This is a genomic window from Chitinophaga sp. Ak27, assembly GCF_012726295.1.
Lineage (GTDB): Bacteria > Bacteroidota > Bacteroidia > Chitinophagales > Chitinophagaceae > Chitinophaga.
In genome coordinates this window covers 461,371-576,713 of sequence record NZ_JABAOB010000001.1, presented here as the reverse complement: position 1 = coordinate 576,713, position 115,343 = coordinate 461,371, and the positions used below count along the sequence as shown (strand labels likewise).

92 protein-coding genes and 1 tRNA gene (2 of these 93 only partly in view) are annotated in these 115,343 nt (G+C 46.6%); 49 read left to right on the top strand and 44 right to left on the bottom strand.

Annotated features, from left to right (window positions below):
- The 3 genes from HGH90_RS02320 to HGH90_RS31590 form a co-directional block, all read left to right on the top strand.
- Positions 1-316, top strand: the 3' end of a protein-coding gene (locus tag HGH90_RS02320; RefSeq protein WP_168763394.1) for a YceI family protein. 356 nt of this gene lie to the left of the window's left edge; 316 of the gene's 672 nt are visible here — the last part of the coding sequence; the start codon falls outside the window, past its left edge; the stop codon is at positions 314-316.
- A gap of 123 nt (positions 317-439) precedes the next feature.
- Positions 440-865 (top strand): RDD family protein, encoded by a 426-nt coding sequence (locus HGH90_RS02315; protein WP_169190296.1) that lies wholly within the window; start codon positions 440-442, stop codon positions 863-865.
- Between the two features lie 45 nt (positions 866-910).
- Positions 911-1,684 carry a hypothetical protein gene (locus HGH90_RS31590; RefSeq protein ID WP_211172572.1) on the top strand — a complete coding sequence of 258 codons (774 nt, stop codon included), beginning with the start codon at positions 911-913 and terminating at the stop codon, positions 1,682-1,684.
- Positions 1,685-1,738: 54 nt separating this feature from the next.
- On the opposite strand, the gene HGH90_RS02305 is transcribed toward HGH90_RS31590, so the two are convergent.
- The 6 genes from HGH90_RS02305 to HGH90_RS02280 form a co-directional block, all read right to left on the bottom strand.
- Entirely contained in the window at positions 1,739-3,202 is a 1,464-nt protein-coding gene (locus HGH90_RS02305; protein WP_169190295.1) for a RagB/SusD family nutrient uptake outer membrane protein, read from the bottom strand.
- Between the two features lie 33 nt (positions 3,203-3,235).
- Complete coding sequence (locus HGH90_RS02300; protein ID WP_211172571.1) at positions 3,236-6,649, bottom strand: TonB-dependent receptor; 3,414 nt, start codon at positions 6,647-6,649, stop codon at positions 3,236-3,238.
- Between the two features lie 181 nt (positions 6,650-6,830).
- The gene (locus HGH90_RS02295) at positions 6,831-7,922 is read right to left on the bottom strand and encodes a FecR family protein (RefSeq protein ID WP_169190293.1); all 1,092 of its coding nucleotides are present in this window, start codon (positions 7,920-7,922) and stop codon (positions 6,831-6,833) included.
- A gap of 60 nt (positions 7,923-7,982) precedes the next feature.
- Positions 7,983-8,579, bottom strand: coding sequence for an RNA polymerase sigma-70 factor (locus HGH90_RS02290; protein ID WP_168763390.1), 597 nt, complete (start codon positions 8,577-8,579; stop codon positions 7,983-7,985).
- Between the two features lie 183 nt (positions 8,580-8,762).
- Positions 8,763-9,284, bottom strand: a complete 522-nt coding sequence (locus HGH90_RS02285) for a hypothetical protein (protein WP_169190292.1) — start codon at positions 9,282-9,284, stop codon at positions 8,763-8,765.
- Positions 9,285-9,376: 92 nt separating this feature from the next.
- On the bottom strand, positions 9,377-11,695 hold the full coding sequence (locus tag HGH90_RS02280) for a GH92 family glycosyl hydrolase (protein WP_169190291.1): 2,319 nt from the start codon (positions 11,693-11,695) through the stop codon (positions 9,377-9,379).
- Between the two features lie 434 nt (positions 11,696-12,129).
- On the opposite strand from HGH90_RS02280, the gene HGH90_RS02275 reads away from it, so the two are divergent.
- The 8 genes from HGH90_RS02275 to HGH90_RS32065 all read left to right on the top strand — a co-directional run bounded on the left by HGH90_RS02275 (position 12,130) and on the right by HGH90_RS32065 (position 25,309).
- On the top strand, positions 12,130-12,735 hold the full coding sequence (locus HGH90_RS02275) for an RNA polymerase sigma factor (RefSeq protein ID WP_169190290.1): 606 nt from the start codon (positions 12,130-12,132) through the stop codon (positions 12,733-12,735).
- 78 nt (positions 12,736-12,813) lie between these two features.
- Positions 12,814-13,944 (top strand): FecR domain-containing protein, encoded by a 1,131-nt coding sequence (locus HGH90_RS02270; protein WP_169190289.1) that lies wholly within the window; start codon positions 12,814-12,816, stop codon positions 13,942-13,944.
- A 236-nt stretch (positions 13,945-14,180) separates the two neighbouring features.
- A complete protein-coding gene (locus HGH90_RS02265) occupies positions 14,181-17,567 on the top strand; it encodes a TonB-dependent receptor (protein ID WP_248276959.1) in 3,387 nt (1,128 codons plus the stop codon).
- Positions 17,568-17,592: 25 nt separating this feature from the next.
- Positions 17,593-19,485, top strand: a complete 1,893-nt coding sequence (locus HGH90_RS02260) for a RagB/SusD family nutrient uptake outer membrane protein (protein ID WP_169190288.1) — start codon at positions 17,593-17,595, stop codon at positions 19,483-19,485.
- Between the two features lie 29 nt (positions 19,486-19,514).
- Positions 19,515-20,723, top strand: a complete 1,209-nt coding sequence (locus HGH90_RS02255) for a DUF4959 domain-containing protein (RefSeq protein ID WP_169190287.1) — start codon at positions 19,515-19,517, stop codon at positions 20,721-20,723.
- 30 nt (positions 20,724-20,753) lie between these two features.
- Positions 20,754-21,827 carry a DUF4998 domain-containing protein gene (locus HGH90_RS02250; protein ID WP_169190286.1) on the top strand — a complete coding sequence of 358 codons (1,074 nt, stop codon included), beginning with the start codon at positions 20,754-20,756 and terminating at the stop codon, positions 21,825-21,827.
- 131 nt (positions 21,828-21,958) lie between these two features.
- Positions 21,959-24,232, top strand: a complete 2,274-nt coding sequence (locus HGH90_RS02245) for a hypothetical protein (RefSeq protein ID WP_211092928.1) — start codon at positions 21,959-21,961, stop codon at positions 24,230-24,232.
- A gap of 210 nt (positions 24,233-24,442) precedes the next feature.
- Positions 24,443-25,309, top strand: a complete 867-nt coding sequence (locus HGH90_RS32065) for a 2OG-Fe(II) oxygenase (RefSeq protein ID WP_246121153.1) — start codon at positions 24,443-24,445, stop codon at positions 25,307-25,309.
- A 74-nt stretch (positions 25,310-25,383) separates the two neighbouring features.
- On the opposite strand, the gene HGH90_RS02235 is transcribed toward HGH90_RS32065, so the two are convergent.
- From HGH90_RS02235 to HGH90_RS02220, 4 genes are all read right to left on the bottom strand, one after another.
- Positions 25,384-27,045: an ArnT family glycosyltransferase gene (locus HGH90_RS02235; protein ID WP_168763382.1), complete on the bottom strand. Its 1,662-nt coding sequence runs from the start codon at positions 27,043-27,045 to the stop codon at positions 25,384-25,386.
- A gap of 61 nt (positions 27,046-27,106) precedes the next feature.
- Positions 27,107-27,994 carry an NAD(P)-dependent oxidoreductase gene (locus HGH90_RS02230; protein ID WP_169190285.1) on the bottom strand — a complete coding sequence of 296 codons (888 nt, stop codon included), beginning with the start codon at positions 27,992-27,994 and terminating at the stop codon, positions 27,107-27,109.
- A gap of 87 nt (positions 27,995-28,081) precedes the next feature.
- Complete coding sequence (locus HGH90_RS02225; protein ID WP_169190284.1) at positions 28,082-28,279, bottom strand: hypothetical protein; 198 nt, start codon at positions 28,277-28,279, stop codon at positions 28,082-28,084.
- Positions 28,280-28,438: 159 nt separating this feature from the next.
- Entirely contained in the window at positions 28,439-28,993 is a 555-nt protein-coding gene (locus HGH90_RS02220) for an RNA polymerase sigma factor (RefSeq protein ID WP_168763379.1), read from the bottom strand.
- 183 nt (positions 28,994-29,176) lie between these two features.
- On the opposite strand from HGH90_RS02220, the gene HGH90_RS02215 reads away from it, so the two are divergent.
- From HGH90_RS02215 to HGH90_RS02200, 4 genes are all read left to right on the top strand, one after another.
- Entirely contained in the window at positions 29,177-29,980 is an 804-nt protein-coding gene (locus tag HGH90_RS02215) for an SDR family NAD(P)-dependent oxidoreductase (protein WP_168763378.1), read from the top strand.
- A 65-nt stretch (positions 29,981-30,045) separates the two neighbouring features.
- Positions 30,046-30,888: an RNA polymerase sigma factor gene (locus HGH90_RS02210; RefSeq protein WP_168763377.1), complete on the top strand. Its 843-nt coding sequence runs from the start codon at positions 30,046-30,048 to the stop codon at positions 30,886-30,888.
- Between the two features lie 102 nt (positions 30,889-30,990).
- Positions 30,991-31,209 (top strand): hypothetical protein, encoded by a 219-nt coding sequence (locus HGH90_RS02205; RefSeq protein WP_168763376.1) that lies wholly within the window; start codon positions 30,991-30,993, stop codon positions 31,207-31,209.
- A gap of 148 nt (positions 31,210-31,357) precedes the next feature.
- On the top strand, positions 31,358-31,846 hold the full coding sequence (locus tag HGH90_RS02200) for a low affinity iron permease family protein (protein ID WP_168763375.1): 489 nt from the start codon (positions 31,358-31,360) through the stop codon (positions 31,844-31,846).
- Positions 31,847-31,890: 44 nt separating this feature from the next.
- Here HGH90_RS02200 and HGH90_RS02195 read toward each other — a convergent pair whose 3' ends face one another.
- From HGH90_RS02195 to HGH90_RS02180, 4 genes are all read right to left on the bottom strand, one after another.
- A complete protein-coding gene (locus tag HGH90_RS02195; protein WP_168763374.1) occupies positions 31,891-32,772 on the bottom strand; it encodes a DMT family transporter in 882 nt (293 codons plus the stop codon).
- Positions 32,773-32,943: 171 nt separating this feature from the next.
- The gene (locus tag HGH90_RS02190; RefSeq protein WP_168763373.1) at positions 32,944-33,867 is read right to left on the bottom strand and encodes a GIY-YIG nuclease family protein; all 924 of its coding nucleotides are present in this window, start codon (positions 33,865-33,867) and stop codon (positions 32,944-32,946) included.
- Positions 33,868-34,066: 199 nt separating this feature from the next.
- The gene (locus tag HGH90_RS02185) at positions 34,067-36,664 is read right to left on the bottom strand and encodes a c-type cytochrome (RefSeq protein WP_168763372.1); all 2,598 of its coding nucleotides are present in this window, start codon (positions 36,662-36,664) and stop codon (positions 34,067-34,069) included.
- 146 nt (positions 36,665-36,810) lie between these two features.
- Positions 36,811-39,720 carry a triple tyrosine motif-containing protein gene (locus HGH90_RS02180; RefSeq protein WP_169190283.1) on the bottom strand — a complete coding sequence of 970 codons (2,910 nt, stop codon included), beginning with the start codon at positions 39,718-39,720 and terminating at the stop codon, positions 36,811-36,813.
- Between the two features lie 195 nt (positions 39,721-39,915).
- Between HGH90_RS02180 and HGH90_RS02175 the strand changes: the two genes are divergently transcribed.
- From HGH90_RS02175 to HGH90_RS02125, 12 genes are all read left to right on the top strand, one after another.
- On the top strand, positions 39,916-42,996 hold the full coding sequence (locus HGH90_RS02175) for a SusC/RagA family TonB-linked outer membrane protein (RefSeq protein ID WP_168763370.1): 3,081 nt from the start codon (positions 39,916-39,918) through the stop codon (positions 42,994-42,996).
- A 71-nt stretch (positions 42,997-43,067) separates the two neighbouring features.
- On the top strand, positions 43,068-44,603 hold the full coding sequence (locus HGH90_RS02170; RefSeq protein ID WP_168763369.1) for a RagB/SusD family nutrient uptake outer membrane protein: 1,536 nt from the start codon (positions 43,068-43,070) through the stop codon (positions 44,601-44,603).
- Between the two features lie 32 nt (positions 44,604-44,635).
- On the top strand, positions 44,636-45,448 hold the full coding sequence (locus HGH90_RS02165; protein WP_169190282.1) for a family 16 glycosylhydrolase: 813 nt from the start codon (positions 44,636-44,638) through the stop codon (positions 45,446-45,448).
- An 86-nt stretch (positions 45,449-45,534) separates the two neighbouring features.
- A complete protein-coding gene (locus HGH90_RS32215) occupies positions 45,535-45,639 on the top strand; it encodes a hypothetical protein (RefSeq protein ID WP_410493668.1) in 105 nt (34 codons plus the stop codon).
- Between the two features lie 158 nt (positions 45,640-45,797).
- Positions 45,798-46,895 carry a Gfo/Idh/MocA family protein gene (locus tag HGH90_RS02160; protein WP_169190281.1) on the top strand — a complete coding sequence of 366 codons (1,098 nt, stop codon included), beginning with the start codon at positions 45,798-45,800 and terminating at the stop codon, positions 46,893-46,895.
- Between the two features lie 8 nt (positions 46,896-46,903).
- On the top strand, positions 46,904-47,638 hold the full coding sequence (locus tag HGH90_RS02155) for a 6-phosphogluconolactonase (protein ID WP_169190280.1): 735 nt from the start codon (positions 46,904-46,906) through the stop codon (positions 47,636-47,638).
- Between the two features lies 1 nt (position 47,639).
- On the top strand, positions 47,640-48,518 hold the full coding sequence (locus HGH90_RS02150) for an ROK family protein (RefSeq protein ID WP_169190279.1): 879 nt from the start codon (positions 47,640-47,642) through the stop codon (positions 48,516-48,518).
- Positions 48,519-48,529: 11 nt separating this feature from the next.
- Positions 48,530-50,230: a GMC oxidoreductase gene (locus tag HGH90_RS02145; protein WP_169190278.1), complete on the top strand. Its 1,701-nt coding sequence runs from the start codon at positions 48,530-48,532 to the stop codon at positions 50,228-50,230.
- The gene (locus HGH90_RS02140; protein WP_169190277.1) at positions 50,231-50,773 is read left to right on the top strand and encodes a gluconate 2-dehydrogenase subunit 3 family protein; all 543 of its coding nucleotides are present in this window, start codon (positions 50,231-50,233) and stop codon (positions 50,771-50,773) included.
- 170 nt (positions 50,774-50,943) lie between these two features.
- The gene (locus HGH90_RS02135; protein WP_169190276.1) at positions 50,944-51,939 is read left to right on the top strand and encodes a terpene synthase family protein; all 996 of its coding nucleotides are present in this window, start codon (positions 50,944-50,946) and stop codon (positions 51,937-51,939) included.
- Positions 51,940-52,045: 106 nt separating this feature from the next.
- Positions 52,046-52,633 (top strand): Crp/Fnr family transcriptional regulator, encoded by a 588-nt coding sequence (locus tag HGH90_RS02130; protein WP_169190275.1) that lies wholly within the window; start codon positions 52,046-52,048, stop codon positions 52,631-52,633.
- A gap of 61 nt (positions 52,634-52,694) precedes the next feature.
- The gene (locus HGH90_RS02125) at positions 52,695-53,603 is read left to right on the top strand and encodes a haloalkane dehalogenase (protein ID WP_169190274.1); all 909 of its coding nucleotides are present in this window, start codon (positions 52,695-52,697) and stop codon (positions 53,601-53,603) included.
- Here the strand turns inward: HGH90_RS02125 and HGH90_RS02120 are convergent, their stop codons facing one another.
- Positions 53,604-55,184 (bottom strand): glycosyltransferase family 39 protein, encoded by a 1,581-nt coding sequence (locus tag HGH90_RS02120; protein WP_169190273.1) that lies wholly within the window; start codon positions 55,182-55,184, stop codon positions 53,604-53,606. It abuts the gene before it with no gap.
- A gap of 187 nt (positions 55,185-55,371) precedes the next feature.
- Here HGH90_RS02120 and HGH90_RS02115 point away from each other — a divergent pair, with 187 nt between their 5' ends.
- Positions 55,372-56,190, top strand: coding sequence for a 3',5'-cyclic-nucleotide phosphodiesterase (locus HGH90_RS02115; RefSeq protein WP_248276957.1), 819 nt, complete (start codon positions 55,372-55,374; stop codon positions 56,188-56,190).
- Positions 56,191-56,216: 26 nt separating this feature from the next.
- Here the strand turns inward: HGH90_RS02115 and HGH90_RS02110 are convergent, their stop codons facing one another.
- Both HGH90_RS02110 and HGH90_RS02105 read right to left on the bottom strand, forming a co-directional pair.
- Positions 56,217-56,420, bottom strand: coding sequence for a hypothetical protein (locus HGH90_RS02110; RefSeq protein ID WP_168763357.1), 204 nt, complete (start codon positions 56,418-56,420; stop codon positions 56,217-56,219).
- 7 nt (positions 56,421-56,427) lie between these two features.
- Positions 56,428-56,688, bottom strand: coding sequence for a hypothetical protein (locus HGH90_RS02105; protein ID WP_168763356.1), 261 nt, complete (start codon positions 56,686-56,688; stop codon positions 56,428-56,430).
- Between the two features lie 279 nt (positions 56,689-56,967).
- On the opposite strand from HGH90_RS02105, the gene HGH90_RS02100 reads away from it, so the two are divergent.
- Positions 56,968-60,159 carry a two-component regulator propeller domain-containing protein gene (locus HGH90_RS02100; protein ID WP_248276956.1) on the top strand — a complete coding sequence of 1,064 codons (3,192 nt, stop codon included), beginning with the start codon at positions 56,968-56,970 and terminating at the stop codon, positions 60,157-60,159.
- Position 60,160: 1 nt separating this feature from the next.
- Entirely contained in the window at positions 60,161-60,925 is a 765-nt protein-coding gene (locus HGH90_RS02095; RefSeq protein WP_168763355.1) for a response regulator, read from the top strand.
- Positions 60,926-60,979: 54 nt separating this feature from the next.
- Here HGH90_RS02095 and HGH90_RS02090 read toward each other — a convergent pair whose 3' ends face one another.
- The 3 genes from HGH90_RS02090 to HGH90_RS02080 all read right to left on the bottom strand — a co-directional run bounded on the left by HGH90_RS02090 (position 60,980) and on the right by HGH90_RS02080 (position 67,784).
- Positions 60,980-62,902: a RagB/SusD family nutrient uptake outer membrane protein gene (locus tag HGH90_RS02090; RefSeq protein WP_168763354.1), complete on the bottom strand. Its 1,923-nt coding sequence runs from the start codon at positions 62,900-62,902 to the stop codon at positions 60,980-60,982.
- Positions 62,903-62,977: 75 nt separating this feature from the next.
- Entirely contained in the window at positions 62,978-66,268 is a 3,291-nt protein-coding gene (locus HGH90_RS02085; RefSeq protein WP_169190271.1) for a SusC/RagA family TonB-linked outer membrane protein, read from the bottom strand.
- A 412-nt stretch (positions 66,269-66,680) separates the two neighbouring features.
- Positions 66,681-67,784: a glycoside hydrolase family 105 protein gene (locus HGH90_RS02080; protein WP_169190270.1), complete on the bottom strand. Its 1,104-nt coding sequence runs from the start codon at positions 67,782-67,784 to the stop codon at positions 66,681-66,683.
- Between the two features lie 340 nt (positions 67,785-68,124).
- Here HGH90_RS02080 and HGH90_RS02075 point away from each other — a divergent pair, with 340 nt between their 5' ends.
- Positions 68,125-68,910 carry a hypothetical protein gene (locus HGH90_RS02075; protein WP_169190269.1) on the top strand — a complete coding sequence of 262 codons (786 nt, stop codon included), beginning with the start codon at positions 68,125-68,127 and terminating at the stop codon, positions 68,908-68,910.
- Positions 68,911-69,055: 145 nt separating this feature from the next.
- On the opposite strand, the gene HGH90_RS02070 is transcribed toward HGH90_RS02075, so the two are convergent.
- Positions 69,056-69,346, bottom strand: a complete 291-nt coding sequence (locus tag HGH90_RS02070) for a DUF3892 domain-containing protein (protein WP_168763350.1) — start codon at positions 69,344-69,346, stop codon at positions 69,056-69,058.
- Between the two features lie 117 nt (positions 69,347-69,463).
- On the opposite strand from HGH90_RS02070, the gene HGH90_RS02065 reads away from it, so the two are divergent.
- Positions 69,464-70,162 (top strand): hypothetical protein, encoded by a 699-nt coding sequence (locus tag HGH90_RS02065; RefSeq protein ID WP_169190268.1) that lies wholly within the window; start codon positions 69,464-69,466, stop codon positions 70,160-70,162.
- A gap of 112 nt (positions 70,163-70,274) precedes the next feature.
- On the opposite strand, the gene HGH90_RS02060 is transcribed toward HGH90_RS02065, so the two are convergent.
- The 6 genes from HGH90_RS02060 to HGH90_RS02035 form a co-directional block, all read right to left on the bottom strand.
- Positions 70,275-70,460 carry a DUF2892 domain-containing protein gene (locus HGH90_RS02060; RefSeq protein ID WP_168763348.1) on the bottom strand — a complete coding sequence of 62 codons (186 nt, stop codon included), beginning with the start codon at positions 70,458-70,460 and terminating at the stop codon, positions 70,275-70,277.
- A gap of 17 nt (positions 70,461-70,477) precedes the next feature.
- Entirely contained in the window at positions 70,478-70,783 is a 306-nt protein-coding gene (locus tag HGH90_RS02055; protein WP_168763347.1) for a hypothetical protein, read from the bottom strand.
- On the bottom strand, positions 70,780-74,004 hold the full coding sequence (locus HGH90_RS02050; RefSeq protein WP_169190267.1) for an efflux RND transporter permease subunit: 3,225 nt from the start codon (positions 74,002-74,004) through the stop codon (positions 70,780-70,782). The genes HGH90_RS02055 and HGH90_RS02050 overlap by 4 nt, the downstream gene beginning before the upstream one ends.
- A gap of 46 nt (positions 74,005-74,050) precedes the next feature.
- Positions 74,051-75,160: an efflux RND transporter periplasmic adaptor subunit gene (locus HGH90_RS02045; protein WP_168763345.1), complete on the bottom strand. Its 1,110-nt coding sequence runs from the start codon at positions 75,158-75,160 to the stop codon at positions 74,051-74,053.
- An 8-nt stretch (positions 75,161-75,168) separates the two neighbouring features.
- Entirely contained in the window at positions 75,169-76,512 is a 1,344-nt protein-coding gene (locus HGH90_RS02040) for a TolC family protein (RefSeq protein ID WP_169190266.1), read from the bottom strand.
- Between the two features lie 178 nt (positions 76,513-76,690).
- Positions 76,691-77,956, bottom strand: a complete 1,266-nt coding sequence (locus HGH90_RS02035) for an NAD(P)/FAD-dependent oxidoreductase (RefSeq protein WP_169190265.1) — start codon at positions 77,954-77,956, stop codon at positions 76,691-76,693.
- A gap of 287 nt (positions 77,957-78,243) precedes the next feature.
- Here HGH90_RS02035 and HGH90_RS02030 point away from each other — a divergent pair, with 287 nt between their 5' ends.
- The 5 genes from HGH90_RS02030 to HGH90_RS02010 all read left to right on the top strand — a co-directional run bounded on the left by HGH90_RS02030 (position 78,244) and on the right by HGH90_RS02010 (position 83,346).
- Entirely contained in the window at positions 78,244-78,984 is a 741-nt protein-coding gene (locus HGH90_RS02030; RefSeq protein WP_169190264.1) for an outer membrane lipoprotein-sorting protein, read from the top strand.
- Position 78,985: 1 nt separating this feature from the next.
- Positions 78,986-80,203, top strand: a complete 1,218-nt coding sequence (locus HGH90_RS02025; protein ID WP_168763341.1) for an ABC transporter permease — start codon at positions 78,986-78,988, stop codon at positions 80,201-80,203.
- Between the two features lie 71 nt (positions 80,204-80,274).
- Positions 80,275-81,429, top strand: a complete 1,155-nt coding sequence (locus HGH90_RS02020) for an ABC transporter permease (protein WP_247679843.1) — start codon at positions 80,275-80,277, stop codon at positions 81,427-81,429.
- 42 nt (positions 81,430-81,471) lie between these two features.
- Positions 81,472-82,188, top strand: a complete 717-nt coding sequence (locus HGH90_RS02015) for an ABC transporter ATP-binding protein (RefSeq protein ID WP_168763339.1) — start codon at positions 81,472-81,474, stop codon at positions 82,186-82,188.
- Positions 82,189-82,191: 3 nt separating this feature from the next.
- Positions 82,192-83,346, top strand: a complete 1,155-nt coding sequence (locus tag HGH90_RS02010; RefSeq protein WP_168763338.1) for a hypothetical protein — start codon at positions 82,192-82,194, stop codon at positions 83,344-83,346.
- A 164-nt stretch (positions 83,347-83,510) separates the two neighbouring features.
- Here HGH90_RS02010 and HGH90_RS02005 read toward each other — a convergent pair.
- The 3 genes from HGH90_RS02005 to HGH90_RS01995 form a co-directional block, all read right to left on the bottom strand.
- Positions 83,511-83,584, bottom strand: a tRNA-Pro gene (locus tag HGH90_RS02005).
- Between the two features lie 32 nt (positions 83,585-83,616).
- Positions 83,617-84,147 carry a DinB family protein gene (locus HGH90_RS02000; RefSeq protein WP_169190263.1) on the bottom strand — a complete coding sequence of 177 codons (531 nt, stop codon included), beginning with the start codon at positions 84,145-84,147 and terminating at the stop codon, positions 83,617-83,619.
- Between the two features lie 3 nt (positions 84,148-84,150).
- Positions 84,151-84,573: a PaaI family thioesterase gene (locus HGH90_RS01995; RefSeq protein WP_168763321.1), complete on the bottom strand. Its 423-nt coding sequence runs from the start codon at positions 84,571-84,573 to the stop codon at positions 84,151-84,153.
- Between the two features lie 114 nt (positions 84,574-84,687).
- Between HGH90_RS01995 and HGH90_RS01990 the strand changes: the two genes are divergently transcribed.
- Positions 84,688-85,236 (top strand): CHRD domain-containing protein, encoded by a 549-nt coding sequence (locus tag HGH90_RS01990; RefSeq protein ID WP_168763320.1) that lies wholly within the window; start codon positions 84,688-84,690, stop codon positions 85,234-85,236.
- A gap of 46 nt (positions 85,237-85,282) precedes the next feature.
- On the opposite strand, the gene budA is transcribed toward HGH90_RS01990, so the two are convergent.
- Positions 85,283-86,071, bottom strand: a complete 789-nt coding sequence (gene budA / locus HGH90_RS01985; protein ID WP_168763319.1) for an acetolactate decarboxylase — start codon at positions 86,069-86,071, stop codon at positions 85,283-85,285.
- Positions 86,072-86,220: 149 nt separating this feature from the next.
- On the opposite strand from budA, the gene HGH90_RS01980 reads away from it, so the two are divergent.
- Entirely contained in the window at positions 86,221-86,907 is a 687-nt protein-coding gene (locus HGH90_RS01980; protein WP_168763318.1) for a hypothetical protein, read from the top strand.
- A 2-nt stretch (positions 86,908-86,909) separates the two neighbouring features.
- On the opposite strand, the gene HGH90_RS01975 is transcribed toward HGH90_RS01980, so the two are convergent.
- Positions 86,910-87,557, bottom strand: coding sequence for a GNAT family N-acetyltransferase (locus HGH90_RS01975; protein ID WP_168763317.1), 648 nt, complete (start codon positions 87,555-87,557; stop codon positions 86,910-86,912).
- 192 nt (positions 87,558-87,749) lie between these two features.
- Here HGH90_RS01975 and HGH90_RS01970 point away from each other — a divergent pair, with 192 nt between their 5' ends.
- Entirely contained in the window at positions 87,750-88,406 is a 657-nt protein-coding gene (locus HGH90_RS01970) for a GIY-YIG nuclease family protein (protein ID WP_168763316.1), read from the top strand.
- Positions 88,407-88,412: 6 nt separating this feature from the next.
- On the opposite strand, the gene HGH90_RS01965 is transcribed toward HGH90_RS01970, so the two are convergent.
- The 4 genes from HGH90_RS01965 to HGH90_RS01950 all read right to left on the bottom strand — a co-directional run bounded on the left by HGH90_RS01965 (position 88,413) and on the right by HGH90_RS01950 (position 96,914).
- Positions 88,413-91,595, bottom strand: a complete 3,183-nt coding sequence (locus HGH90_RS01965; RefSeq protein ID WP_169190262.1) for an error-prone DNA polymerase — start codon at positions 91,593-91,595, stop codon at positions 88,413-88,415.
- 18 nt (positions 91,596-91,613) lie between these two features.
- The gene (locus HGH90_RS01960) at positions 91,614-93,116 is read right to left on the bottom strand and encodes a Y-family DNA polymerase (protein ID WP_169190261.1); all 1,503 of its coding nucleotides are present in this window, start codon (positions 93,114-93,116) and stop codon (positions 91,614-91,616) included.
- A 1-nt stretch (position 93,117) separates the two neighbouring features.
- Complete coding sequence (locus HGH90_RS01955) at positions 93,118-93,852, bottom strand: ImuA family protein (protein ID WP_169190260.1); 735 nt, start codon at positions 93,850-93,852, stop codon at positions 93,118-93,120.
- A 191-nt stretch (positions 93,853-94,043) separates the two neighbouring features.
- Positions 94,044-96,914 (bottom strand): TonB-dependent receptor, encoded by a 2,871-nt coding sequence (locus HGH90_RS01950; protein WP_169190259.1) that lies wholly within the window; start codon positions 96,912-96,914, stop codon positions 94,044-94,046.
- A gap of 110 nt (positions 96,915-97,024) precedes the next feature.
- Between HGH90_RS01950 and HGH90_RS01945 the strand changes: the two genes are divergently transcribed.
- Positions 97,025-97,744, top strand: coding sequence for a DUF6882 domain-containing protein (locus HGH90_RS01945; RefSeq protein ID WP_168763311.1), 720 nt, complete (start codon positions 97,025-97,027; stop codon positions 97,742-97,744).
- A gap of 12 nt (positions 97,745-97,756) precedes the next feature.
- The gene (locus tag HGH90_RS01940; RefSeq protein ID WP_169190258.1) at positions 97,757-98,815 is read left to right on the top strand and encodes an ankyrin repeat domain-containing protein; all 1,059 of its coding nucleotides are present in this window, start codon (positions 97,757-97,759) and stop codon (positions 98,813-98,815) included.
- A 57-nt stretch (positions 98,816-98,872) separates the two neighbouring features.
- Here the strand turns inward: HGH90_RS01940 and HGH90_RS01935 are convergent, their stop codons facing one another.
- On the bottom strand, positions 98,873-100,525 hold the full coding sequence (locus tag HGH90_RS01935) for a DUF6138 family protein (RefSeq protein WP_169190257.1): 1,653 nt from the start codon (positions 100,523-100,525) through the stop codon (positions 98,873-98,875).
- A gap of 288 nt (positions 100,526-100,813) precedes the next feature.
- On the opposite strand from HGH90_RS01935, the gene HGH90_RS01930 reads away from it, so the two are divergent.
- The 4 genes from HGH90_RS01930 (at position 100,814) to HGH90_RS01915 (ending at position 105,895) form a co-directional block, all read left to right on the top strand.
- Positions 100,814-101,956 carry an FIST signal transduction protein gene (locus HGH90_RS01930; protein WP_169190256.1) on the top strand — a complete coding sequence of 381 codons (1,143 nt, stop codon included), beginning with the start codon at positions 100,814-100,816 and terminating at the stop codon, positions 101,954-101,956.
- The gene (locus HGH90_RS01925) at positions 101,943-104,594 is read left to right on the top strand and encodes a response regulator (RefSeq protein ID WP_169190255.1); all 2,652 of its coding nucleotides are present in this window, start codon (positions 101,943-101,945) and stop codon (positions 104,592-104,594) included. Before HGH90_RS01930 ends, HGH90_RS01925 begins: the two co-directional genes overlap by 14 nt.
- A gap of 61 nt (positions 104,595-104,655) precedes the next feature.
- Positions 104,656-105,465, top strand: a complete 810-nt coding sequence (locus HGH90_RS01920) for a response regulator (RefSeq protein WP_169190254.1) — start codon at positions 104,656-104,658, stop codon at positions 105,463-105,465.
- Positions 105,466-105,532: 67 nt separating this feature from the next.
- A complete protein-coding gene (locus HGH90_RS01915; protein ID WP_168763305.1) occupies positions 105,533-105,895 on the top strand; it encodes a hypothetical protein in 363 nt (120 codons plus the stop codon).
- A gap of 93 nt (positions 105,896-105,988) precedes the next feature.
- Here HGH90_RS01915 and HGH90_RS01910 read toward each other — a convergent pair whose 3' ends face one another.
- Together HGH90_RS01910 and HGH90_RS01905 are read right to left on the bottom strand one after the other, a co-directional pair.
- The gene (locus tag HGH90_RS01910) at positions 105,989-106,651 is read right to left on the bottom strand and encodes a ferritin-like domain-containing protein (RefSeq protein ID WP_169190253.1); all 663 of its coding nucleotides are present in this window, start codon (positions 106,649-106,651) and stop codon (positions 105,989-105,991) included.
- 49 nt (positions 106,652-106,700) lie between these two features.
- Positions 106,701-106,871 (bottom strand): hypothetical protein, encoded by a 171-nt coding sequence (locus HGH90_RS01905; RefSeq protein ID WP_169190252.1) that lies wholly within the window; start codon positions 106,869-106,871, stop codon positions 106,701-106,703.
- Positions 106,872-106,878: 7 nt separating this feature from the next.
- On the opposite strand from HGH90_RS01905, the gene HGH90_RS01900 reads away from it, so the two are divergent.
- Positions 106,879-107,136 (top strand): alcohol dehydrogenase catalytic domain-containing protein, encoded by a 258-nt coding sequence (locus tag HGH90_RS01900; RefSeq protein ID WP_317166130.1) that lies wholly within the window; start codon positions 106,879-106,881, stop codon positions 107,134-107,136.
- Here HGH90_RS01900 and HGH90_RS01895 read toward each other — a convergent pair.
- Positions 107,069-107,452 carry a hypothetical protein gene (locus HGH90_RS01895; RefSeq protein ID WP_169190251.1) on the bottom strand — a complete coding sequence of 128 codons (384 nt, stop codon included), beginning with the start codon at positions 107,450-107,452 and terminating at the stop codon, positions 107,069-107,071. The two genes, HGH90_RS01900 and HGH90_RS01895, sit on opposite strands and share 68 nt — an antisense overlap.
- A 536-nt stretch (positions 107,453-107,988) precedes the next feature.
- Here HGH90_RS01895 and HGH90_RS01890 point away from each other — a divergent pair.
- Positions 107,989-108,399 (top strand): VOC family protein, encoded by a 411-nt coding sequence (locus tag HGH90_RS01890; protein WP_169190250.1) that lies wholly within the window; start codon positions 107,989-107,991, stop codon positions 108,397-108,399.
- Between the two features lie 87 nt (positions 108,400-108,486).
- On the opposite strand, the gene HGH90_RS01885 is transcribed toward HGH90_RS01890, so the two are convergent.
- The 4 genes from HGH90_RS01885 to HGH90_RS01870 all read right to left on the bottom strand — a co-directional run bounded on the left by HGH90_RS01885 (position 108,487) and on the right by HGH90_RS01870 (position 114,888).
- Entirely contained in the window at positions 108,487-109,872 is a 1,386-nt protein-coding gene (locus tag HGH90_RS01885; protein ID WP_169190249.1) for a RagB/SusD family nutrient uptake outer membrane protein, read from the bottom strand.
- Between the two features lie 11 nt (positions 109,873-109,883).
- Positions 109,884-113,105 carry a SusC/RagA family TonB-linked outer membrane protein gene (locus HGH90_RS01880; protein WP_169190248.1) on the bottom strand — a complete coding sequence of 1,074 codons (3,222 nt, stop codon included), beginning with the start codon at positions 113,103-113,105 and terminating at the stop codon, positions 109,884-109,886.
- A 95-nt stretch (positions 113,106-113,200) separates the two neighbouring features.
- Positions 113,201-114,250, bottom strand: a complete 1,050-nt coding sequence (locus HGH90_RS01875) for a FecR family protein (protein ID WP_169190247.1) — start codon at positions 114,248-114,250, stop codon at positions 113,201-113,203.
- 77 nt (positions 114,251-114,327) lie between these two features.
- Positions 114,328-114,888: an RNA polymerase sigma factor gene (locus HGH90_RS01870; RefSeq protein WP_168763298.1), complete on the bottom strand. Its 561-nt coding sequence runs from the start codon at positions 114,886-114,888 to the stop codon at positions 114,328-114,330.
- 245 nt (positions 114,889-115,133) lie between these two features.
- Between HGH90_RS01870 and HGH90_RS01865 the strand changes: the two genes are divergently transcribed.
- On the top strand, positions 115,134-115,343 hold the beginning of the coding sequence (locus HGH90_RS01865; RefSeq protein ID WP_168763297.1) for a peroxiredoxin family protein. 750 nt of this gene lie beyond the right edge of the window; 210 of the gene's 960 nt are visible here — the first part of the coding sequence; it begins with the start codon at positions 115,134-115,136; the stop codon falls past the right edge of the window.

The following is a 115,343-nucleotide window of genomic DNA, read 5'->3' as shown; positions in this document are numbered from 1 at the left end:
CTTCGACGTAGCCAAGTATCCATCAGCAAAATTTGTGATTACCGGCATAGCTCCTTACGACAGTGCTAAACAAAAAAGCCTGCTGCCTGGCGCTACTAACCTGATCAGCGGTAACCTTACCCTGAAAGACAGTACACTGAACATTACATTCCCTGCACAAATCACCGTAGCGGCTAACGATGTAACTGCTACTGCAAAATTTGTGATCGACAGATCTGCCTGGGGTATCAGCTACAAAACAGAAGGGAGCCCAGAAAACTGGATGATCAGCAAAGATGTTGAAATTGGTTTCAACCTGAAAGCAGCTAAAAAGTAAGATACTTCAGTATAAATCATTTACAAAAAGAGCCTCGCAGAAATCCTGCGAGGCTCTTTTTGTAAAGAAGGTGATTACTGCATTTTTTCTTATTTTACATGCCTAATCCCCTATATTATCACTATGGAAGACATCCTTTTATTAGAACCCGAAGTCGAAAAAGAATACCCACTATTAGGTGCCAGAGTACAATCGACTTTTATTGACCTGCTCTTTATCGTTTTGTTGATGTTCATTTTCGGCACCTTACTGGAACAAGTAGGAGAAGTACCGGATGGGGTACGGATCGGCTTATTTGTTTTCGTATGGATTGTGTACGAGCCATTGTTTACCACGTTGGGAGCCACTGTCGGCAACTATATCAAAGGTATCCGCGTACGACAGCATTATAATACTAAGAGGCGCCTGCCATTTCACAAGGCATTGCTCCGCTACCTGGTAAAGTTTTTCCTCGGCTGGGTATCTTTTTTAACAATACATACCAACAAGGAAAGAAGAGCGATTCACGACCTGTTATCAGGTAGTGTGATGACATTCCGGGAGAAGTAGCAGGACTGTTGTCGCCACTTTAGTATATATTATTATAAATTGACAATGAAAGAAAAAGATATTGATTGTCTGATTATTGATCTCGGAAAAGCGTTATTGACTAATGAAGAATTGTTTGAGGAAAGGGCCAGACAGGAAGCTGAAAACATCGGCATTGATGATTTAGCATACCTCCGTCAAAAGCTGCATCAGCCTCCCGAGGTTCCCCTGGATATTAATAGACAACAACTTGGGCTGGGAGCGTGGTTGTTGGTTTGTCAATATACTATCTTTGAGCTTGTTTATCAGTTAGATGTAAAGGCTCTACATTGGCTTAAATCAATAGCCTTTGGAGAATATGACTGGACACAGGCAAATGCAATGGAAGTAATTTACAGGCTTTATATTGATGGTAAAGTTCCAGTAGATATAATAACCGAGATAGAGGCTAACTTGGGTAAGATGAGGTATGAGACACTTTTATATCTGGCGCAGGGACTAAATAAAAGGAAGGAACGAGATCATAGATTTCATGGACTTATCAGGCAAATTAAGAATATTGATTTCTACGAAGCATTAACTGAACTAAACCTGCATAACCCCATGACAAGAGCAGAACTAATTGGCCTGGGGAACAGAATAATTACTGCCGACGGAAGCGAAGAGGAAATACAGCAGCTGATGGAAATATTCGACAGGAATGTACCCTATCCCGATGGGAGCAGTTTGTTCTTTTATCCCGAAAATTATAATGCCCGGGTAGATGACATATCTGTCTATGAGCCTACTGCTGAAGAAATAGTCGATAAATGCTTAAGCTATAAACCCATTAACGGGTAACATTATTTAATAGCGATGGATATACTGGAGAGTACATCCATCGCCATTTTTTTATCAGTTAGATCCTTCGTTCTGCGTAATCTTCGTTTTATTAATGTCTATCTGGCTTTGCGGAATAGGAAATACCAGGTTCTGTTGAGTAACAGGGTTTACCAGGTTTATCTGGGCTGACTTCCCATTAAGAACAGTGATAGCGCGGTCTGTTCTTACCAGGTCGTACCAGCGCAGGTTTTCAAATGCAAATTCCACTCTTCTTTCATGCTCCATGGCGAGCCGGAATGCGGCCTGGGTAGGAACGTCTGTCGCGGTAAGACTTACCAGCCCGGCACGGTTACGTACGTTATTGAGATAGGTAAAAGCATCGCCGCCAGCTACGTAGCCAGCCTCGTTCAAACATTCTGCATACATCAGTATCACATCTGCATAACGGATGACCGGAATATTATTTCCATTATCATTGGCCATGGCGGGTACATCAAAATATTTCTTCACGAAGTTACCGGGGATGGTAGCGCCGCTGGCATTAACATAGGAAGTAGCAATGGTGGCTGCTTTTCGCTGATCGCCCGCTTCATAGTCATTTACCAGGTCGTCGGTAGGCGTATTATTCCCGCCCCCACCAAACATGATTACTGCATTGCCGGAGTTTTGCGGTGCAAATGAATTGGGCCATGGGTTACCTTGCCCTACGCCGCCTGACCGGTACTGCACATCAAAAATGGCTTCTTTATTGTTTTTGTTGCTCACTTTGAAGAAGTCTGCATACACAGGCACCAATGCATATTGGCCCTGGCCAATTACGGCTTTTAGTTGTTCCGCCGCAGGAGCATATTTCTTCTGCGTCAGCAATACACGGCCCAAAATAGCCCTGGCAGCGCCTTGCGTGGCCCGTCCTGCGTCTGCCCCGGTATAGGAAACCGGTAATGCGGCGATAGCGTCTGTAAGATCCTTTTCTATTTGAGTATATACTTCGGCCTTGGGATTTCTGCCATATTGGTACCCTTCATCCGGGTTGGTGATCTCTTTTAATACCAGTGGCACATCTCCAAATGTGCGAACGAGATTAAAATAAAAGAGGGCGCGGAGAAACTTAGCTTCCCCGACATACCGGGCTTTCAGCGTATTGTCCATTGCAATAGGGTCAATGCGCCCGATAATGGCGTTGCAGCGGGCAATGGAAGTGTAACTGTTGCTCCAGCGGTTGTTGATATACGGATTGGTGGTGCGGATATAAAAGCGGTCAAATTCATCCTGGTCAGTCACAGAGCCGGAAGCGACGGGGAGGGAGTTATCAGACCTGATTTCTCCAAAAATATAACTGTCTACTCCATAAGTACCTCCTGTTCGCAGGGCGTTATAGGCGCCGCTGACGGCATTCTTAAAGTCTTCGGCTGTCTTGTAAAAGTTATCGGTGGTAACAGCGGATACCGGCTTCAGGTCTATAAAGCCTTTGCCACAAGACGACAACATAAGCGCAAGTAATGCTGTCTTGTATATAGTGCGATGATTGAATCTCATGATACGTCAATTTTTTGTAGTGGAAACGGTACATTAAAAGCCAACGTTGATACCAAAGGTCACGGTGCGAGCCAGCGGATAGCTGCCATAATCAACCCCACCGGTAAGCGGTCCTTCATAATTACTTACTTCAGGATTATAGTTCAGGTATTTGGTCCAGGTATAAAGATTCTGTACCGAAGCGTATATGCGTAACCGTTGTAGCCGGATACGGTCGGTAACAGGCTTAGGTAACCTATAGCCCAGGCTTATATTCTGGATACGCAGATAAGATCCATCCTCTACCCAGCGGGAAGATACCGCATTGTTGTTGCCGGTGGTACGTCCATTGGCCCGTGGTACTTTACCATTACCTGGTTCTTCCGGAGAACGCCAGCGGTCCAGCGCCAGGGTGAGGTTGTTGCCTCCGCCTTCCAGGTTATCAAAAAAGCGGCGGCTCAGGTTGAGGATCTTACCGCCCTGTGTACCCTGTATGGAAATGGCCAGATCAATATTTTTATAAGAGAAGATATTGTTCATGCCATAGATAAAGTCTGGCTGATTATTACCAATCAGGGTCCTGTCTTTCGCGTCTATGATTCCGTCTTTATTTACATCTTCATATTTCACATCGCCAGGCCGGGTGGTGTTGTCATGCGGATTGGTATGCAGGTCGGCTGCATCTTTGAAAATACCCAGCTGCCGGTAGCCGTAAAAACTTCCAATAGGCTGGCCAATCATGGTGATATTGGTTTCTCCCACGCCGCTGCCACTGAGGATAGGGTCGCCTGTGGGACCTAACGCCAGTACTTTATTCCGGTTGAACGACAAGTTGGCGCTGGTATTCCAGGTGAAAGCACCCGTGAGATTATAACTCGTTACCCCAAACTCAAATCCTTTGTTGCTCATTTTGCCGATGTTTTTAACAGCCGTGCTAAAGCCGGTCAGCGTGGGTACATTTACAGAAAGCAACAAGTCTTTGGTGAGGCGGTCGTAATAGTCAACGGTGAGTGAAATCCTGTTTTGTAGCAGGCCAATATCCACGCCCAGATCCAGTTGTTGGTTACGTTCCCAGCTCAGGCCGGGATTGCCGAGGGTGCTGATAGCAAGACCCGTAGCAATATTATTGTAAAAGCTATAGTTGGTGGAGCCCACGTTTCCTGCATATGGGTAATAGTTATTGGAGGCATTGGAGCTGGAGATATTAAACGCATTATTGCCGGAAAGACCGTAGCTGGCGCGCAGCTTTAGCTCCGATAGCACCGGCAGATTTTTCATAAATGGTTCTTCTGTTACTCTCCAGCCGGCAGATACGGCCGGGAATGTACCAAACCTGTTATCGGGGCCAAAGACAGAAGAGCCGTCGCGACGCACCGATACTTTCAACAGGTATTTGGCCTTATAATTATAGTCTATCCTGGCAAAGTAAGACACCGTAGCATTTTCCATGGTCTGGGAAGTGACGGATGCTGGTTGTCCTGCGGCATTCAACGTTTGTACGATATCATTGGCGAAGGTATTACCTACTGCCTCGGAAGATTGGTATTGTAATTTATTGGATTCGGTGCCAGCCAATATTTCCAGGTTGTGTACTTTATTGAAGGATACATCATAGCTCAATACCTGGTTCACCAGCCAGCTGATGCCCTGTTCTGAAAATGCTCTTCCCACCGCGGCAGTAGGGGGTAATAGCTGGTTCAAAGGCATCTTTGATGTAGTATAGGCATTTCTCCTGTTCTGATAAATATTGGCGTTGCCGGAAACCCGGTATTTGAGGTTGGGAAGAAATTTATATTCCGCGTAGGCATTGGACAGTAGGTTGACTTCCTGGAAGGGACTATTGTATTCTGTGATGTTGGCTACCGGATTCGTGATCCCTGGCAGGTTGTAAGGTGCGGCGAGGGCTGTTTGGGAAGAATAGCTGCCATCGGCGCTATAGACAGGCGCCATAGGGATGGCATTGAGTGCAGCATTGATGATGCCGTTGTCTGCCCAGTGCCCATCAGATTTAACCTCCTGCGTTATTTTGTAAGAAGGGTTGATGTTCACCCCGATGGTGAGCTTTGGCGCGGCTTTAATATCCACATTGGCCCGCAAGGTGTAGCGATCCATGGTTGATTTCCGGATGATGCCATCCTGTTTCAGGTAACCTGCGCTCACAGCATACTGCACATTTTCAGTACCACCGGTAGCGGAAAATTGGTAATTGCTGATAGGGGCTGTCCGGAAGATAAGGTCCTGGTAGTTGTTATCCGGTAGTGCAGCCACTTTTGCGGGATCATCAAAATTAAACCAATCAAAAAGATCTCCGCGGGGATACCGGTAACGCAGGAAGTTGGACGGTCTTGCGCTGTTGGGGTCGGATACCTGGGCGCCGGGTACATTGTCGAGATACGCGTTGTTGGCGGCATCTTTGGAGAATGCGGCATATTGTTGCGAGTTCAGCATATCCAGTTTTTTAGTGACCTGCTGAAACCCAGTGTACACATTCAGTCCCAAGGTTGTTTTGCCGGGGCGGCCTCTTTTCGTAGTGACGAGGATCACCCCGTTGGAGCCGCGGGATCCGTAGATCGCCGCAGAGGAGGCATCCTTCAGCACATCAATTTTGTCAATTTCTTCTGCATCCAGCAAGCCGAAGGCGGAGGCAGACACGATGTTGCCATCTACTACGATCAGGGGACTGGTGCCTGCAGAGATAGAGCCGAAGCCCCTTACCTTGATAGCGGGCGTTTTGCCGGGACTACCGGAATTTTGTTGCACCACCACACCGGCTATTTTGCCTTGCAGGCCGGAGGCTACGTTTGAAACGGGCATATCCCTTAGATCCTGCATGGGAACCGATGCGATGGCGCTGGTAACGTTTTGTTTTTTCTGCGTGCCGTATCCAACTACAACTACGTCATTGAGGTTGCTGGATACCGCTACCAGTGTGACGTTGAGCGTAGTTCTACCGGTAAGTGGTTGCTCCTGTGGGGCAAACCCGATATAGGTAAACAGCAGGATATCATTGGAAGACCGGACATTCAGCTTGTAACGCCCTTCGGCATTGGTGGTAGTGCCGATAGCCGTCCCTTTAATGTTGATGCTTACACCAGGCAGGGGCTGATTACTGTTGTCTGTTACCAGCCCGGTAATGGTTACCTGTGATTGATCTGCGGCTTCGTTGGTTTTTACCGGGGAGATAACGATCAGGTTATTTTCCATTTGCTGGTAGCGCAGCCCGGAATGCTCTAATAGCTTGTTGAGGGCATCAGCCACCCTAGCGTTCTTCACGGAGAAGTCCATTTTTTTTGTCAGACAGGAGAGATCATAATTGTAAAGAAAACGGACTTTGGCTTTTTTCTCAATAACATTCAGGATGGTGCGCAACTCCACCTGCTCAAAGCTGGCGGTAATGTTTTGGCTGAATAGTTTTGTAGCATTAACCTGGGAAGCTGTAAGAATGACTAAAAAAGAGGAAAGCTTCATACACAGAAGGAATTTAAGCACACGTGGCATCATAACCCCACTGATTGGGGGGGCGTTTTTTTTCATAACTTTACATTTATGGTTTAAGGAGAAGAAACCCGTTGATTTTCCCGATCGGAGGTTTCTGAAACATTAGACTTCATCGGGGAATGTTTGCCGCATTTCCCGTTTTTTTTTGCTGCTACTTGTAAATATTTACTTCATTATTAGTGATTTTAAATGTGAAAGGAAGCGATAGCTGAAGCGCTGACAGCACGTTATTGAGACTTTCATTTTCAAATTTTGCGTGGAACCGGTATCCTGCTATCGTGTCGTCATGAAAAACGATCCTCACATTGAACCATCTTTCCATTTCATCAGATATCTCCCTGAAATTTTCGCCGTCAAACACCAGTTTATTATAAACCCAGGCTGTTTCCACCATCGAAGTATCTGCTGTATTTTTTGCGAGACGTTGAATCACCATCCCTTCGGGAACCGCGACAGACCCCGGTTGGCCGGCAGCAGGCGTTGTTTGTTGCGGCAGCCTGTGAACGACCACTTTTTCGTGTGGATGCAGCAGCACCTCCTGGTGTTGTGCTTGGGTTCCGGATACCTGCACCAGGCCGCTGATCAGTGTGGCGACCGTTTTATGATCTTCCGGGTAACATTTCACATTGAAGGCTGTACCTAGTACCCGGATGTTGATGTCGCGAGTGCGCACAATAAAAGGATGCTCCGGATTTTTAGCAATATCAAAATAAGCTTCTCCTTCTAGTTCCACCTCCCGGACAGAATCTATGAAGTTGGCAGGGTAACTGAGCCGGCTCCCGGAATTGAGCCATACCACGCTGCCGTCGGGGAGTAACAATCTCGATTTGGCCCCCGGCTTGGCAATGGTTTCTATACGGTTGGCCATAGCGGTAGGGGACAGGTACCCTGTTCGGGTTATTATCCACCAGGAAAGAACTGTCAATCCCGCGAGGGCTGCGGCAATGGAAAGGCGACGGATTATCCTGTAACGTGAACGGCTATGGTAAGTTGGCCCCGCTACGGGCTCCCCGGGCATTTCACCGCTGGCAGCATCCAGCACCTGGCGGAAATGTGCTTCGGGGTCTGCATTTTCATCGGCCGCCGGCAATACGGGCGTGGACCAGTAATCAGCCAGGAGTGAAAGGAAATAGGCATCTCCCGGATGCGCGGATAAAAGCGCGTCCAGCTCCTTTATTTCTTCCGGAGAGGCCTCTCCGGATAGTTTTCTGGCGATTAGTTGGGCAATCCTGTCGTTATGCATTGGAACCTTAGTTAACTATACAGACAGGGAAATGTGGAGATGACCTTAAAGGAATTGAAATTATTTTTTGACGGCTTTTTTCGGGAAGGCGGTAAAATGGGCCTGCACTTTTTCCGATATACGTTTCACCGCAATGACCATCTGAGCATCTACCGTATTCACCGACAGGTGGAGGATGTCGGCTACATCCTGGTACCGGAGACCATCTTCCCGTACCAGTTTAAAAATCATTTTACACCGGGGTGGGAGCGCTTCCACCGCCGCCGTAATCCGGTGCATCAGTTCTGTACTGATCATTTTTTCATCCGGCGCCTCGTTATGGCTCAACGTAATATCGATATGATTGAATGGTGCTGTTATTTGGCGGTGGGCTTTGGAAGAAAGGTAATTAAGGGCGCTGTTTTTTACAGCGATATAAAGATATACGCGGATATTAGCAATGGCCGGCGCCTTTTCCCGTTGCCGCCAGAACCGGATAAATACATCATCCACTATTTCTGCTGCTGCTTCCCTTACCTTAACGATAGAATAGGCAAACTGGTTAAGTCTGGGCGAATAGTATTGAAACAGCCAGCGGAACGCTTGTTCATCGCCCTTTCCGATTTGCTGAAGCACTGCAAGAGGTTCCTCATTATCGTGAAGTGAAGTATGCTGCATGCAATCGATTGTCAATATTTGATTGATAATATAAAAATTCATCCCGTTTTCCGGAAAACCAAAATACATTGTTTTAATTTAGGAACAAACAGGAAAGTTTAGGTTGAGCAGGGGATGGGCGCTGATCAACATAAATACCAGCGCCAAACGGGAAATCGGGGCGGTCAAACAATGACTACTGCTTTATATTTTTTCGATGAGACTAATATCAATGCCCTGGAAGCAGTCATCCATACAGCCATTCTCTATATACCCACAACTGGATATCATTCCATTATTCTCCGCTCTAAAATAGGTTTTGGCGTTACTGCGCTTTATCAACCACCGCTCTTTCGCCGCCCGGTATATTTCATCTAACGTTTGAGGAGGATAGGCATCTCCATGTGAACCTACTTTACTTTCGTCTTCCGTCCACTGCAGGTATACCTCACGCTGACCCGGGAGGCTGTCAATCCGGCGTGTGCCGGTAAAGCTGCGTTGTACCACTTTCCCTTTTTTAACGGTAATAACCGTTTCCGTACTAAACCCGGTCCAGGAGTAAAAGTTAACGACATAACGGTAGGAGTTGCCCGATGCTGCTTTGAAGTTCATCCAGGATTGTACGCTGGTATTAAAATCGTTTTCATAAGCGATGTCACTTTTCTTGCAGGAAATAAAGAAGACGCTGGTAAGTAACAGTAGAAATAGGTAGATGTTTGCTTTCATACAGAAGGTTTATCTGGTTAAACGGATGAAAGCGGATAATGTTACTGGATAACTACATCTACTGATCTCTGCTATGCATCGCTATCAACTATTCACTTCGACCCCCAGTTGCGATTGGGCTCGGGGCTCAATGTTAACTCCAATGTACCACCATTACGCAGCACGTTATGATCCAGCCAACTCTTTTCATAAGTCTTTCCATTTAGTTTAGCCGATTTAATATATTTATTTTCAGGAGCGTTGTTGATTGTTTTTATAATGAATTTTTTACCACTGGCATACTTACTATCCAATTGAATAGTAATGGTATCAAATAAAGGGGTACAGATCTGATAGCGGTTGTCGCCGGGACATAAAGGATGTATCCCTATTGCTGCTAAAACATACCAGGCCGACATTTGACCAACATCTTCGTTACCCACCAAACCCTTCTCGGCTGAATTATGATATGCTTTTTCACAGATAGTTCTGGCCCATTTTTGGGTTAGCCAAGGTCGTCCCATTGCATTGAACATAAATGGTACGTGATGTACAGGTTCATTTGCATGGTTGTAATAATTGTTCCATAACATGCTATCGGGAGTCTTTTCAAAAAAGTTCTCCAGATCGGCCAGGGCTTTGTCATTGCCTCCTAATAACGCGGTCAGCCCTTCTATATCATGTGGTACAAACCAGCCCTGCTGATAGGGGTTGCTTTCAACGCACCCGTATGATTGTTCCAACCTACCTGCTGTTGGCCATGCTGACCAATTACCTTTCGCATCCTTTGGCCTAAACCAGCCAACAGAAGTATCGAATACGTTGTTATAATCTTTTGACTGACTGATTAATTTCTTATAGTCTTCCTGCTTACCTAGATCCTGGGCCAATTGTGCCAGGCACCAATTATCGTAGGCATTCTCTAGTGTACTTGAGATGTCTCCGGGGGTGTAACCTAATTGACCGTTACCCAGTCGCTGCATGGTATTGCCTGCAAATTCATAGGCCTTTGCTACATCATAATCACGGATACCTTTCATATAGGCGTCTGCTAATACCACCACTGCGGGGTTGCCTATCATACAACCGCTGTAGGCATTTAGAAATTCCCATCGCTCCAGGTATTTGGTTTTGTTCTCTTCTGCCAGCTCCACCAGCGAATTGATCATGTCGTTAACTACGCGAGGGTTAATGATAGTTTGTAGGGGCATTTGACTGCGGAATACATCCCATCCACTAAATATAGTACGTTTGGTAAACTTGCTGGTGTGATGAATATTCCCATCTCCCCCCGGGTAATTTCCATCTACATCAGTAAAAGAGCGGGGATCAATCATGCTGTGATATAAAGCGGTATAGAAGATTACTTTTTGTTCAGCTGTTCCGCCACTTATTTTTATCTTACCTAAAGCATCATTCCACATTTGCGTGCTTCTGTCAGCTATCGCGTTAAAATCCCAATCGGTAATCTCCTGCTGCAAATTCTTCCGGGCACCTTCCATACTCACAAATGAAATACCTGCTTTCAGCAAAACTGGTTCCCCCTCGCTCGTATTAAATGTGGTATAAAATCCAAGATGCTTGCCTTGTTTTTCATTACATCCCGTTAAAATATTTGCATGGGCTGTTAATGATTGAAAATCTGTACTTTCTATGGCTTCCCTTTTGCGGTTTGCATTTGGGGCGATGGCTACTTCCCAAATGCCATAATTTTTCAGCGGTTTGCTAAACTCCGCGTAAAAGTAAACGGTGTAATTGGGCTTTCCATCTCCATTTCCCCATCCACCACCGGAAGGGTCGCATTTCATCCAGCCGGTAATGGCGTGATCATTCACTACTTTAACATATTGTTCGGTAGAGGTGCCACCTACTCTTCTGGCCAGGTCAATTTGTATACGCGATTGCTTATTGGCAGGAAATGTAAATCGCATGATACCACCATGGGGAGATGCTGTCATTTCTGCCCTGATATTATAGTCTGTCAGCTTCACAGAATAATATCCTGCCTTAGCCTGCTCTGTTGATTTGTCATAGTAAGAGCGATATCCTTTGATACCGTTTTCCTCTTTACCGGAATTCGTTTTTAATGGGCCTGTGGTTGGCATTACCAAGAAATTTCCCAAGTCACCATACCACCCAATTCCGCTCATTTGTGTAAACGCAAATCCTTCAATTGATTTATGTTCATAGCTATAGCCAGAACCATTATCTCCCCCGGTTATGGTATTCGGGCTGAGTTGCGTTAATCCAAACGGGGTTGTGGCCCCAGGGAAAGTCTTTCCCCCGCCATGAGCAGAGGCAGCTATTTTTGTGCTGGTTGTGGCTCCAATAAATGGGTTTACGTATTCGGCTGGTTGCTTTTCCTGCGCTGCACCTAGCAAAGGGATTGAACAGCAAAGGGCTGCGAAATGAAACTTAAGTTTGTAAATCATATTTGGAACCTTTTTGAAAAATTTGAGGGCGGCCAATTAACGAATCGATCTCTCGGTTTGCTTACGTCAATGACCGGTTGAAAGTATTGAAAATATTTATTAACTGCAATTAATGAACATCAAAGCAGTTTCCCTGGCTATTAGAAGCAACCAGAAATTCTTTCCCCAAATAGTAAATTTCACAACGATGTTATCAAATTCCGATGCTTTTTTGACCAATAAAAACTACATAGCCTCTTTTTTAACAGGCTATCAAAAAGTCAGAATTTGACGAGACGTACATTGGTATTGACTTTAAGGAAATTAAGAGCATAGTCACTGCCATTTATTTTTGACGCTGGTATCTTATACCCGCCAACCCACCACTCCCTACGAGAATAAATAATCCTTACTTTTAGCGCCATCACGTTGTTGAAGGAAAATTTTGAGCTAGCATGATCGCGTCAAACACCCTGCCCATTTGTAGTTTCCAGACTTTGCTCCTGGTGGCCGGTGGAGATGAAGCCGCCTTCCGGCAGATGTTTGATATCTATGCAGATAGAATTTATGGCGTTGCCTATACTTATACCAAATCACCGCAGTTGTCGGAAGAGATCGTGCAGGATGTTTTTGTTAAGATATGGCTAAAAAGGGCCACTTTGCCTGCCATCAGGAATATGGCAGATTATATCTTTATTATTGCGCGCAACCGGATTATCAATGAGCTACGTCGTTTACGGGTGGAAAAAGATTATCTCAGGCAACTGTTATCTGAAGAACCCGACGGTCTCAGATCACCCGAAAGCGAATATGTACTGAAAGAATCCCGTAGCCTTATTGCCAATGCTATCAATAGCCTGCCGCCTCAGCAGAAAGTGGTATACCAGCTCAACCAGCTGCAAGGACTCAAGCTGGGCGATGTAGCGCTGCAACTGGGATTATCCAGGAATACCGTCAGAAACCACTTGTCACGCGCCCTGCAATCTATCCGGGAATATCTCCATGAACACTCTGATGAACAAACCATTCTTTTCGTAATAATTTTTTTCTCATTACACTAATTCCCACTGGTACATTTTCAATAATCAGGTGTCTTTATATCTTGAACCAGTTACAACAGCACTGGTGATGCAAGTAATATGCAACGATTTCGCAGTATAATAAAGGCATACCTGGACGGCAAGATGTCGGCGGAAGAGTTATCGAAGCACCTGGCGGCCCATGATGAGGAGCTGCATACAGAGATGCAGGAGCAGCTCGAATCCGGTATGGCTGATGGATTGACCAGTCCGGACAGCCGGGAGGCTATGTTTACCCGTGTAATGGAATCGGTGAAAGAGAAGGAGCCAGGCAAGATCGTTTTTTACAAGCATTGGTTAAAGGTGGCTGCTATATTGCTTCCGCTGATAGCCGTGGCAGGTTGGTGGTATTACCGCAGCGACATGCATCCTGCTAAAATAGCGCAACACCCTCTCGTTGTTACACCCAAAAAGAAAGTGATCCTTACCTTATCAGATGGCACCGCCGTTGAGTTGGATAGCTCGGGCAACGGGATGGTGGCCAGGCAGGGGAATACGCTGGTATTAAAACAGGGCAACGGACAGGTGGTGTACCAGCCGTCGTCTGAAAAGAGCAGTGAAGTATTATATAATAAGATATCGACACCCAAGGGGGAAACGTTCCAGGTAACGCTCCCGGACGGCAGCACGGCCTTACTGAACGCCGCCTCCTCTATTCGTTTTCCCATCGTGTTTTCAAAAAACGACCGGGAGGTAGAGATTTCCGGGGAGGTATATTTTGAGATAGAAAAGTCTTCCACACCATTCCATGTGAAGGCCCCGGGAACAGAGATACAGGTACTCGGTACAAAATTTAACGTAAATGGATATACGGATGAAAAAGCCCTCAAAGTAACCTTATTGGAAGGCGCAGTAAAAGTGGCCGGCGGAAAGGATAACGTCCTGCTGCGGCCCGGTCAGCAGGCTATACTAACAGGCGATGGCGCCAATGTAAAAGAGCATATCGACCTCGATGAAGTGATGGCCTGGAAGAAGGGGAATTTTGTTTTCAACAGCCTAACCCTGCCTGAAATTATGCGCCAGATTTGCCGTTGGTACGATGTGGAAGTATCTTATGAAGGACCAATAAGCCAGAAACGTTTTACAGGTATCGTGGGTCGCAACGACAGTATTGCAGAAGTACTCGATTTTATGCAAACAGCCGGAATCAAATATAAAGTGAACAACAGGAAAATAGTTCTAATACCATAATAAATATCACCAAAATCCGCCCTTAAAAAAAACGCCCTGTGTGCGAGACAGGACGTTGCTATAAGGGCAAACTGTCCGGAATATCGTCCGGATAAGGAGTGCTATGCACATAACTCTCTATTTATTTACCCTCATCCACTCATTTGAAAATGAGTAGCTGCAAAAACAAATGTATGAATTTAAGAGGACATTTCCGTGCCCATCCACGATGTAAAACAATCACAAAACTATTGTTGATGATGAAGTTTACCGCATTTAGCCTGCTCTGTTTTTGCATGCAGGCCAGCGCCATAAGTTTCGGCCAGAGCGTTACCTTATCAGGGAAAAATGTATCGCTGAAAACGGTGTTAAAGGAAATCAACCGCCAAACCGGGTACCGTTTTTTTTACGAAGACGACCTGTTAAACAATGCTGCGGGGATTAACATCGATGTACGTAATGCCCCGCTGCCGGATGCCTTGAAAAACTGCTTTAAAGGGCTACCATTAACGTACCTGATTTCAAAAAACAGGATTATTATCACTGCGGTAGAAACCCTGGGAAAAGATTCCCTGTCGGCCGCCGCACCAGCGGCGATTGAGATAACCGGGGTGGTAATGGGCGACGATGGCCTGCCATTGCCAGGGGCAACGGTTAAGCTGAAGGGTACTGCCAAAGGCGTTACCACCGATGCTTATGGCCGTTTCTCCATCCAGGCGCCGGCTATCGGGGCAACGCTGACTGTATCGTTTATCGGGTATGAATCACTGGATGTAACAGTGCGTTCCACCGGTCCAATGCGCATCATACTGAAGCGACTGGAGTCTAAAGTAGATGAAGTCGTAGTAGTCGCGCAGGGAAGACAGAAGAAAACAGAGGTAGTAGGCGCGGTAACTTCTATTAAACCATCAGAATTAAAAATCCCCAGCAGTAACCTGACCAACGCGCTGGCAGGCAAACTGGCCGGTATCATCGCTTACCAGCGCAGCGGCGAACCGGGATTTGATAATGCCGATTTCTTTGTCAGAGGGGTTACTACCTTTGGCTACCGGAAATCGCCCCTCATCCTCATCGACAATATTGAGGCCACCAGCACAGACCTCGCACGGCTGCAAGTGGACGATATCGCCAGCTTTTCCATTATGAAAGATGCCACCGCCACCGCACTGTATGGATCTAAAGGCGCTAATGGCATTATATTAATCACCACCAAAGAAGGTAAGGAGGGCGCTGCAACGGTTTCGTTCAGGGCGGAAAATTCCGTTTCCCGCTCCACCCAAAACGTACAGCTGGCAGATCCTATTACTTATATGGAACTGGCCAATGAAGCCGTGCTCACCAGGAACCCTCTCGGAGGCCTGCTATACCCGAAAGATAAAATTGAAAATACTAAGAATGGTGTCGATCCGGTAATATACCCGGCAACTGACTGGCAGAAAATGTTGCTGCGTAACTCCGCACTCAACCAACGTTACAACCTGTCGGTAAATGGTGGCGGGAAAGTAGCCCGCTACTACGTAGCCGGCGCTATGAACCTGGATAACGGGATACTGAAGGTAGACAAGAAGAGTAACTTTAACAGCAACTCCAAGCTCAAATCCTATTCTATCAGGAGTAATGTCAACATCAACCTGACGCCCTCTACCGAAATGATTGTACGTATCTCCGGTAGCTTTGACGACTATTCCGGTCCTATCAATGGAGGAACGGACGTCTATAACCAGATCATGCAATCGAACCCTGTATTGTTTCCGGCTTATTACCAGCCTACTGAAGAAACAAAGTACGTACGGCATATCATGTTTGGCAATTCCGCTGACGGGAAGTACAATAATCCCTATGCGGATCTGCTAAAAGGATATAAACAATTTAACCGGTCGGCCATCAATGCACAACTGGCGCTCAACCAGAAGCTGTCTTTCATTACAGAAGGACTCTCGGCGCGTGGACTGGTGAATATCCAGCGCAACGCCTACTTCTCTCTCTCCAGGCAGTATAATCCTTTTTATTATGTAGCCTATAATTACGACTATGTAACCAAAGGCTACTCCCTGAAAGCGATTAACCAGGAAGCCGGCCAGTCGCAGGCGCCCGCCGGCACGGAGTATCTCAACTATTCAGAAGGTGATAAAACGCTGTCATCCGACTTTTACGGTGAACTGGCACTGGACTATCGCAGAACATTTAATAAAGTGCATGGCGTGAGTGGTACCCTGGTGGGCATCGCGAAAAACAGCCTTACCGGAAACGCCGGCAGCCTCCAAAACTCCCTGCCATTCAGGAATGTAGGGCTATCGGGCCGTGCCACTTACCTGTATGATAACCGGTACGCGGCGGAGTTCAACTTCGGCTACAACGGGTCAGAACGGTTTTATAAAACGCATCGCTTCGGCTTTTTCCCATCAGCCGGGGTAGCGTATACTGTATCCAATGAAAAATACTGGGAGAACCTGAAGAATGTTATCACCAAGCTTAAATTAAGGGCTACCTACGGCCTGGTAGGTAACGATGCGATCGGTAAACCGGAAGACCGCTTCTTTTATTTGTCTAATGTAGATATGAATAGTAAGCTTAGAGGAATGACCTTCGGTACCCTGAAAGATTACAACCTCTCCGGTATCGATATTTCCCGGTATGCCAACAACGATATTACCTGGGAAAAGGCTGCAAAAACCAATATCGGTTTCGAGACCTCTTTCTTTGATCGTTTGAACATGGAGGTAGATGTATATAGCGAGAAAAGATCCAACATCCTCATGCCCCGTACCTCCATTCCCACCACCATGGGCTTGTCGGCAGGGCTGAGCGCCAACGTGGGTAAAGCGTCTGCACATGGTATAGATATAGCGCTGGACTACTCACACCAGATCACGCGGAAATGGTGGGCCAAAGCCATGGCCAACTTTACCTATGCCACCAGTCGCTTTGACGTGTACGAAGAGCCGGCTTACCCGGAAAAGAATAAATCACACGTAGGTCACTCCCTGGGACAGCAATGGGGATACATCGCAGAAAGGTTGTTCGTGGATGACCTGGACGCAAAAAATGCACCGAAACAAAACTTCGGTATATATGGCGGGGGAGATATTAAGTACCGCGATGTGAATGGCGACGGACAAATCACGGAGCTGGATATGGCGCCTATTGGTTTCCCCACTACTCCTGAAATCGTGTATGGTTTTGGTATATCCTCCGGTTATGATCGTTTCGACTTTAACATTTTCTTCCAGGGATTAGGCCGCGAATCTTTCTGGATTGATTCCAAAGCAACTTCTCCCTTTATAAACGATCAACGCCAGCTGCTGAAGGTATGGGCGGATAATCACTGGAGTGAAGATAACCAGAATATCTATGCGTTGTGGCCCCGGCTTAGCACCAGCCTTATCGATAACAATAACGAAACCAGCACCTGGTTTATGAGAAACGGCGCCCTGCTCCGTATTAAATCGGTAGAAATCGGGTATACGTTGCCTACTCCAATGATGAAAAGACTACGTCTTACCAACGCCAGGTTTTACCTGAATGGGACCAACCTTTTCACTTTCAGCAAATTTCACCTCTGGGATGTGGAAATGGGCGGTAATGGTTTAGGATATCCTATCCAACGGGTGTTTAACGCGGGTGTGACCTGTTCATTTAAATAGCAATTAGCAACAGAAAAAAATGAGTATGAGGACTATAAAGATAATGCTACTGGGAATGATCATCCTTTGCAGTAGTGCCTGTAAAAAATTCCTGGATGTTATCCCGGACAATGTGGCTACACTGGATCAGGCGTTCCAGATGCGTGCCACTGCCAAGAAGTACCTGTTTACCTGTTATTCCTATCTGCCCATGTTGGGTAGTGTTTCCCAGAATTATACTTTCCTGGGATCGCGGGAAATTGCTACGCCCTATCCGGGTTCCCAGGCGCCTGGTGTGCCGGAATCAATAATGCAGCTTTGTTACGATTATCAGAACATTGTAACCCCCATTGCTAACTACTGGGATGGCGAAAATGGAGGAGTGGCCATGTACACCGCTATGCGTACCTGCAATATATTCCTGGAGAATATTGGTAAGGTGCCTGATATGACGGAAGTGGAAAGAAAGAGATGGATTGCCGAAGTAAAAGTATTAAAAGCTTATTATCATTTCCTGATGATGCGGATGTATGGTCCCATTCCCATTATGAAGGTGAACATCCCGGTATCGGCCGATGTAGAGGCGGTGAAGGTAAAACGGGAGCCAGTAGATGATGTAGCCAACTACATTGCGCAATTGGTAACTGAAGCAGTACCGGACCTGCCACCCACCATCACTAACCAGCGGGAAGAGCTGGGACGTATCACGGCGCCCATTGCCCTCGCTATTAAAGCGTATGCACTGACACTGAATGCCAGCCCGCTTTTTAACGGTAATGCGGATTATGCCGGATTGAAGAATAAAGATGGCAAGGCACTGGTAAACACCGCAGCGGATGTATCGAAGTGGCAGAAGGCGGCAGCAGCCTGCCAGGAGGCTATCACAGCAGCTAACAGCGCCGGGTTCCAGTTGTATCATTTCGAAAAACCTTTTGATCTCAATACCATCGGAGATACCACCAAGACATGTATGGATATCCGGTGCGCGATTACCGATGACTGGAACCAGGAATGTATATGGGGTTTCCCTCAATCCACGACCTCAGAATTACAGCGGGAATGCGCACCCAGGAACGATGTTTATTCCTATACCTATGCTTTATGGGCGGCTAACATGAATGCTTGTGAAATATTTTATACCGGTAATGGCGTGCCCATCGACGAAGATATTGACTGGGATTACGCCAATCGATATACGAAGTTAGTCACCATCCCTGCCGGTATGCGCAGCATCTTAAAACCTAACTATACCACTTCTTCTTTTAACGTGAACAGGGAGTATCGTTATTATGCTGACCTGGCGTTTGACGGCTCTTCTTACTTTATGAAGCAGCGGGCCAATGAAGACAACCTGTTGTATATAAACACCATGTGGGGCTCTTCTTCCGCTAATTCATTGTCGAGGTATTCCTTTACCGGTTACTGGCCCAAGAAACTGGTTAGCTGGAAAACATCGGGCGATGGAGGTTCCTATACCGCAGATGCCTATACCTGGCCAGCCATCCGTTTAAGTGCGCTCTACCTGATGTATGCAGAAGCGCTCAATGAATCGGAAGGCCCATCGGCCAAAGCGTATCAATATATTGATGCGGTACGGGGCCGGGCAGGACTGGCCGGCGTAGTGCAATCATGGGCCGCACATTCGAGGAATGCTACGAAACCCTCTACAAGGGAAGGATTGAGAAGTATTATCCAACAGGAAACCATGATCGAATTTATTTTTGAAGGAGAAAATTATTGGAACATGCGCCGCTGGAAACGCCTGGACCTCATGAACAGAGCAGTTACCGGTTGGGATGTTACGCAAAGCACGCCTGCGGCATTTTACAAGGTAAGGTCCATTTACCAGCCACATAATACTTATAAGGATTTCCTGGCCCCGATCAAGGAGGAGAACCTGTATGTAAATCCTAATCTTGTTCAAAACCCCCTGTGGTAGCTTACCTGGATCTATTAAACTAAAGAGAAATGAAGAAGCAATTATTCCTTTATATAATGGCAGCAACTACGGCGATCATTGCCGTGGGCCTCTATTCCTGCCAGAAACAAACCGGTACCAACCTGGAACCCATCTACAAGAGCGATAAGAAACCTCCTGTGGTAAAAAATGTACAGGTGAACAATTTCCCCGGCGGAGCTCTCATCATCTACGACATCCCCGCAGATCCGGAAATACTCTATGTACAGGCCGATTACATGATTAATCAAAAGATGCATCAACAGGTGAAAGCTTCGTATTATACAGATACTTTAAAGGTGGTGGGCTTTGAAAAAGCAGGAGAGTATAAGGTAACGCTGTATGCCGTTAGCCGCAGCGAAGTGAAGTCCGACCCTGTTGAGGTGACAGTGCATCCACAAACGCCTCCTTATCTCACGGTAAAATCCTCCCTCCAGATTGTGGCTGACTTCGGAGGTGCAAATATCCAGTTCAGGAATGTTACCGGCGCCGATATCGGCGTAGTGACACTGGTAGACACCATTGGCAAACCGGAATATATCTATACCAACTATACAAAGGATACATCAGGCAATTTTTCCGTCAGGGGATTTTCCGCAACGGAAAGAAAGTTTGGCGCCTTTGTACGCGACAGGTGGGGAAATGTATCTGATACGGTTTGGGCAAAAGTGACGTCGATGAATGAACAGGAACTGGATCGTACCAAGATGAAAGCATTGGTACTACCAGGCGACCAGACCGCCTGTTGTGGTTCAGACCTGAGTGTGCCACTTTCGAATTCCTATAGCGCAGGGGACTGGGCATTTTATGGAGGTACTAGTCCAAACGACTCTGTGCCCGCCCGTGTGACCATAGATTTTGGACGCCCGGTAGTATTAAGTCGTTTCCGTTACTGGATGCGGCAGAATGGCGGTGCAGAATTCAGGAACGGTACCCTGCGGTTCTTTAAGGTATATGGCAGCATGAACCCCAATCCCAACGGCGCGCTCGACAATACCTGGACGCAGATAGGAGGCGTGTATGAACTGGTGAAGCCCTCCGGTCTTCCCTATGGACAGCTCAACAGCGCCGACAACGCAGTAGTGGATAATGGATCAGAATTTATCTTCCCCCTGCCGGCAGTTACCATGCGTTATTTCCGGCTGGTGATCCTCCAGAACTTTTCCGGCGGACAAGGATTGGAAATGGCTTCTATCAAGTTCATGGGGGACTATAAGTAATTATATCCGGTAGCATTTAAAAAAATTATTATGAAGAATATTATGTATGCCCTATTACTGACAGTAACAGGATTGGGTGCATGTACAAAAATGGATCACGAATATGCGCCTTACCTGGCCAGTGGGGAGATCTTTTATACCGGTGTGCCCACCAACCTGGAGGCGCATCCCGGTAGGGGAAGGGTGGAATTACAGTTCACCCGGTCGAAAGACCCCAATATTACCCGGTTTGTGATTTATTGGAAAAATCGCAACAGTAGCCTGGAAGTTCCTGCGTCGGATAGTGTAATACGGAAGGTGATTGTGCCCAACCTGCCCGAAGGTGAGTACGCATTTGAGGTGGTTGCCTATGACAAAGCCGGCAATCCATCTACTCCCGGATCAGCGGTTATCAGTGGTTCCAGCCTGGGACAAGCGTATGAAAATAACCTGCAGGCCCGCCGCGTGAATATATCCAATAGCCAGGCTGGTATTATCCTGAGCTTTGTTTCGGTAGATACCATCTGTAAGTATACATCCGTAGGATATGTAACAGCATCCGGACCGGCCGGGTCAGTGAAATATCTTTCCCAGGATGCGTTCCAGGATACGCTGAAAAATGCCTCCCCATCGTTGGCGGCTGTGCAATTGAAAACAGCCTATATTCCTCCAATGGGTATTGATACTTTCTATGCCTCACAAACGCTGCCAGTAAACCTGGCCGCTGCGCAATATACCTGCACCGGCCAGATGATCGATCATACCAACGGCTCCTTAACAGGCCCCTATCCCTGGAATGTAACGCTGCGGCCTACTACCGCCACACAACTTGAGCTGGTAGACAATGATGAGACGAACGATGTGTATCACAAGATTTTGAATGGAGGCAATGGTTCTTACTACGGATCGTTTGGTGTGGTATTTAACCTGGATAATAATTACCGGGTGATCAGCGTCGTCAATAAATATGGGCAACCTTCATCCAACGGAAGGTCAGCAGAGCTAGACCCTTCGGGTATAAATAAATTTGACCCCAGCACCCGTACTTTAAAAGTAAAGTACTGGATGAACCAACCAGGAGCAACACACCGGACTTCATTTGATGAAACCTTTTCAATGAAGTAAAAGGAGCTGCTTTGTAGACAGGAGCTGCAAGCAGCTCCTGTCTTTTTATCAAGCCGCCGGGTGCAAATAAAACATAGGAATTGGATAATTTTGCACTGCAATTCCCCTGCTTTCATACCTATTTTTACGCAATGGTCATAAAAAAAATTATTGCACTGATTACCGCATGTGCGCTTTCTTCGAGCCTGATGGCACAAAGTGATTTTAATACTGCTTATTTTAAAATTCACATCGACGGTAAAGGATGGATTACCAGTATGAAGAATACCACGGTAACGCCTAACCGCGAATTCAGCCCGCCCGAAAAGCCCTCTCCCTTGTTGTGCCTTTATAACAGCCAGCAAAAAACATATTATCCACCTGTAAAAGCTACGTATAACAAGGGGAGTAAAACCCTGTTACTAAACTATGCCAATGGAGCTGTGGCCAAAGTTTCTATTCTTCCGCAGGAAAAATATTTTAAGCTCACCCTGCAATCCCTCACCCCACGAAACGGTATCGACGCTATCGAATGGGGCGCCTATCACACCAATATTACCAACCTGCTGGGTGAGATCATTGGCGTAAGCCGCGATACCAGTGAAGCGGTAAACTATGCCATTGGTATGCTGGCGTTAAACGACAATACCCTCGGGGGTACAGCAGCCACCATCGGTGATGCTGCCCCATTTCAATATATCATTCATTCGCCCGATGCCAAACGCTACCCCCTGCCCGATAGCCTGCACGAAGGACAGGTATTTAGCCTGGGGGGCGATGGCGTGAGTGACGTCGCATTTTATGCCCACAAGGAGCCTTACTACCGGATCATGTACGGTAACGCAGCCAGCGTAGACGCAAAGGGAAGGATATCCATTACTTACCAGTCGCGCGACCGGTCCATTGAAAGGGAAGTGAATTATTCACTGATCCCGCATATGGCGGCCAATATCCCCAACCATATACAGGTGCAGCCATTGCCGGGTGTAGATTATATCGGATCTTCCATTGCCTTGTGGGGGAGCCCGGACAGCACTGCCCTGCTGGATGTGGTGCAACAGATTGTAAAGGCAGAACGCTTACCTTATCCCACTATCAATGGGAGATGGGTAAAAGATCCGGCTGCCTACATGCCCGATGCTATTACCAGTGGCAACCTGTATGACAGCATTATATCCTATACATCCAGGCTGGGCTTTAAAACCATCAGCTTATATGATCAAGGTTTTTTAAGGCCGGATCGTGGTAATAATGGCTATATCGATGGCCGGAATTTTGAAAAACATCCCATTCATTTAACCGCCGGTAATGTGTCGCACAAAGCATTTTCGGAGATGGCAGCCAAATATGGTATTACCATAGGCAGAACAACGATCACCAATTCGCTGGCGCCGGGCACCCTGGATGCCAGTCCCGTGCCAAGCGATAGCCTGTGCTACCAGCAACGCCGTTTGCTGATGGCGGATCTTAGTCCCACCGATACCATCATCGTGGTGGATGATCCTAAATACCTGGAAGAAATTGCCAGCTGGGAAGGACATTGCGCCGATTTAAATATGATAAAAATCGGGAAGGAGTTAATCCATTACCTGGGCGTGTCCGATAAGGCGCCTTATAGATTGCTGAACGTGAAACGCGGCTACTGGAATACCCAGGCAGCCAGTCATAAAGTACGCGATACCGTGTATAAACTCCAGGTGACGATTAATTACGGCTACGAGGGCATTATCCCTAATATGCAATTACAGGATGCAATTGCGGCCTACTATGCAGATGTTTGCGCGCTCAATGGCTTAGCGTACTACGATTTCGATGGCCAGGAGTTTTTGTTTAACAACGGCCATGGCTACTACTCTGCCAAACGTTTCTTCCGCGGAATGTTTGAGCGGGCGGCGAAACTGGGACTCTCCTCCATCCGCTTCACCGGAGCTACCTTGTCGGAAGGCTCCTGGCATTACCAGAGTATCTGGAATGTAGGGGGTGGAAAGAACCTCTACGATGCCGATACCCGGGAGTGGGGAAGTACTACCAGCCAGGGTAAAGATCTGAGGGACGTTACCTATGCCAACTTTTTCCCCGTGGGTATGGGCGGCAACTTTCCTATCAAGGCACATTCAACTGTTGCCCAGTATGAGCATATACAGGCTATTTCCGTGGGAGTGGGCACCACCTACAGTTTGTACCTGAACCAGAAAGATGTAGAGAGCTGTCCGCAGAAAGACGCCATTTTTAAGACGATCAGAACCTGGGAAGACGCCAGGGCGGCCAACGCTTTTCCCCGCTGGGTGAAAATGGTGCTGGCAGATCCTTCAAAGTCGTTTCACCTGGAAGCCATAGACGCCAATAGCTGGAATTTGTATGAATCCAACCGCGATGGTTCGGGGCAGCAGTTGTTGGCCCGCCTGGTGAGAGCTCATGGTTATTAAGCAAAAGCAACAATAGCAGTAAATACTTCCCATAATTTTAGCGGCCTCTTACGGCTAACAGCCCTGGCGCTGGGTGATTACCTTTGGTATAACCTGGCCCAGGGCTGTTTTGCGCAGGTAGAAAATATTTTGACGAACCCCTTGCCTAAACAAATAATATTTCCATTATATTTATGGCTCCTTTGAAGGTCATGCCTAAAAACTCAAGAAGTGCAAACTATCACTGAAACAGCGGAAAACACGCAATTATTCGATTATGATCATTGGAATAGTCAGCTCCCTACACTAAGTAAAGATTACCAGGGGGCTAGTCCTTATCCTCATATAGTATTAGAAAATTTCCTGAACCCGGATGTATTAACTACATGCTCCCAGGAGTTTGATAAATTAAATGAGGAAGACGGATGGATCAACTATGTTCACTACAATGAAAACAAAGCCGGGTTGAATAAACTCGACCTGTTGCCTGCCACTATCAAACGGACTATCAATGAGCTGAATTCACCGGAGTTCCTGGCGTTCCTCAGTGAGCTGACCGGCATAAAAGGACTGATGAAAGATGATCTCCTGGAAGGAGGCGGCATACATCAGTCTAAGCGGGGAGGCTACCTGAACATCCATGCCGATTTCACCGTGCATCCGCACCATCGCCACTGGCAACGCCGGGTAAACGTGCTGGTGTATCTCAACCCTGATTGGGTAGAAGAGTGGGGCGGTAAACTGGAACTGTGGGATACACAGATGAAGGCCTGCGAAAAGAAAGTGCTGCCGGTTTTTAATCGCTGCGTGATTTTTAATACAGACGCCGATTCCTATCATGGACACCCGGAACCTACTACCTGCCCGGAAGATCGTCACAGAAGATCTATCGCTTTGTATTATTATACCGAGGAAGCCCAACCTTTCCGCAGAGCTACGCATTACATGGTACGTCCGGGGGAAGAGAAAAAGAAATTTATGGTGAAACTGGACAATACCATGGTGGCTGTTTATACAGAAATCAAAGGTATGCTGGGATCTAATGATAAAGTAGTAAGTAAGATATTGCGGTTCTTTTCCGGTAAGAAAAAGAAATAAGTTAGTTTAAAATAATAAATAGAAAAGGCGTTGAATTTACTTCAACGCCTTTTCTATTATCGTATGACCAGCAGTTATTTTGCCGGTACTTCTCTCTTCAGGAATACAAATCCATTCTTACGATACAATTCTTTCAGGGAATATTGTTTGTAATCATCTACGCGGTCTACTTTGGTAACAAAATAAACAGGTTTATCAATATCTCCTTTCAACAGCCACGATTCCTCATAGGAATTTTGATTGGCTGGTTTTTCTTTATGGGTATAGAAGAACGGCGCATAGCTCCAATAACCTAAGGTGGTTACATAACAATCTTCTCCCTGTCTTTGCTCAAAAAATTCAATGGCTGCAGCCTGTGAGTACTTTTCTACTTTCGGCACGATGATCGCAGCCGCGAGGAAAATAACCAGGCCTGTTCCTACAAAGTAGGTGGTGGCTGCATTGATAAAGTCGCGTTTACGCAGCTGTATTAATCCCACGATAATAGTTACCACCAGTAAAATACCTACCAGTCCTTCCCAGCCACTCCAGTGTACATCCGCGGCCATATTAGCCTGCGCAAAGGTGTCGTGTACATAAGGGATCAGTCGCTTGATATTTAAGGCAATGAGGGTTACCGCCAGCAATACTATCGCAATGATGGCGCCCAGGATGGTGGTGAGTACGCCCACATATTTTTTATAATCCATTTCCTTCCTATCCCATTTGTAAAAGGAATAGGCCGCCAGGAAGGTAATTGGGAACCAGGCCAGGGAGGAGTAGTGGATTATACGGGATTGTACGATCGTGAATAAAATGGTGACTACCCAGAAAAGCAGTATCATCCAGATCTTAAAGTCTTTATCGTACCTGCTGGTATAACGGCCTTTAAAGAATGCCGGAATAGCAAACAGGGAGGCGGGGAAACAGCCAACGAGCAACACCACGTAGTGATACCCGAAGAAGCCCGCCTGTCCTGCGTCGTGCGTAGTAAAGAGACGGTATTGGTATTTTAAGAATTCTGTAATAAACCAGGGCCCGTTTTTAGCGGTTTCATATCCATACCAGGTAAGCGTCACAAGGGCTGTAGCTACCAGGAACAATAAGGCATGACCCCAGTTAAAAAAGATACGAAAACGGTTATAAAAGAAATATACGCCTAACACCATCAGGAACACCATCAGGGCTACCTGTCCTTTGGTCAGGATGGCCAGGCCCATAAAAATGCCGGACCAGATGGCGTAAAATACCGGTTTTTTATTGACGCCTTCCTTATCAAACCCGTTTCGTTTCCAGTGGTATAATATAAAGTAGTAGAGCGCCAGGAAAGTAAACAGGTTAAACCAGGGATCAATGATACCTGATTTGAAGTACATATTCGGAAACAGGGAGCCGCCAAAAGCGAGCGCCCAGAGAATACCAAATTTCCTGTCGTACAACCGCGTACCGCAAATGAAAAGTACGATCAGGGTCACGATGCCACAGATGGCATTAGGAAAGCGGGCGGCAAATTCATTGATCCCGAATATCTTCATGGACAGGCTTTGCATCCAGAAGAACATGGGTGGTTTTTCCCAAAAAGGTTTGAAATTGACATAGATCCTGGTATAATCGTCCAGCTTTAGCATTTCTCTCGAACACTCTGCAAAGTTGATTTCATCCCAGTCAAACAGATGCACCCGCCCCAGGAAGGGGATGAAGAAAAGCGCAGCAATCAATGCCAATAAAAGAATAGTAATTAGTTTGGGTGTACGCATATGTACTGTATGTAAATGATTGTATTGAACAAATATATGTTGATATACTATCATTTGCAAATCAGGCACTTCGTTGCGCCACCACGGCGTCCACAACGGCTGCTTCGTCGGTATGGCCCTGCTGTGGGTCCTGGTTGCAGGCCCGGGCAAACCAGGCGGTAGCAGCTTCCCCCAGCGGCGCCGGGCTGCCGGCACTATGGGCCAGGGCTACACCGTAAGAGGCATCTTTTAGCCGCAGGCCTAATGTAAAGTTAGGATCGTCCATATAATCGCGGTTGGCCATGCGGTGAATATACCTCACCACCTGGGGACTGGCAGCCGCGCTATGCTCCAGGGCAGTCATGACAGTGGTTTTATCGAGCCCTAGCCGTTCTGCAAGGGCAATACCTTCGGCCAGGGCCGCAATCTGCACGGCGCCCATCAGGTTAATCAGCAATTTATAATCTGTACCTGTGCCCACCGGGCCGAAATGCCTGATCACTTTGGAAAAGGAGCTCAATAACGGTCTTACCTGGTCCAGCGTTTCGGGAGCTGCGCCCACCAGCAGGGTCAGCTGACCGGCAGCTGCCGCCTCCGGAAGTCCGGTTACCGGGCAATCTATATACTGTACGCCGCGTTCTTCAGCAGCAGCAGCCAGTTGCCGTACATGCCCGGCGGATAGTGTGGAGCATTCCACCAGGAATGCACCCCTATGCATATACGATAAGGCGCCATCGGCATGTAGCCACACTGCCTCCGATGCCCGATCATCCGCCACCATGGCAATTACCACGGCAGCCTCGCTGGCCGCGGCAGCGGGGCTTTCTGCCCAAATAGCGCCAGCCTGCAAGAGCGGAGCGGCTTTGCCAGCGCTCCGGTTCCATACAATTACGCGATATCCGGCCTTTAAAAGACAGGATGCAATTCCACGGCCCATTCTGCCAAGTCCTAAAACGGCTATTGTTTCCATCTGTTTAGCTAGTTTATTGCGGGGCTAAAATAGTGTAAAATAGTTAGGAGTAATGGCAGCCGGTTGGGGAATGTCTCCGTGCGGTGTTTAATCGGTTGTCATCTGCCGGAAAAGCTTACGGATACTATAGCCCACACTCATCGCAACACAAAGTGGGCATACGCCGAAACGAAAAAAGGTTAAGGCGAGCTTCTTATACCAGGGCAGCTGCGTCGGAATTATCGGACAGCTTTTCCCATCGCCTTCAAATTCTTTGATTCTCCAGATGTTGACATCTCTCTTCATATTCATCATTTTTTATTACCCAAAAAAATGATAAAGACAGATACCAGTCAGGAGCAGGGAGGTGATACAGAGAATGATCTTTGTTTTTGCAGTCATGATAAACAGTTTTAAAGGTGATATATCTATTAATACCAGGTTATGGCAATTATCACCCAAAAATTATCTGTCTTCTTCCTGCTGTTTTATTTTCTTCACCTGCTGAATGCATTTGTATTGTTGATTGGCAGCGGTATGCTTGTTTTTCCATCCCATTTTTTTTATCAATACTTCCATCGGTTCCCGGTAAAAGAAAATGGCGCGTAAGATACGTTGGCAATGCCCGGTGATCCTGGATATCCAGGATTGTACTTTCTCGTCTTTACTTTTTTCGGGATGCAGCGTGATGGAAAAGGAAGTCGTTTCCCAATGATAGATAGATATGTCTGCTACCGGCATTAGCTTATTATCCCGTAGGCGTTTCAGCCATAGGTTCCGGGCAATGGAAAAGAGATATGTTTTAATGGTGGCGGTGAGAAAGAAATCTGGTTGTCTTATTTTATGACGCAATACGATAAGGGCTTCCTGGAAGATATCTTCTGCATCTTCGGTTTTACCACCGTTATATATAATATAAGTGGCAATACTTGGAAAGTAGTGTTCATACAATACCCCGAAAGCGGTGTTGTCGTCGCTTCTCAGCCGGGAAAGGAGGGTATTGTCGGGTACAGTTTGCATGCAAAGGTGAATTTAGTCACTACTATATACCGGGAGCGGTGTTTTATCACCCAATAAAAGTAAAATTATTTTGATGACATCTTAAGTAGTGTTGTTAGCAACTTGTAATCAATTAGTTATAATTTTTGTATAAAAAACCGACCGTTTTATCGCGCTTATTCGTCAATAGAGAAAACAAGCACTATGAAACATCTAAAAGACAAAGTAGCCGTGGTATTTGCGGCATCCGGCGAGATTGCAGGCGCAGTGGCGCGGTCATTTGCAGCACACGGGGCCAGGGTATATGTTACTGCCCGCAACCTGGATGCGGTAAAAGCGCTGGCCAGGGACATTAACGCCAGTGGCGGGCACGTAGAAGCTGCCAGGGTAGACGCATTGAATGAAACGGAGATAGACGATTTTTTAAAGCAGGTGGTGGCAGACAACGGTAAGCTGGATGTGGTATTCAATGGTATTGCAGCTGAGTATAGTGAGATGGGGGGACGCCCGCTTACCACCCTGGCTACTTTCCAGCAATTTATGGCCCCCATGGAAAAGATCTGTGGTTCGCAGTTCCTCACTTCAAGGGTAGCTGCGAAATATATGATGGAAACCCGGTCCGAGGGCACCGTCTTATTATTGACTTCTGCCTTATCCAGGTCCAAGCTCCCTAATATGGCCGGCATAACGGCGGCCAGCGCAGCCATGGAAGGGCTAACGAGGGGAATGGCAGCCGAATGGGGTGGAGCAGGTATCAAGGTGATCTGTATTTGCCCCGGCGCTATTATGGAAACGAAGCGCATATCGGGATGGATTGAAGCAGCAGCTGAAAATCTCCATATACCAGTGGAGCAGCTGGAGGCGCAGTATAAAGTTTTCGATATCTTAAAGGTAGGGCCCACCCTGCAAAACGTAGGGGAAACAGCCGCCTTCCTGGCTTCCGCACCAGGAGTCGTTTTCAACAGTCATATCGTGGATGTGGACTGCGGGAAGCTAAACATATTATAGTACATTAGTGGTTGCAGTCTCCGCCTGGGGGACTGCAACCTGTTATTGCAAGAAAAATTATGGGAATGGAAAACGAAGATGTCTTAGCATCGGCCATGGCCGGTGATATCAATGCATTTCAAACCTTGTTTGCCACGTTTCAAAACCAACTGAAATCGTACCTGTACCGCCTGCTCACCGATCGTAATGATGTGGACGACCTTACGCACGACACTTTTATCAGGGCATTTTCCAGGATCGCTACGTTTCAACGGGAGTCTTCGTTAAAGACCTGGGTATTTAAGATAGCCACCAACCTGGCCTATGATCATTTGAGAAAATTAAAGAGATGGCAACCCGATGCCCAGGATAGGGGCGCAGACCTGGCCATAGGCTCAGAGGAAGTCAGGAGAGCTTTCTGGATAGCGCATGATACCTCGCCGGCCGGCGCTTATGAAATGAGGGAGCATATCGATTTCTGCTTCACCTGTATTTCAAAAACGCTGGCGATAGAGAACCAGGTAGCGCTGATACTGAAAGACATGTACGATTTTTCTGTCAAAGAAATTGCAGACATCCTTGGAAAAACGGAAGGCGTGATAAAGCATTTATTGAACGATGCAAGAAGTATTATGACTGATATTTTCGAGTATAGGTGTGCGTTAGTCAACAAGAACGGCGTTTGTCATCAATGCAGCCATATCAATGAAATTTTCAACCCCAAGCAAAATCAGCAGGAAGAATTGATGAAGCTGGAACTGGTGAAAGCATCAAAAAAATATAACCGGGAGCAGCTGTTTGCATTGCGAACCGTGTTGGTAAAGGCTATCGACCCATTGCATGCTGCCGGCACGGATCTGCACGAATCTATTATGAATTGTGTGAAAACAGCTATCGGCGAAAAAGGCGGTTTTTTTGAGGGCCATTGAATGCTTATTTTTTCTTTATTTTATCGACACATTTTCCCCGCATATCTACTTTCAAAAATGCTTATCGATGCACAGATTAGCTTTGTGTAACAAGCATTTTTTATGAAAGCATCTGTAGAACGTAAGATCATTCGCTGGTTACATATTATCCTGAGTATTCCTATCCTGGGATACATTTATGGACCGGTAGCCAGTAACCCGCCTGCTGCAAATGCAGTGCGCTGGGTATTTTTACCGGTAGTAGTATTAAGCGGTTTTTGGATGTGGAAAGGACACTGGCTCCGCAAGAAACTAGGCAGACGCAAACAACTGGCTACCTGATTTCTCCCCAGGACGTACACATAATTCCACAATGTACTGCTCGTTTTGCATCAATGTTGATACCCCATTGAATGTACACTCTACCTTGCCTCAGTATGGCATACATTTTATGGCATTTAAAAATATTATTGTGTTAATAATATTTAATATGGAAAATATTGACATTAATGCCACTAAAAGGCCCGGCTTCTTTGAACGCATGGCCGCTGCTGCCGTATCCGTTACCGGTAGTCCCGGCGCCTTTGTGGCGGCGGTTTTAATTATCGTTATCTGGGCTGTAACAGGACCCGTCTTCAAATTTTCTGACACCTGGCAATTGGTGGTTAACACCGGTACTACCATTGTTACCTTCCTGATGGTGTTCTTAATTCAAAAGGCGCAAAACAAAGATTCCAAGTCCATCCAGCTAAAGCTCAATGAACTGATTGCTGCCAACAGATCTGCCAGTAACAGGTTGATCGATGTAGAAAGCTTAACAGAAGAAGAGCTGGATGTATTACATAAATATTATTGTAAGATGGTGGAGATCACCAGCTCGAAGATGGATGTAAAGGAATCTCATTCTGTAGAAGAGGCAATATCAGAAGCATTGGAAAAACATGAAGAAACCCTGATAAGGAGGAAGAAAAAGCAATAGCGTGGTAGCTACGGGAAGATAGTTAGCCTTTTCAGACCTTCAGTTTAATGAATATCTTTGTACGCTCCCTTTCGCTTGAAGTTAGCTTCTGACATCAGCGTGCCGGCAAAAATCAGCGCACCTCCTGCCAACAACTGCCAGGAAAGCTGTTCTCCCAGCATAAGAATGGCAGCAATGGCCGCAAAAATGGGCTCAAATAAATAGATGATAGCCACTTTTTCCGCGGAAATATAACGTTGGGAAAGATTGGAGATGGTATACATGTATGCCGTGGAGAAGAGCGCACAGTAACCGATACCCATCCAGAAGCCCTGGTTCACCGGTAACCAGTTGGCGGTTTTATCACCTGTGGCTATGCAGAGCATGATTAATGCACAGGTGGCAAACATGGGGATAATAGTAGGTAAGATGTCACGGCCGGTGCTATAACGTTCTACCTGGATGAGATATATCGCAAAGCCAAAGGAGCCGATAATCGTATATACATCTCCCCGGCCAATAACCAGGTTCCCTCTCACAGAAATGATGAAGAGACCCACCAGCGCAGTAATAGCAGCCACCCATATTTTCAGGTCTACCCGCGTTTTATACACCAGCTGCTTTATAACAGGGATCATGACCACGCATATACCGGCAACAAATGCACATTGAGAGGCGGGTGTGTACTTGATGCCCAGTGTTTGGAAATGGATGCCAAATGTGAGCGGGATGGCAAGTGCCATGCCGGCGGTAAGAGCCGGCCTATCCATCCGCTTTAACTGCTTCCGCAGGACTGCCGCCAGGACAATGGTAGCCGCCAGAAACCGATAAAATAAAAAGGTAGAAGGGGAAACGGCGTCCGTCGCCATTTTGGTGACAGGAAATGAGATGCCCCAAAATGCAGTGCCGATAATCAGCAACACTAAAAATAAATACTTCTTTTCCATTAAAACCTATGCTCCATATGTTTGCTGTAATTGAACGATATTATCCGGGGGGGGTATTTAACGGTTAACTGATTTAACCGGTTAACCGGGGCACAAAATTACCTTTGAAAAGGGAATGTTCCTACACCAATTTAAATAAAACGAATAGACCGATTTTGAACGGGGTGTTAGTTATCTGGTTTCCCGTGTAGCTGGTTTTGGATTGAGGTATGGCAGCCAGTTCGCTGGCGGCGCATTTTTCCAGGTAACATCAGCCCGGTTGTTGGCCGTGCCGGTATGGCGGGCTGTCCAGATTCTCGGGCGTGGGAGGGAGCAAACATATTGTTTCGCTGCTGATACCTGGGAGGAGGCCGTCCAGCTGGCATCTACGTTGATCAGCTTGGGGTATCCTTCCGCGGTAAACTTTGGGTCGCGGGTACGGGCAATCAGCTGACAGTGACATTTCGATTCGAAAAGCGCGCTGATAAAGCGGGGCTCCGCATCATCCATCCAGAGGAGGCGATCGCCGGGAAACAATTGCTCTTTGTAAATAACGATATCGTTGTCTGGGGTGTTACCCGCATTGTCGGGGGAACGGGGCTCATCGTTAGGAAGGGATGCAGGATTATCGGTAAAATAAAGCTCTAGCGTATCTCCATCGGTATGTACCTGCCAGAGATCAATCATGGCTGCTTCCAGGGCAACGAGGGACGGATAGGCGCTTAAGAAAAGCACCTGGCCCGCTCGAAGCGATAACAGCAGGCGATCGCCATCCTGCAGGTATAGCTGCGATTTCTTTGCCCAGGCTTTTATGCCGTCGGTTTCCTGACGTGCCTGTAAAATAGTGCTGGCGGCCAGTTCTGGCGTTACTTCAAAAAACTCGCGGTTCGGGCGGTATCGTTTTTCTTTAAGCTGCTCATGTACCCGTTTTTCCAACTCAGCAGGGTGAGAGGTAATGGCCCTGAAAACGACCTCGAAGGCATCGGGCATGCCCATCGTGAAGAGGCTTATGGGCCTGTCTTCCTCAGGCGACGCTGTTATGCCAATTTTGACTATGCCGGGCATTATTTTGTTGGTGAGCACATAAACAAATCCGAAAGAATACTGCGACATCATCTCTGGCTTTAGTTAACGGAATAATGGATTTAATATACGAAATATTAGAGAGATGGGTGTTATGACAGGCGTGGGTTTAAGCCAGGTGCTGTAAATCACCTTCCCTAGGACTGTTTATTACAACTAAAAAGACCTTACAATATAGCATTGTAAGGTCTTTTGATCCTGTCGGAATTTTTTTATGAGGAAATATTCGTCGTTATTTCTTTTGTTTTTCCAGGAAGCTCACCAGCGATGCAAACTCCTCGTAAGACAAGGCGTTAGCGAGGCCGGTTGGCATCATAGATGTTTTCATTTCCTTGCGGCTCAGGATATCTGCCGCATTCACCGTATATACTTCACCGGTAATATCTCTCATCACTACTTTATTGGCCGTTTCTTCGGTAATAAATCCTACATAGGTTTTATTTCCCTTGGCGGTGATCGTGTAGGTGGCAAATCCCTGGGAAATCGACGCATTAGGCTTCAGGATAGATTCGGCAATCCGTTCGCGGTTCATGATAGAGCCGATCTGTCCCATGAAAGGACCTTTCATTTTTTCGCTTCTGCTGAGGCTATGGCAGGCCACGCAGCCCTGGTTAGAGAATAATATCTTGCCTTTGGCAGGATCTCCTTTTAATTGTTTAACTGCCAGCAGCACATCTTCAATAGAAGACTTACCTACCTGTCCTTTCTTGCTTTTTATCTTCTCCAGGTCTACTTTAGGTTCTTTTGCGGCAACGGGTTCTGCTTTTTTCAGTGGCGCGAATGCAGCGATCTCCATTCTATGACGTGCATCGAGATCCCTGAAGAGGGCCAGGCGTGCCGGATTGGCTGCTTCTTTCTTCATGAACTTTTCGATCACGGGTGATCCTTCCCAGAGCACTGCTTTGTAGTACGGTCCATGTGAATCCGGCCGGGTTCCCCACCACCAGGATGCATCATAGGCGTCCTCTTTTTTGTACAGGCGTGCCAGGGTAGTCAGGATCTGCTTTTTTAGCTTTTCGTCTTTCGACTGTTTGTAGGCAGCAATTAATCCATTCACCGCCTTTTCATCGTGCATATAGCGCAGTGCCCATAATGCCAGCGTGGCATGGGGGCCGTTGACAGCCGATACCGCAGCATCTACTGCATTCAATGCTACCAGGGAGCGTACCGCGAGATGTGGCAACACAATGGCAGCATTAGGGGTGGCATGGGGGCCTTCCTTATCAGTAGCAGGCGCCACGAACGATGCCGGCACTTTGGTTTGCAATAAAGCGGTGGCGGCTTCCATACGGCCTAAACGCCCCAATCCTACGATCGCGGCAGCATGAACGCGTGGAGAAGGATCTTTCAGCGCATCCAGGAAAGGTTGCTCCGGCACATCGGCCAGGAGGCCTTTACGGTCTGCCAGGGCGCGCAGGGCGTGCTCTTTCACGGAAGGATCTTTAGTCAATTCCAATAAAGCCGGGATGCCATTTTTGCCGGCGCCTTGTGCGTAGGTGTAAAGACCCGCTACACGAGCATATAACGGTTGCTGTGCATCTGATGCGATCTTTAGCGCAGCGGCTAATCCTTGCTGGTCGCCCCGCTGGAGCAGTTCCTGGGAGGCGTTTAACCGGGCTACCGCGCTGGGTGATTTCAGCAGGTTCACCAGTTCTTCTACTGAAGCCTTAGCCAGGTCCGGGAATGCTTTGTAGCTCCAGTTATTGGGTACGGCCCGTACCACGAAGCCGATGGTATCGCTACCGGAATAGCCAGCGCCATCCCAGGCGGAGAGGTAAAGTCTGCCTGATCCGTCTACATCCAGGTCGGTGATCTGTGGCAATGCGATAAAGTCTTCTTCTTTTTGTGTGAAGGTGGCGCCATCAGGCTTTACCCGGTGAATGTAAAGCATGCTTCTTCCCCAATCGGCCATCATGGGAACATTGTTATATTTCTCTGGCCAGTTGGGTTCCGACATAAACAGGGCGCCGGTACCGGAGCCACCGCCGAGGTCGGCCAGGGCAGGTAATATTTCGTCAGTAAAATGCTGGAATAATACCGGGTAACCGAATTCGCCGGATTGGATATGGTGGGAGAAGCGTACATTCCATCCGCCACCATCGTTGGTATTTTCCCTCGTAAACACATTCATATACGGGTCAATAGCCACATCATATACGTTGCGGGTGCCGTGGGTGAATACCTCCATTTCGGTACCATCAGGACGTACTCTTATAATACCTCCGCCCAACATGGTCAGCTTTTTACCAGAGCGGTCGGTGGCATCATGGAAGCCAAAGTCGCCTACGGCAATATAGATCCAGCCATCAATACCCATGCGGATACCGTTGGTAGCGTGGTCGGTTCCGCGCTCCTGGATATACTTGGTGTTGCTGAGGTGCTCAATCAGCGGCTTGGGAGGGCCATCAGCCTTTCCATCGCCATCTTTATCTTCAAAAACCACCAGGGCCATACCGGTGGCTTTACCTGTTTCGCTGGAAAAGGTAGTGTGCAATACAAATACCTGGTTGCCCATGACGATGATCCCCCGAGGGTTGTCTACCATGGCAAATTCGGTATGCTGATCCATTTTTCCGTCATTGTTCGTGTCTACCAGCTTAAGTATCCGGCCTTTCCCCGGATCTTTTCCCAATGAACCTATCTCATCCACTCCCACATATACCTCCCCGGTAGGCGCTACGGCCAGGCAGGCAGGGCTGGGGGTAATGGAAGGACCAGAAAATCGGGTGATGGTTAATTCAGAAGGGGCGGTCTGAGCATACCCCGAAAACGGTTTCAATAAACTAAGCGCTGTAAGAGAACAAATCAGCGTGAGTGGGAATTTAATCATTGAATTACTGCGTGTTTTAGATGCTATAACTATAACTTAGTGCTTGGTTAGCCGGTCAAGATATAAAAAATAAATTTCGATATTGGAATATTCTTGACAGGAGGAGAGAATGGGCGGATTAATGGAAATAGCGTGAAACATTGATTTTAAATCTGGTTAAAAAACGTACTTAACGACTGCTCCGTAGGCAGGTTCATCTTTTTCCTTATCCTGTACCGGCTTACTTCCACGCCCCGTACCGTGATGTTCAGTAATTGCGCAATTTCTTTTGTTGACAGGTTTAATTTAATATAAGCACATACTTTTAAATCGGAGTTGGTCAGTTGAGGATATTGCTTTTTCAGTTTATTCAGAAAGTCGTCGTTCAATTCATCAAAGTGCGCCGCAAACACGTCCCAGTTAGCGTTGATCTTCTCCGCATCCTTGATCAGGTCGGTGATACTCTTAATATTATTGTCGGGGTTGGCGTCGGTATTGAGGCGTGATACCTTTTCCTTTATTTTGGTTAAAGTATCTGCTTTTTCCATCAGGTGCATGCTGGTGTTGGCTAATTCCTTTTTCTTTAGCAGTACTTCCTGTGCTAATTTTTCGTTTTGCAGCTTGATGATTTCTTTTTCATTTTTTTCCAGCTCCAGGTGATGGATGTACTTGAGCTTCTTTTGTTCCTCTTCAAATTGCTGTTGTTGCAGTAGCAGTTTATGCTTTAAATATTTACGTACCAGCAGTACCAGGCCGGCTGCAATGGATAGATAGCAAAGCATTGCCCAGACGGTTTTATACCAGGGTGCTTTTATGATAAAGCTATAGGATACTACAGTGGATTCGTTATGCTGGTAGTCCCGCGCTTTTACTTTAAAGGTATATTTTCCATTAGGCAGGTTAGTATAGTCTTTTTCTGTTTTACTATTCCAGGACGACCAGTCAGGGTCATATCCTTCCAGTTGGTAGCTATACGTAATGCTTTGCTGGAAATCATATACCGGTGAGCTGTACTCAAAATGAAAAGCATTGTATACAGATGGCAATTCTACCAGGTGTTTGTCGCTGCCGGATGCAGAAACCGCCAGGTATGCATCCTGGTAGCCGCCAAAGATGGTGCTGTCGGATTTGCCGGTCGTCTTTACCATGCCCAGGCGAACGGTGACAGGCTGTTTGCCGGATATATATCTTTGATAGTTAAGATGAATTAATCCTTTTTCGGAGCCGATAAATACATTTTCGGGATTATAAGGATAGATGTTGTCAAACTTTGGCAGGAGCTGTCCGGCTAATTCAGGGAAATAAGTGACGTTGGGCGCCCGGGTGGTGTCAGTGGAGGAAAAATGCACCACGCCTGTTCCTTTGTCGCCGCAGAACCAGGTGTTACCTTCCTTGTCTTCCGTAAGATACCGTATCTTCATCCGGCCAAAAACTGAGGAAAGAAACCTGGAATGAAAAAATTTGTTGGTAGAGGCGTTAAACTCGTAAAGCCCTCCCGGGGTAGCAAAGAGGACCTGGTTCTTTATTTTGAAGACAAAATTATTTAAGGTCGAGGGCAGGCCGTCGGTGGAAGTATATAGATGGCAGGCATATTTTTTCTTGTCTTGTGACAAGCTAATGCGATAGATGCCCCGGTAGGGGTGGGAGGCCCAGATATCACCATTGCCGTCTATCGCCATAAACCGGTAAGAGTCGGGCGTTCCTGCTATTTTACCTTCATCTCTGAAGGTATTGCCTTCATAACTGAGTCGCTTTAAGCCATAATAGGTGCCTACTATAATATCCTGCACCGGGAAAACGGAGGAGAGCGGGAGGAAATACCAGCTGCCTGCATCTCCGGATAATAGTCGGGCTTCATTTCCCTGTACATCGTAACTGCCGTTGTCGCTGCCCAGTAATAAATGTCCGTTTATCTCCGCGAGATTCCAGGCTTCCCGGTTTTCTGTATTTTTTACCAGCGAAAAATCATCCTGCCCGACGTGGATATTTTTATTATCGGTCAACTGGGCGCTATACAGCCCGTTGGATGTAGCTACATACAACCTGTTACTGAATATGCTGGCGGAATAAGCTGGTAGATTGTTAGTTTTACCTACCTGGAGATACCTGATGGCGGAGTTGTAGTTGATATAACTGATGCCGCTGTTTAATCCCGTCCATAGGTTACCGCTGGCATCTTTGAAAACGCTCAGGGCATTGTTGTTCTGAAGTCCCTGGTCGTTGGCGAAAGTTTGCCAGGTCTTATTCCTGATATTTACTACCAGGGATCCCCCCGAGGAGCTGGCTACCATCAATTCCGCGTCATTTACTTTGGCGGCGCTGTTGATATAAAGAGGACGGGGTAGGTTTTCCTGTTGCGGAGTTATCGAGCCATTGTGTAATAAAAAGAGACCATTTGTCCGGCTGATGATGATAATACTGTCCTGGCCCATTGAAACGATACCGGCAGTGAGCATACCGGCAATTTTTTTACCATCCCGAACAGGCGCCCATTGGTTGTTATCAAATTGCAGGAGTCCTGCAACACGGTCAACCGCATATATATGGTCGCCGGCACGGGCCATGAAAAACCATTGTGCATTGGAAAAATGAACACGGATTGATTTACCATTATACTCAAAGATACGGTCATCTCCCTGGAAGAACACCCTGCTACCAATAATGGCAATATGCCATATGTCTGCAAATTTTTTGTACTGCTCCGGAATATTGTCTTTTAAAGAAGTATAGGTCAGCAGGCCATTGGAACCCGGCGCGAAATATCCGATCTCGTCCTGGCCCCCCACATAAATTTTCCCGTCATCACTCACCGCGAGCGACCAAATAACTGTACTATTCGGTAATGGATATAGTTTCCAATGATTTCCGTCAAAACTTAACAGCCCGTCATTATTCGCAAAATACATCACACCATGCTTATCTTGTCCTATTCCCCAGTTTTGACTGCCTCCGTGATAGTCAAATTTTGTATAGTTGACAACAGCGGGAAGCCCACATCCATTTTGCGCATAAGCAGTATAGCAGCAAGTAGATGACAGCCCCCAAAAAAGCAGGATATTAAACAGTGTCCTATTCATAATTCAATCTCTACATGCTGATGTAGTAGTGATGTAGTAGTATTGTAGTAGTGTCTTTTGCTATAAAAATAGGGAATTACGCGATAAGACGTAGTAATGAAGTGGTGGTTTTTTAACATTTTCTTATCAGTGAGGTTACATTTGCTGCTCTACGATTCGCTAATCAGGAACGACCAAAAAACTTAAATCTCACGTATGAAAAAAAAGTTCTCCAGAATTTTTGTCCCCTTTGTACTTTCCCTTTTTGTTCATCTTACCAGCTATGCCCAAAACAAAATTGTGAAGGGTATGGTGAAAGATGATCAGAACGCACCTGTCATCGGAGCTTCGGTAGGCGTAAAAGGTACAGTTATAGGGACAGCCACCGATGTAACCGGGGCATTTACGCTTTCTATACCTTCCGGTTCAGATTCTCTCGTAGTGTCAGCAATAGGTTTTGCCAACCGGGTGGTGGCTATCACCGGTACGGTGTTGAACATTCAGCTGGAGCCTTCCAGGACCAGTCTCGACGAAGTTATAGTGGTAGGTTATGGTACTCAGAAGAAGGCCGACCTCACCGCACCGATTACTACTGTTAATACAGAAAACATGCTTAAACGGACTACTGCCACTCCTATGGAGGCGCTCCAGGGGAGTGTGCCCGGTGTACAGGTAGTAGCCAGCGGCGCTCCGGGCAGCTCTCCGAATGTCCGCATCAGGGGAGTAGGATCGTTTAATAATGAAAATCCATTATATGTGGTGGATGGTATGTTTGTGTCGGACATCAGTTTTCTGAATCCCAACGACATCGCCGATATGTCTATCCTGAAGGATGCATCCGGCGCCGCCATTTATGGGGTACGTGCAGCCAATGGGGTAGTGCTGATCACCACCAAAAAGGGGAAAGCCAATATGAAAACCCGCGTCACCTACAATGGTTATGTAGGCGTGCAGAAGCCCACACACGTGCTCAAAATGGCCAATGGACAGCAATATACTTCGTTTTCCCTGCAACGGGGTTCTGCGGCCGATAGTGGCACTGTGTTGTTGTCGTCGGAAAGATTCGGTGGCACGGGGCTTAATCCTACTACCAGCACCGATTGGTATGATGTGATATTGAGAAAAAGCGCCCTGATCACGAATCATGGCATCGATGTCCAGGGAGGAAGCGATAAGGTAACTTATTCCATGGGCCTGAACTACACCTACCAGAATGGTATTTTAAACGCGCAGAATGATTTTAAAAGATATAATGGACGGTTACAACTGGAAGCGAAGGCGTTTAGCTGGCTGAAAGTAGGCTTCTCCGCTATCTTTAATAATTCTACTACGTTTAATCCCAATTATGGCGCTTTCCTGGATGCTTATACGGCTTCTCCTTTGTACCCGGTTTATGACAACGCCAACGTGAATGCCTTCCCGGTGAAGTTCACTGCCTCTTCTGTGATTGGAAGATCGGATGATAAAAACCCGATGGCCTCCGCCTATTATAATTATGACCGGTCAAAGGCTTTCCAGATATTACCGACTATATATGGCGAAGCCAGTTTCTGGCAGAATAAACTCACTTTCAGGTCCCAGTTGAGCGAGATCTATGGTTCGCTGCTGGGAACAAACTACCTGCCTGCCAGGAACCTGGGCCCCGGTGCTGATGGCGCTGTTAAATCTCATCTGAGATCGATCCAGGAAAGAACCACCAATTATATATTGGATAACCTGCTTACCTATCGGGACAGCAAAGGGCTACATCACTGGAGCCTGTTACTGGGACAATCTACCAGGGAAGAGCGGTGGCGTCAGACACGGACCGAAGCCGACGATGTACCGAATGTGGAAGAAGCGTGGTACGCGAGCCAGGGCACGCCGAGCGCAGCTTATTATGGAGAAGATGGTACCCGTAATGCCGGCCTTTCCTATTTTACACGTGGCACCTATGATTACGACAATAAATACTTGCTGACGGCCACCTTCCGCGCAGATGGAAGTTCTAAATACCAGACCAAATGGGGATATTTCCCATCAGTGGGCCTTGGATGGGTATTGAGCAGGGAGGCATTTATGAAAAACCAGAAAATCTTCGATTTCTTAAAACTGAGAGGTAGCTGGGGACAACTTGGAAATGACGGGGTAAATCCCAATGCCGCTTACGCTATCGTCAAAACGGGTAACAGTAACTCCGCGGTTTTTGGTAGCACCGCGGGTGCTAATGGCGTATATGTACCTGGATATACGGTAGACAGGTACTTTACTTCTATCACTTGGGAGGTTGTCACTGAATGGGATGGTGGTGTTGACTTTGAGTTGCTGAGGGGAAGATTAAAGGGCTCTGTTGACTATTTCAACCGGAAAACTAGCCAGGCAGCCTTCAACAAACCAATCTTTGCCACCTACAGAAATGTTTATGGCAACTGGGCAAGTATGGTGAACAGTGGTTGGGATGTGGCATTGAGCTGGAATGATAAAATCGGTGAGCTGGGATACCAGATCGGCGCGAATATGTCGACCCTGAAAAACAAGGTGACCGATTTGGGAACGCTTCCCAGTTCTACCAGCGGCTTCCCTGAATGGACTGCAGAATTCCCCAACCGTATCGTTGTAGGACAACCGATCAACTATTTCTATGGTTATGAATTTACCGGCGTATATCAAACGCAGGACGAAATCAACAATGACCCGATTGCGAAGAACTACAACCAGACAGCTGCCACGAAAATTGTTCCTGGTTTCCCCAAGTATAAAGATCAGAACGGCGACGGGGTATTGGATAATAACGACCGTATCAACATGGGCAGCTATTTACCAAAGGTTACCTATGGTTTCAATATAGCACTTACGTATAAGAAGTTCGACTTCAGCGTGGCATTCCAGGGCGTATCTGGCAATAAAATCTTCAACCTCAATAGGGGACGGCTTTACAAAGCTTCCACTTCCCTGAACCTGGATGAAAAATTTGCCTCAAACCTGTGGACTGGCCCGGGATCAACCAATGCCTATCCTTCTGCTTATGCCCTGGGACAAGGTTGGTTTAAAGTGAGCAACTCCTTCTTTGTGGAAAGTGGTGCTTACCTGCGTGTACAGAACATTCAGCTGGGATATAACTTTAATGTGGGTAAACAATCGCCTGTGGCTATGAGGGTATTTGCTACCGCCGACAGACCATTCATCTTTACCCGTTACAACGGCTTTACGCCTGAAGTGGGTACCAATACGGCTGGCGGTTACCCGGTGTCTGGCTATGATGCCAATGTATACCCGGTTTCTTCTTCCTACAGTTTAGGTGTTAGAGCGGCTTTCTAAGGAAAGCTCACTTATAAGGATACACGAAAAGTTTCCTTGATACCCGTTATAGAAAATTTAAAAAAGAAAACATGAGAAACTACATATCAATCTTGCTCATCGTACTGCTTTTATCTTCCGGTTGCTCCAAGTTCCTGGATCGCCCATTGGAAAATAAGGCGCAGGCAACCAATATCGACTATACTGATTTGTCATTAATGTACCAGCCAGTGTCTGGTGTATATAGAACCGCAGCCAGCGGTACTTTTGGAAAATGGATCAGCATGGCCATTCGGTCTTCCCGTAGCGATGATATCGAGCCGGGAAATGATGACGCCGGACAAATAGGCATCCATAATTTTCAAACAGATGTCACCGTAAAAAGCTACTGGGGTATCAACGACATGTGGATCAGCATGTATGCCGTGGTAATTGCTGCAAATAACGCCTTATACGAACTGGACCAATTTGGAAAGCATATCCCGGCTTCTGATGCAGACAAAACCAAACTGTTGGCAAGATACCAGGCAGAGGTACGCTTCTATAGAGCGCTTGCCCAGTTCTGGCTAGGCAGAAGCTTTGGCGCGGTACCCATCCTGGGGGTGGAAACCATCGATCCGGCTAAGCTGGGATCCGTTGGGAAGAGCAGCTTAGAAGACGTGAATAAGTATGTGATGGCAGAAATGGATTTCTGTATTCCCAACCTGGAAGATGCCCGGCCCAATGCTGCTGCGCACGTTGGCGGGGTGACCAAATATACTGCACTGATGCTGAAAGCCAAAGCAGCTATGGACCTGGCAGGTAACAACAATGGTAGTACCTATTGGGATGTGGTACTGGATTGTACCAACCAGATCGTGAACAGCGGTAAATTCTCCCTGTTCAGTAATTACTACCAGCTGTTTAAAATGCCAGGTAAGTTGTGTGATGAAAGCATTTTAGAACTACAATATTCTGATTTTGGAAAATCTACCGGCGATATCGTGATTTCCGGCGGTCCCGGCGAAGAATGGGGCAACTTCTTTTTTTTCCAGGGTCCTGAAAATACCTACAGTTCAGTAATTACCGGTCCAGGTTGGATGGTGCCCACACAAAAAGCGGTTGATTTCCTGAAATCACGTAATGATAGCGTGCGTTTAAAAATGGCGATCCAGTATTGTGGTGTTAATGGCGCTCCGGGCACCTATTCAGTTACGCCGGATGGCGATACGATCTCCGGGAATGGATCCAGGAAGAAATATTTTAATGGCAAATCATATACGCCACGCTCACAAATGACACCGGGCAGGGTTGATTATTATGGCGCCAATAACAACGTTCGGATCATGCGTTATGCAGAAGCGCTGTTAATGAATGCAGAAGCTAAAATCCGTAAAGGACAAAGCGGCGATGCCCAGGTAAACCTGGTCAGAAACCGTGTAAAGCTGGCCTCTATTAATGGTGTAACCCTGCAACAGCTGTTGGACGAGCGCCATGCGGAGCTGATCTGTGAATGGTGGGGCGAGCGGTTTAACGACCTGTTGAGAACCGACCAGGCGGCTACCGTACTCCCGGGATTTATAAAAGGAAAAAGTGAATACATTCCGATTCCACAGGCACAGGAAGATATCAATTCCCTGTTGAAGTAATTTTAATGATAATAAAGAAAGCGCTAAATCTAATGAAAAGAAGTATCTATTGTCTCGTTTTAGCCTGGGTGGGATGTTGCTTTATCGCAACATCCCAGGCCCAATCCATTAAACGTCATACGAAATGGAAATTGACCTGGAGTGATGAGTTTAACTACAAGGGATTGCCGGATAGCACCAAATGGGGGTATCAAACCGGGAGATCCGGCTGGGGAAATAATGAGCTGCAGTTTTACACGGCCGCAGATACTAATAATGCGAAAGTGGAAAAAGGTAAATTGTCTATTACCGCCAGGAATGGCGGGAGCGGAGATCACCAATATACTTCAGCCAGAATGATTACCAAAAACAAAGGCGACTGGAAATATGGAAAACTGGAGGTAAGTGCGAAGCTTCCCAAAGGAAGAGGTCTTTGGCCCGCTATCTGGATGTTGTCAACGGGCGACGAATACGGTGGCTGGCCGGAAAGCGGAGAGATTGACGTAATGGAGCATGTGGGCTATATGAAAGACAGTATCTTTGGAAGTTTGCACAGCAAAACCTATAACCACGTTATCGGAACACAGAAAACAAAAGGTGTTTATATAAAACAACCCTACGACAAGTTTCATGTGTATGCAATAGAATGGACCCCTGATGATATCACCTTCCTGCTGGATGGGAAAGTGTATTACCAGGTGGCCAATGAACACAAAGGTCATAAAGGATGGCCGTTTGACAAGAAGTTCTATTTGCTGTTGAATGTGGCTGTAGGTGGCAACTGGGGCGGAAAGGAAGGTGTGGATGAAGCGGTATTCCCTGCAGCTATGCAGGTGGATTATGTAAGAATGTACGAAGCGATCTGAAATGGAAAGTAGCCGGAAAAGAAAGCATAAAAGTGTCCTTCCAGGAAAAAAATGCGGGTGGTTATACAGGATAAGAAACTTCCCTGTTGTATATTCATAATATTGTATCCAGGCCACTGCGTCCCGTAAATGAATTAAAAGGGTTTAAGAAAGTTTTCCTCAACCGGGCGAAACTAAAGCAGTTACCATAGTATTTACAAAAGATGAACGCTGTTCTTACAATGAAAAATTAGAGAAAGTTGTACTGCCTGTAGCATGCCAGATCATGATTGGAAGTGCGTCTGATGACATCAGGTTGCAAACAGCTACCATCAATAATATTTTTAGTGAACCACTTTAACATTAAACTATGAAACGAGTGAAGGTCGCCCTGTTAGGAGCCGGATTTATTGCAGATATCCATATGGAAAGTTATACCCGGTTTGTTCCGGAAGCGGAAGTAGTAGCCGTGTATACGAGAAATGCTGAAAAAGCAAAAGCCTTTGCAGACAGGCATCATATTGCACAGCATTTTTCTTCCATCGATGAGTTGTTGCAACAGGTTGAAGTGGACGTCGTAGATATTTGTCTCCCTAATTTCCTGCATAAGGAAGCGACGCTGAAAGCCGCTGCCGCAGGGAAGCACATTATTATTGAAAAGCCCCTGGCGGTTACGCTGGAAGAAGCAGATGAAATGATTGCAGCCTGCGAAGCGGCCAATGTAAAGCTGATGTATGCAGAAGAACTTTGCTTTGCGCCTAAATATGAACGCGCCCGGAAACTGGTAGAAGAAGGCGCGGTGGGCGAGATTTATATGTTAAAGCAGTCAGAGAAACACTCTGGCCCGCATTCCGATTGGTTTTACGATGTGAGCCAATCCGGCGGCGGTGTATTGATGGATATGGGCTGCCATGGCATCGCCTGGTTCCGGTGGATGTTGAAGAACAGCAAAGCAGTAAGTGTTACCGCATCTATGAAGACAGTATTCCACAAGAACAGGACCAGGGGAGAAGATAATTCCGTGGTGATCATAGAATTTGAAAATGGGGTGACTGGCGTTGTAGAAAACTCCTGGGCCAAACAGGGCGGTATGGATGACCGCAGTGAAATTCATGGCCTGGACGGTGTGGCTTATGCCGATCTCTTTACCGGGAACTCTGTGCTGGCCTACAGTAAAAATGGCTATGGGTATGCTATGGAAAAGACAGATACTACTATTGGATGGAGCTTTTGCATCTTCGAAGAAGCCTTTAACCAGGGATATCCGCAGGAATTGAAACATTTTATTGAATGTGTGCAGCATGACCGCGAACCGCTGGTAACAGGAAAAGATGGAAGAGCGGTGCTGGAAATTATCTATGCTGCCTATGCATCGGCAGGGCAGGGCAAACGGATAACGCTTCCCTTTAACCAGCAGGTAGCAAAGCCTATTGACCTATGGTTGCACCCAACATCCACCACTAAATAACCAGGCGGGTGAAAATAGCAATCTATCAAACATATGCCGAGCTTTCGGCACACGTAGCGGAGCAGGTGATACAGCTGATGTCGGCGCATGAAAAGCCGCTGCTATGCCCGGCATCCGGCGATACGCCGGCGGGCTTATATAAGGCGCTGGCGGAAAAACGTGAGCAGCAGCAATATGAGGCGACAGACTGGAGCTTTGTAGGGTTGGATGAGTGGGTAGGACTTAATGGAACAGACGAGGGCAGTTGCCGCTATTCCATTGACAAAGAATTGTTCCGGCCACTCGATGTTTCCGAAAATAACATTTACTTCTTTGACGGCCGCTCCGCGGATCTTCGGGGAGAATGTTCGGCAGCGGAGCAGTTTATTCGTGAAAGGAATGGAATAGATGTGGCTGTCCTGGGCGTAGGCATGAATGGACACATTGCCATGAATGAACCCGGATGCGCCATAGATGGGAGAACACAGGTAATAACATTGCATCCCGTAACGAAGCAGGTAGGTCAGAAGTATTTTAGCCAGCCACAGGTATTGGACAAAGGAATCACCTTAGGAATGGGGACGCTCTCAGAAAGCAGGCATATCATTTTAATGGTGAGCGGCCAGCACAAAGCGGAGATTGTCCGTAAAATGCTGGAGGAGTCTGTAACGAATGAGTTGCCGGCCAGTTTGCTGTTACAGCATCCATCGGTAACTGTTTTCTTGGATGCAGCTGCGGCAGCCTCTTTATCAAATAAGCAATGATATGGAGAAAACGCAGATAATAGGCGTTGACCTGGGAGGAACTAATTTACGTGCCGGCATTGTCAATGAAGGCATTTGCGAGTCTGTTGTGGCGCAACCCCTTTATGCACAGGGAAGCAGGGCGCAAATCCTGGAGCAGATTTTTGGCGTCATCGACAAAGTCATCAGCCCGGGGGTAAAAGCCATCGGGATAGGTGTTCCAGGACTGGTAGATCCCGGCAGCAGGATACCCTATGATATCGTGAACATTCCATCGTTGAATGAAACAGATCTCCGGACTGTGTTGGAGCAGCGCTACCAGGTAGCCGTGAAAATTGAAAATGATGCCAACTGTTTTGCATTGGGAGAATTTCATTTCGGCGCCGGGCGTTCCTGCACTTCCCTGGTGGGATTAACGATAGGAACCGGACTGGGAGCGGGAATTATTGTCGATGGGAAATTATTTACCGGCAAGCATGGAGGAGCAGGTGAATTTGGTATGATACCCTACGGGGGGAAAAATATCGAGTATTATGTCAGTGGACGTTTTTTTTCAAATGTATATCAAATAGCTGGGGAAGAGGCGTACAGGCGGGCACTGGAAGGTGATCCCGAAGCAATAAAAATGTACGGCGATTTTGGCCGGCATTTGGGAGAGGCTATTAAGTTGATCATGTATGTGCTGGACACGGAATGTATTATCATCGGTGGTGCTGTGAAAGCAGCTTTCCCGCTTTACGCAAAAAGTATGTGGGCAACACTGGGGGATTTTGAATTCAGTCGTTCCCTGGCGGCGCTGAAGATTGAAACATCTTCCTTAATCAATGGTAATATTTTAGGCGCGGCTGCATTGTATTTGTCAGCTGCCGACGGGCGCCCATACTCAATGAATAACCAATAAAATTTTTATGTATGGCCGATAATTCAGATGCTGTTAAGCAGTTTGATGCCATTGTGATTGGCAGTGGTATCAGCGGTGGCTGGGCTGCAAAAGAATTGTGTGAAAAAGGAATGAAAACATTGGTGTTGGAACGGGGGAGAAATGTTGAACATGTAAAGGACTATCCTACGGCCAATACCCCGTCCTGGGAGTTTAAGTACCGTGGCGCAGTATCCAAAGAAGTATTGAAAGCCAATCCTTATATCAGCAGGGCGGCAGGATATGACGACAGCACCGCACATTTTTTTGTAAAAGACGCCGACCATCCTTATATCCAGGAAAAACCTTTCGAATGGATACGTGGGTACCAGGTGGGTGGAAAATCGCTCATATGGGGACGGGCCTGTGCCCGCTGGAGCGAAATGGATTTTACTGCCCCGCACCGCTATGGGTATGGAATTGAATGGCCCATCGGCTATGACGACATTGCGCCCTGGTATAGCCACGTCGAAAAATTCATTGGTGTTTGTGGAAACAAGGAAGGCATTGCTACGATGCCGGATGGAGAATTCCAGCCAGCATTTGAATTGAATTGTGTAGAACAGCATTTAAGCGATGTGGTAAGAGAAAAGTTCAATCGTCACTATGTATCCGGCAGATGGGCCCAGGTAACGCAGCCGCAGGAGGTTCAAAAAGAACAGCATCGCCAGTGCCTGAGCCGCAATCTCTGTATGCGTGGATGCCCCTTTGGCGGCTACTTTAGCTCCAACGCGTCTACACTTCCCTGGGCGGAAAAAACAGGCAACCTCACCATAAGGCCCTTCTCTGTAGTGCATTCTATTATCTATGATGAGCAGTCCGGCAAGGCAACAGGAGTAAAAGTGATCGATGCTAAAACAAAAGAAGCGATGGTTTTCCATGCGAAAATTATTTTCCTCAATGCCTCTGCTTTAAATACCAACCTTGTTTTGCTGAACTCTACCTCCAAACGGTTTCCGAATGGCCTGGGGAACGACAACGGATTGTTAGGGAAATACATCTGCTTCCATAACTACCGGGCCGGGATGAGCGGGGAGTTCGACGGCTTTGAAGATAAATACTATAAAGTATCTAAACCGTCGGAATGTATTATTCCCAACTTCCGCAATGTGTATGAGAAAGACACCGACTTCGTAGGCGGCTATGTCATCTTCAGTGCTGCTTATCGTGAAAAGTTAAGCGATAAAAACCTGCCGGCTGCGGTAGGGGCGAAGTTTAAAGAAGCGATCAGCAAACCAGGGAAATGGGGCGCGTACATGTATATGCAAGGCGAAACGATTCCCAAGGAAAGCAATCATGTAAGGCTGAGCAAAGATAAAAAAGATGAATGGGGCATTCCCTTGCTGATCACCTCCGTAGATTATGACGACAATGACGACCGGATGGTAAAGGATTTTATCGAACAGGGAAAAGCCATGCTCACCGCTGCGGGGGCCAAGAATATTGCGGTGTACGACAACCATCAGCCGCCAGGACTGGATATCCATGAAATGGGCGGGGTACGCATGGGTAAAGACCCTGCTACTTCCTTACTGAATGAATGGAACCAGTTGCATCATTGCAAAAATGTTTTCGTAACAGATGGCGCCTGTATGGCTAGTACAGGCAATCAAAGCCCCTCTATTCTTTATATGTCATTAACCGCGAGAGCTGCTACCTATGCAGTGGATCAGCTAAAAAAAGGAGCGTTTTAAATGGACCGTCGCGAATTAATCAAAACAATCGCCGTGCTGACTGGGGCAGCATTTGTTGGCGGCGAACTATTTCTCTCCGGATGTAAAGAACAAAAGGGGCCTCTTTTCAGCAGTGATGACATCGCCTTTTTGGATGAGGTGGCAGAAGCCATTATTCCCCGTACCGACACGCCGGGAGCGAAAGACGCCGAAGTGGGTAAGTTCATGGCTTTATATGCTGCCGGTTGTTATGATAACACGCAACAGCAGTTGTTAAAACAGGGTATTACGCAGCTAAATACGGCGTCGAAGGAGAAGTTCAAGCAGGCTTTTGTACAACTTCCTACGAAACAAAAGCAATCGCTGCTGACCGGTATCGATGAAGCAGCCAAGCGCCAGCATAACAACGACGATGCGCCGCATTATTTTACGTTAATGAAGCAGCTCACCTTACTGGGTTTCTTTACTTCTAAAGCCGGCGCAACTCAAGTGCTGCGCTATCTTCCGGTGCCGGAGAAATATGAAGGATGTATTCCTTATAATGGAGAAACGGCGTGGTCATAAACGCGGTAGCGGCGGCTGAGCTTCCTTCCGAACTTTTTGTTACTGCGATTATATTGCAGTAATGAAAATTATCTTCATATCCCCATATAATAGTATGAGAACCCTATTCAGCGCAAATTGCTATCCATGCTAGCTGGATATTAATTTGTTTACCCTCAATCAAAATAACCATGAATGCAAAAATGCTTTCCCTGTTCAGTTACCCATTTCCCACGCTGAAAAATCCTTTTGCAGATGCCTTGCAGGAGATTACCGACAACCAATGGATCGATGGGGAATATCTTTGGCTATATAAAGATGATCCGCAGACCCGTCAGAAATACAAGAAAACAAAGACAGCCCATATTGCGTCGCAATGGTTTCCTACCAGCAGCCAGGAGCGCCTGAAACCCGTCTGCCGATTTATGCTGTGGACGCTCTTTAACGACGACAAATATGAAGAAGGAACGCCTGAGCAGATCCGCTTTATCCACCAGCAGTCTATCGCAGTATTAAAAGGAGAGGTGAATGCCGCGCAATCAGGTATTCCCCTGGGGGGATTGCTGGCTTCTCTCCGCGAAGAACTCCTGCAATTCATTTCAGAAGAATCGTTGCGGCGTTTTATTACAGGACTCAGCAGGTATTTCAGGGGACTGGAACTTGAACTGGAATATAAGCAGAAAAGGACTTTTCCCAGTATAGAAGAATGTATTGCCATACGGGAAAATTCGCTTTGTTTGTACCCTTTCCTGGAGCTAACAGACCTGGAAACCGGTATTCCATTACCCCCCGGCGTTAATGAGCACCCGGTGCTGCAACGTTTACGAGCACTCGCCGTTCGGATGATGGTTTATTTTAACGAAGTACAGTCCGTTGTGAAAGATGAAGCTACCGGCAGCATTTACTATAACGTAGTGAAAGCCATCCAGTATAATAAAAATCTTTCGCTCGAAGAGGCCTGCCTGGAAGACCTCCGGATTCACAATGAAGAGCTGAAGGAGTTTGTTCGCCTGCAACAATCGCTGCCCGATTTTGGCGAATGGCAGGATGTGGTAGTAAACAGGGTACACTATATCAGTATGACATTGAGTGGGTGGAAGTCGGTATCATCGCGGCTGGAACGGTACAATTCCTTACAGGGGTTCCCTTCCGCCCAGGCAATAAAAAAGACCGTGTTGCCCGATTAATATTAAAAAGTAAGCATGCAAAGGAAGCCAAATACGCTGCTGGCAGAAGCAGCCTCGTACCTGATATTTGTTGTATTTTTAGAGAAAACAACGACTGTCACCTGCAATGAACGATACCATTATAAAAAACTTACGACGGCACATTGATCCGACGCCGGAGGAAACTGCTATTTTTCTATCTCTTGCAGTTGCTAAAACCGTTAAAAGAAAAGAAATTTTGTTGAAAGAAGGTGACGTTGCAAGGCAGCAGTTTTTTGTCATCAACGGTTGCCTGCGCACTTATACGATCGACGCCAGCGGGAAGGAGCATGTGTTGATGTTTGCGCCGGAGGATTGGTGGTGCAGCGGTGATTTGTATAGTTTTTTGTCCGGACAAAAGAGCATTAATAACCTGGAAGCGCTGGAACCTACCACGCTGTTGCAAATCAGCAAAGACAACCTGGATATTTTGTTCCGGCAAGCGCCCACATTCGAACGTTTTTTCAGGATACTATTTCAAAATGCTTTTGTCTTCCATCAAAACAGGATAAATGCCAATCTTTCACAATCGGCAGAGGGAAGATATGAACTATTCACCAAGGCTTATCCTGACCTTGAAAGCCGGATTTCACAAAAATATATTGCCTCCTATATCGGTGTTACACCAGAATTCTTTAGCCAGATGAAAGCGAACATGTTTCGTAAGAAATCTTAAGGTACCTTATTTTTTGACGTATGTCAGCGACGTTGCTTTGTAGTATAAAATCATTACAAACATGGAACACAAAGCAAACGTACAGACCATTTTCAGCGAAAAACCTTTTGCAGAAAAGAAATTTATTGAGATAAAGGGCCGCCGTATGGCTTATATTGATGAAGGCGAAGGCGACCCCATCGTATTTCAACATGGGAATCCTACCTCCTCATATCTCTGGCGGAACATAATGCCCTATTGCCGGGGTCTTGGGCGCCTTATTGCCTGCGATTTGATTGGTATGGGCGACTCCGAAAAGCTCCCCGGTTCCGGACCGGAGCAATATGCTTATTCGGTGCAACGCAATTTTCTTTTTGCCCTGTGGGAGGAGTTGAAACTGGAAAGGAATGTGACGTTGGTGCTGCACGATTGGGGCTCCGTATTAGGCTTTGACTGGGCCAATCAACATCGTTCCCGCGTACAGGGTATCGTTCATATGGAAGCGCTGGCGATTCCTTTTAAGTGGGATGAATTTGAACCGAAGGTGCGTGATCTGTTTCGTGCATTGCGCTCTCCTGCGGGTGAGGAGCTGGTGTTGAAGAACAATGTGTTTATCGAAAAAGTATTGCCGGGAGGAATTTTGCGGGAACTCAGCGAGGCAGAGATGGCAGAATACCGGCGGCCCTATCTTAATGAGGGAGAGGATCGCCGTCCTACCTTATCATTTCCACGTCAGATTGCTTTGGATGGATCGCCCAAAGAAGTGGCTGACGTAGTGACTGATTATGGAAACTGGCTTAAAGAGAGTCCGGTTCCCAAGCTCTGGATTCACGGTAACCCCGGCGCCGTGGAAAATGACAGCCTTCGGGAGTTTTGCAGCACCTGGCCTAACCAGGCAGAGATAACTGTAAAAGGAAAGCATTTTTTACAGGAAGACAGCCCTGGAGAAATAGGGGAAGCCATTGCCGGATTTGTAAAGAAGTTGCGCTAGTTAATGCAGTGCGCCACCGTCTTCCAGCGGGTTGGGTTTCAGCGTTTGGGCAGCGCCGTCTGCGGTGGTTTTCAGTTTACTTTTATCAATTTTATCCCTGAATGCTTTCCGGAATGCTTCGCTGGGTCCCTTCATCAATATGATCAGCGAGCCATGCTCCCGCGCATAGGGATTCGTGATGCTATCTACGAGCTGCACGGCTTTGAATTCTTTGATAAAGGCATGCTGCATTTCCTGTTTATCGTCCGTGACGAGCAGCAATACTTCGAACTGATCGAAATCGCGGGGCATCCAGTAAAGAAAACTGGCATTGTCGCTGTATGCGGCTGGCAAATGGTACTTCGGGCCATAATAGTTCACGGCTCCCGCTTCACCGTAGTTATCGCAGAACAACAGCGTGTGGGCCTTCTCCGTGTTGTTGAGGGAAGCATAGGCGTTGGCCACCTTTTGGGTCATTTCTTCCCAGGACAACATATCCGCGAAATCCTGGGGCAGGGAGTGGTCCTGGAGGTCTTCCCAACGGAGGAATCCCACTTTACTCGCCAACGGGTGACGAACATAGTATGCTGCCAGTGGCGTGGGCGCCTTGAAAGGCAGGAGGAGCGGGGTAAGGCGGATGCCTATGAAAAGACTAAAGGCGATCATACCTATCTTCCACCATTTATTTGCCCAGGCCTCCAGCTGGGGAGCGCCTAATGCAAACAGGATCGGGTAAGCCCCTTGCGAGTAATAGCTTTTTCCATGGCCTACCATCAGGAGGGTGAGTGTGACGAAGAATGCCCAGGCAATAAAACGGTATTGTTTTGTTCGCGCTGCCCAAATGAGGCCGGTTACCCAGGTAAACAAGGTGGCCACATTATATAGCAGTTGATCCTTCAGAAAATCGGAGTTACTCACGTGCTGGAGCATGCCATCATGAAGCGCTTTCATATGGTAGACAACCGGAAAGCCGTTGCGAACCTGCCAAATCAGGTTGGGCAGGAAAAGTAAGAAGCCGAGCCCGATCGCATAATAGAAGTGGCGGTTGGTGAGGATCTTCCGGTCCCAGGTGAAGAGGAGACCCGCCATCAGGCCCGTGGCATAAAAGACCATGGTGTACTTACTAAGCATGCCCAGGCCGAAGCTAAGACCTGCCATGTAAAGATGTATGGGCTTTTCCGATTGCTGAAACCTGGTAAGCCCATAGGCCATCGCTGTCCAAAATAATATATCCAGGAAGTTTGGCTGGAAGAGGAAATGTATCCTGAGCCAGACGCCTGCTACGAAGGGCATCCAGGCCAGGACCAGAGCAAACCAACGCCCGCCGAGGTGGAGCACCAACCGGCCTGCGAGGACGTATGTCAGGGCGCCGCCCAGCGAAGGCCATATTTTTATGGCCCACGTTGCGCCGCCCAGGAGGTTTGTGAGCCAGGCAAAGACAGAGAGCAGTGGGGGGACCTCCATATAGCCCCAGGCCATATGACGGGCTTCTGCCAGGTAAAGGAATTCGTCGCGGTGAGGACCCCACGTTGGATCCTGGAGGAAGAACGGTAAAATTAACTTGACAAGGGCCAACAGATAAAGAAGATGAACAGGTTTCATAGGAAAAAGATAAAAAAAATCAGTAGTATTCAACGGAAATTTTGATCTTTAGCCGATGAAGCCTGTTTTAACGATTCTACTATTCGCATGCGTGCTGTTTTGCAAAACCGCTTTTTCGCAAACTTCGTTCAAAGTCATCCCGCTTGGCGTGAAGGGCGGTATTGATGAAAGCAACCTATCTGCCTACATGATTGCGACAACCGGTAGCAATGACTATGTGTGCCTCGACGCAGGTACCTTACATTACGGCATTGAGAAAGCCATACAGGCCAAACTGTTGCACGGCACGGCCGAAGAGGTGTTGAAGAAAAATATAAAAGGTTATCTCATATCGCACGCCCACCTGGATCACCTGGCTGGTATGATCATCAACTCGCCGGATGACAGCAGCAAAAACATTTATGGCCTTGACTACTGCCTGGATGTGCTCAAGGATAAATATTTCTCGTGGAAAAGCTGGGCTAACTTCGCCGACGAAGGCGAGAAACCAGCACTGGGCAAATACCATTATACGGTACTTACGCCGGGTATAGAAATGCCTTTGCAAAATACCGATATGCAGGTAACCGCTTTTTCATTAAGTCATGGCAATCCTTATCAAAGTACTGCTTTCCTGGTGCGCCATAACGAGGCCTATGCGCTGTACCTGGGCGATACGGGGGCCGATTCGGTAGAACATTCAGATAAAATGCATCAGCTATGGCAATACGTGGCGCCGCTGCTGAAAGCAAAAAAATTGAAGGCCCTTTTTATTGAAGTCTCTTTCGCTAATGAACAACCGGATAAACAATTATTCGGGCATCTTACCCCACGTTGGTTAATGTCCTCATTAGAGAACCTTGCTTCGCTTTCCGGTAAGGAAGCGTTAAACAATTTCCCGGTGGTGATTACGCATATCAAACCTGGCGGCAACCGTGAGCAGGTGATCCGTACGCAGCTAAAGGCTTACAATCCGCTGCATGTTAAATTGATCATCCCGGAGCAGGGTAAACTGCTTACATTTTAACAGTTCAAAGAAACAGCTCCCCGCTTCTAACGTATAAAGGGCAGAATTTCATTATATGGCTGCCGGGTGATAATACCATAGAGAGCGAGCAGAAATAGGAGAAATACAACTATTAAGGTGATAGGCTTATACCTGAATGCAATTCCTTTCTTTACGGCATATCTGTAGTAGAGTAGGGTGCCCGCCAGGTATATGCCGGTAAACAGCAGTATGATAAAATTGACCTGCATATATCGATTAGTTGACGGCTTTTTTAACAATCATTTTACCGGAAATATATAATCCTATCAGTAAAACCAGGATGGATGTTCCTATCTGGGTTAAATATTCTGCCACCCATGCTACCAGAATAGCTACGATATGAATCTTCCCGTTTGCGTCGGGCTGAAACATTTTACCGGAAAAAATATAGTAGGCGAAAGCTACAAAAAGTCCAAACCACACGAGGGCATACACATAGTCTAATGGCTTTTGACTGAATGTAAATTTTTTGTTCATTTCAATGTTATTTTAAGTAGGTGTAATCTGCCTCAATGATATAAGTATTTTTTAATGCGACCGCCTTTAAATGGATATTCGGGAATAATGGACTCATATTCGTTGGGAAAACATCCTTATTCGGTAGATCAAGAGCCTGTGGAAGATCCCGCACCATAAAGGTTTTGTTCAATGTTTTGACGAATCGTACCAAATTGGTGGTCTGTACGGCCATCAATGGTATGATTCGACTTTGGCCCTATAGGATTTTGATATCATTATTTATATTTGGATTTAGTGATGATGAGATCCTTCGGTCATATTGTTTTTTTGTTGAATTTACTGTTACTGGTTGCTATTTCTCCCTGCTATAGCCAATATTACTTTAAGCATTACCAGGTAGATGACGGCTTGGTGCATAATGCGGTAACCGCCGTAATACAGGATAGTACCGGTTTAATATGGGTAGGTACCCGTGGCGGCTTGAACCGTTTTGACGGATATACCTTTAAAGCCTACAAAAACAACAACGATAAATTCGGCAGCCTCGGCAATGATGTGATTAATTGTATTGCCGAAGATAAAAACCGGATGATCTGGATCGCCACCGGCAAAGGCATTTTTAAATATAACCCTTATAAAGAAGTCCTCACGGAGCTGGAAACAGTCCCGAAAGAATATACCAACCATCTTGTAGTAGATAATGACAATAACCTGTGGTTTCTCATCCAATTTTCCCTGTACAAATACATACAGGCAGAAAACAGGGTAGAGAACCTGAAAATAAAGGCATCCTGTATTGCGCTGGATTCCAATAAGAATTTATGGTTGGGAGATAATGACGGTAATATTCATATTTACAACCCCAAAGCAAAGCCAGGCGACAGAATAAGGATCGTTGATAGAAGTTTGCCTGTAAATGCCCGGTCTATCAGCAAAATATACCCTATCGGTAACAACGAACTATTGATAGGTTGTTTTAAGCAGGGATTAAAAAGCTACAACACTACAACCGGTCTCGTAAAATCCTTATCACTGGATGGAGATAAGCATAAGGACATATTTGTTCGCGACATTGCCGTGGGTAACGATGGGCAATACTGGATCGCCACCGAATCGGGAATTTACATTTACGACCTGGCCATCAACAAGAGCATTAGCCTGAAAAAACGACCGGGCGACCCCTATGCCCTGGCAGACAATGCTGTTTATGCCATATGCAGGGATAACCAGGGTGGTATGTGGGCTGGTACTTTTTTTGGCGGGCTGAATTATTATTCAAAAGTCAATGCGCGATTTGAGAAGTATTATCCATTGCCGGGTACTAATGCTATTTCAGGAAATGCGATAAGTGAGATATGCGCCGATAAAAACGGGCACTTATGGATCGGCACCGAAGATGCTGGTATCAGCAAACTGGATGTAAAAACCGGACTATTTACAAACTATACAGCTACCGGCAAAAAAGGAAGCATCTCCTATTCGAATATACACGGATTGTTTTCCTGGGGAAACGCTTTATTTATCGGCCCCTTTTTGCAGGGCATGGAAATCATGGATGTGCGTACAGGATTGGTGACGAACCGGTTTAAACTCATCGGCGACAAGACCGGGCCGATGAGCGATTTTGTAATTTCCATCTACCGGACAAAAAACAATAAACTGCTGGTAGGTACTGCCTATCGTAATGCCGGGCTATTTGAATATGATATACAGCACAAAACATTTAGGCGTATCAGCCAGATACCATTCAATACTTATGTGTACGATATTTTCGAAGATTCAGCCGGAAATATCTGGACCGGCAGCGTAAAGGAAGGCGCATTTTATTATAACCCTGAAACCGGACAGCGGGGAAATTTGCGTTTTGGTGATACCACCCGGGGAAAGACCATCAACGAATTCCCTGTATACAATATCTTTGAAGACAGCGACCATGCTTTATGGTTTGCCACCACTGGCTCCGGGTTGATAAAACTGAACCCCGACCGGAAAACCACCAAAAGATACACTACGGCAAACGGGCTACCCAGCAATGTATTATATAGCATCCTGGAAGATAATTCAAAGCATCTGTGGGTGAGTTCGTCCAAAGGCCTTGTTTGTTTTGACCTGCATACCGAACAGGTGAAAGTATATACACAGGCCAACGGATTGATAACAGATCAATTCAACTATAACTCGGCGTACAAGCATACCGATGGTAAAATGTACTTCGGCTCTGTTAAAGGGATGATTGCCTTCGACCCGGCTTTATTTAGTCAAAGAGAGCCCAGCCCGCCGACCTATATAACGGGTTTCCAGATTAATAATATAGAGGCAGTGCCTGGTGGGCATAACAGCCCGCTTCCCAAATCTATTTTATATACAGACACGATTGTATTGAAATATGATCAAAACAATTTTAGTATTGAATTTGCCGCATTAAATTTTTCATCGCCCGGGGCCACGCGGTATAAATATCTCATGAAAGGCATCGACCAGCCCTGGACCTATCTCAACACCAACCGCAAAGCCTATTTCACCGACCTTAGCTACGGCAGCTATGAATTCATTGTTCAGGCGGAAAGTAATACAGGAAGCTGGGTAGGCCGGGAGCGGCGGCTGTTCATTAAAATTCTGCCACCTTTTTGGAAAAGCAACGTTGCCTACATTTTATACCTACTGCTCTTAGGCACCGTGATATTCATCACAGACCGTTTATATCGCCGATACCTGCAGCGCAAAAATTTGCGGAAACTACAATTATTTGAACACGAAAAGGAAAAAGAAATTTACCAGGCCAAGATTGAATTTTTTACCAATATTACCCATGAAATACAAACTCCGCTGACGCTTATAGCAGGTCCTATAGAGTGGTTGAGTAAAAAGTTTGACAAAGAACCGCATGTCAAGAAAAGTCTCAAAATCGCCGAAAAAAATACCCGGCGCCTGATAGAGCTGGCCAGCCAGTTGCTCGATTTTAGAAAAACAGAAGCAGATCAGTTCAGCTTAAATTTCGTAAAAACAGATATTGTTAGGCTGATAACCGAACTGGTAGCAGGCTTTAAAGAACAGGCTGCCGCTAACCATATCAATTTAAATATAGTACTACCAGGAAAACCCTTTATGGCTTTTGTAGACCGGGAAGCGTTCAATAAAATATGTACCAACATTGTGTCAAATGCGGTTAAATATGCGGCTACCAGGGCCACGATTAGTATAAATACGGTAAACGATACGGATGAATATTTTACCATCAGCTTTAGCAACGATGGTAAAGGCATACCAGCAGAGTTTAAAGACCAGATATTTGAACCCTTTGTAAGGCTACGGGGAAATGACCGGCCGGGAACCGGCATCGGGCTATCGCTGGCCAAATCGCTCACTGAGCTGCACAATGGATCGTTGCGATTGATTTCCGGAGAAACTGATTTAATTATATTTGAACTGAAACTGCCCATACATCAAAAATTTGAGTTTCAATTGAGCAGTTGGAAAAAGATAAAGTAGTATGACCGAAAGTATTCTTATTGTTGATGATAATGAAGATATCCTGGAGTTTTTATCTGTAGTTTTGGGTGATAGCTACCAGCTGCATCTTGCCGCCAATGGGGAAATTGCGCAAACTGTGCTGGACAAAGAAATTATTCACCTCATTATATCGGATATTATGATGCCGGGAATTGATGGTTTTGAACTGTGCCGGCTAATTAAGTCTAATGTTGAATATTGCCATATCCCCATCATTTTATTAACGTCTAAAAATACCTACAAAGCCCACATTGAAGGATTGGAAGTAGGGGCAGACGCTTATATCCAAAAGCCGTTCTCGTCGGAGCTGCTGCAGGTACAGATTGCCAACCTGCTTAAAAACCGCCGCAAGATAAAAGAACATTTTGCCAGTTCGCCTTTTGAGGATGTGCGGGTAATGGCGCATTCCAAAACAGATGAAGCCTTTCTGAAAAAACTGGATGAATATATCAGGGAGAATATTAAAGACCCAAATATTGATATTGATATGCTGGCCGGACACATGTTTATGAGCCGCACTACGTTGTATCGTAAAATTAAATCCTTATCCTCCCTGTCTCCGAAAGAATTAATTGATATTACGCGACTTAAAAAGGCCGCCAATTTAATCGCCCAAAATGAATTTTCGTTTTACGAGATTTCAAAGATGATAGGGTATAGCTCGCAAAGCCTTTTCAGCCGTAACTTTCAGAAGTATTTTAAAATGTCGCCCCTCGAATATTTTGATTCATTGCCCCGGCAGTAAAGGTGAAGCACTGCTTCGCCTTTACTGCCGGGAAATTGGTATTAACTTTTTTTCCTAATTTTTATCCTCATCATTCACCGCGTTTTCCCATTTCGTCCACATCTCTACATCCGGGGCATAGCCGTTATAGCCGGGATTTTGACGCAGCTTGCCATATAAGTTGGCATCGATAGCTGATTGGGGAATTGGCCAATAGATATTATGTGGCGCCATGGTATAGGATCTTCCTTTTATGGTGATTTTGTTTTTGTTGTAGTAATTGTTGTAATGCTGTATGCGCTGATACCAATAGCTGTTGTCTGACAGGGTGTTCACGTTATATGTATTGCCCCATTCATCGGCTTTGCCGCTTAAGGCGAGGCTGTAGGACATACGGCTTAGCTCCATGTGCCGCCATTCTTCCATCCAGAGTTCCCTGGCACGTTCGTTGGCGATGTCGCCAATTGTAACGGCGGTGTATAATTGCTGGCATTTTGCTCTTTGCCTTACAATATTTACATCTGCTGTAGCTGCGGCTATATTCCCTTTGTAAAATTGCGCCTCCGCACGAAGCAGGTAGGTTTCCGCCAAACGATAACAGTACCAGTCGGCCGCCCCGCCCCTATTATTATTACTCGCCGGATTGCCAATATGATCAATATCATTTGCAAACACTTTATAGTGTGGCCAGTCGAACCAATTACGCACCGTATCGGTACACAAAAGTTTTGTTCCATTATAGAGTCTCAGGTTTTTACCAAAGTATAAGGCATCTGAAGGATCATTATATTTCAGAGAGTCCATTCTTGCCCAATTGCCCACCCGGCTGTTATGCCGCAAATCTGCGGTATCATTAATGCCATTTACGTTCCAAAGTTCATGCTGCGCAAAATAGGTAGGACTGATCATGGCGATACCGCGGCCCACCGCCGAGTTGTAATCCAGGTTGGCCCGGTAGGAGTTGCTGGATGAAGCGTAGCATTGCATAAATTTCCCTGCCGGAGAAACCAGGGTGGAAATATTCCACATAGGTCCCCAGTTCCGCATGGTACGCATTTTTATGGCAGCATCCGTACCATCCCGGTTGGGCATAGCCAGAATAGCTTCTTTGTTGGTCGGAATACACTTGTTCACCGGGCGATGGAGGTCCCATATCACGTTCCGCGTAATGTGCCAGGTAGCTTCCAGCGGGCTTTCAAACGTACCAAATGGAGCCGTCATTAATGAATAACCTGAACTATTAATTAAAGCATCGGCTTGTGCAATGGCTTTATCCCACTGTCCGGTGGCAAGGTAGCATTTGATCAATAGCTGACGGCAGGCGCCCTTATTAATCATGCCTATATAAGACATGCTGGATTGATCAGGCACCCATTGTACCGCATCTTCCATATTTTTAGTGATCATCTCCAGGATAGCTTCCCGGCTGGTGCTCTTATAGTTCTGTTTAGGGGTAGATGGAATCCGCGTGATCAGCGGGACATTGCTAAACTGGAAACATAGTGCCAGGTAACGGAACGACCTGTGAAAATAAGCCCGGCCAATATACTCATGTTTAGTAGCTTCGTCCAGGCCGGGCACTTTGTCAATATAGGAAGTGATGGTATTGGCATACTTGATCCCGTTGTAAGTTTCTCCCCAGAAATAACTGAGCATGTTCACATCGTTTGTGTACATGCCATCTGTTGGCGTAAGGCGTGTAGCCACATCTGCAAAGATGCTTCCATCGTCTGTTTTGCCGGATACCGCCATGTCGGACAACATATACTCGCTATTAATAGGCACTGAAATATCCCTTGATGTAATGTAGCTCCAGTAAGCCCGTAGATGCTTGTCACACATCGCTATGGCAGCATCGAGACCCGACTTGGTAGAGAAAGTCGTTTCGGGCTCATAAAAGGATAAAGGATCAGGTTTAAGATAGTTCTTGCTGCAGGAGGCAATCATTGCAGCTACCAGTGCTGCGAAGACGGTTTTTGCTATATAATTCTTTCTCATGTTTCTTTATTTGATTTTAACCACCTGTAATTCCCACAAAAGCATCATTAGAAACAGGTATGAAAATGAATATTTTTAGAAGGTCACGTTCAGCCCAAGCGTGTATATTCTCGGCGCCATATCACCGGTTTCAATATCCCAGTAGTTCCAGTTTTTATCTTTTTTCCAGACAGCTACATTGCGAACCGTAGCATATACCTTCAGATTTTCAATTCCTGCCGGTGAGATAAGCTTGTGGGGCAGTGTGTAGCCAATTGTTGCATTATCAAGCCTGATAAAAGAACGATCAAATACCCTGTTGGGAGAGGCAACACCGGAAGGACCCCGTGCATCCAGCCGTCCGAAAAAGTCACTCGGATGATCCAGCGTCCAATATTCCTTTTGATACGTATTGGCATTGTACGTCACCAAGGAAACACTATTGTCCTGGTTCAGGTAAGAAGTACTCAGGCTTTTATGGCCCCAGGAAGAATAGATATTGAAAGAGAAGTTGAAGTTTTTATAAGTAAAATCATTCCGTAGAGACCACATTATCGGCGGGGTAGTCTGGCCCAGGAATTCCTTGTCCTTATTATTATAAACCGCCGTTGTGGTGCCATCCGTGTTTTTTATATCATCTGCCGTGTAGTTATTAGCTACTTTAGGATCTCCGGGTCGCTGGCCGTATTTGGCCGCTTCCGCTGCCTCATTCACCTGCCATATTCCGGTTACGCGGTAGTTCCAGATGGCGCTGGCAGACTGTCCGATAAACCATCCGTTGGAGATATCATCAGATTCTTTTGAGGACACTACCTTTCCATCGGCATCTAATACATCCTCATACCGGTAATAAAGGTGCTTAATGGTGTTTTTATATTTCGAGAATCCGAAAGTGGTATTCCAGGTGAAATTGGGCGTTCTGATATTTTGGGAATTAACCGAAATTTCGAAACCTTTATTTTGTATTTCTCCCAAATTAGTAGTAATGCTGGTAAATCCTGAAAAGTCGGGCAACGATTGACTCATGACCATATTGGTGGTAGGCATGTAATAATAATCGAGTGTAGCGGAGATCCGGTTATTTAGGAAAGCGAGATCCAGCCCGATATTATATGCGGATGTTTTTTCCCATTGTAAATGGGGGTTCGCCATACGATCAATCCTTAGATAGTAATACTGGATATAGTTGCCGCTGGCATCTAAGTATCCCTGAGTAGTGGCGCCGTTAGCGAGGTTGGCCAGCGCAATATAAGGGTTGGCAAGGGACCTGTTTCCGTTTTGCCCATAGGATAGCCGCAATTTACCGTTGTTCAACGGGCTCCAGTTAAAGAATCTTTCATTGGTAAAGGTCCAGGCTAATGCTGCGGAGAAAAAGGTGGCCCGAGGATTCGAAGTACCAAACGCAGAGTAACCGTCGCGGCGTACAGAGGTCGTCAGCATATAACGGTCATCATATGAATAGAACACGCGGGCAAGCATACCATCAGCCGTTTCATGAGAATCGTCGGTATTGAAACTGCTGTTAAGCGGATCGCCGGTAGAAGTTTCATGAAATCCTAATGCATCACTGGGCAAAATATTGCGGGCATTGATAACATCGCTCCAGTACCGTCTTTCTTCAGCTTCCTGGACCAGGGTTACATTTACCTTATGCTTTTGGGCAAAAGTCTTTTCCCAGCTGATTGTATTATTCAAAGACCAATCAAAGCGTTTTCCCCAGTTCCGGTCCACACCATGGTTTATAGGTAACCAGTCGGGGTGTTCCGACGATTCGAAATAGCGGTTATAATACCACTGATATCGCGGAGAAACATTAAAAGAGTAGCGGATATTGAAGGGCAATTTTACCTTGGCGGAGAGAATGGTATTTAGCACAGTATAGCCTCTTTCAAGCTTCATATACTGTTTATTGAAATCAAAATTATACCCCTTGCTGGCAGTCATTTCATCGCCCATAGGATGTACTTCCAGGTTACCATTTTCGTCCTTGTAAGACGCAAAAGGGCTGTTGTTGATAATCTGGGCTCCCCAGTTATTCGCAATATTTCCATCGGACCGGTCCTGGAAGTTGACATTGGCGCTGATATCGAGCCAGTTGGTGACTTTACCGTCCACTTTCAGGTTAGAGCGTACTGCCCGGTAGTTATCACCTACCACCACACCCTGGTTAGACAGATAGCCGGCGGACAAATAATAATTTATTTTATCGCTGGCGCCGGATACGCTGAGGTTGTAGTCCTGGTTAAAGCCGGTACGGAAACTGTGGTCATACCAATCGAAGGATTTTCCTTTTAGATAGTTGTCTAATGTAGTATATTGAAGCCCTAAGCGTTTAGCCTGGATTTCTTTATCAGAGGCGTTACTGGCATTTGTTGAATAGGCCCGCCATTCGTCAATAGTGATGCCATATTTTTGCAACATATCAGCGGTAGGCATTTCATAATATCCCCATTTACCAGCTGTTGCTGTTTCTGATATATATGGCTCATAGGCTCCGGTTGCTGTATTGATGCCATAGGTAGCTGCTGTATACCAGTCCTGGCGGTATTTCATATAGCCGTCGGGGCCAAAAACCTTCCTGTTGGCGGCCATGTCAGAAAGCCCGAAATTGGTTGTCAGATGAATAGTAGGCTTCCCTTTTTTCCCTTTTTTAGTAGTGATGATGAGTACCCCGTTGGCTGACTTCGCACCATAAATGGCTGCAGCTGAGGCGTCTTTAAGAACATCAATCTGATCAATGTCATCGGGATTTATTTCGGACAATTCGCCATAAAAAATCATTCCGTCCAGTATCAGCAAAGGATCATTATGCCCGCCATCCGTATATACGGAGCGCTGGCCGCGGATACGTATCGTGCCACCTCCCTTTGCAGAAGGGTCAAAACCCACGCTTACGCCGGGTGTTCCGCGTATGATATCCTGCACTGTTTTAGGGTTCTCATCTGCAATCTTATCCGGGCGGATAGATGTGATGGCCCCCGTAAGATCTTTTTTCTTCATGGTGCCGTAACCGATAACCACCACATTGTTTAGATCGTTGGTAGCTTGTTGCAGTATAATAGCCAGCGGTTTTCCATTCGGTATCACTTCTTTGCTGACATAACTTACGTGCGACGCTCTCAGGGGAATGCCTTTTTCCGTCTGGATACTAAAGTTGCCCGATAAGTCCGTTTTTGCAACCACTGTTGTTCCCTTGGCGGCAATTGTAACGCCGGCTATTCCATTACCCAGGGAGTCAGTAACCCGGCCGGTTACCGTTTGATGTTGTGCGAGGGTATGGAAGGGGAGCAGAAAAAACAATAAGGCTATCAATAGCCCGTTCAGTAAGTACCTCGTACACGAAGAAGCGGCGTGGGGCTTCCTGGTTGTTGTATAGTTTTTCTCCATAATGATCATTTGGTCGTTATCTCGATGAAATTTATAATAGCATAGATTGGTATATACAGATGGGATACCACGGTGCCGAAGTAATGTTTTGGATCTGTATACGTGGAATAGCCGTCATGGCTGGTTCATAAGTGGATATTCTTTACATAAAGAAGTATAAGCTGCAAAAATGCTACCTGCTACACACCTGGTCTATGTGATTTATATTCGTGGAAAATCATTCATTCAGTATTGTAGTACGAAGTAAAAATTCTTTTTTCGTACGTTTCATTCAACTTTTTGTCGAATCATTCCAAAATATAGGGGCGGAAGGAGAAGAGGATGAAATAGGCAAAGAGAAAACAGGTTGTTGTTGGTGGCTTTGGTGTCCCCGCACCAGCGCCACCAGCAACAACAGCAGGAAACCAGCCAGTTATTTCCCTAAAAGTGCTGCTGCGCACCACAGGTAGGGGGCTTGCCCGTGAAGGTCGCCCGCATTACGTGGGCGGTCAAGGTAATATTGCTTATCGTTCTTTTTACCTGTACCTACACAAACTTCGGTTACATTATTACGTTCGTCTATATACGAACTCATGGCCATCCATGCTTTTCTTGCTGCGGGAGCATACTCGGCTGCATCTAACCACCCTTGCTGAACGCCAACAATAAATGCATAGGTAAACATGGCGGTACCAGATGTTTCCGGCCAGAAGTCAGCTTCATCAATCAGCTGGTTCCACATACCGCTGGGCCTTTGATGGGCTTTCAGGCTTTTCATCATAGTCAGATAGCCTTCCATAATACGTTGGCGGTCTTTGTGATCTTTAGGCAGCTCACGGAGCAGATCGGGCATGCCTACTGCCATCCAGCCAGCTCCCCTGGCCCAGTAGTATGGCACATCCGGCGCGTGGTAGAAAAGCCCGTTCGGACGTTGCATTTCATTCAGATAGAGTACCATTTCTTTTGCCGCTCTGTCGATATATTTACGATCGCCGGTTACTTTATAGGCCTCGTTTTGTACAACGGTAATCATATACATATCGTCGATCCATAAACGTGTTTGCCAGGAATACCCTTTATCCGCCCAGGCTTTTTCATCTGGTTTGGCATCCTTTGGCACTTCCCACTGGGTGTCGGCATAGGCTAGTCCTATTTTCTTATATCGTTCGTCTTTTGTTACCTGGTAGAGTTTCAGCGCAATGCTGCCAAACATGTTGTAGTCTACATGGTTCATGGGCGGCAGCAATACCTTTTCCCGGGAGAAGAAGGGCTCGAATTTGTCCTGTAGCAGCTTGATGAGCTTTTGATCTTTTGTTTTTACAGCGTAGTCCAAGGCGCCGTTCCAGCTGCAAACTTCGGCATAGTGAATATACCGTCCGGCATAAAGCTCATGTCTGCCGTCCACGAAGTGGTAGGCCAATCGCTTACCCACCTCGGAGGGCGTGGCGCCTTTCGGGAATTGGGTCAGCAGGTTTTGCTGGGCAAACAGGAATTGAAAGGATATAATGGCCAGCAAGGATAAAAATAATTTACTCATAACGTTTTCTTGTTGAACTTATCTAAATTTTAGTGAATGTTTCCAATACGCTTCACGCGGAATCATGCGAAGAAATAAAATATCTTTCTGGGATTTTGTTCAGTTTTTTGTCGATTTGATTCTAAAAAAACAAGCGTGCGTAACTACCAGGATGGGGGAAGAGAAGAGGTGGCCTGGCCGTAATGACCAACCTGTCAGTAGGAACAGGATAGAATTTTTTTTGAGTTGATACTGTAAAGTGTATATATTTGCGGCTTAACCCAAATTAATTAACCTGGTAGAAGGTAACCCCCTTCTCAATTACATGTGATTTACAGCACATAATTTTTTATTAAACTATATGGAAAAAGGAAAATTGCTTCAGGAGTATAAGCAAAGCTCATCAATGTGGGTAGTATATGGATTTTTTATAGGATTGTTTGTGTTGATAGCCCTGGGTGGACTGGCGCTGGCTTTCCTGCTGCCCAATGAGCCGGGAATGGGCTTCGCCTCCAAATTCATTTTCGTTTTTGGACTGGCCATGGCGGTCATTTTTTACGCGAGCGCCAAACGGAAAATGGATAAGCCTCAATATTTTTTGTATGAAAATGGTATAGAACGTAAATATAAATCGCAGGAATACCTTATGCCAGTAAAAAACCTTACGGACTTGTTCCTGTTCACTACCGGCAAGTCTCCAGGGCCTAATAACCTCGCTTTCAAAAGCGATGGCAGCGATCAATGGGAGCTTATCAGCATTCACCACAGCGGGGATATCGGCGCTTTAATCGATCTAAACCGTGTCAAAAGAAGTGAATACCTGTGGCAGGAAATTGAGCAGGGAAAAACTATTGAATTCAATTATATCACTACAGCTACTGCACTGAAAAACTCCTTTACTGCGTTATCTGCCAACACATTTTTAAATAGTAAATCCAAACAGGTAAGTCTGAATAAAGAATTTCTCACGGTTAACGATACTAATTATCCTTTAGCAAACCTGCAACCCATTCAGAAAGCAGCGTTAAAAGGATACTCCATCAAAGATAAGACCGGCAAAGAAGTGTTTAGTTTCAGCGAAACAACGCTTTGGAGCTTTGCGGTGTTTGCAGAAATATATACAAGGCTGCTGGAAGCTCGTTCATAGTTTACCAGAAAGTACTGGATCAACCAGTGCAAGTATTTAAGTAGCGGCGCCCTTAACTTATACGTTAAAGACGCCGCTATTAAGTGGATTCGGTTGTGCTGTTTCACTCATCAAGTCTTTTTAATGCCTGATCTTTTGGATGAATTTAGCCTGCCGGGCACTCCGGAAGATTTAGTAAGTTATTGGGGCGGTATCCATCTGATGTTGTTTTCAGGTATTTCCGGTTATCGTGCGATGCGATGACAACATCTACGCTTTTACCATTAACGCTAACGAAAAATTGACATTTACCCTCTTCAATTGATTTGATCGCATCGTCTTCTGACAGCTTCCAGCGGAATCCATCATTGGTTAGTCCTCCGATATGAGAAATTCTTTCGTGGTCGTCGTAATGGCTACCCCGTTTGTTAATGCAGGTAATTTGATATGTGGTCATAGTATGGATTTTAATTGACCTGCAAAGTGGTGTTTTGGGCGATGAATAACTTACGGAAAACCGTAGGTATCGTAAAAATAACCGTACTTCGTTGCCGGATGATTTTATATTACCATTATGATAGATTTATCTCATACGGAGAAACAAATTCACTATGTCACGAATTTTCAAGACCTTATTTCTACGCCATTTAGCGGAGAAATGAATGCAATTTGCTGGAATCGTCAGCTAACAGGTGATTTTTCAGAGATTACAGAGAAGATAACGTTAAGTGGAAATATAACGGAAATCGGACAAGACGAACTTCGTGAACTGCAGTTGAGTGAACAGGGACAGCTTGCCCGGGAAATTATTTTAGATGACCTGAAGTTACTGGAAGCTCATGGTGCATTGCCAATCCTGAATGTAATCAGCTACTATGAACGGGATGATGCCTACCCGTTTTTTTCAACCGATGTTTATTCTTTTCATGTAGATCGCTCACCTGTACCCGTCGATACCTTTTTGTGCACCTATTATGGAACGTCCAGTGAAATATTGCCAAATTCACAGGGAAGGAAGAAAGTATTTATCCCCGACATCCGGGATGAGCTCAAAAAACGCTATCATGGAGCAGAGGAAGGTTTTGAATCATTTTTAAGCGAGCATAGCTTTGACCTGCATTACCAGGCTAACCCCGATGCACATCCAATAAGTTTAGGTTTGGGGCGCCTATGGAGGCTGGCGGTTGATCATCCTGAAAGCGAGGTGCCTCCCTGTATTCACCGTGCACCAAAGGAAAAGCCCGGACAAAACAGGTTATTGTTGATCTGTTGAACACAGATCAGCGCCCCAATCGCAAAAGATTAAATTTAAATGGCAAAGCTGGCGATCACTACAATTTGACAGGGGGATCGAACATGATATTATACAAATAACACACTTCGAACTAATCTTTAACACCCGCTGCTTTTAAGATCTTCTCCAGCGGGCAAAACCTGGTAATAGAAGATTGTAGCAAGTTTGCGCCCGCGAATACACCCAGCCATATCCAATTAGTATTTACCGTATACGCTAAGATTATACTGGTTAAAACAAGTGTGCCGGCAAAGGCACGCACAATTCTTTCTCTCATATTTTTAGCTTTTAAAGTTAAACGTATTTTTCTACGGGCAGAACAAATGCTCTGACCGGAAAATTTTCTTTCAGCTTTTTATTGTAGTCGATAATCAATTCAATTCCAAGTTTGGTATTTGCATCGCTTGTGAAGGCAAATATCATCACTGAATCAAATTGTGGGTTTCCACTGGCAAACCATTCTTCCAAAATGCCAGGTGGCTGGCCGTCTCTATGGCCAATGATATCGCCCGAGCTAAAGATGTCAATGTTTGCCAGCTTGAAGATTTTTGAAATATCGCCCAGCAATTCTTTAAGACAGGTGACTATAAACAGTTTCATATGCCAGATTTAAATTGTTTAAGCTCTTTTTTACGCATCATTTTGAAATATAGTAAAGGAACTACGATCAGTGTCAGGAACGTAGAGGTGACAGTGCCGCCCATTAATGCAATCGCCAATCCCTGGAAGATAGGGTCAAATAAAATGATCACTGCCCCTAATGCCACCGCTCCTGCGGTCAGCAAAATAGGGGTTGTACGTACCGCTCCGGCTTCTATGATAGCCTGCTTTAATGGAATTCCAGCTTTTAGCCGGATATTAATAAAATCAATCAACAGTATGGAGTTCCGGACCATCACGCCCGCCAGCGCAATAAAGCCAATCATTGAAGTTGCTGTGAAATAGGCATGAAACAGCCAGTGGCCCACCACAATACCGATTAATGATAACGGGATAGCGGCAAGCATAACCAGTGGTACAGTAAAATTCTGAAACCAGCCAACAATTAGGATGTAAATCATAATAATCACCACTGCGAAGGCGATACCCAGGTCTCTGAAAACTTCGAAAGTGATTTGCCATTCTCCATCCCATTTCAGGCTATAGTTGTCTTCCAGTTCCGGCTGATGGGTATATTCTTCTTTTAGTGAATATCCCTTGGGTATGTGCACTGTTTTTAGTTTATCAGAAACATCAGAGATGGCATAAGACGGACTTTCCAGTTTACCGGCCATGTCTGCCAGTACGTACACTACTTCTTTTTGGTTCTTGCGGTAAATACTTTTTGGTTTCACCTGCCGGGTTACCGTCACCAGGTCCCTGATAGGAAATGCATTACCCTGCATATTTACAATTTTCAGGTTAAGTACATCGTCTATACTGGTTTTTTCGGCATCACTCAGCTGCAACTTTATCGCGGTTTGATTGTATGCCGTCGGCTGGAAGATATTCCCTGCCGGCATACCTGATAAAGCAGCATTGATGGTAGCTGTTATTTGCGCTGAAGCTATTCCATAGCGCATCGCTTTTTCCTTGTTGACTTCAATATGATATTCCGGCTGATCATCTTCCGTCATCCAATCCACATCCACCACGCCTGTTGTTTGGTTGAAAAGGGCCTTTACCTGTTTTGCGATCTTTACTTGTTCATCATAATCAGGGCCATAAATCTCTGCTACGAGCGTCGATAATACCGGCGGACCGGGAGGTACTTCTACAATTTTTACGTTGGCGTTGTATTTTTGGGCAATGTGCTGTATGGGGCCGCGCATTTCTTTGGCTATACTATGACTTTGCAGGTTCCTGTCTTTTTTATCAACCAGGTTTACCTGTATATCCGCAACGTTATTGCCTCTTCTTAGGTCATAATGGCGTACCAGCCCATTGAAACTGATGGGAGCAGAGGTTCCTATGTAGGATTGATAATTTCTGACCAAGGGCTGTGTTGAGATGTAAGCACCGATATCTTTTGCTACCGCCTGCGTTTTTTCCAATGTAGTGCCTTCAGGCATATCAATTATCACCTGGAACTCGTTCTTATTATCAAAGGGGAGCATTTTTACCGCAACTGCTTTGGTATAGAACATAAACAGTGAGGCCATTAGGATGATCACGATGCTTAGTATGAACGTCCAGCGTTTCCAACGGGTTTCCAGCAAAGGCTGGATGAAAGCGCGGTATATCTTATAAATACGGGTCTCTTCTAGTGCTTTGTTTTCAGTTGCTTCCGCCCGGGCGCTATGTTTTTCTTTTTCCCGGAGGAATATATAACCCAGATAAGGGGTAAGCGTTAAAGCAACGATTAGTGATAATAGCATTGCTATGGACGCGCCTATAGGCATCGGGCTCATATATGGTCCCATCATACCAGACACAAAGGCCATGGGCAAAACTGCGGCTATTACAGTAAAAGTAGCCAGTATGGTCGGGTTACCTACTTCATTGATAGCATATATCGCCGCTTGTAGTGGAGGTAACTTTTTCATTTTAAAGTGCCGGTGCATATTCTCCGCTATGATGATGGAATCATCTACCACAATACCCGTTATGAATACCAGGGCAAACAGGGTAATACGGTTAAGCGTGTAATGCATAAAGTAGTATGCAAAAAGTGTCAGGGCGAAGGTTACCGGTACGGATAGAAATACTACCAGGCCGCCCCGCCATCCCATGGCCAGCATTACAAATACAGTAACTACCACAATGGCAATAAACAAGTGAAACAGCAATTCAGACACTTTATCGGAGGCTGTTTCGCCGTAGTTCCTGGTAACCGTTAAATGCACGTCGCCAGGTAATAGACCGGCTTTTAAATGGTTAATCTTACTTATGAGCGCTTCAGATAACTTCATGGCGTCTGCGCCTTTCTTTTTGGCGACCGACAGGGTGATGGCCGGATAATTGGATTTAAAAGAACGGGCATTTGATGCATCCGCTTTTCCGTATCCAAACAATACATATTGAGCAGGCGTTTCGGCGCCTTCTTCTACCGTGGCTATTTGTTTAAGATAAACTGGTTGTTGCTGATTTATGCCTACTACCAAATTGGCAACATCATCAACACTCGCCAAAAAGTTACCGGTTTCCACAGAAAAAGCAGTGTCCTTTTGAAGCAGCGTTCCGCTTTGCAGTTGTATATTACTGCCCTGGATCTGTTTGCTGAGGGATAAAAAGTCAACATGGTTTTCTGCCATCTTATTTTTATCGAGTAATACTTTTACCTCGCGGTTGCGTCCCCCAAGAATATTGACGTCTGAAACATCGTTTGTTTTTTTAATCTCATTGGCCAGTTCCTGCCCGATCAGCTTCAACTGATAATCGTCATATTTATCACTCCAGATAGTGAGGCCGAGCACAGGAACATCGTCTATAGCCCGTGTTTTGATCAATGGAAGGGTAACGCCCTGCGGCATTTTATCCATATTTTTCATCAGCTCACTATACAATTTTACCAGTGAGCGTTCTACATCTTCGCCTACATAAAACTGGACGATCACCATTGCCTGCCCCTGCATGGAGGTAGAATACACGTATTCTACGCCTTTAATATTGGAGATCATTTTCTCAATTGGCGCTGCTACTTTGGTTTCCACATCTTTTGGGGTAGCACCCGGGTAACCAATAAAAATATCAGCCATGGGTACCTGTATCTGGGGCTCTTCCTCACGTGGAATCAGAAAGGTACTATAGCCTCCGATCAGTAAAAAGGCGATCATCAACAGAATCGTTAATTTCGATTGTATGAATGCCTTTGCTATGTTTCCTGAAAATCCGTTTTTCATTATGATGATTTATAGTTAATGACAACGAAGCTGTTGCGCGCCGTCGTTATTTAATTTTAACTGCAGCACCGTTAAATAGCCGGCCATCAGCACTGGCAATAAATTGTTCATGAGCAGCCAGGCCGCTTAATACTTCCACCTGATTTCCCACCGTCTTACCCAGCCTTACCCAACGTAGCAGGGCGGTGTTGTTGTTGCCTATAGTGTATATACCTGTTAGCTGGTCTTTATACTCGATGCAGGATACCGGCACCATTACCTGGTCATTGCCGGCAGTATTTTGAGCGGATTGTTTTACCGGGATGAGAATATTAGCATACATCCCTGAAAGCAGGCCTTGTTTCTCATTATCCGGGATATGTACCTTGATAAGGTATTGTCCACCCGTAAACTGCGAAGATTGATTGATCTGTGCCACAGTACCTTTAATCACCTTGTTAACTGCGTTGATACTTACGGTCACTTCAGCACCCTGGGCTACTTGGCTGATTGAATTTTCAGGAACAACAGCACTTACCTGGTAATTGCCGTTTTGTTCAATAGTTAGTATCGGCATACCAGGACTAGCCATACTGCCGGCGTCCATTAACTTTTGTGTGACGGTTCCGGAGAATGGAGCTACTAAATTGGTATAGTTCAATGTGGCGTTTATTTCATTACGCATTTGTTTAGCTGCATCCAGTCTTGATTTGGCAGAATTGTATTGTAGCGTAACATTATCCAGCTCTTTCGCCGATGCGCTTTGCTGTTTGTATAAGTTGTTAAACCGCTCGTAGTCCCTTTGAGCGCTTTTGTATCCCGCTTCAGCTTCAGCGATCATCGCGTCGGCCTGGGCTCTTTTTGCCAGGATATCATCATTGCTTATTGTTACCAGTAACTGTCCTTTATTAACGGGATCCCCCACTTTTACATTTAGCCTGGTAATGTATCCCATTATCCTGGTGCTGATATTGGCGGTTTGACCGGCCTCTATCCGGCCGCTTACATTTAGACCTTCCTGTCCGTCGGTAGCGGGTTGGCTTACTGTTACCAGAATTGCCGTATCGACGCCGGTTGGAGTTCCCTTTTTATCATGGGGAGAGCAGGCGCTCATTACCAATAAACTAACTCCGGCAAGTAGTTGTAGTATCCTGGTCGTATTTATAGCTGGTCTCATATAATTATCTATTTGTTGGTAGTGGAGGTTAGAAATTGGATATAAGCCATGGTAACATTGGAGGAAAATTGAGCTTGTGCAAGCGAAAATTTAAGCTGCGAGAGCTGCGTTTCTGCCATTAGTACATCTGTGGTGTTTACCAGGCCCTGGTTATAACGGTTTTGTAAGATGCGTAACGATTCTGTTGCCTGTTCAACGGCTTCCTTTCCCTGTTGAATTTCAAACCGTGCATCCGACAGGTCCCTGTAGGCCTTGTCCAGATCCGTTTGACTTTGCTCCTTTTGCTGCGCCAGCTGGGTAACCAGTTTGTCCCGCTCTGATTTTTGCATGGCAATAGCATTCTTTGTTTTGTTCCCGGTAAAAATATTCCAGGACAACTGGACGCCAAAGAAATAAGAATTTGCACCAAAGCCTGTTATACGACTGTCGTTATACTGGTAATTGCCAAATGCGTTAAGCCTGGGGAGGTAACTCATCTGGCTTGATTTAATCATCAGGTCAGATGCTTCAATGGCTTTTTGTATGGCCATGAAATCGGATCTGCCGGGATATATGTACCGGCCGCTATCCAAAGCTGCAGGCTGGGCCTGGAGCTCCCCATGAGGTTTGTAAATAGTTCCTGAAGGTTGCCCCATTAGAAGACTAAGGTAATCCGATGCGTTTTTTATGCCGCTTTGTGCTTTGGCCTGGCTGCTTTCAACAGACGTGATATGCACCTTCGCATTTAACAGGTCTGACTTTTGAATTAAGCCTTGCTTGAAATGGTTATCTGTAAAGGCGTAAACTGATTTTGCTGTTTGTAATGCTTCCTCTAGTACTTTTAATGCGTCATATGCCAGCTGTAATTGCAGGTAGGCCTTTTGTACCTCAAACGTTAGATATTCTTTAGTACGCTGGGTTTTGTACTGATAAGCCTCGGTTTGTTTTTTTGCGCCCATCCGTTGATACAGCATATCTATATTGACCAATGGCTGCTGTACTTCCAGTTTGGTCATATAATCAGAGGTGGCATTGGGGTTATTCAGGAGGGCAGGATTGAAGTCATTTTGTGTAATCGTTCTCTGTTCCAGCTTAAATCCAAATGCATTCAACGGATCATTGGTGCGAATACCGGTATAGGAAAGACTCACCTGGGGGAGGAAAATGGCAGTTGTCTTTTTGAAATTGATGGCGGCTATATTTTGATCAATCCTGGCCAGGTGGATGTCTTTGTTATTGTTTAACGCTGCTGCAATAGCTTCATTAAGGCTTATATCCCTCACAATTTCCTGCCCTGCCACCTTACCGGTAAATGCGGAAAGAAGAATGGATACAATAACGAACCATGTAGTGAAGTATTTTGTCCGGCTCATTTACTTTAATTTTTAACAAAATTAATGTTGACAAAAGACGGCGACGGTGACATTTGTTACATTGGAGGTGATTAAGACCCATACGTCAACTACCGGCAGCCTTCGGAATGTTCAGGCGTAAGAAAGCAGCCGGATAACTATTCCAGCGGATATTACCGGCGATGCTATTTTTGTTGATTTAGATAATCGTATGATCAGCTATGATTTCACTTAATGCTAATCCCCAGTGAGGTATTTTCCCTCCGAGGGTGTAATACATTTGTTTAAAGCCCATCTTGAGCGCGTAAGGTGTAATGCCCATTTCGAGATGGCTTTCTTTTCCACCCCACCATTCATTAGTTCGCATATAAAAGCCTTTAATGCCTCCCATGTCGCCCATGCATAAAAGCTCAAACGCCATAGGTTTTATCTCTTCTTTAATAGCGCCCAGATCTTTTGCTAACGAATGAGCCAATATTTCGGCTTCCATATGGCCCAGTGAGCCAATTTTTGGAACGGTAATGGAGGCGGCATCTCCAACCGCAAAAATATTCTGGTACACAGGGTTGCGCATATACAGATCAGTTATCACAAAGCCTCTGTCATCTGTAAAGGGTAACCCCTTTAGAAATGAATGTGCCTGCCAGTCTGGAAAAAGAATGGAGATTTCGGCTTCCCGGGAGCTGCCGTCATTAAATTCAATTCCGCCATCATAGATCCTTTTAATCCCAAGGGTGTTTGCCTGGTAGTTATATCCCATTTTGGTCATCATGGGCAATAGCTGTTGTAAAATGGATTCTCCCGCATCTTCGGCAATTACCTTTGCAGGCGTAGATAGATAAATGGTCGCCGCATCTCCTTTGTGCCTTTTTTCCAGCCAGTGTGCCAGTGAAAAAGCCAGCTCAACCGGTGGACCTTCGCAGGCAGTCAACGCTATGGGCAAATTTTGAGGCAGCAGATCGCTCTTACCCTGGTGGAAAACATCTGAGGTAATGGCAATTGGGCCGCCTTTGTATTCGTTATGCAAATAGTTTCTTAGCCGGTTGCCCAGAAATGTGTCTGTAACACTATGACCGAATTCACTAAATCCTTCAATAGCATCATACGCCAAATGGTTCCCTAATGCAATAACCAGGTAATCGTAGCTGATTCTTCTTACAGGATGGCCTGGCCTTTCGTTGGGTTGATAAAAAACAGTATTTGTATTTGCATCAATCGCAGTGATTTCTGCCTGGATAAATTCACTGCCGTCTTGTTCTAAGTATGACATGAATTTATATTGGAGGTCGATAGCCGGATTAATATTCGCCAAAACCTGGAGCGGGATATTGGGAACAAAGGTGAGCAGTGATTTACGATCAATAATGGTGATGTTGGCTTTTCCCTTCACTAAAGCATGAATGTACCTGGCAGTGGTCAGGCCGGCGAAGTTGCAGCCAAGGATAACTATGTGAGGCTTTGCCATAAAATTTGATCTTATAATGAATAATTAAAATATCCATATAGCGCGCGGAACCTTAAAACCTTTTGCACGAAGGTCTGGTTAATAATATTCCATCGAAATGATTTCCATCATTGTGAATACTGATATGGCTCATATTATTCAATCAATTGTAATCAGGAGCAGGTTCACAGGAGTATCTCTTATAACTGCCTGACGCAATACTGACGTATGTCATTTTTTGGCGTGATGTGCATCATTATCCGCAACCTTTGGTTTTCCTAGTTTTAGATTGTAGATAATTTATACACATGAGAGTGGTAGCTATCATATTTTCCATTTTATCTTTTTTAAGGTCTTTTGCTCAGGATGCCAGAGAAATTGTAAAGAAAGCTGATGAGAAAATGAGGGGAAGCACCATGCAAGCAGAAATGGTTATTAAAATTATCCGCCCGGCATGGAACCGGGAAATGCAATGTAAAATATGGATGAAAGGAAATAACCTGGCAATGATCTTGCTGACGGCACCTGCAAAAGACAAAGGCATTGTTTTCCTAAAAAGGAAAAAGGAAGTATGGAACTGGATGCCGGTACTCGAACGCAATATTAAACTTCCTCCTTCAATGATGGGGCAAAGCTGGATGGGAACCGATTTCACAAACGACGACCTGATTAAGGAATCCTCAACGGTGGAAGATTATGACCACACCATTATGGGAGATACAGTTATTCAAGACAGGAGCTGTTATATTATCCGCATGATACCGAAACCGTCTGCTGCCATCATATGGAGTAAAGTGATCCTGTGTATCGATAAAAAAGATTTCCTGGAGCTCCACAGTCGTTTTTATGACGACGACGGTCAGCTTATTAACACAATGAACAGTTATGATATAAAATTGATGCATGACCGCATCATTCCTACCCGTTTTGAGATGATTCCAGCTGATAAAAAAGGACAAAGAACAGAAATGATTTATAAGAGTATGCTGTATAATGCTCCGATTGACGATGATTTTTTCTCTACCGAGAAAATGAAAACTTTGAATTAGCATGTGGCTGATAAAAATGGCCTGGAAAAATATGTGGCGTAACCGCAGCAGAACCACTATTACGATGGCGGCAATTTTCTTTGCCGTTATTTTATCTGTTATAGCCAGCAGCTTAAAGGAAGGTATTTTCGGTAACCTGGTAAAAAATGTGGTCAGCTTTTATACCGGGTACATCCAGGTACATAAGAAAGGCTTTTGGGATGAACAAACCCTGGATAATAGTTTTAAATCATCCCCGGAAACGGAACAGCTGATCCTGGATAATAAGAATGTGGTCATGGTTGCTTCCAGGCTTGAATCCTTTGCCTTGGCATCTTCTGTTAATATTACCAAGGGATGCCTGGTGGCAGGTATTGACCCCCGAAAAGAAAATATGATCACTTCTCTGGAAAAAAAGGTTATCCGCGGAAGCTATCTGAAAGACACTGATTACGCCGTGCTGTTGTCGCAGGGACTTGCAGAACGACTGAAGTTAACAGCCAATGATACGGTGATATTAATAGGGCAAGGCTATCGGGGCGCCACTGCAGCCGGTAAGTATCTTGTAAAGGGAATTGTGAAATTTGGCTCTCCCGACCTCAACAACAGGACATTATTCATGCCTTTAGCGACGGCACAAAATTTTTATAGCGCTGATGGCATGATCACTTCTTATGTTCTTTCATTAAATAAAACAAGCCATTTGCAGGATATCCGTTCATTGTTGGATGGCGCGTTGGGACAGGCGTTTGAGGTGATGACGTGGGAGGAAATGATACCGGAGGTAAAGCAGCATATTCAAACCGATTCCAGCAATATGAAATACGTGCAGGGCATCTTGTACCTGCTCATCTGCTTTGGCATCTTTGGCACCTTGCTGATGATGATGGTGGAGCGAAGGTTTGAAATGGGTATGCTGGTTTCAATTGGCATGAAAAAGAGCATGCTGATTGTATTATTATTATATGAGTCGGTCTTTACGGTATTCGTAGGTTGCCTATTGGGCATTATTGCCAGTATCCCGCTTGTGTATTATCTAAACAGGCATCCTATAAGGATAGGAGGAGAAACGGCTAAAGCCTATGAAAGATTCGGATTTGAGGCGATATTTCCGGCTTCTACCGAGGTGTGGATATTTGCTTATCAGGGGATGGTGGTATTGGTCATTGGCTTGCTATTATCGCTGTACCCGGTATATAAGGTAATTAGGCTAGATCCTGTAACAGCTATGAAGCGGTAATAAATTTTGATATGATTTTCATAATGGCATGGCGGAATATTTGGCGCAATAAAATGCGAAGCATTGTTATTATGTTATCTATAGCGATTGGATTGTTTGCCGGTGTTTCCGTACTGGCATTGTATGAGGGCATGATGAAAAGCCGGGTGCGCAATGTAATCGATTCTGAGGTGGGGCATCTGCAAATGCACAACATCAAATTTAAAGAAGATTATGATCCCCGGTATATATTGGCAAATGGCGCCGGGGTACTGACGACAGTGAAAGGGATGCCTGAAGTTAAGCTTGCTGCGTCCAGAAGTATTGCTATGGGCATGCTGGCAACACCAACCGGTAGTGCGGGCGTACAAATAAATGGTGTAATTCCCGGGCTGGAATATCAGGTGTCGCAACTACAAAGGAAAATCATCCAGGGAAGGCCCTTTGATCCGGTGAAAAAGAATGAAATAATGGTCGGCCAGAAACTCGCGAAGAAGATGAAACTGAAACTGCGATCAAAATTGGTGCTGACTTTTACAGATACTTCAGGCAATATGGTGTCCGGTGCATTCAGGGTGGCTGCTATCTACCAAAGTGATAACGCTCCCCTCGATGAGAAAAATGTATACGTCAATATGGAAGAACTGAATCCCTTGCTTGGGATTCAAAACGCGTTTCACGAGATCGTGATTTTATTGAAAAATGATGCAGCCGTAGAAAAAATGCAGCGGGAATTACAACAAAAATTCCCTGCTTATCAAATTGAATCCTGGAGAGAAATATCACCGGAGACGGATCTGCTGGTGAAAACAGTAGACCAGTATTCCTACATCATCATGTTTATTATTATGTTTTCGTTGGCATTTGGTATTGTGAATACTATGCTGATGGCCATCCTGGAGCGAACCCGCGAAATAGGCATGATGGTGGCCCTGGGGACAAACCATGTCAGGATATTTTTAATGATTTTTCTCGAAACTATTTTTTTAACGCTCGGGGGAACACCAGTAGGACTTTTTATAAGCTGGCTGGCTACCGCTTATTTCAATAAGCAGGGCCTCGATTTGTCGGGAATGGGGCGAGAGATGATGAGCAGCTTTGGTTTTGGAACAGTGATTTACCCGGAGTTTCCTGCAGATAAGATAGCTGGTGTATTACTAATAGTAGCCGGAACGGCATTTGTTTCATGTTTGTTGCCTGCCATCAAGGCATTGAAGCTACTGCCGGTGGAAGCTTTGAGAAGATGAGCCAAATGGGAAATATCACTCATGCTCAAAAAATGGATAGTTATGAATACAGTCATTGATGCCCATAATGTGAGCAAGGTATATAATAAGGAAACTATTCCTGTGTATGCCGTCAATAATGTGCATTTACATATAGAAAGAGGGGAATTTACCGCCTTGGTGGGGCCATCTGGGTCTGGGAAAACGACCTTATTGAATCTAATTGGGGGACTGGATAAACCTGATAATGGTAGCGTGTTTATTAATGAACTTGACATTACAAAGCTATCAACCAATGAGCTGATTGATTTCAGGCTAAAGAATATCGGTTTTGTATTTCAATCCTTCAACCTGATCCCGGTTTTGACGGCAAAGGAAAATGTGGAATTTATTATGCTGTTGCAGCATATAAAGAAAAGCGTACGAGATGCCAGGGTGCAGCAATTGTTCAGGCAAATAGAGATGAGTGATAAAATGGATGCCCGGCCGGCACAGCTTTCCGGCGGACAGCAGCAGCGCGTAGCTGTGGCAAGAGCGTTGGCAAGCAGACCAAAGTTTGTACTGGCGGACGAACCAACGGCAAACCTTGATTCAAAGTCTGCATTTAATTTATTAGACATTATGGCGAAGCTTAACAAAGAAGAGCATATCACTTTCCTTTTTTCAACGCACGACCAAAGAGTGATTGAACGGGCACGGAGAGTTATAACATTGGTTGACGGGAGAATAGTTAGCGATACCGCTGCTGTTTCTACCAGGCACGAAAAGGCGGATGTGTAAGCAATGAAAAAGCTGTTACTATGGTGCTTTACATTATTGTCGGCGCTTATTACAAATGCGCAGGATAGCACTGTTATGCCTCATAAATTAACTTTTAACGGTTATATTAAAGATTTGCAGACACTCACTTTTGATAAAGATTTTAGCGATCTGATCGCCGGTAACCTGATCCATAACCGCATTAATGTTAAGTGGAAACCGTCGGGAAAAATTACCGGTGTTGCCGAATTCCGCACCCGTTTGTTTTGGGGAGAGGAAGTGAAACTGACCCCTCACTTTACTTCTCTTTTGAAAAATGAGAATGAAGTAATAGACATGCAAAAGATATGGATTGAAAACACATCATTGATCCTGCTTACCAACGTGGAAAGATTGTATTTTGATTACAGTAACGATAAGTTGAGCCTCCGTATTGGCCGACAACGTATTAACTGGGGATTAACCACCACCTGGAACCCAAATGATATTTTTAACGCTTACAATTTTCTCGACTTCGATTATGAGGAACGCCCTGGTGTAGATGCCGGAAAGATCAGGTACCTGTTCGGTAACTCTTCTAATATAGAATTTGCTTATAGCCTTACGGATAAAAAAAATGGGAGTGTTGGGGCGGTAAAATATGCACTTAATAAATGGAATTACGACATGCAGTTGATGGCGGGCTGGTATCACAATCAAATGACAGCTGGCGCAGGATGGGCCGGCAGCATCAAAGATGTCGGTTTTAAAGGCGAAGCGCAGTATTTTTTTGCAGGAAAGGATTCGTTGGCTCACCTGAACGTAGCGCTTGAAGGAGATTATATGTTTAAGAAAGGTTGGTATTTGAACCTGGGTATTTTGTTTAATAACCGGGGCTTAAATAAACCTGTTAGCAACTGGAGTAATTTGGATTTTGTACTGTCGCCGGAGAACCTGATGCCAACCAAATGGAACCTGATAGTTACGGGTGCCAGGGAAATTACTCCCTTATTATCGGTAAATGTTACTGTTTTATACTCACCGGGAACCAATCTGACTATTTTTTACCCTTCCATTCAATACAATATCGCTACAAATTTGGATGTAAATTTTGTATGGCAATCTTTTTATGCCGGACAGGATCATGGATTTGAGGCGGTTAACCACCGGGCTTTTGTACGCCTGAAATGGAACTTTTAAAGGGTAAGAAAACGTAGAAGCATAGGGGGAGCTGCTTTGATAATAGAATAATTCTAACCTGTGAAATGATGTATTATGTCAACAAAAATGGGCTGGGGTAACGGTATATCGGAGGATCCAATAAAAAGCCCTAAAACCTGCTGTTGCATTAGTTTTAAGGCTTGTCGGGATGACTGGATTCGAACCAGCGGCCTCTTCGTCCCGAACGAAGCGCGCTACCGGGCTGCGCTACATCCCGTTTGGGGTGGCTAATTTAGTAAATTCCTCCAATTATTTCACCGGATTTTTTTCGGCGCCGGCTATCACAGTACTGTTTTGTGCTACTTCTTCTGCTGTGAGCCCATACATGGGTGGTGTTTTTACACCCAACAGGTTCAGGTAAATATATAGTTCGCCGCGGTGGTGAATTTCATGTTCTACCATGGCGCGCATCCATTTCCATATCCGCATATCTACATGGCCGGGAGTGGTGCATTTACGTTGCAGACCGGCATCGCTCAGTTGCCGGAATATAGCGAGTGATTGCTGGTGTAGTTCGTTGAAAAAGGTCACAACGTTGTCATAGCCGTCGGCCAGCTCTTTGCCACAGCCCTGGTAGGCGCTGGGGCGGCCGGCAATGGTTTCGGCAAACATATACCTTTCAATGGTGGCAATATGCCTGATCTGGTCGCCGATACTGAACTTTCCCGGCTTGTAAGACCAGTCTAGCTGATCGGGTGGCACTACCTTGATGAGCCGGAGGGTACGTTCCCGTACTTTGTCGTAGTAGTCGAGAAAGGGAGAGATACTAAGGATTTCCATGGCTTATTTGCTGGCTTTTATGAGGGTGATTAAAGAGGTGGCAACTTGTGTTTCCTTATCATTATTCCGGATAAAAAGATCGGCTTGTACTACAGTAATAGTGGCGCCTCCTTTGATCACAGCAGCTTTGGCAATGAGCATTTCACCTTTCGCCTGGCGCAGGAAATTGATCTTAAATTCTATGGTGAGAAAGGAAACATCTTCCGGGTAAAGCGTGGTAGCGGCATAGCCTCCCGCAGTATCGGCCAGTGCGGCAATGACGCCGCCGTGAAAAATGCCGGAGGTACGTAACAGGAAATCGGTGGGAGGTACTGCAATGGCTATGGAGCCGTGACCGATTTGGTCAATGTGCGCGCCATAAAATTGCATGAGCTTTTGCCTGCCAAAACTAGCGGTGATTCTTTCGCTGATCTCTGGGTCTAACATAGTGTCGTTTCGGGAAAGATAGACATTTTTGGCTATTTGTAAGGCCTCCGTTAAAGGTTCGTTAATGAGGCAACATTTAACACTCGTCTATCGTATTAACTATAAACAACTGTTATGAAAAAGGTATCTTTCTCCCGCCTATGGAGGAGACAGTGGTTTGCATACAGTTCTTTATTTTTTGCTGTATGTATGGCTGCCTGTAGTGGCGGGGGCTATAGTAGTAGTGGTAATCCTGGTGGAGGCAATACTTATACCGTTAGTGCAACGCTGACCGGTGCACAGGAAACGCCTGCCAACAGTAGTACAGGTACAGGTACGCTCACTGGTACTTATGATCCTGCAACCTATAAACTCAGCTTCACCCTTAGCTGGAGTAAAATCAGCGGAGTGCCTACAGGTATGCACTTCCACGGGCCTGGTGCAGCAGGCGTGGCAGCCCCGGTGGTATTTGCCATTACAGGATTTCCTTCCGCCGTTACAGGTACGGTGTCAGGAACAGTAACACTTAGTGCAGGCCAGGCAGGCGATCTGCTCTCCGGTAGATGGTATGTAAATATCCATACCGCAAACTTCCCCAACGGGGAAATAAGAGGGCAGCTTTCTACTTCGGTAATGACCACTAACCCCGGAGGAACTAATCCGGGAGGAACGCCGGGGTATTAGCTTAAACAAAAGGATGCCTCCGGCAATGGAGGCATCCTTCTGGCTGTTATTTTGAACCCTTTTCCACGCTTTTTATGTCTTCTTGCCTGTTTTGCTTGAAGTCGAAGTGATCAAAGGCAGGAGAGGAAGGAATTTGCAAAGTATAGCTGTCGAGTATGCTCACCGTAATCACCACATCAGCAATGGCTACGTCCACGATATGGCCACCCGCATCCCGCGCATCCGACAGGTAATGAAAATGATATCCCGCGATATTGGTGTTGTCCATATAGGCCGGTAAGCGATAGCCTACCAGGTCGCCAGTACAGGCATTGAATTGAAAGAAGTGTTGCAAACCTAACATGCCCGCCAACGGCGGATAGGGCGCCTCATGGACTGGTGGAAAAGCCCTCGTTTTCAGGTGACTGAACTTACCCTTGATATGAATGGCATACAGGCCGTTCATATTCGGCAAAAGGCTGTCCAGGTAATGATACAAAGCGGCTTTGTCCATGGACTGATGCACGGTGAAAGTCAGGTCGGTGTGAAAGAAATTAACCATGCTGAAAGGCGTCAGCTGCTGCCGGTGCGACACTTCGGTGGTTTTTCCCGTGTATTGGGTCTGATAGGCCTTACCATCTAAAAACAACAACTCCCCATCTATTTTATCCGGCGCACCCAGGCCAAAATCTCCTTTTGTGGCAAGGGAATCTATCGGGTAAAATCCATCATACAGGCCGCCCATTAATCCACTGGCTACTCCTGCAGTGAAGAGCTGGTGGTGTGTGGTGTCTTTTGCCAGCTGCCCGCCAGGAGTGGATAGCGTTAGCAGCAGCGTTAAAATAGGGAAGTACATGCTCGTTGTTATCGTTAAAATATGATAAAATACCGGAAAGGTAGAGAAAAAATAAAAGAGAAGGAATGTAAAATCGCCCGCTGCCACGGCGCCACAGAAAGTTAGTATCTTTGGATAACCGGCGGTAGCCGGATGTTAACTTCCCAGATATGAGATACACTATTGGTTTATCCGTTTTATTATTGCTGATCATGGAGTCACCCATTCAAGCCCAGAAAGCTTCCCCCGTAATCCCCGGCTATTACAATGCCAGCCGCATGGAAGTTGCGGAAGAACTATGCGTGTTTGACAATAACCGCTTCGTATATGCCATGAGCTACGGCGCCCTCGACCAGTTTGTGAAAGGCGTATGGATACAGCAACACGATACGATTTACCTTTCTACCGACCCGGTGAAAAGTAAATATGTGGTCACGTCTTCCACAGATAAAAAAGTGCCGGCAGGAAAGCTGTTGCTGGTATTTAAATTCAACTACCAGCATGCGCCGTATATTAATTTCAGCTTCTCGCCCCACCCGGCGCCTACAGATCCTCCCGCAATGACTCAAACGGCCGAAGGTTTCGAGACGCTCGTCAACAGCCCCGCATCGCGGCATTTGTACCTGGTACATACCATGTATGATACAGAATATTCGGAATATACCTTGGCGGATAAAGTCAACAAGATATACATTGCCCCGGGGGATGGCCTGGGCAAACCTGTCTTCAAAAATATCCCTTTCCTGGTGGGCGATAGCTGCTTAATCAATACCCGTGATGAAAACCGCCGGTTCAGTTACCAGGGACCGGTAGCTGAAAAAGATAAAGTACTGGCCAGGCCAGGCAATGAACAATAGCGCTATTTTTCTGCAGGAATGGCAGCTGTCGTGTAAGGACACAGGAACTGCCAGTTGAGCGACTCATACAGGGCTTTGCCCTCCGGCGTAGCTACCAGTAAGCCTTGTGATGCTCCATTTGCCAGGGCTGTTTCTTCCAGGGCTTTCATGACAATACTCCCCAGACCCCGACGCTGATGATCAGGCTCGGTGGCAATGCGATCGTAAATAGCATAACCATCGGTGATGGCTATACGACCAATGGCGGCTTCTTCTCCTGCTGTCGTCAATATGCGGACAATGAATATGGGAGCTTCCATTACCATCTCCAGGCGATACCCCGGCGGAAGGGGGTGTTTGGGCGCGCCCATAGGACCTGCACAAATCATCATAAAAGCATGTGTGGTAATTTCCCAGGGAGCGGGTAACAGGGCTGCCAACGCTTCTGCGGGTGCACAAACTTTAATAAACACATAAGGCTCATGAATCGTGGTGGCCAGCGTATGACATTCCTGGCTTATGGCAGGAAAAACATAACGTGTTTTGGCATCTGCCCAGCCCAACTCCGTCCGGAATCCGCTGCCATAAGGCACTGGCGGTGGCACTTCACGGGCCATCGACCAGCCCTTTACCCAGGTTTCAACAATGTGTGGAGCTACTACGTCGGCCATCTGTATCAGGTGATTGTTTTGGTTTATTAAATCACAATGCTAATATAAGCCTCCCGGAAATCACAGACCAATTTTTTACAGGAATATTAGCCAAACAAAGGAAATGATGCCGCCGGCAGATTTGGTGCATAATAATCAGGATCGTAAATTGATTATTAAATTATTATTTTCGCAAAGCGTGAAAACCACCTCATGGAGCAAGTACAAGTTGGCAAATGTGTGTATATTCTCAGTACGGGCAAAAATCTGTATAAAATAGGCAAAACCCAGGACCTGCATAAGCGGCTGGCTGCCTATCATACCCACCTGCCCGTCATGTTCCGCGTCATCCGGCAGTACGCTGCCCTCAACATGACCGACCTGGAGGAAAGCCTGCACATCGTTTTCCAGCATAAACGCGTGAAAGGGGAGTGGTTCGAGCTCAGCAAAGACGACCTGATCATCTGCGACAATATTGCCCGCAATTATGCCCTCCAATCCCTGCAAAAACAACAACGTAAATACAACGATATCGTTTTTAGCGATAACCCTTTGTTACAGGTGATGGAAGCCAACGAAAAATACCTGATGGATTACTCCCGTATCGCAGATGATGTGGAGCTGGGACTCAACAACGACGAAATCTTCCAGCTGCATGAGGGCACCGTAAATAAGGCTATTATTGATACGGTGAGGAGATTACTAAAATATCGTACCCCCAATTCTGCATTCCTGGGCAAATGGCTGCGCATAGTCAATGAGCTGAGCAATGGTACCAGCGAAGCCCTTATCCTGCAGAAATACAAAAATGAAGTGAGTCGAAGTACTATACAGATGATCAAAAGAATCCTGCGCAACCAGCTATATTAACCAACATCACCTGAAGTTTCTGCCCTCCGGGAAAATTTTTCCTTGCTGCGGTTGGTCCTTGCCAACGGCAGGAGTAGCGCTGGCAGGCGCCTCAGCACCTGTAGGAATTAAGCGTTGCAGCAGTTTGGTGAAATTATAACAATGTTGTACCACTACATGCACCACTTCGCCTTCCCGTTGTAATTTACCTTCTACCATGAGCAAACGTGATTGCACGATTTCTTTACGGTAATGGGTAAACAGTTTTTCAAAGACCACCAGGTTGCAGCAGCCGGTTTCATCTTCCATGGTAATAAAACAAACCCCGCTGGCTGTACCGGGCCTTTGCCGTACGAGTACAAGTCCCGCTACTTTTACGAAAGCTCCATCATCCATATATTCCAGGTCTTTGGCCGTCAGCACCTGCAATAAGTTGAGCTTCTCCCGGACAAAGCTCACGGGGTGGGCTTTTAATGAAAGCGATAAGGCGCCGTAGTCATGAATCACCTGTTCGGCGGCCGTCATTTCAGGTAATTGTACACCGGTTTCCGCGGTGCTTTCCGCTGTTTGCCCGGTAAACATGCCTGTTGGACGGTCATGCAGGGCGGATACTTCCCACAATGCCCGGCGGCGATTGAGTCCAATAGAATTGAAGGCATCGGCATCTGCCAGCTTTTCCAGGGTAGTGTGGGGCACGCCCGCTTCCCGGAGCGCCGGAATGCTCTGGTAATGCGAGGTACGGCCAGAAAGCAGGCCGGCAATATCTTCCTCTTTGATGCCTTTTACCTGGCGGAAACCCAGGCGCATAGCCCGGTATTTACCGGAATGTTCCTCCAGGGTATTGTCCCACAAAGAAAAATTTATATCTACCGGCCTTACTTTAACCCCATGCTTCCGGGCATCAATAACGATTTGCGCCGGCTGGTAAAAACCCATTGGTAAGCTGTTGAGCAATGCACAGGCAAATACATCCGGGTAATAACATTTTAGCCAGGAAGATACATAAACCAGCAACGCAAAGGATACAGCATGACTCTCGGGGAAACCATAACTGCCAAAGCCTTCCAGCTGTTTGAAAATACGCTGCGCATATTCCGTATCATATCCATTTTGTACCATGCCATCTACCAGTTTTTTCCTGAACTTACTAACCTGGCCGCCGGATTTGAAAGTAGCCATGCTGCGTCGCAGTTCATCGGCTTCCGATGCGGTAAAGCGGGCCGCTACCATGGCAATTTTCATGGCCTGTTCCTGGAATAATGGTACGCCTAATGTTTTTTCCAGTATAGGAATTAGCTCAGGTTTAGGATAAGAAACCTTTTCTTCTCCATTCCGTCTGCGCAGGTAAGGATGTACCATGTCGCCCTGTATAGGACCCGGACGTACAATCGCCACTTCGATCACCAGGTCATAAAATTTGTTAGGCCTTAACCGGGGCAGCATCGACTGCTGGGCCCTGCTTTCTATCTGGAATACGCCAATGGTATCGGCATGACTCACCATGTCATACACCGCCTTATCATCCTGGGGAATATTGGCTAACGTGAGATGAAGATCATAGTGATCATGGGCCAGGTGAAACGCTTTGCGGATACAGGTAAGCATGCCCAGGCCCAATACATCTACCTTCAGGAATCCCAGGGATTCAATATCATCTTTATTCCACTCAATATTGATCCTGTTTTCCATACGGGCATTCAGCAGCGGGCACAGGTCTGATAATTTTCCCTGGGTGATAATGAAGCCACCGGTATGTTGTCCCAGCTGGCGGGGAAAGCCGATCAGCTGATCGGTTAATTCCAGCACTTTGCGCAGATGAGGATCTGCCGGGTTAAAGCCCTGACTGGACAGCTGTTTGCCTTCATACCATTCATCATTCAGTTCCCACATCGTATCAGACAACCGGTTAATCATATCTACCGATAATCCCATGGCCTTTCCAACATCACGAACAGCCCCTTTGCGCTGTAGCTGTGTAACAGTAGCCACAATAGCGGCCCGGTCACGCCCATATTTATTGTAGATGTATTGAATGACTTCTTCCCGGCGTTCATGTTCAAAGTCTACATCAATATCCGGTGGCTCGTTACGGGCAGAAGAAAGAAAGCGTTCAAAGAGTAAGTCGAATTTGGTGGGATTAACAGACGTAATGCCCAGGCAGAAGCAAACCGCAGAATTAGCCGCGGAGCCGCGTCCCTGGCAAAGTATATCCTGGCTGCGGGCAAATCTCACGATATCGTATACTGTCAGGAAATAGGAGGCATAATTCATCTCTTCGATAAAGGACAGTTCGCGTTGGATATCTTTTTTTATGCCGGCAGGAATATCGTTTCCTAATTTTTCAACAGCGCCATTCCAGGTTAAGTATACCAGTTCTTCCTGTGGGGTACGCCCTTCGCTGGTGAGTTCTTCCGGGTAGATATACCGGAGAGTGCTGAGGGAGAACTGGCAGGCCTGGGCTATTTCCTGTGCGCGACGGATGGCATCGGGATATTGCCGGAATAGTCGTTGCATTTCCTGTGGAGGTTTCAGGTATCGTTCTGCATTTTCGTGTAGCCGGTAGCCGGCATTGTAGATGGTACATTTTTCCCGGATGCAGGTAAGGATATCCTGTAGCTGCCTGCGTTCGGGATGATGGTAGTGTACATCGTTGGTAGCCACCAGGGGGATATGCATTTTTTCTGACAGCTGTGAAAGCCGGAATAGTTTTTTAAAATCATCTCCCTGGTAAGTGCGGGTAGCTGCCAGGTATAGCTGTTTGCCCAGCGCTTTGCGGTATTCCTGCAGGGAGTTTTTAAAGGTATTTTCGTAGTCGAAACTGGCATTGAGGGCTGTTGGCGCCAGGGCAATAAAGATCATCCCTTCGGCATGTTCATATACATCTGCTTTGTACAGGTGGCATTGTCCTTTTTCTGCCCGGAGGTTTCCTTTCGTCAGTAGGGCCGATAGGCGGCTGTAAGCATCCTGGTTAGTGGGGTAGGCCAGCAGGCTGGGGCCGTCCAGCAGCTGGAGCTGGCAGCCGGGAATAATACGTATATGCTGTTCCTTTGCCGCAGTATGTGCACGTACAATGCCCGCCAGGCTGTTGATGTCTGTAATGGCAATGGCCGTATAGCCCAGTTCTATAGCCTGCTCTACCAGTTCCTCTGGATGAGAACCGCCACGTAAGAAGCTGAAGTTGGTGGTAACTTGTAACTCTGTGTAATGCATACGCTGCTATTTCATTCTTCACGCAAAAAATCCATGGATAAACCATTGGTGCGGCTGGTCTACATCATAGTGTCCTAGCCGGAAAAGCCAGTAGCGCTGGCCTTTTTCATCCTCTACACAATAATAATCGCGGTGGACGCCTGTTTCCAGCCACCATTCCCGTTCTACGCGTTCGGGGCCGTCCGCTTTTTTTACGCGGTGCAGTTCTCCTTTGTAGCGAAACAGCATAGGCGGATAATCCGGAATGGGAGCGGATACTTCAATGAGCGCGGGTTCCGGTAATAGCCGGATAGGTCTTGGGCGGTCTGTTCTCCAGGCAATGTCCGGGCTCTCCTGCAGGCTGGGCGCTTGTTTGAAAGAACGTTCCGGCCAGTGATGCTGATCGGGCAAATACCGGTGTACAATACCGGCGCCTATTTTCCCGGTAAGGCGGTCGAGCAGTTCGGCTACCATCCTGTCGTCGAGGTTGCCGGCGCGTGACCACAGCGCTTCCTGGGCTGTTGATACCCCTTCCACCCTCGAAGCTTCCAGCACAAATAACTCGATGCCCAGCCCCGGCGCAATCTGCGAGATATGCTGGTCAAACAGTTTAAAGAGATGCCGGCTGTTGTGAGAAGGACGATTGGTGCCGATACTCACCTCCTGTACCTCGTTGTCTACCCGGTAACATTTGAGCCGGGCATTACGCAGTCCCTTTTCTTCTTTTTGCAATCGTCCGCAAAGTGCTTCCAGCAGCCGTTCCAGGGCAATGGTGATGCCGGTGGCGGTCATAATAGGTTCCAGGCAGGGCAGCCGTTCTTCATAAGGCTCCGGGCGTTGCAGTGGCATAGGAATTTCGGGTTCCATGCCCAGCGCCTGGTCCAGCCGTTGCAGCAGGCTTTGCCCGAAGCGCCGGCGCAGAGCGGATTTGGGCATGTTAATGAAACTGCTTACCTGGTAAAGTCCCAATTTATGTAAGCGGTCTAGTACTTCCGGGTCCAGTCGCAATGCAGCCGGAGGCAGGGGTAAAAGGTGGGCCCGTTGTTCATATGGAGGCACTACCGGTGTTACCCGTCCATAGCGGGCTACTGCCCAGGCGGCGCCGATGGTGTCGGCGATGGCAGCCCTTACATCATAGCCAAACTCTCTCAGCCGGGAGCGCATGTCTTCCAGGTAAGGTACTTCGCCGCCCCAGAGGTGTGAACACCCTGAAATATCCAGTATCAGTCCATCGGGCGGATCTATGGCTGCTACTGGCGTATAACGTATACACCAGTGCCCCAGTGCGGTCAGTAATTTTTCAGGTAGACCGGGCACTTCATCCAATACCTGTAAGGAGGGTACCAGGGCGCGGGCATCTGCCACCGCCATGCCTGTATCAATTCCCTGGGCTTGTGCTGGGATGTTGGCAGCAGTAATTTTCATCCGGCCATGATCCGGCGCAGCCAGCACAAAAGGTACTTCGCGCAATTCCGGCTGCCGGCGGGTGAACCAATCCGTTTGTAAATGGCGGAACCATATGGCAATAAAGCGGGCCGGCATATTATCCTATTTTACGAAGCGGGGTTTGTGGAAGTGCAGTAATGGCTTCACGAATGGTATGAAAGCAGTTATCATACCAGGTAAGCCGCCAGGAGCCAGGCTTGCCACTGCGCATTTTCAACAGCGCTACCTGCCAGGAAGGAAAGCCCGGTCCGGGCATGCGCTCTTCCTGTTCACTCACCAGGGGCGTAATCTGCCACCGGGCCACACAGGTGGTGCTGGTCAACTGTCGTGGCTGATGCCGGTGCACAAAGCCTGTCACTTTACTTTGCTCTACCGCCAGTTGCAAACGCCGGGAGGCAGTAAAACTGATTTCTTTCAGCTCGCCCACTACTGCTGCCAGTCCATTACATTTCAATGCTTCTTCCATTGCCCACAAAGCGTCTTTATCGCGGGATACATCTACAAAAACCACCTGGTCAGGTGCAATACCAAAATGCTGTAGAGCCGGTGGGAATATCATCCTGTTGGTGCTGATCCAGATACAAATACCACCGTCCTGCATCAGGCAACCCAGTATGCCACTAAGAAAACCCGAAGTGGCCGCTGCGTCCTCAGCACCCATGCTGATCAATTCATGTATATGACCGGTGGGAAATATTCCTCCCGGAAAAGCTTCTCTCAACGGCCCAAGTCCTACATCCACCGCGGCATTATTTAATGTCGGCTGGTGCCCCTGTAAAAGAAGAATATCTTTTTGCAACTGTGCGATGATATCTGCTTTCGTGGTAGGCATCTCTAAAGTTATTAGCTAATTATTTTAGCAAAAATACTAATTATTTTAGTTTGTATTGAATATTATTTTTCCTCTTTTGATAGTAATTAAGAGAGAAGCCTTTAGCCAGGATCGTAAAGAAACCAAATAGGAAAGGAGCCAAGCATTTTATAAAATGCTTGGCTCCTTTCCCGGCAAGATAAAATACTATTTTAGAAACTAAACGCTACTTTAGTAAACAGCCGTATGCCGTTAAAGCCCATCTGCACAGCATCCCAGGGCCCGCCGGTTTCTCCGTCGTAGGCAGACAGTTTGGCGCCCGGAACATACCCAAGGGCAGGGTGTACGTTGAAAATATTGTCAGCGCCCAGGAACCAGCTGATATGTGAAGAAAACCGGAAGCTGGCATACAGGTCGGTCACTGCTTTGCCATTGTAGTTGAATTGTTCCGGTACCAGGGTACCATCGCTATCCAGTGCTACAAGTGGACTGATACCGGTGCCCTCCAGGTTAGGGTCGCCGGGCAGCCCGGTACCTTCTTTCGCCGGATCGCCGGCAAAGCCGTATCCCAGCAACACAATTTTACCGTAGTAGGTAACGCGCGCGCCCACACTAAATTTATGGATGCCATATTCCAGGTTTAAGCCCAGCTTCACCGGCGGCGCAGATGCCAGCACAAAATGTTGTTCCCGCTCGCTGAAAAATTCTCCCCGGTGCAGATAGCTATCGTTCAGTTTATCAGGTACATTAATCTTATCGATGTTCATATGTTGCAGGTTGCCGGTAAACAACGCCCGGAAGTGCTGATCATTCCATTTCTTGTTGTAGTCTATCACGATATCCACGCCATAGTTGGTGGTATTAACAGCATTGGCAAAGAATTGTGCATTGTTGATCCTAAGTGCATTGAGCGTATCCCGGAATTGCGGATCGAGTGTAACATCACCGGCATCAAATTGACCGGATAATACAATACGGTCTTTCACTTTTACGAGATAACCATCTATGGTGATGGTCAGCGCATTGACAGGCTTCCAGGAAAAGCCAAGGCTCGCGTTCACAGATTTTTCCTGCTTCAGATCAGGAATACCGGCTGCTTTGGTAATTGAGCTGTAGTTCGGCGCAATTTTTACTTCTGTGATACGTCCCCCCTGTACGTTGGTAAATTGAGAACTGTAATTGATCTGCTGCAGGGAAGGCGCCCGGTAACCGGTACTAACGGAACCGCGTATATTAAAATGAGGAGCTACCTTGTAACGGGCTGCCAGTTTATAGTTGCTGGTAAACCCAAAGTCGCTGTAATTCTCTGCCCTGATCGCAGCGCCCAACAGGAACTTCGTCGTAATATCCCATTCTGCATCTACATAGCCAGCTATGTTGGAGCGTTTGGCATTTACTGCGTCAGAGGGCCGGTATCCGGGAAATCCCTGTGCACCGCTGGCCTGTAGCGTATCCGGGTCAAAGTTGCGCCAGGATTTTTCTTCACCCGCATAAATCTTATAGTTTTCATACCTGTATTCTGCTCCCAACGCAAGGTTGAAGCCTGCACCCAGATGAGGAATTTCTTTGGTGAAGGTGAGATTGGCAGTATTTTGCAGGAAGGAAAAACCGCCATCGTCGAAATGAGTAGGACTGGCAGTACCTATCAAGGAAGCATTGAAGGTCTTGTCGCCATAAAAGTGGAAATCATTTCTGCCCAACGTATTGCTGAGATCCCATTTCCAGTTATTTCCCAGGCTACCTCTTACGCCGGCAGCCAGTGAAGCATCCTGTATATGTGTTTGTATATGCGGGTTGAAAATGGTATCCGCCAGATCATCAGGCGTAGGAATACTTTCCATAATACCAGGAACAAAAATAGCATTGCCATTTTTCTGCGTAATGGGAAAACGGTTTGGATGCCCACTGGCTAATGGATTGTAGCCATGTAAAGTTCTCGTATAGGCGTAAGCGTCAGAGGATTTATAATTATAACCGCCAAACGCATACACTGTAGTGTTGCTATGTGCTACGGGGATTTCCATATTTAACATACCGCCGCCGGTGGTCACAGAACCATCACCATGAGCGCGCCGGCCGGTGTTGATAGGCAGTCCGCCGGCACTCGTTAAATTAGTATCCAATACCTGCCGGAATGTTTTTCCCTGTCGCAGGAAATTGCCCGACAGGTTAATGAACCCACCATTTTTACCTATGGGGAAGCCGTAGTTGGCGCCTATGGTAACGGTATTGCCGTCGATAGCGCCAGCAGATTCATACTGTTGTAAACTGCTCTTAAAATGCGTATTAAATTTATGATCGTAATAACCGGCATAACCCGTATTGATGGTAAGACGATTCACATCTTTTTTGAGGATGATATTGATCACACCTGCAATAGCGTCGGAGCCGTATTGCGCCGAGGCTCCATCACGCAGGATTTCTACCCGGTCAATCGCCGATTCTGGAATGGCATTCAGATCAGTGCCGGAATTCCCGCGGCCCCGTGTACCAAATACGGATACAAAAGCGGTTTGATGCCTTCGTTTTCCATTGATCAATACCAGTGTCTGATCGGGACCTAATCCCCTCAGCGTGGCCAGGTCTATCTGGTCAGCGCCATCACTGCCGCTTTGTTTGTTGTAGTTAAAAGATGGGGCAGCAGCGTTGAGCAGGGAGGTGAGCTCCATTTTAGCGCTGGGCAGCCCCGCCTGGTTCACACTGATCACATCCACCGGTACCGGGGTTTCTGTTTTGGCCCGCCCGCCGCTACGGCTACCCACTAATACTACCTGGGTAAGCTCCGCTACCGCGGGCACCAGTTGTACATTTATTTCCGTTCGCCCGTTAATGCTCACTTCCTGGGTGTTGAAACCCACGGAACTGAATTCAAGTACACCGGTTGATGGCGCATCAAGCGTGAAAATACCGTCTTTATTGGTTTGGGTACCTTTAGGAGCAGACTTCACCCTAACGGTAATACCCTCCAATGGTGCGCCGCTCCCGGCATCGGTAACTTTCCCGCTGATCTTCTGATTTTGGCTGAATAAATAACCTGCACATAGCATGAGGATGGCCAGGCAAGGTAGCAGTTTGAGGCTCATATAATGGGGGATTTCAGATAAGTTAAGGAAAAAAAGCCAGACTTACATAAAAAGTCGAAGAGAATGCGCTATTTATTTCCCTATTTTTGAACCAGTCTAAATGACCTGCTATGAGTTTTTTAAAATATATTTCAGGAAGAGACCCTCACCCCGGTAACCCTGCTACTACGGTACAAGGCTTGCTGGAGCAGTACGGCGGCACCAGTCTCGATAAACAGCATAATCTTTACGATGTCATAGGCGAACATAATTGGGATGCCGACCTGGATGCCGGCACTATCAGCTTCGGAGAAGGGAAAGTATTTCCATTGCAGGTACTGGGTACTTTTTCGCATAGCGCTCAGACCTGGTTGTGGGCCTGGGCCAACGCCCAGTCGGCCATTCCGTCGGCGGTACTCGAACAGGCCTTACAGTTGAAAGCATATGGTGTGCAACACAATATCGACCTGTTTACACGCCCCGATTTTGATGCGGAAGAAAACGAACTTCACCGCATTGGTATGATCGCCGCCGGCATATTCGATGCCAGCGCCTACTACCTCGCGGATTATGGCCAGGGTATTCTGCTGGCTACTATAAACGGCGAACAGGTAGACCAGGTGGAACGTAATAATCTCGCGCGGCCCCTGTCTGTTTTTCCCCAATTGATCAGCTTTTTTGAAATGAATCATAAAAACGCATTCTCCAATTACCTGACCCAGATAGGCTATACCATTGCAGAACAGCCGGAAGCGTTAACAGCCACCTGGAATGGCCATACGATTACCGCCTCTTTTGATGAACAGTCCAGGCTTACACAGCTGAATGGCAAAAACTCGCCTATTGCATAAAAGATATCACATATGAAATTATTTGGCCCTGACGCGGAATTAACGGAACTGGCTATACGAATGATGAACGAAGACCTGGCTGCGCTGGAGAATGAGCACTCAGCCGGATGGGATGTGAATGCCGCCTTTCATGTAACCCGGCATGTAGACGTGCCACCCCTGACCCTGGCCCTGTCAGAGCATAAAACCAAAGTGATTCACTGGTTACTGGAAAAGAATGCAGACGTCAATAACAACGATTATCCTGCACTGATTACGGCAGCAGCTAGTTGTAAACCGGCCATTGTACAATTGCTGATTGATAAAGGCGCCGCCGTAAATCAACAGGATAAGGTAGGTAAAACAGCGCTGAGCACAGCGTTATACGGAAAGCGATATGACAATATCCCCGTATTGCTGGCCAATGGATATAACCTGGCTGAAGATGGCCGCTCATTACGGCAAGCTGTTTTCAACCGGCAGTACCCCGCTATTAAAATACTCCTGGAAGCCGGCGTGGATGTTAACCTGCATCAGCCAGATATGGTGTTCCCCTACAATCCAACCCCGGTATGCGTAGCTGCGCAGAACAATGATTTCAATACGGTGAAATTGTTGGTGGAAAAAGGTGCGGATGTAACCATCAAGGATAAGTATGGAGAAAGACCTTACAACGCCGCAGTAGCCAATAAAAATGAACAAATGATCGCTTACCTCAAAGCCCTGGAACCCCCGGAATGGCACGAGGAAGCGCAAAGGCTGGCAGCACTGAAAAAGTATAAAATTCCGGCTAAACTACTGGCGTTGCTGAAAAGCGACCATCGCCGTATGGAAATTCCGGGAAACGAATATGTAAGCTATATCGAGTTTAACCGTATCGTCGATCTCAAAGAGGTAAACTGGAACAAGCATACCTTCCTGGACCTCTTGTCGGACGCAGATAATTACGGCGCAGAAGGCCTGCTGGTGTGGTACCCCAAAAAGAAATGCCTGGCCTCTGCGGATTATGAGCACGGCGAGTTAAAAGAATTGGGAAGCGTGGATGATTTTCTCCGCAACCCGGGCGAACAGCTGAATAGCATATTTGAATAGTGGTGAAAGCCGGGAGTGCTGATCATCAGGTCAGCACTCCTGCTAAAAACGGTTATGTTATTTGGCGGCCGCGGCCAACACGCCTTCCAGGGAAGGATCTGCAGCTTTCTTCATCGCAATAGCCGCCAGCTTTTGGGTGCCACCCCATATCAACCCTATAATATGTTCAATTTCATGTCCCGGTAATTCCCGGACCAGTTCCAGCAACAGCGAGGCGTATACCGGTTGCTCAAATACCTGTAGCTCCCGGATGGGCTTCATATCCTGGCAGGCCAGCAGGCAGCGGAAAATGGTAGGGATAGTATCGGCATTCACACCGTATTGACTAATCAATGCCAGGGTAAAGTGATTTTGTACCGATTGATGCTCGGTATCTACCTGCTTCATATAATCCTGTACCAGCTGGAAATAATCTGTACTGGCCAGGCCCAGGCCAAATACGGCATAGGTGCCGGGTAGGCAGCACATTTCCCCTTCCGCGTTGGAATACCATTCGTAGGGCCGGGACATGGCTATACGGGCGTATTTTTCCAACAGGGGAAACAATGCTTTATAAGTCAGAGCGTTGGCAAAGAAGCGATGTGTACCCTTTTTGCCGGTATTTTTAATGGGAAGAAAATTTTTGACTTTCGACTTCAGCTCAATGGCATAGCTACGCGGAAAGTCCTGTTCCAGCAAACCGATGAGATATTCCAGCGCCTGTTGATAAGCATCCTCGTTTTCATGGCGTACCCATATGCTAACGGTGCTGAGTATATCATTACACTGAAGCTCAACGCTGTTGGTTGTAACCCGCTTAAACTTACCCGTACCGGATTGCAGCAGGGTAGTGGCGGTGCTGCTGCCCAGTTCACCGGCCAATTCTGCCAGCCGTATACCCGTGGCTTGGGAATAGTTGGGAGAGTATTTAATGATCATCACCGCTGTGTATACCAGTAGCTCGAGTAAGCCCGGATCCGCCGCCGGACGGTCGGATTGCAGGGTATATACGGTGGGCTGGAAAGTCGCTTTTGTAACGGTATAAAAACGCGGAATAAATACTTCCTCTGCCCATTGCTGCAGCGCATAAATGATATGATGCCGGTGCTGTGCCAGGGTATCTTTATTCGCTTTATTCAGCTGGCTTATCTTATCGAAAATAGCTATGATACGGGGAGCTTCCAGCGGGTGAAACAAGCCTTCATCCAACAGGTGCCGCGACAGGAAAAAGGTGTCCAGTGCTTTGGTAGGATATTGTCCGTTATCGATACGTTGATCTATATATTGAGCAATAGCGGATAGTAGCTGCTCGCGCCTGGACTCACTGGTATGGTTATACGGTGCTATGGCGATACGCTTGCCGTTAACAAACACCTGGCCATATACCCTAAACCGGTAGTCGAGTATCGGGAGTTCGATATACTGCGCTATCACCGGTTGTAGAGCTGCATGCAGTAAAGGCTCCAGTTGTTTTACCGCTTCGGGATCAGTGAGTACGCCTGTAGTATCAATGTCTTCATAATGCATATCGGCATCGCTGAAATCATCATCAGAAGTGTACAGGTACATTTCCCCGTTTTTATACACAAACCGGGCGAAGTCGAATATGCCCACTTGTAACCTGGATTGTTTTACAATAGCGGCGGCATCCTTTTTTTTGTTTAATTGCTCCAATAGTACAGACACACCATGGGCGATGTCTTTGGCAATAGTTTCCGGTTCGTTGGTCATTCACAATGATTTGGGTTACAAATAAGGCGGCAATTTAGAGATTTATTGGTTGAAAGGGAAATAGGGCAGAGATGTCCCCGTTTACCCGGTACGCGGCCGGGATTTTTTTAAGCCGGTTAAATTTCATATTTTTAAGTATATAAGCTTTGATAATCCCATTCATTTTATAATATTAACGTATACAGGAAGTTTAGGAGTAGAAGGAAAGCGCGGAAAGTTATTATTGGTCATAACCAGACTGCTATTAAGAGACTTTAGTATTTAATTGGTCATCTAAAAAGTCCCGCCTTGAAAGCCGCATTATACAAATTTCAATCCGGTCAATGGCAACGCCATCCCCAGAGTCAGCCGCTGAGCGAAGACGCCGCCCGGCTGGTGCTATGCTTTGCTTCCAGGTCAGTCCTGGAAACATCTTCCATCTACTCCCAGTTGCACGCGAGGTTCCCCCATGCCGAGATTGTGATCTGCTCTACGGCGGGTGAAATTTACCATACGGAAGTGCTGGACGATGGGTTGTCGCTGGTAGCACTCGATTTCGACGCCACGGAGGTGGTCTCCCGGTCCGTGCACATCAGCAATTATTCCAATAGCTATGAGGCAGGAACAGCGCTGATAGAGGCCTTTACCATGGAAAACCTGTCGCATATATTGGTTTTCTCCGATGGTAGCCATGTGAACGGCAGCGAGCTGGTGCGGGGTATGAACGCCACCACTTCGCAGAGCGTCCTGGTGACAGGGGGGCTGGCCGGTGATGGCGACCGCTTTGAGTCCACTTTTGTGGGGTTGAATGACCATCCCGAACAGGGGCTGATTGTAGGTGTAGGTTTTTATGGCGATAAATTACAGGTGGGACACGGTTCTCAGGGAGGATGGGAAACGTTTGGCCTGGAGCGGATGGTTACCCGCTCAGATGGAAATGTTTTGTTTGAAATGGACGATAAAAATGCGCTGGAATTATATAAGCGTTATCTGGGTACAGAGGCGGAATCTTTGCCCGGAGCAGCATTGCTGTTTCCGTTGGCCGTGAAATTACCAGGTATTACTGCACCTATTGTCCGCACTATTCTGTCTATCGATTCCGATAAAGGCAGCATGACTTTCGCCGGCGATATCCCCGAAGGGGCCAGCGTGCGATTTATGCGGGCTAACTTCGATAAGCTGACCATCGCCGCTTCCGGCGCTGCTACACAGTCATTCCGACATGGGAGCCAACAGCCGGGCTTCGCGCTATTAATCAGCTGCATAGGCCGGAAAATGATCCTGAAGTCCCGCACAGAGGAAGAGGTAGAAGCCGTAGATGAAATATTTGGACACCATACCTTGTTATCCGGTTTTTATTCCTACGGTGAGCTGTCCCCACTCCTGGATGGCGTGAGCTGTCAATTACACAACCAAACTATGACAATAACGACGTTTCATGAAGTGGAATAAGTTACTGGAAAGGCAGATAAAGAAGCATCTCCCAGCGGAGTTGCTCAACCATGAAGGACTCCGGTCATTTCTTAATACAGTAAATGAATCTTACAACGGGTATGAGCGGGATAGCTATCTCGCGGAAAATGCTTTTAAGCTCAGCGAGGAAGAGTTTATTGCGGTAAATAAACAGCTGGCAGAAGAATTGGCGCTGAAGAAAGTATCTATCGGGCAACTGAAAGATGCTATTTCAGCATTCAGCGAGGATAGGTGGAGCCTCAACAGCGATCACCTGCTGGATGTTGTTGGCTTCGTAACATTACAAATAGGCAGGCGTAAGGAAGCAGAGGCCAGGCTATCGACCACGGCTAACCGCTTTTCTACGCTCATCGGCAACCTGCCAATGGGCATATTGGTGGAAGATGAACGGCGGATAATTGGGTTGGCCAACAGCTTTTTCTGTGATATGTTTGGCATAAAGGAAGCGCCTGCAGCACTCATCGGTAAGGATGGCACTACTCTGCAGGCCCGGTATAGCCATATTTTTGCAAATCCGGAAGCCATTAATCTGCATATTAAAAGCCTGATTGAAAAGAAGGAGTGGCGGGTCAATGATGAAGTAATGCTGGCCGATGGCCGCTGCTGGGAAATAGATTATGTGCCTATCTTCATGAACCAGGTGTATAAAGGGCACCTGTTGAACTACCGCGATATAACTGCCCGCAAACAGGCGGAGCAGGCCATCAGGATGAAAGAAGAAAAGTACCGCAGCATTATTGAAAATATGAACCTGGGCCTGCTGGAACTGGATACTGAGGAACGTATCCAGTATGCCAACCATAGATTTTGTGAGATGTCGGGCTATGGCCTGGATGAATTATACGGTCAGCGTCCCGGGGCCTTATTTGCCACGCCGGCCGACCAGGAACTGGTGGAGAGCAAAAATGAACTCAGGAAAAAGGGCATCTCTGATGCCTACGAAATAGCGGTACACGACAAGAGCGGAGCACAGAAATGGTGGTTGGTGAGTGGCGCGCCCCGGTACGATGATTCCGGCCAGATAGTAGGGTCTATAGGTATCCATCTCGATATAACAGACCAAAAAGAACTGGAATTTAAACTCAATGATGCCAGTGAAGCTGCCGGGCAATCCGCCAGAGCCCAAGAAGCCTTCCTGGCCAATATGAGCCACGAAATCAGGACCCCGCTCAATGCCATCATGGGCATGAGCCGGCAACTGGAAAAATCATCCCTGGACGATAAGCAACGTTTCTTCCTTAACACCATTAATACCGCTACCGACCACCTCCTGATCGTGATCAACGATATCCTCGATATCTCCAAAATTGAAGCGGGAAAGCTGAACCTGGAACATATCGGCTTTAACCTGGAGGCCGTAATAAAGCATGCCTGCCGGGTAATGCAGCCCAGGGCCGATGAAAAAGGCCTCCAGCTTAAATGCGAGATCGATGTAAGCATAGCGCCGGTACTACTCGGCGACCCCCATCGCCTCAACCAGGTGCTACTAAACCTGATGAGCAACGGTATTAAGTTTACTGAAACGGGTGACGTGGAAATACGTTGCCTGCTGAAAGAACAACGCCCGGGTATACAAGTGCTGGATATCATTGTGAAAGATACCGGTATCGGCATGGACCAGGAATTCCTGGCCAACCTGTTCGAGAAATTTACCCAGGAAGACAGGACCACCGCCCGGAAATACGGCGGAACAGGCCTGGGCATGTCTATTTCCCGGCAGCTGGTAGAACTGATGAGCGGACAAATAACCGTTGAAAGTACCAAAGGCAGCGGGACTACCATACTGCTCAATATTCCTTTTGAAACAGGTGTCCCAGCCGACCTTCCGGAGAAACGGCATAGCGTGGCAGATACCCGGTTGTTGAAAGGAAGAAATGTGCTGCTGGTAGAAGATAATGAAATGAATCGCCTCGTGGTTACCACCATATTGGAAAGCTACGGCGTTGTTTTGGCAGAAGCAGTGAATGGTGCAGACGCTGTTGACCGGTTAAAACAACAGCCTTTTGACCTGGTGCTGATGGACGTACAGATGCCCGTGATGAGCGGATTAGAAGCCACCAGGATTATCCGTAACGAATTAAAGCTAAATATTCCTATTATTGCACTCACAGCCAACGCCATCAAAGGAGAGAGTCAACGATGCCTGGCAGCAGGGATGAACGATTTCGTTTCCAAGCCTTTTGAAGAAGAAGAATTGCTGGGTAAGATCACAGAACAGCTGGATAGAGGAAATAACTTCGGGAAAAATGTCTACCATTCAAACGGCCGGCAGGAAACCAGTGAACTCCCGTTGTTCAGCCTTGCTAAAATCGAAAAAATCGGGAATGGAGACAGCTCCTTCACGAAAAAAATAATCAATTTGTTTCTGCAGATGATGCCCGCATCCGTAGCAACGATGCAGGATGCCGCAACTACCGGCAATTGGGAATTGGTCAGGAAAACGGCCCATAAAATAAAACCAACTATTGAAAGTATGGACATCTTTTCATTGTTCCCCGTCATCCAGGCGCTGGAACATATCCCGGAAGAAAATATAGCAAGGGAACAGGTCATATCAGAGATCAGTAAGCTGGAAACTGTTCTCCATCATGTGGCGGTACAACTGGAAAGGAAATAACAGGCGTACAAATGGCTATAGCCTGAGGGCTGTTAATATAACAACGAAAAAGAACGATTCAATGTCAACAGAATATACAATAGTATCACCTGACCAACCCCTTCGTATCCTCATCGCAGAAGATAATGCCGTCAATATGATGGTGGCAGTCACTATCCTGAACCGGATTTTGCCAGGCGTCACTATCCTGGAAGCAGCAAATGGAGTAGAGGCGGTAGAAAAATATAATGAAAGCCGGCCGGACATTGTGTTTATGGATCTGCAAATGCCCGACAGGAACGGGTTTGAAGCTACGGAAATCATCCGGAGAACAGATCCCGCTGCACAAACACCTATTATCGCCATCACTGCCAGCGATATGAAAGAAGAAAGAGAGAGGTGCCTGCAGCTGGGCATGAACGACTTTTTGCATAAGCCATTTGTAGAAAATGCCATGATTGCTTTACTGGAAAAATGGATCCCCCCATCGGCAGCAGAGATGCGCACAATCACCCCGGAAATACAAAGTAGCGATAGCCTGCACTTCAATATTGCTATCCTGAAACAATACCTGAGCGCAGATATCATTGGCTACACCTTCCTGCTGGAAATAATGGATGCGACCATCATGGAGCTAAGAAAGCTAAGTACCCAGATATGGCAGCATGACGAACAATGGGAAGATACAGACTTGAAACGTATCGGGCATAAGTTATACGGAACTGCTACTACCGTGGGTTTGATGGAGCTGTCCCGGATGGCGGCAGATATGCAGGTGAACCCCGGAACACCAGGAGAACAGCGGAAATTGCTGTTAGCCCAATTGAAAGAGGAATTGGATTACTGTATACACCTGCTCGAAGAGTCCACCGCACAGCTACGCTATGGATGACCGGATAAGGCCACACTTTGATGGTTGTTATCAACAACTTATTTGTAACTAATTACATCCGAAAGATATGAGCTTCGACATTCAATTATTCAGCGCCCAAACGCGGGAGCGTGAACAGCAATCAGGTAATGATAGTTTCTTTGATAACCCGGATAACCTGTCGCCCTTTACGGAAGAACAGTTCCAAGGATTGAAAGAGCGGTTGCAACAATATGAATACGTAATAAATACAGCAGGGAAAGACCAGGTAGAACTGGCGCATCCTGATTATAATATCCGCGTACTGTTGACCCGCAATGGAGTGTATTTCACTGCTGGCTGGGACCAGGAGAGTATTTTTGAGGCAGGCATGACCGCTTCAGAGTTTACTGACTCCGGTGAGTTCTGGAAATATGATCCGCAGAATGGGGGCTGGGAGGAAATCGCGTAAATGCTGTCCACATCGTGGCACAAGTAAATGGAATACTTCGACAAGTATTCCATTTACAATTTGGTCACTATTTATCAGTGCTTGGTTGTTATACTATTCTTCGCTGGCTTCGTCATTTACCGCGCCTTCTGCCAGGGCAGTCAATGCTTCGTCCGTAGCTTTCTCATTTTCCAGTGTCTGGGAAAGCAATTGCTCTACATCGCCATGCCCCATGGTGCTGGCAAAAACACGCAAGCTGCCATAGGTGGCGATCTCATAGTGTTCTGCCTTTTGCGCAGCCAGGATTAAGGCGGCATCCCGTACCTTAGACCCCGCTTCCGTTTCTTCAATGACGCTATTGGCTTCCTCGATGAGCCCTTGCATAGCATCACATTTTTTGGCGACAGCCTTTTCTCCCAATATCTCGAATATATTTTCAAGCGTGGATACATGCGTCTGGGTTTCTCCGGCATGTTTATCAAAAGCTGCGGCCAGCTCAGGACTGGTGGATGCTTTTTTTAGTTTGGGTAAAGCCTTTACCAGGGCTTTCTCTGCCCAGTAAATGTCTTTTAATTCATCCAGGAAAAATTTGTGAAATTCAGAGTGAGGCATCTTTTCCGCACGTGCAGACTGCTTAGTGGCCGCCTTCTTTGCAGGGGATGCTTTCTTTGCGGTGGCGGCGGACTTCTTCCCGGCAGGTGACGCTTTTTTATTAGTGGAAGAAGAGGTCCGGTTGTTTGCTGCGGATGATTTCCTGTTTTTAGTAACTGTTGCCATAATTTAATAGATTAAAAGGTGATAACGGTTAGCGATCCAAATTATATGCCTATGAACGGTTTTGCGTGAAACCTGTAACAGTATTTAGTTCTATATGATGATTCCGCTGACAGGTCATGGTGAATTGTGGAATCAATTGCTCAAAGTGGCCATGGCAGAGGGCGGATGCGCTGGTCTCTTCTTTGCTATCTGACAACAAACAGGTATCCTCACTCATCATACTTAAAATGTATTTTATGAAGGCAGCAGTTTTTCATCATCCGGGTAAAATCAGTGTAGACACAGTGGATGACCCTATTTTGGAAAAGAGTAATGATGTTATTCTAAAAGTAACGTCTACGGCTATATGTGGATCAGATCTGCATATCTACGATGGATTTTTTCCACAACCCCACCCACTGATTATGGGACATGAATTTATGGGAGTAGCGCCTCGTCCAGGTGCTGATGCAGCCGGGGCAACATGCTTTTGGCGTATATGCTGATGATGCTGTCTTTAGAGGTGGCCGCTGTATTGAACCGGTCGATCGCGCTTTTGTGATCCCGATCAATAGTGCCATAGTTCCGGACACGGTCTTCTACTGCTCTTTCCTGGACGATTTTTCCCATGCGGATCTCTTTCAGATTTGTTACCGCAGCCTGCGTAATAAAGTCCACTACTGCGGAAGGAATATGATCCATGCTTTCTTTTACGGCTTTTAGACTGTCTTTACTGGTGGCGGTGTTATGCTCCTGGTTACTGTGTTGCCCGCAGGCAAGCAGCAGCATGGTGATGGCCGGGAAAAGGAAATATGTTTTCATTATCTTTTTTTTATGCCTGTAAAAACTATCCTGTTTACCGTTAGTGCAATTCCTGTTCCCTCCAAATGCGAGGCTGTTCGTTAATGTGCCGCTACGCTGTCTATCCGGTTGATGACAACCGGTTAAAGAAAGAAGCAGATGGTAAGGCGGTTTTATGTGCCGGGGAAATATGGCGACATTTTGTAGTGTAAGTGTAGAGGTTTGTCGGTGTAAATGCTTATCCCTGTTGTGTTTGATGGTATGGGTGGTATGGTTTTGTGAGCTTTGGGAAGAGAAATATTATTTGTAATTATTAAAATCAATGTGCTATGGAGTATCGGCGATATTGCAATGTTTGGAAAAAAACACGCAAGCCTTTTTATATCAGTATCAGCGTCCACCTATCAAGCTGCCGTCCCCGGGCAATTTATTTGAACCCATGCCCGGAGGACGCGGAATTTGGATAACAGATCCATAAAATGCTTAAAACCTACTGACATAGGGTTGTCATAACGGCTGTTTTACTTTGTGCTGTTGAACAAAATAAACGTTAGTGTATGAATTTATCATCTGTCCGTATCATTACCGCCGATATCCAACGCCTGGTGCCATTTTATGAAAAGGTAACCGGCATGACCTGGACCTGGTATACCCCCGATTTCGCCGAATTACGCACGGGGCAGGCGACACTTGCCATTGGAACTACTAATACCCTGGCGCCATTTGGGGGAAGTAAAGTAGCCGTAGCCGCCAACAATCATTCTGCTATCATTGAATTTCGCGTAGCAGACGTGGATAAATGCTATGAAGCGCTGGCCGGTTTTCTTGCAGAAACCCTGGTGCAGGCTCCAACAACAATGCCCTGGGGAAACCGGTCACTATTGTTCCGGGATCCCGATGGCAACCTGGTTAATTTCTTTGCACCGGTAACAGCGGATGCAAAGCAACGGCTGGATACCTCTCATTGACAACAGCAACTGGAATACAAGCAAAGAGGACAACAGGAAATCAATCCCAGCTGTCCTCTTTAGCTATATAGTTATTTAAAAGCATGATCAATCATACCCCTGGTTCTGCGGAAAAGTAGCCTTATTGTTCATGATGTCTATTTCCTGCTGTGGTATCGGGTAGATAAGCCGGAAAGCCGGGAGCGTCACCTTTTTATTGGCAAGGATTTCCGATACTGCGCGATTGGTGCGCACCAGGTCGAACCAGCGGTCGCATTCAAAAGGCAGCTCCAGGCGCCGCTGTATGTATACTTCACGCCGGAAGCTGGCTTGATCCGGTAAATCGCCGGAGTTGAGCGTTGAAAGGCCCGCACGGTTGCGGATCATGTTCAGGTAAGCGAACGCAGAGCCACCGGTGCTATAACCCACTTCATTCAGCACTTCTGCCTGCATCAGTAATACATCTGCGAAACGCAAAACGGGGAAGTCGTTACCGGCATTGCCATTAACCGGATCGTCGAGGAACTTACGGGGCATCATGTTGGCATTGCCGGCAGGCTTAACGGATTCCGATAAAGACCTGCGCAGATCTGCTACATTATAGGCTTTCAATAAGGTGGTATCTACTGTAATGGTTTGTGAGTTGGCATACCAGAAGCCATGATCCTGGTTAGCTACTCCTTTGGCATAGCGTACGGCAAACAATATTTCCGCATTATACTTGTTGCTCGTGCTAAATACGTCTGCCACTTTGGGCAATAAAGTAAACACTTTGCTGTCTATTACATCCTGTAATACAGTTTGGGCGGCAGCATATTTTTTCTGGTAGAGATATACTTTGCCGAGAAGCCCTTTAGCTGCTCCACTGGTAACACGTCCCAACTCTGTGGGAGCATAGGTAGCGGGTAAATTGGCTGCCGCGAAAACGAGGTCTTCTTCCACCTGTTTGTACACGGCCGCAACATCATCCCGTTTCAGGGTTACTGCCTGAACGGGATCAATGGCCGCTGTGAGCAGCGGCACCGGTCCCCACAGTCGCACCAGGTTGAAATAGCTCAACGCGCGGATAAAGCGGGCTTCTCCCTTGATACGGTTCTTCAGCGATTCATCCATGTTGATGCCATCTATGGCGGTCAATAAGGTATTGCAGCGAAAGATACCGTTATATACGCCTACCCAAGCATTGTAGAAGTTGGTGTTGCCGGGGTTATCAGAATAGCGGTTGACCTGGTAGTTTTGGCCGGCATTGGAAGAAGGATCCTGGTCGGTGAAGTTATCCGCCCGCGCTTCCATGAGCACTTCAAAGGTGGAACCATATTGACTTCCCTGCGCCAGCGAGGCATAACAGCCATTGACTGCGGTAACGGCATCGCTGGCGGTTTTAAAAAACTGTCCGGGTGCAATGGTGGACACCGGCGTCAGATCGAGGAATTTTTTATTGCAGGAGGCAAGTAGCAATAATAATACAGGCAAATAAAATTTATATTTTTTCATGATGTAGCGCATTAAAAAGTGACATTAAGACCTATCATATAAGTGCGTGCCAGCGGGTAGGAGCCATAGTCTTCCCCGGCGGTGAGCGCATTTTCTGTGCGATTGCTGATCTCAGGATTGAACAACGAGTATTTGGAGAAAGTGAACGGGTTTTGAACGGCGCCATAGATCCGTGCCGACGGAATGTGGCTCCCGCGCAGCAGCGAGGCGGGTAAGTTATACCCCAATGCAATGTTGCGTACCCTGATATAAGAACCGTCTTCCACGTGCCAGGAGGAGGTAATGCCGTTTCCCCCGGTCGCCAGCCTGTTGGCGCGGTTAACAATCCCGTTGCCCGGATTTTCCGGAGATACATAGTGATCTTTTACTTCGCTGAGGTTGTTAAAATTGCCTTCTACGTTGGCGATGTAGCGCCTGAAAAGATTGAGGATCTTATTACCCTGGCTGCCCTGGATAGAAAAGCTCAGGTCCAGGTTTTTATACCGTACCGTATTACTGAATCCAAAAATATATTTTGGCTGAAAGCTGCCCACAATGGCCCGGTCGTTGGCGTCGATCTTACCATCGCCATTGATATCCTTAAATTTCAGGTCGCCTATATGCGTAGGATTGCTGGTCTTGGGAGAGTTATCTAAGTCGCGCTGATCGCGGTAAATACCATCTGCCACGTACAGATAGTAAGACCCGATCGTTTCTCCAATCTTGGTAATAAAGTAGGTATTGCCTGTGCCGCCGGTTGCGATAATCGGTGCGCCGGAAGGTCCCAGTTTGGTTACTTTGTTGGTGTTAAATGCGATGTTGGCATTGCCTTCAATAGACCAATCTTTCGCTATCTTTTTGTTATAGGACAAGGAGATCTCCCAGCCTTTGTTGTTCACGGCGCCAATATTTTGGAGATAAGTGCTGAAGCCGGATGCTCCCGGAACCGGGAGGTTCAGCAGCAGCTTAGTGGTTTTGGCGTTATAATAATCAACGGTAACGTTGAGCTGTTCATTGAATAATCCGAATTCAAGCCCCGCATCAAAGCTGGCCATACTTTCCCAGGTGAGGTTAGGGTTAGCAGGGCTGGTAATAGACACGCCATTTACCAGCGCCTGGTTGCCAAAAATGTAGTTGCTGTTGGTATTGCTCATCTGCGCGAGGGAGCCATAATTCGGAATCTGGAAATTGCCGGTAAGACCATAGCTGCTCCTGATTTTGAGAGAACTGACAGGTTTTATATTGCGGAAGAAGGGCTCATTGGAAACTTGCCAGGCGCCTGATACTGCGGGGAAGGACGCCCACTTTTGATTGATGCCAAAGCGTGATGAACCATCACGTCTTATGGAAGCAGTCAGAAAGTATTTGTCGCTATAGCTGTACTGCGCCCTGCCCAACCAGGAATTGAGGCTCCATTGTTCAAGGGTAGAGCTGCCCGCATTTACCTGTCCTGCATTCAGCGTGGTAACGATGTCAGTAGGAAAGTTGTTGGCCGTAAGGGAGTTGTGCTCCTGATTTTCTTTTTGTACGGTAAATCCTGCCAGTACATCCAGTTTATGTTTACCAAAGGATTTATTGTAGGTAACGGTATGCTCGGTGAGCCAGTTGGTATACATATCTGTATTGGAGAAACCTGTTGCTACCGAAGGAAGGGTACCAGATGGCAGCGGAAGGCTGGATGGCCGGTAATAATCCCTGCGGAAGCTGTTGAGGTCCGTACCTGCGGAGATACGGTACTTCAGGTTCGGAAGGAATTCATATTCCATGTAGGCGTTGGCCGTTAACCGGAAATTTTTGATACGGTCTTTGATCAGCGTGGCCACGGCCACCGGGTTAAGCTGGTTAGTCTGACCATAGCCCCATACATTCACGGAGTCGGCAAAGGTGCCATCGGGATTACGGACCGGGAAGATGGGTGCATAGCCCAGGGCGAGCGCAATAACGCCTGAATTTGGCGCAAACCAGGGCCCTTCTGCATTTACCACCCGATTGTCGGTATACGAAGGCGTCATATTTACGCCAAAGCGAAATTTCCCTGTGCCGCCGTCAACGCGGAAGCGGCTAGAGTAGCGTTTGTAGTTGTTGTTGATCACAATGCCATCCTGGTTGAAGTAGTTGGCCGAAAAATAATAAGAGAGACTTTCGCTGCCGCCGGATACGCTTACAGTATGGCTTTGCATGGGCGCCTGCCTGAATATTTCCTTTTGCCAATCGGTGTTGGTTAATCCGGGCTTGCCTTCCAGGTAGGGAAGTATTTGAGGCGGAATCCTGGTAGAGGGATTTTGCGGCCTTACGCTATTGGGATCTGTGGGTTTGCCGGAGGGCACCGCATCGAGGTAGGCATTGTTATGGCCTTCGTATACGAGCTTGGCATAATCATAGGCATCCAGTACGTCTACATGTTTGTTTACATTTTGTATGCCATAGCTACCATCATAACTGACGGTCATTTTTCCGGCTATCCCTCTTTTGGTGCGGATCAGCACCACGTCGTTAGAGCCCCTGGAGCCGTAGATGGCAGCCGAGGCAGCGTCTTTCAGTACATCGATGGAGGCAATATCATTCACGTTGATGGATGCCAGCGGGTTGAATGGCTGCTGATAGTTGTTTACCCCAGGCGAAGCGCTGCGGGTATCGTTGGTAATGGGGACGCCATCTATTACAAACAACGGGTTGTTGCCTGCACTGATAGAACCTACGCCCCGTACCCGGATAGATACGTTGCCTCCAGGGGCGCCATTAGTCTGCATCACCTGGATGCCCGCCATTTTGCCGGCCAGGGCCTGGTCAAAAGACGTGATCGCCTCTTGTTTGAGGTCTGAAGACCGCACAGAGGAAACGGAGCCTGTCAGCTCCTTTTTGGTACGCGTACCATAGCCCACTACTACCAGTTCATTTAGCCCTTTGCTGGCTTCTTTCATGCGGATCAGCAACAGGTTACTGCTGCCATCTTTTACCTGGAAACTATTTAACAGGCTGTTCTCATAGCCAATGAAACTAAAAGTAAAATCATACATTGCGCCAGGTTTCATTCCCTGCAGCCTGAAAATTCCTTTTTCATCGGTCGTTGTATTCATCCTGCTGCTGCCGTTATGCTGCTTAACCACTACAGACACGCCCGGCAGCGGGTCGCCGGCTTCACTCATCACACTACCCTTGATAGTCACCGTACCGCCCAAATCCTGTGCGCGTGCGCTTAATGCGATAGCCAGCACGAGGAATGCGAGGAGATAGCTTTTTAGAAGTCTGATCATTTTTTGACAGGTATTAATTAAAGTTTAAGAAATAGATGGCCCCCACGTGCGGCTACGCACGCGTAAATGTTTTATATAAATGCTCTTGAATGATGTTACCTTATCTTCCTGAGTGTGATTCCCTCATCTCCGGAGGTAAACTCAAGATTGTTCAGCTGGCAAATCGCTGACAGGATATGTTGCAACGAATCCGTTTTTAATACTTGTCCTGTGAAATAGGCGCCTTCCACTTCACTATCCGCAAAATGGATATCGGTATGATAGGCAGTGGCTAATTTTTTGAACACTTTATCTAATGGCATGTTCGTAAAAGTTAGTAATAGGGCACGTTTCACGGTCGCTCCCCCCGAAGCGTTATCATCCGGTATGCCGGTAGCTTTTGTTACTGCATATTGATGGGTGATGGTATCCAGGTGAAAAGCCTCCCCTGGGAGCAAACAAATATCTTTTTTGGCGATGCTGCCGTTGTTACGAACCAATACTTTCCCGCTTTCCAGTTTTACGGTTATTGCCTGCAACGTGCTGGCATCTACGATAAACCGGGTACCTAATGCAATGGTAGTGATATCGCCGGTAGTGACTGTAAATGGATGTTGGTCGCTGGCCGTTACATGAAAGGAGGCTTTGCCCAGTAAGGTAACGGTTCTGGCAGCCTTTTCATCGTACGATAAAACAGCGCCGGCATCCATCGTTACCTGTGAGCCTTCGGGCAGTGTCATGATGACTGCTTTGCCGGTGGTATTACGAATATGCTTCAAATGCGGTGTGGGTGCGCTGGATAGTGGACGCATCCGATTTTTTTGCAGACGCGTATAATACATGGCGAACATTGCCGACAGCAACAATATGCCCGCAACGGCAGCAGCATAGGAGCGTATCGCTTTATGCAGCCGGATCACTTTCTGTTTGCGGGTATGTTGTTCAGGTTCTTCCATCCGGGCGTGCAGCTGCATGAGCAGGGTGTTTGTCCTTTCCCGGGTCAATACCTGTTCGCTGGTTGCTACCGCCTGGTCAAACTCGTTGCGCCATTGCTGCCGGAGCGCAGCGTCTTCTTCCCGCTCCAGCATACCTTCCAGTAGCACCACTTCTGCTGCTGTAGCTGTTCCGTCTTTGAGTTTTTGTATTAGTGCGATGATCTGTTCCATATCTTTCAACTATAAAAAGTAAGACACGAATGAAAAGAGGGGGACAGCGAAGGTTACGGAATTGTTAACAAAGGCATTTACAGGTAGGAGCCGAGGAAAAGTACGCCCAAAACGGGTAAGGCTGCCTGGCTGGAGGCTATATAGGAGCGAATGGCCTCGGAAGAGGACTGTAGATATTCCTTGACGGTATGATGCGAAATCCCGAGGATACGCGCTGCCTCAACGGCAGATTTACCTTCCAGGCGGCATAGCTGGAACACTTCTTTTTTGCGGGGAGAAAGCTGGTCTATGGCTTCGTTGAGCAGGGCAAGCCTGCTTTCCTGGAGAAAAACATGATCATCTTCCACGGCATCGCGAATAGCCGGGTACACGGCCAGCTTTGATTGCTCGGTAGCTGCTTTTTTTAGATACCGGAGGGATTTATTATAACTCACTACAAAAAGCCAGTTGCCGGGCCCCTGGCTCAGGTCCAGCTGGTGACGGCTGTTCCAGAAGGCAAGAAATACTTCCTGGAGAATGTCTTCTGCTATATCATGCTGGTCAATTAACCGCCGGATATTTTTAAAAACGGCATGGTGATATTGATGATAGATCTCATCAAAGGCCATCACATCTGCCGAATGCAAAAACGAAGTCAAAGCTGTTAGATTTATTTTACCGATGAGATGAATAGACGAACAAAAATACTATTCAAGCTATAAAGTAGGTGACAGGCTATATTAAATAATGATTAATACCCACGCGGTTTTCGTGTCAATAGATATATGGTGCATAAATATAATGTAATTATCTTGCCACATTATTCCTGTTTTGCCTTCACCCTTTTTGCCACAAACGATGCCTTATATATTAATATCAACCACCATCACATTTAGCTGTTATCATGAAAAAATTAATTCTATGGGGGATGCTCCTGCTCCCTTTTGCAGGAATTTGCCAGCAACCCGATTCCACCGTGTCCACAAAAGGCATGTTTGACCTGGATCCCGGTTTGGTAATGGCATTCCTGTCGAAGGACAGCGTAGATAAAAACGAGGTACTGGAGGATATTGATGCTTTAAATGCTTTGCTGGGTATAGACATTGGGGAAGCT

Bases quoted from the DNA above. Each gene is read 5' to 3' on its own strand.
- HGH90_RS02060 (WP_168763348.1), bottom strand. From the start codon at position 70,460: ATGAGAGAAAGAATTGTGCGTGCCTTTGCCGGCACACTTGTTTTAACC.
- HGH90_RS02315 (WP_169190296.1), top strand. From the start codon at position 440: ATGGAAGACATCCTTTTATTAGAACCCGAAGTCGAAAAAGAATACCCA.
- HGH90_RS01895 (WP_169190251.1), bottom strand. From the start codon at position 107,452: ATGAAAACATATTTCCTTTTCCCGGCCATCACCATGCTGCTGCTTGCC.
- HGH90_RS02200 (WP_168763375.1), top strand. From the start codon at position 31,358: ATGGAAAATATTGACATTAATGCCACTAAAAGGCCCGGCTTCTTTGAA.
- HGH90_RS02245 (WP_211092928.1), top strand. From the start codon at position 21,959: ATGGTCATAAAAAAAATTATTGCACTGATTACCGCATGTGCGCTTTCT.
- HGH90_RS02100 (WP_248276956.1), top strand. From the start codon at position 56,968: ATGATGAGATCCTTCGGTCATATTGTTTTTTTGTTGAATTTACTGTTA.
- HGH90_RS01910 (WP_169190253.1), bottom strand. From the start codon at position 106,651: ATGGCAACAGTTACTAAAAACAGGAAATCATCCGCAGCAAACAACCGG.
- HGH90_RS01940 (WP_169190258.1), top strand. From the start codon at position 97,757: ATGAAATTATTTGGCCCTGACGCGGAATTAACGGAACTGGCTATACGA.
- HGH90_RS02205 (WP_168763376.1), top strand. From the start codon at position 30,991: ATGAAAGCATCTGTAGAACGTAAGATCATTCGCTGGTTACATATTATC.
- HGH90_RS02215 (WP_168763378.1), top strand. From the start codon at position 29,177: ATGAAACATCTAAAAGACAAAGTAGCCGTGGTATTTGCGGCATCCGGC.
- HGH90_RS02145 (WP_169190278.1), top strand. From the start codon at position 48,530: ATGGCCGATAATTCAGATGCTGTTAAGCAGTTTGATGCCATTGTGATT.
- HGH90_RS01905 (WP_169190252.1), bottom strand. From the start codon at position 106,871: ATGATGAGTGAGGATACCTGTTTGTTGTCAGATAGCAAAGAAGAGACC.
- HGH90_RS02140 (WP_169190277.1), top strand. From the start codon at position 50,231: ATGGACCGTCGCGAATTAATCAAAACAATCGCCGTGCTGACTGGGGCA.
- HGH90_RS02110 (WP_168763357.1), bottom strand. From the start codon at position 56,420: ATGCAGGTCAATTTTATCATACTGCTGTTTACCGGCATATACCTGGCG.
- HGH90_RS02085 (WP_169190271.1), bottom strand. From the start codon at position 66,268: ATGGAGAAAAACTATACAACAACCAGGAAGCCCCACGCCGCTTCTTCG.
- HGH90_RS02160 (WP_169190281.1), top strand. From the start codon at position 45,798: ATGAAACGAGTGAAGGTCGCCCTGTTAGGAGCCGGATTTATTGCAGAT.
- HGH90_RS02280 (WP_169190291.1), bottom strand. From the start codon at position 11,695: ATGATTTACAAACTTAAGTTTCATTTCGCAGCCCTTTGCTGTTCAATC.
- HGH90_RS01945 (WP_168763311.1), top strand. From the start codon at position 97,025: ATGAGTTTTTTAAAATATATTTCAGGAAGAGACCCTCACCCCGGTAAC.
- HGH90_RS02250 (WP_169190286.1), top strand. From the start codon at position 20,754: ATGAAGAATATTATGTATGCCCTATTACTGACAGTAACAGGATTGGGT.
- HGH90_RS02305 (WP_169190295.1), bottom strand. From the start codon at position 3,202: ATGAGATTCAATCATCGCACTATATACAAGACAGCATTACTTGCGCTT.
- HGH90_RS02095 (WP_168763355.1), top strand. From the start codon at position 60,161: ATGACCGAAAGTATTCTTATTGTTGATGATAATGAAGATATCCTGGAG.
- HGH90_RS02020 (WP_247679843.1), top strand. From the start codon at position 80,275: ATGTTATCTATAGCGATTGGATTGTTTGCCGGTGTTTCCGTACTGGCA.
- HGH90_RS02255 (WP_169190287.1), top strand. From the start codon at position 19,515: ATGAAGAAGCAATTATTCCTTTATATAATGGCAGCAACTACGGCGATC.
- HGH90_RS01990 (WP_168763320.1), top strand. From the start codon at position 84,688: ATGAAAAAGGTATCTTTCTCCCGCCTATGGAGGAGACAGTGGTTTGCA.
- HGH90_RS01980 (WP_168763318.1), top strand. From the start codon at position 86,221: ATGAGATACACTATTGGTTTATCCGTTTTATTATTGCTGATCATGGAG.
- HGH90_RS02090 (WP_168763354.1), bottom strand. From the start codon at position 62,902: ATGAGAAAGAATTATATAGCAAAAACCGTCTTCGCAGCACTGGTAGCT.
- HGH90_RS02290 (WP_168763390.1), bottom strand. From the start codon at position 8,579: ATGCAGCATACTTCACTTCACGATAATGAGGAACCTCTTGCAGTGCTT.
- HGH90_RS01965 (WP_169190262.1), bottom strand. From the start codon at position 91,595: ATGCATTACACAGAGTTACAAGTTACCACCAACTTCAGCTTCTTACGT.
- HGH90_RS02295 (WP_169190293.1), bottom strand. From the start codon at position 7,922: ATGCATAACGACAGGATTGCCCAACTAATCGCCAGAAAACTATCCGGA.
- HGH90_RS02185 (WP_168763372.1), bottom strand. From the start codon at position 36,664: ATGATTAAATTCCCACTCACGCTGATTTGTTCTCTTACAGCGCTTAGT.
- HGH90_RS02040 (WP_169190266.1), bottom strand. From the start codon at position 76,512: ATGAGCCGGACAAAATACTTCACTACATGGTTCGTTATTGTATCCATT.
- HGH90_RS01890 (WP_169190250.1), top strand. From the start codon at position 107,989: ATGAATTTATCATCTGTCCGTATCATTACCGCCGATATCCAACGCCTG.
- HGH90_RS01900 (WP_317166130.1), top strand. From the start codon at position 106,879: ATGTATTTTATGAAGGCAGCAGTTTTTCATCATCCGGGTAAAATCAGT.
- HGH90_RS02035 (WP_169190265.1), bottom strand. From the start codon at position 77,956: ATGGCAAAGCCTCACATAGTTATCCTTGGCTGCAACTTCGCCGGCCTG.
- HGH90_RS02265 (WP_248276959.1), top strand. From the start codon at position 14,181: ATGATGAAGTTTACCGCATTTAGCCTGCTCTGTTTTTGCATGCAGGCC.
- budA (WP_168763319.1), bottom strand. From the start codon at position 86,071: ATGTACTTCCCTATTTTAACGCTGCTGCTAACGCTATCCACTCCTGGC.
- HGH90_RS02300 (WP_211172571.1), bottom strand. From the start codon at position 6,649: ATGAAGCTTTCCTCTTTTTTAGTCATTCTTACAGCTTCCCAGGTTAAT.
- HGH90_RS01920 (WP_169190254.1), top strand. From the start codon at position 104,656: ATGTCAACAGAATATACAATAGTATCACCTGACCAACCCCTTCGTATC.
- HGH90_RS01925 (WP_169190255.1), top strand. From the start codon at position 101,943: ATGAAGTGGAATAAGTTACTGGAAAGGCAGATAAAGAAGCATCTCCCA.
- HGH90_RS02025 (WP_168763341.1), top strand. From the start codon at position 78,986: ATGTGGCTGATAAAAATGGCCTGGAAAAATATGTGGCGTAACCGCAGC.
- HGH90_RS02050 (WP_169190267.1), bottom strand. From the start codon at position 74,004: ATGAAAAACGGATTTTCAGGAAACATAGCAAAGGCATTCATACAATCG.
- HGH90_RS02235 (WP_168763382.1), bottom strand. From the start codon at position 27,045: ATGCGTACACCCAAACTAATTACTATTCTTTTATTGGCATTGATTGCT.
- HGH90_RS01915 (WP_168763305.1), top strand. From the start codon at position 105,533: ATGAGCTTCGACATTCAATTATTCAGCGCCCAAACGCGGGAGCGTGAA.
- HGH90_RS02070 (WP_168763350.1), bottom strand. From the start codon at position 69,346: ATGACCACATATCAAATTACCTGCATTAACAAACGGGGTAGCCATTAC.
- HGH90_RS02150 (WP_169190279.1), top strand. From the start codon at position 47,640: ATGGAGAAAACGCAGATAATAGGCGTTGACCTGGGAGGAACTAATTTA.
- HGH90_RS01880 (WP_169190248.1), bottom strand. From the start codon at position 113,105: ATGATCAGACTTCTAAAAAGCTATCTCCTCGCATTCCTCGTGCTGGCT.
- HGH90_RS02010 (WP_168763338.1), top strand. From the start codon at position 82,192: ATGAAAAAGCTGTTACTATGGTGCTTTACATTATTGTCGGCGCTTATT.
- HGH90_RS01970 (WP_168763316.1), top strand. From the start codon at position 87,750: ATGGAGCAAGTACAAGTTGGCAAATGTGTGTATATTCTCAGTACGGGC.
- HGH90_RS02195 (WP_168763374.1), bottom strand. From the start codon at position 32,772: ATGGAAAAGAAGTATTTATTTTTAGTGTTGCTGATTATCGGCACTGCA.
- HGH90_RS02105 (WP_168763356.1), bottom strand. From the start codon at position 56,688: ATGAACAAAAAATTTACATTCAGTCAAAAGCCATTAGACTATGTGTAT.
- HGH90_RS02270 (WP_169190289.1), top strand. From the start codon at position 12,814: ATGCAACGATTTCGCAGTATAATAAAGGCATACCTGGACGGCAAGATG.
- HGH90_RS02190 (WP_168763373.1), bottom strand. From the start codon at position 33,867: ATGATGTCGCAGTATTCTTTCGGATTTGTTTATGTGCTCACCAACAAA.
- HGH90_RS02055 (WP_168763347.1), bottom strand. From the start codon at position 70,783: ATGAAACTGTTTATAGTCACCTGTCTTAAAGAATTGCTGGGCGATATT.
- HGH90_RS02130 (WP_169190275.1), top strand. From the start codon at position 52,046: ATGAACGATACCATTATAAAAAACTTACGACGGCACATTGATCCGACG.
- HGH90_RS02065 (WP_169190268.1), top strand. From the start codon at position 69,464: ATGATAGATTTATCTCATACGGAGAAACAAATTCACTATGTCACGAAT.
- HGH90_RS02170 (WP_168763369.1), top strand. From the start codon at position 43,068: ATGAGAAACTACATATCAATCTTGCTCATCGTACTGCTTTTATCTTCC.
- HGH90_RS02075 (WP_169190269.1), top strand. From the start codon at position 68,125: ATGGAAAAAGGAAAATTGCTTCAGGAGTATAAGCAAAGCTCATCAATG.
- HGH90_RS01950 (WP_169190259.1), bottom strand. From the start codon at position 96,914: ATGAGCCTCAAACTGCTACCTTGCCTGGCCATCCTCATGCTATGTGCA.
- HGH90_RS01955 (WP_169190260.1), bottom strand. From the start codon at position 93,852: ATGCCTACCACGAAAGCAGATATCATCGCACAGTTGCAAAAAGATATT.
- HGH90_RS02210 (WP_168763377.1), top strand. From the start codon at position 30,046: ATGGAAAACGAAGATGTCTTAGCATCGGCCATGGCCGGTGATATCAAT.
- HGH90_RS01935 (WP_169190257.1), bottom strand. From the start codon at position 100,525: ATGACCAACGAACCGGAAACTATTGCCAAAGACATCGCCCATGGTGTG.
- HGH90_RS02000 (WP_169190263.1), bottom strand. From the start codon at position 84,147: ATGGAAATCCTTAGTATCTCTCCCTTTCTCGACTACTACGACAAAGTA.
- HGH90_RS02225 (WP_169190284.1), bottom strand. From the start codon at position 28,279: ATGAAGAGAGATGTCAACATCTGGAGAATCAAAGAATTTGAAGGCGAT.
- HGH90_RS01995 (WP_168763321.1), bottom strand. From the start codon at position 84,573: ATGTTAGACCCAGAGATCAGCGAAAGAATCACCGCTAGTTTTGGCAGG.
- HGH90_RS02120 (WP_169190273.1), bottom strand. From the start codon at position 55,184: ATGAAACCTGTTCATCTTCTTTATCTGTTGGCCCTTGTCAAGTTAATT.
- HGH90_RS01975 (WP_168763317.1), bottom strand. From the start codon at position 87,557: ATGGCCGACGTAGTAGCTCCACACATTGTTGAAACCTGGGTAAAGGGC.
- HGH90_RS02285 (WP_169190292.1), bottom strand. From the start codon at position 9,284: ATGAAAGCAAACATCTACCTATTTCTACTGTTACTTACCAGCGTCTTC.
- HGH90_RS01875 (WP_169190247.1), bottom strand. From the start codon at position 114,250: ATGGAACAGATCATCGCACTAATACAAAAACTCAAAGACGGAACAGCT.
- HGH90_RS02125 (WP_169190274.1), top strand. From the start codon at position 52,695: ATGGAACACAAAGCAAACGTACAGACCATTTTCAGCGAAAAACCTTTT.
- HGH90_RS02115 (WP_248276957.1), top strand. From the start codon at position 55,372: ATGATTGCGACAACCGGTAGCAATGACTATGTGTGCCTCGACGCAGGT.
- HGH90_RS01960 (WP_169190261.1), bottom strand. From the start codon at position 93,116: ATGCCGGCCCGCTTTATTGCCATATGGTTCCGCCATTTACAAACGGAT.
- HGH90_RS01885 (WP_169190249.1), bottom strand. From the start codon at position 109,872: ATGAAAAAATATAAATTTTATTTGCCTGTATTATTATTGCTACTTGCC.
- HGH90_RS02220 (WP_168763379.1), bottom strand. From the start codon at position 28,993: ATGCAAACTGTACCCGACAATACCCTCCTTTCCCGGCTGAGAAGCGAC.
- HGH90_RS31590 (WP_211172572.1), top strand. From the start codon at position 911: ATGAAAGAAAAAGATATTGATTGTCTGATTATTGATCTCGGAAAAGCG.
- HGH90_RS02260 (WP_169190288.1), top strand. From the start codon at position 17,593: ATGAGGACTATAAAGATAATGCTACTGGGAATGATCATCCTTTGCAGT.
- HGH90_RS02135 (WP_169190276.1), top strand. From the start codon at position 50,944: ATGAATGCAAAAATGCTTTCCCTGTTCAGTTACCCATTTCCCACGCTG.
- HGH90_RS02015 (WP_168763339.1), top strand. From the start codon at position 81,472: ATGAATACAGTCATTGATGCCCATAATGTGAGCAAGGTATATAATAAG.
- HGH90_RS02230 (WP_169190285.1), bottom strand. From the start codon at position 27,994: ATGGAAACAATAGCCGTTTTAGGACTTGGCAGAATGGGCCGTGGAATT.
- HGH90_RS02180 (WP_169190283.1), bottom strand. From the start codon at position 39,720: ATGAATAGGACACTGTTTAATATCCTGCTTTTTTGGGGGCTGTCATCT.
- HGH90_RS02275 (WP_169190290.1), top strand. From the start codon at position 12,130: ATGATCGCGTCAAACACCCTGCCCATTTGTAGTTTCCAGACTTTGCTC.
- HGH90_RS02165 (WP_169190282.1), top strand. From the start codon at position 44,636: ATGAAAAGAAGTATCTATTGTCTCGTTTTAGCCTGGGTGGGATGTTGC.
- HGH90_RS02045 (WP_168763345.1), bottom strand. From the start codon at position 75,160: ATGAGACCAGCTATAAATACGACCAGGATACTACAACTACTTGCCGGA.
- HGH90_RS02080 (WP_169190270.1), bottom strand. From the start codon at position 67,784: ATGAGTAAATTATTTTTATCCTTGCTGGCCATTATATCCTTTCAATTC.
- HGH90_RS02175 (WP_168763370.1), top strand. From the start codon at position 39,916: ATGAAAAAAAAGTTCTCCAGAATTTTTGTCCCCTTTGTACTTTCCCTT.
- HGH90_RS02030 (WP_169190264.1), top strand. From the start codon at position 78,244: ATGAGAGTGGTAGCTATCATATTTTCCATTTTATCTTTTTTAAGGTCT.